The following is a 114821-nucleotide window of genomic DNA, read 5'->3' as shown; positions in this document are numbered from 1 at the left end:
CCCTGCTGTCCGACTTCTGGCCCCACGGCGCGGTCGCCCAAACCTACGGCGTCTTCAACGACAAATCCGGCTTCGCCAACCGCGGCACCTTCGTCGTAGACCGCGACGGAATCATCCGCTTCGCCGAAATGAACGGCCCCGGAGAGCCCCGTGACCAGGCGGCTTGGGAGAAAGCGCTCGCCGCGCTAGATTCATAGACCGTCACCGCCGCCCAAACGGCGCGGTGTCCGGGCGTATAGCTCAGCGGTAGAGCTCTGGTCTTACACACCAGCGGTCGGGGGTTCGAAACCCTCTGCGCCCACCCGTTCCACTCGTTGGTGCGCCTTGTTCGCGGAAAGCGCTCACCTTTCTCGTTCCACTCGAATTTGCGGGGGCGAAGCCCTGGGTGCAACCCCCACGCCCCACCCGGCGGGCTGCGCCCCCAGACCCCCACACCTGTGCGCCTCCCCAAAGCCGCTACACCCCCGGACACCCACGGGAGCTCCCGAGGCCACTTCGCCCCAGGGTCCCACACTGGCCTCTGCCGCGCCTGAGGCGCGACTCGACACTCGATCTCCGACTAGCTCACCACCCCGAAGCTATTCCACCCTCGGCCCCCACCACCGCCCGCCTTCCTGCAACCACTTCGTCCACGGACCCCACACCGGCCCGCGACCCCAGGGCCACTCCATCCCGGACTCCATACCCGCGTGCCTTCCCAAAGCCCTTGCACAGCACGCTGGTTCCGATAGCGAATTCTTCGGATGTGCCAGCCGACCCGCGTCCAGCCGGGCACTCCGACTCTTGACCTCGATCAGCTTCATCCGGACCTTCGCCTTCGGCATCGAGCCGTCGGCCAGCAGATCGACGAGCCGACTCTCCTTCTGGTTCAACTCCTTCGACCGCCGGTTGAGATTCGCGTGCATCTCTTTCGTGGCCAACCTCTCTTCGGCGAGCAGTTCTCGCGCCTCCGCTACGAAATCCTCCGCCAGACAGAGAGTGTGGTAACGCTCGACGACCACCTCTTCCACCGCTTCCATCGGCAGCGCCAGGAGATCACACAGGCCCTCCTGGCGGCGACACTGAGGACAGAACCCCCTTCAGATAGCGATCGTGAATCCGGTCCCGATTACCGTTCGCGCTCCGCGCTCGAAGTACGTCCTGGACGCGCTCGAACACTGCGGCTCGATCAACGGCTCGTGGCGACCCGCGTGGATCTCCCCCTTCCAGACCACGTAGCCGATGTAGTACGAGTCGCGCAGCATCCTGTGCAAGGTGTTGGCCGACACCGGGCGTCCCACGGGCCATCGGCCGCAGGCGATGCGGCCCCCGAAGACATCAAGCCGAACTCTTCAGGTCCCAACTCGGGAACCTTCGTGTTGCACGCCTCTCTGGCCGAGTGTGGTCACCAGACATCCAACTGCCACCTTCCCCCCAAGCATTGACGAGCACTCCGACCCAACGTCCATCCTCATCAATCAGGCAGTGCTCCTCCGCGTCACCGCGACAAATCGCCTCGACAAGCCTCAACGCGGGCACCAGTTGACTGGTGTCCTCGGCGATGTAGTCGGTGACAATGTCGAAACACCATCCGGTCTCTATTCGGGCGGCCTCGTCATCGAATCGGCTGACCGCGATCCTGCCCGACTTGTCGCCGGGCGGAATCGAACGAGCCGTGAGCAGCACCAAGGACTCATGAAGGAAGGTGTCGGCGTCGTACTCCACCGCCAGATCGCACAATGCCACAACGAATTCATCCCAGCCACCCTGTTCGCTCATGTTCGGTCGCTCCTTGTCAGCCGCAGGGGTTGGTGACGATGCCCGAGTACTGCCAGGCCATTGATCCGGACGGGCGTCCGCCGTACACGCCGCTACCGCTCGCAGCCGTTCGGTACTCGCCTGTGCCGCACCCAAAATTGGACTGGCCAGTATATTTCTGGTTCGCCTTGGGTGAAGCATATGAAGTCTTATCGGGACCGGAAACAACCACCCAGTTGCCGCCCTGCTTCCGCTCGATTTGCACGATGATCTCAAGCGAGTCGATATCGGCCGTGCACGAGATTCGCCCCTTGCCCACGATCCATCCAGGCGACCCTTTCGAATGGTGTGGGTTGTCGGCCGTGATATGGCATGCCGCGTTCCCGTCCCCGGATGCGGCTTCTGCATTGGCCGGCGCCAGAACTGGTGCCACCAACCCCAGGACAGCGATGGCGGCTTGGACAACGGTCTTGCTCGCGTTCATAGAACCCCCTCCAAATCGTTTGCATAGAACAGTCTTTCGAATCCCCTCAACTACTTAGATGGGTCGAGGCCACATCCGGTTCCGGGTGACCCTCCCCAGATTTGCATGATGTGAGTCACTTTCGATGCGATGGTGGTTTCTAGTCAATCCCGCGCCGTCCAACTCGTCCCGGGTCTCGACGTACTCGCAGATTCACCCACCGACCCGTCACACGGGTCATGCTCGGTCCACGTAGTGGACCGCCCCGGCTTTGGATGAGACCGAACTACCGATTCCACTGCCTCATACTGCCGTCGGCTGCTGACCGCGACCTTCCCAGAAGACCCGCTCGAACTCCGCCGATGGACGATAACCACATCACGAATGCGACCGCTGATTGTTGTACCACGAAACCCATTCCGCTGTCTCCCGATTCACCTCGCTCACATCCGACCACACGTACTTGTCGATCAATTCCTTCTTGAACAGCGAATTCACCGATTCAGGGAGAGAGTTGCCATACGAATCGCCGGTACTGCCAACCGATTGCGCGATACCCGCCTCAGCCAGACGCTCGCCGTATCGCAACGCCGTATATTGAACGCCACGATCTCCATGATGAATCAGCGCCGCACTCAACCGATCCCGCCGATTCCACAACACCATCTCCAACGCATCCAGCGCCAATTCCGTTTCAACGAATCCGACACCCGCCGGCCCACGATCGAGCGGGAGAACACATCGGTCACGAACGCCACGTAACAGAACCCGCGCCCGGCCAGCTCCACATACGTGATATCCGCCACCCACAACCGGTTTGGCACCGGAGCACGAAAGTCCCTGTCCACCAAGTCCTTCGGCCTTCGATCCGCCCGAACCAACTCTTCGACCGCAACCGATCCGAGCCGGCGCTCCAAGCGCTGCATAGCCCACCGCTTCGACTTCGCCCGCGACACCCGCTTCCGCCGCGGCGAGACCGTTGATGCGCCCGCCGCTTTCATCTTGACGCACACTGCTTCGAGTTCCCGCAGGTCAACCCGGTTCGAATACCGTCCCGCCAGGTCCACAGATTCCCATCAGATCCCTGAAGTATCTGCATAGGATGCTCACCCGCGATGTGGCTGGTACAACAGACGCACGACTCGATTGCCGCGCACCATCGCGATCGACGACAGCAGCGTGGTCTTGGCTTCCCGCAGGCTCCATGTAGGCACCTCGCCGCCCAGCATCCAGTCCGCGAGGATGGTCGGGAGCGTGAAGCTGAGCCGGAAGCCGGCTTCACCATCGACGGGCTCGATCTCCCAATCCCGGCTTAGCGGCCGGTTATCACGGCGGTCACGGGGATAGTTGAGATTCACCCGGATGTCGGTATTGCGTGAGTTGTCGACGTACTCCGTGAACGCTGCAGGGTTGTCGACCAGCAGTACGAGAACGAATGGCGCCGGCGGGAATCCGAGGACGAAGTCATCCAACGCGACTTCACCCAGTCCAGTCACGATTGCTGTCAGCTGGCCGGTCGGCAGTTTGCGCGGCGGCGACACGTCCTCTTCGTACACGTAGTACTCGTCGCCTGGTTCGTCGCGCAGTTGTGCCACGTTCAGCCCAGCTTGTTCCCTGTCGTAGGCGACGGCCAGGCCGAAGGCGGGCGCTGGGAAGGCCGATTCTCCGGCGTGCCCGCGCATCTGGCGGACGTGGGCGGCAAGGTCGGGGAAATCCTCGTCGTCGACATTGGCCGGCCAAGTGCCCAGGGCATGGCGGAGTGCGTGCCGAACCTGATTCAACGGGAGCGAAGCGAGGCCAACCTGCGCGGCGAGGTCGACGATCCGAGTGGCGATATCATCCGCAGCGGCCAAGAGCGCATCGAAACCCGGATTAGACAGGTCGATCAACGAGATCTGTTGCGCCAAAGCATATTCCTGCGCTGGCTTGGTAAAGCCGCTGGCAGAGAACAGGGCGTACTGATACTGATAGCGCTTCATTGGGATGTGATACGCCCCTGGAGTCTGCGTGCCGTAGTACTCGTTGACATCACGGATGGTTCCATAGGCATTCCGCGCAAACTCGATGCCCGTTCGGTCACTGCGATGCTTCGCTTCGACAAATAGGCGCAGTGGCAGCGAGAACGGTAGAGGCCGATCCAATTCGCCGAGCACGTCGACTTGGTGGTCCGTGCCGCGCCCGCGGACCAGCAGGCCCCTTCCGCTATCTTTCAGCGCTTCCCGGTCCTGGTCTGCCGCGACAAGCAGCCGATAACCGTTGTCCTGCAAGAGCCTCGCAAGGAGTTCCTCGAGCACGTACCCCCGCACCGTCTCTACCTTGATCGCCAAATTGTCCCCTCGATCAGAATTCCGGCTGTCCTGCATGTGTCACTGCTTCAGTCACTGTACTGAGTACGCCAGAGTATTGCCGACGGAAGTTGCTCTGCAACAGTCTATTCAAGGTTGTATTGACTCAAGGCTGCCGAGTCCCTGACCGACGCGACAAGCGGAATTTTTCAAGCCATATGAGACCAGTCGGTGTTTATGCGGCTGTGGGTGCGGTCTCCTCGCTGGTGGCGGGTGCCTGGGCCGGTCGGTTGATCCAGACGGTGTCGGGTAGGTCGAGGATCTTCGGTGCTGCGGTGGTGGTGAATCGCTGTGGGTGGCGTTCGCGGGCCGCAGCCGGCGCGTCGCGACGGTCGGCGGCTTTGGCTGCGGCCAAACTGAAGTGAACGTCGCGTGGACTTCCCCCGATCGCGTTGTTGACCGGCCCGGAATACCTGACCGCGCACGCCCGTTGGCTCGGCGACCACCCGGTGACCGGTTCCGCGGGCGCGGTCCTGACCATGCCGTCCAAGGAATCGATGTACGTGTACCCGATCGACGGAGCCGAAGTGGTACGGGCGCTCACCGTGCTCGCCCACATCGCGGCCGCGCACCTCGACGACCCCTGGGCCATCAACCCCCACATCTACTGGTGGCGCGCCGGCCGACTCGACTTGGCCGCCACCACCCACCGCGAGGGCCACACCCTCGTCAGCCAACTCACCCCCGCCTTCCACCACAACACCACCACCTTCGACGACACCGGCCCCGCGACCGAATAGAACACCCGGAACCCGCACCGGCCGTGCAGAATCCGACCACCAGGACACCAGCGACCCCCGTTTCGCGGGCCTTATCGGCGGGCTGATCCCTGCACACGGGAAACGGACACTTGCTGACCTGCACGATCATCGACGCACCGGGCAAATTTCAGTCAGTTTCAATCAGCAAGCTGCCACACGAACATACCGGGCCGAACAGACTCGAATACCGAGCAGTCCCAATCATCGAGGACCGTGAATTGCCGAAAGATTGCCCATGATTGAAATAGTCGTAGGTTCGGCGTGTCGCCCCGCCGAACCCATCCACGGTTCCTACAAGCTCCTGCGCCGTCGCCGCGCTGGCCGCATCGGCGTACCCCTCTTGTTCAGAGCACGATTGATACTGCTCGCAGCGAAACCGGTCAACCTGCTACACGCAGTCAGCGAATAACCCGCGAGATGGAGCCGCTCAGCACGAACGACGTCGGCCTCGGCGAGGGACTGATACCGGCGCGGAACACCCCGCACTCCAGAACAGCGCTCTTGGCCACACCGTGCCGTTTGGCAAGCTCTCCAGTCGACGCTCCGTCCCGATGTGCCTGAACCAACCCCCGGATGCCACACTTCACCCCTTGGACCCCGCAGCAGTCACTGATTCCGACTGCGAGTTCTTCGGAGGTGGTGACCAGCCTGGCAGGTTGGCTCTTGACTCCGAGCAGCTTAATCCGCACCTTCGCCTTCCGCATCGAACCGTCGGCTGCCAGATCGACGAGCCGCCCTTCGTTCTGGTCCAACTGTTCAAGCTGTCGGTTGAGTTCGCATACAATGCGTTGGTCACAATCTTCTCATCAGCCACCGCCTCGCTGGGTGCACCTCAGTTTCAACTAGGGAATCGTTTGGTGGACAAAGTGTGCGCTCGGTGCCGATGTTCGCTCAGTTCGTCCGCAGTGCGGAGCCAATGCAGAATTTCACATTGCCGAGGAGGTGTAGACATGACGACTGCGACTCGCGTCGAGTTGCGAACAGCGGGCCACCTATCCCTTGCGCGCGCAATCTCGAGCTTTCAAAATCTGATCGTTTTCGACAATGCATGGACGGGCATCACGACGACGATCGAACAAGTAGCGGCCGCCGACGAGACGGCGCTCACTGCCATTGTCGGGTCGATATTGAGCGACCTCGAGGAGGCTCTGCTGGGTGCGGCTTGGTTGCAAGACTATGTTGTCGACGTGGAGATACAGAACATACGTGAGGCAGCACTTGCTGCGGCATCTCGCCTGCCTGACAGCCTCGGCTCCGTCGTTCAAGACGTCGACCAGGTGTTCGGCAACGAATTTGGGGCATTCGCTGAAGTATGTTATACAAGCCTCCGCGATGGTCTCCGCGAGCAGCGCAGCACACTTGTAGGAGAGCTCGCTCGCCTCCTTGCCGCAGAACAAAGCGAAGGCGATCTCTTCAAGAACATACTGTGCGGAATTGCGAGCGGTATGACGGTTGGCGGCCTGGTTGCCACCGCCGTCCCACCGCACGTCACCGGACCGATTATTGTGGGGGCAGGCGCGACGGCGCTAAAGGCATTCAAGTGTGACCTCAACGATCTGGCGCAAAAAAAGAACTGGCGATTCACCTGACCTCGGATCGGCTCAATCCTGGCCCACACTGTCGGCCCTGCTTCGACCGTTCGTTCGCACAGCGTCAGCACCACCGAATCTCGGTGGTGGACACGGCAATAGCTGATCAGAAGAAATGCGCCACCATTTCGGAGGAGCGTTGACGCTCGACCAGCGCAGCCCGGCGCGCTTATCTCTGCGCGCAGGGAACGGACCATAGCGCAGTGCGGTAGTAGCGGACGTTTCTTCCCAATTGGCGCGGTGTGAACTTGGATCGACTTCTGAGCAGCAGCTCCATAACCAGGATCAGCGGGTGATGATGTAGCCGTCCTGTGGACGGTGGTCGCGGGAGCGGCGCAGGTCGGTGACGGCGAAGGTGCGTTGCAGCCAGCGGTCCGCACCGTCGTAGCGGGGGTGGAAGGCGGTGCGGCCGTGGACGGTTACTCGATTGTCGACGATCGCCAGATCGCCGGGCGCGAGTCTGGTGGTGTGGGCGACGGCGTTGCAGGCTGCTCCGAATTCGGCGAGCGAGGTTGCGGCTCGAGGGGTGAGCGGGGTTGTCGCGATCGTCGCCATCCGAATATCCGGGTCCTCGGGTGCACCGGACAGCACCGGGCTCGGGGCACCCGTTGTGTCGCCGGAGCCGAACGACGGCGGGGGCGCGGTACGGAATTCCGGCGCGAACAGCGCCTCTCGCGTTGCCTGCGCCAGTATCGGCAGCAGCTCGCGCAGGCATGCCGTGCGCAGTCCAGCGGTCCGGTCGTGATCGGCGCGCAGGCACAGCAGCAGGACGTAGTCGGGTTCGTGTTCGTGGAAAGCGTTCTCGTTGTGGAAGGTCAACAGGACCGATCCGGCGTTGCCGGAGAAGGCTTCCCTGCCCGGCACCGGCACGACGTCCTGCACCAATGCCCCGGATTTCTCGGCCAGATACGCGAGGGGATCGCCGAGCGCGCACGCGGCCATGACGAGCACCGCCGCGGCGACGGTGGCCGCGCGCTGCACCGAATCCGGCGCCGAGGGGGTCGCGGGCAACGCTGCCTCATCGACCGGAAGTCCGCGAACCACGAGCAGACCACGGGATCCGGAGTGTCGCCGGAAGTTTCGCAGTCCCCGGCGCAGTGGCAGGGGCAGTTCGTCACCCGCGTGGCGGGCACGCGCCACCCATTGCGGGTCGTCCACCTGTCCGCCGCACAGGGCACGGGCAAGGCGGTCCACCGCGCCGCTGTCGGAGGGGTTCAGCTCCAGGGCGCCGATATCGACGGCGGGCGCGGTGGTTTCGGGCGTCAACCTCGGCTCCTCATCCTGCTCACCGATGCCGCATCGCGGCCAGCGATTCGGCGATGTAATGGTCGCCGAAGCGGATCAGCGGCGCGTACTGAGCCGCCCGGCGATGACGCATCAACCGCAGCTCACCCACGGCATTGTCGGGTCCGATCGGCGCCTGCGCGATCGAATGCCGCAGCCGCACCATCGAATAGGCGAGCGTGACATGGCGTTCGGCGTCGATGAGATCGGCCTCGAGCAGCGCGTCCCGTGCGTCGGCGAGGTCACGATCCTTGGCGGCCAACTCTTCGTAGGGCTCGGGCAGCACGCCGAGCAGACCCTTCATCGCGCCACGAAATATCTTGTACCCGCGATGCTGCCGCCCGCTCAATGGGGTGGCGACCTGCGGGGGCTGCATGGTCGGGCGCACGGCGGCCAAGTAGTACTCCACCGGGACCGTGCCTGCGTGGATCATCGCCGCGGGAAAGCCACGCACATAGGTGGTCGCGTCGTCGAGCCGCACCAATGCCTGCCCGAGCTCGCCGTGCCGGAGATGAACCGCGGCATCGGTCACGGCGACCGCGGCACAGATATTGAACAGCACGTGAACCTGATGCCCCACAATCCATCTGGCTGTCCACTCACTGTCCAAGGAACCGCGAGGATCCACGCCGAACTCTTCGCCCACAGGCTCCTGAGCACGTACCTCATCCGACCCGGCCGGGTCGGGCACGGTCGTGCCGGTGAGTTCGAGCACCGCCTGTCGCATCCCGGCCAACTCGACCACCAGATCCGCCCCCGACAATGGCGCCCGGCACAGATCCCGCACGCCACGATGAACGACCAGGACACCGTGCAGAGCCGTCTGCTGATCGGACAACTCGACCTCCCGAACCCGGAAGAACGACTGGCTGACCGACTCTGCCGGAATCGCCTCACCGGCGACAGGCCCGCCCTCGGTCTCGAACGCACTGATCAACCGACCGGCCGCCAGTGTGGCCGCTCGCAACGCCGCAGTGCGCTCGACCGGCCCGGCATGGGTCGGCACCCGAGCCAATGCCGCCGCGGTTCGCCCCGCCTCGAGCCGGACACCGACGGATAGGTCGGGGGTCACCGGCCGATCCCCCGGCTCCCGAAAAACAGCCACTGGCGGGTATGAGACATCCACCGAAGTACCCATCAACACCCCACTTGACTGAAACGAGTTGAGGTGCAACCCATCTCACGGTCGCGATGTACCCATTGTCACATGACCGCGGCCCGGTTCGTGGATCGAACAAGCGAACCCGTTCCTGATCGTCGGCCGGTCGCGCGGCGGTCGGCGTGCGGTGAAGTGGTTGCGAAAACGTACGGGCGCAGGTGATTTGCGATAGGCGGCGAGATGACGAAGCGGTCTCACCGGGTTCGGACCGGATGCGGCCGCCGGGCCGGCAAGTACCTGTCAGGCACGCGCTGGTCGAGCGTGGCGTGCCCCGAGGAGCATCAAGAGGGTGGCCAGCAGTCCGGCAGCGGCAGCCAGCGCTGCGGCTGTGTCGAATCCCAGGGTCGCGGACAGGGCGCCGTAGGTGAATGGCCCGGCGGCGAACCCGCTGAAAAGCCCCATCTGTACGACGGCACCGGCCTGTTCGGCACGGCCAGGGACCAGGGCCAGGGTTGTGACCACCAGCAGAGCAGTCCAGCCGGAACCGATGGAGAAGGCGAGCACCGCCCCCACGATGAATCCGATCGTTCCACCGGTGGCGATGAGAACAAGGCCGCAGGCTCCGGCGCCCATGAGGCAGGCGACCACGATGGCATTGCGGTGCGGCGCCCGGTCGGTGACCACGCCGAGGAGAATGCGTGTCGCGATGGCGGCGACCGCGCAGGCCGACAACAACTTTCCGGCGAGCCCGGTGGAAAGACCTGTGTGGTGGCCGATCTGGATGAAATACGCGGCGATGGCATTGCTGCCGATGGCCGAGAGCGCGGCGGCCGCGGCCCACAGCGCCAGCACCCGCCGAACGGCCGTTTCGGGTACAGCCCGCGGCGGAGCGGCAATGGGAGTCGGGAAGTTGTTGCCGTGCAGTACATTCGTGCCTGCCAGCGGGGCGAGGCAGGCCGCTGTGAGCGCGAGTAGCGACAGCGCGGCCATCGCCGGTCGCCAACCGTAGGGGTCGACGACGTAGGTGACCAGCACGCCGGGGATGAAAGCGGCTGCGCCGAGCGCGGATCCGACGATCCCGGCCACAAGCGAGTGCCGGCGGACGGGCACGCGGGCGATGAGGACTCGTCCAGCAACCGGCTGGATCAGGCCATTGGTGAATCCGGCGATGACGAGCGCGGCGAGCAGGGTCGCGAAGGTGTGGGCCGTGGCGATCACCGCTGCCGCCGCAGCGGCGCTGATCGCGGACACCGCCAGCACGGCAGGCGGCGGTAAGCGGGCCGCGATGCGTTTGGCGAGCGGGGAACCCAGCGCGGCGGTGGCGTAGAAGGCACTGATGGCCAGCCCGATATCGGTGCGGGTGAGTCCGAGATCGGGTTGGATGCGGGTGGCCATGGCGCCGAGTGCGAAGATCGGGACAATGGCGACCGTGGATGTCAGCGCCAGTGCGGTCGTCGCGGACCAGTGCGACCGCGGTCTTGCTGGTTCGGGGGTGTTTCGTCGCGATGTACTCGCGCGGGGATAGGTGGTAGTCATCGGGATGAACTCCAGAAGGTTCGGGCGAGGTGATCGGTCGACCGAATAGGATCGAAAGTGTTTCGCGGGCACCACAATTCGATATCCGACAGGACGCGACGGCGGGATGGACAGCACGTCGGCGATGAATGATCGGGCGCGGCGAGGTCGACCGGCGTGCCCGTGACATGAGCGGCGTGGCCGCCTCTTGTCACGGGCAGCAGGGAGGTTCAGTCGTGCGCGGCCAGGCGCTGGAATTCCCACGGGTCGTGGGCGGAGAAGACCTCGATCTCGTCGCCGTGCAGGCGAATCAACTCGCGCAGGCGGGCCTGGTTGCCGAGGCGGTGATCGCGGTCGACCTCGGCGCCGAGTTGGATGACATCCATCAGCGGATGCGACCTCGGCGCCGGAGCGTGGACCTCGTCGTGATGGAAGTACGAGTCTCCGGCGTGCAGCAGCCAGCCCGCGCCGGTATCGACCGCGACGCCGACGTGACCGGGTGAGTGACCGGCGAGTGGGATGAGCAGGAATTCGGCAGGCAGCCCGCGCAATTCGCGTACCGCGTCGAAGCCGAACCAGGATTCCCCGCCCCTGTCCGGGGTGTAGGTGGCCCAGCGCGGGGCGTGGGCGAACTGCGGAGCCCGGTAGCGGTCGAGTTTTCCGGCCACGGCGTGCTCGTGCTCGGCGGCATGGACGTGCACCGTGGCATCGGGGAAATCGGATAACCCACCGGCGTGATCGCGGTCCAGGTGGGTGAGCACGATATGGCGAACGTCCTCGGGCGCGAATCCCATCCGCGTGATCTGCCTGCGCGCAGTCTCTTCCGGCCGCAGCGCCGGTTGGGCGAAAGCGGACCATTCCGCGCCGAGCACAGTGTCGGGATCGGCGATATCCCCGCTGCCGATACCGGTCTCGACCAGCACCAGCCCGTGGTCGTCGGTCTCGACCAGCAGGCAGTGGCACACGACCGCCGCACCGACATCGGCGCTGCCGGGCAGCGGGTCGATGCCCCGCAGCGAGCCGCAATTGAGGTGATGGACCTTCATCATCGGGTTCTTTCCTTTATCGGTTGCGGTATCAGTCGACAGCGGGACGGGCAAGCACGCCGACCTGCCGGGCAGCCGAACGCACCAGGGATGCGTCGCGGTGGGTACGGGCCAACACGAGCGCTCCCTGTATCGCCGACAGCACCAGGCTCGCCAGTGCGGCGGCTCGCTCGGGATCGATATCCCACCGGCACAGCGCCTCGGCGATCATCTCCTGCCAGGATCGGTACGCGCTCGCGCACGCCGCGCGAATATCGTCGTCGTCGGCGGCTTCCAACGCGACGGTCGCCACCGGGCAGCCCTTGCGATACTCCGATTCCTCCAGACCGGCAGCGAAGAACTCCCCCAGCGCGACCACCGCCTCCTCGGCACCGGCCGCAGTGGCGAGGACCGCGGAAATCCGTTCCTCCACACCGTGACTCGACCGCGCGATCGCCTCCACGGCCAACTGCGTCTTGCCCTCGGGGAAATGGAAATACAGCGACCCCTTCGGTGCGCCGCTGCGTGCGAGCACAGTATTCAGGCCGGTACCGCTGTAGCCCTGCGTCTGAAACAACTCGGCCGCGGTATCGAGCACCCGTTCACGCGTATCTGTTTTCCGTCCCATATCCGAATACTATACAGACCGGTCTAGAAAATACTAGACAGACCGGTCTAGAAATTTTCGCCGGCGGGTCACAGCCGATCGGTGCCGAGAAGCGTTCAGTTCGATACCGACGCCGGATCGGCGACACTCTGTCGTCCGTTCGACCGACAGCGGAATTCAATCGCACGGACGTCGTGGCCGACGCCTTGGAGCCACGAATATTGATGCATGACAACGATTTTGAAGCACATTCGCACAATCGTCGTCGGGGTCAACGGGTCTGCCGCGTCGAATCTGGCGGTCGATGCCGCCGCCTTGATCGCGGCCGAGAACGATGCGCGACTGGTGCTCGTCACCGGTTACCTCGCCGGCAGGCAGCCGGCCGCGCTGGACGACATTCTCAAGCGGGATGCCTACCTCATTCACGGGGGCGCACCGGCGGAGGAACTCGTGCGTCAGGCGAGTGAGCGGGAGGCCGTGCGCGCGGTGCGGAATGTGACGCGCTGTGCGATCGCCACTTCCCCGGACAAGGCACTGCTGGCGGCGGCCTGCGAGGCCGAGGCGGACCTGATCGTATTGGGCGACAGCGGAATCCGTCGACACCGGTGCTGGGGGCTGCCCACTCTGCTGGACGCGGTTGCTCGCAAGAGCACGATCGACCTGCTCGTCGTCTCGCAGCTATCGGGCGGTCGCCGCGTGATCCGCTGGGGCGCATCCACTCTCAGGCGCCCGTTGACCGGGGTGTGGGATGGATTCCGGTCAGCAGCCCCCGTGCGATCGCGGTTGTGACGGCTGCGGTGCGGTCGGAGACGTCCAGCTTGGCGAAGGCACGCGACAGATGGGTTTTCACGGTCGCCTCGCTGATTCGCAGTGCGCTACCGATCTCCTGATTCGTCATGCCGCGGGCGACGCACGCGAGCACCTCCAGCTCACGGGCGGACAGCACCGTCTGAATGGGTTTGCGCGCGTGCTGGAACAGGCGGCCCGCGACCGACGGAGCCAACACCGTCTCGCCGCGAGCCGCCGACCGCACCGCCCTGGTCAACTCGGCACGCGTCGCGCCCTTCAACAGGTAGCCCACCGCGCCCGATTCCACCGCTCGCAGGATGTCGGAATCGGTCTCGTAGGTGGTCACAACGACGATCTTGACACCGGGAAACAGTCCCAGGATCCGCTCGGTGGTAGTAGCACCGTCGAGACCGGGCATGCGCAGGTCCATCAGCACCACGTCGGGTCGCACGGCAGCGATCGACGCCAGTGCCTCCTCACCCGAACCTGCCTCCGCCACAACGGATATGTCGGCATCGGTGTCGAGCATGCTGCGTAGGCCCTCGCGGACCATCGGATGATCGTCCACCAACATCACGGTGATCACACCGGCACCTCCAGACAAACCGAACAGCCCGCACCGGGTCGGCTCGCCACCACTACGGACCCGCCGATCTGGGCCACCCGCTCGCGCATACCCGACAGACCGTATCCCCGGTGCCGCTGCTCCGGGGCGAATCCGATTCCGTTGTCCGTCACCGTAAGTCGAATGACATCGGCGACACAGGACAATTCGACTCGGACATCGGTGGCGTTGGAGTGCTTGCGGATATTCGCCAACGCCTCCTGGGTAGCCCGCAGCAGCACCACCTCGACCGCCATCGGCAACTCCGGCAATTCCGGTGCGGCCGTGACGGTTACCGCGATCGAGGTTTCGTCGGTGACACGCCCGCAGTGGCGCCGAATGGATTCCACCAGCGAACCGCGGACCAACGCGGTTGGCGTGAGTTCGGTGACCATGGCCCTGGCCTCCCGCAGATTCTCCTGCGCGGTGCGGCGGATCATCGTGGCCTGCCGACCGGCGGTCACGAGTCTCGGCTCCGGTGACTGCCCGGAGGTTTCGGGTTCCAGGGCGAACTCGATCGTCTGCGCCAATGCCACGATGCCTGCCAGTCCCTGCGCCAACGTATCGTGAATCTCTCGCGCCAGCCGGGCACGTTCAGCCGCCGTACCCGCGGCACGGGACAATCTGGCCACCTCCTCCCGGCTCGCCGCCAACTCGTCGAGTAGCGCTGCCTGCTCCCCGCTCTGGGTGCCGATCCACACCATGGACACACCGATGATCGGACTCATGACCAACGCCACCAAGGAGATGGCGATGGCGATCGGCAGCAGCGGCGAATGCGGACCGTGCTCGATCAGTCCGAGGATGATCGGTAGCACGTTCACCAGCAGTGCGGCGACTACCGCACCGGTCAGTGGCAGTGTCATGAACAGCAGCGGATAGACCATGGGCTGCACCGCGACCGCTCCCGGCGCGAAATAGAGCCCCAGGACATACAGCCCGATGAGTCCGCCGGAGAACAGCCAGGCGCGCGGACCAAACGCGCGGGCCTCCAGAAAGGCATGCCCGAACACCAAATACCAGATGGCTATGCCCGCCATGGCGGCAGCCGCGCCGACGCGGTTGCCCGGACTGTAGCGATCGAGCAGCATCACCACGAGCGCGGCATTCGCGCACCCCCCGATGAGGTACACATCCCACAATCGCCGCCACCTCGAGGAATTCCAGTACAGCGGCATCCGCCGGGAACCAGCGGCTTCCCTCCCGTCCACTCGACGAAACTAGCACGGAGGCTTGATGGGATGTCGCCTATCCGGACCGGTGTCGTTGAGCCACAGTGCAATTCGATGCCCGAATGGCACCGGGCATACCGGCGCGGTCACGGCCCCGACCGCACCCCGCCGGCGATTTCGGTGTGGCCGAACAGGTTTCCGGCACCATCGCCTCGAACAGGAATGCGCTCGGACCGTGTGCCCCGAGCCGCGACGCAGGTCAGGTCCTCTGCGGCATGGTCACGACGTTCTGTCGTAGAGCGTCCGCAAATGAAGCAGCGTTTGGTGGTCGGAGTCGGATTCGGTAAGTGTGTAGCTGTCTTCGAGGACACCGTTCTCATCCCACTGCTTCTCCCACAGCGCGATGCCGTACTCGTACTCGCCGTCCTCCGCGAGTTGCCCGCTCGCGTGCCACTCCCGAGCCCGACCGTGCAGCACCCCGCGCGCGAAAGTCGAGTCCACCATGGGCTGCCCCGACGGGTACCACTCCTTTGTCGGCCCCGACCGCAACCCCTCCCGGTAGGTCACCTCGGACCTGATGATCCCGTCCTTCTCGGTGCACGCGACCCCGGTGAACGGCACACCATCCAGGCAATGAAAACCGTTGTCGCCGTAGTCGATTCGGGACGCCGGGACTCGATCCATTGAAATCTCCTAGCTGTCGGCGCACCGGGTTCGTCGCGCCCATCCTGCCGGCGCTTGTCCGCCTCGCTGCCGCCGATCCTTGCGGAGGCGAGCCACGCGAACCGGGCTCGACCCGAGACGAGCAGGTGATGTCGTCCAGCGGATCGGAGTCGCGCGGATCAGCCGTGTCGGGCGGCGCGGCGCCAAACGGTCGCGCGCAGCAGACGCAGCCCGTTGAGTCCGACGATGACGGTGGAGCCTTCGTGCCCGGCCACGCCGAGTGGTAGCGGCAGCGTGCCGATCAGGTCCCAGATAACGAGGATGCCGATGAAGGTGGCGGCGATGCTCAGGTTGGCGACCACCACGCGGCGTGCCTGCCGGGACAGCGCGATCACGGTGGGGATGGTGGTGAGGTCGTCGCGGACGACGACCGCGTCAGCGGTCTGCAGCGTCAGATCGGATCCGGCGCCGCCCATCGCGATACCGGTGTGGGCGGCGGCGAGTGCGGGGGCGTCATTGATGCCGTCGCCGACCATCGCGACCTTGGCGCCGTCGGCTTGCAAGGCTCGCACGGCGGTGACCTTGTCATCGGGCAGCAGCTCCGCCCGCACGTCGGCGATGCCGACCTGTTCGGCGAGCCGCAGCGCGGTGGCCTGGTTGTCTCCGGTCAGCAGCACCGGGACCCGGCCGGTCACACGGTGAGCGGCGGCTACGGCGGCCGGGGCTTCCCGGCGGATTTGGTCACTGATTCCCAGAACGCCGACCGGCGCGTTCTCACAGGTGATCACGACGGCGGTGTAGCCATGCCCCTGCAATCGATCGATCACCGCGGAGGTGGTGCGCTCGGTCAGTAGCGTGGCCGGGGAGCCGACACCGATGAACCGGTCGCCGACTCGTGCGGAGACTCCGCGCCCCGGATGGGCGGTGAATTCGTCGACGACCGGCAGAGCCAAGCTGCGGGCACCTGCGGCCCGCACGATCGCCGCGGCGAGTGGATGCTCGCTGGGATGTTCGGCGGCCGCGGCAAGCCGCAGCAGTTCGTCCTCGCCGAAACGCGGGTCCAGGCTGTGGATTTCGGCGAGTTCGGGGGTGCCGCGAGTCAGCGTGCCGGTCTTGTCGAAGGCGATGCGGGTGAGGGCGCCCAGTTGTTCCATCACGACAGCGGATTTGACGAGCACGCCGTGGCGGCCCGCATTGGCGATCGCCGCCAGCAGCGGCGGCATGGTCGCCAGCACCACCGCGCATGGGGAGGCGACGATCATGAACGTCATCGCCCGCAACAGCGCCCGTCGCAGCGGATCACCCAGCAGCAGCGGCACAATGAACACCGCGAGCGTGCACGCGACCATACCCAGCGAATAGCGCTGTTCGACCTTCTCGATGAACAACTGGGTGCGGGCCTTGCTCCGGCTCGCCTCTTCGACCAGGTTCGCGATTCGCGCCACCACCGAGTCCTCGGCGCGGCGATCCACGCGCAGCCGCAGCGCGCCGGTCCCGTTGAGCGTCCCGGCGAACACTTCGTCACCGGCGTTCTTGTCCACCGGCAGCGGTTCGCCGGTGATGGTGGCCTGATCGACCTCGCTCGCGCCGCCGATCACCGTGGCGTCGGCCGGAATTCGCGCACCGGGGCGCACCACCAGTTCGTCGCCGACCTCGACGTCGGCGGCTTTGATCGTCTGCTCGCGCCCGTCGGCATCGATGCGAGTCGCGGTCTCCGGGGCCAGGTCCAGCAGTCCGCGCACCGAGTCCTCGGTGCGCGCGGTCGCGAGCGCCTCCAGCGCGCCGGAGGTGGCGAAGATGACGATCAGCAACGCACCATCGGTGAGCTGCCCGATCGCGGCCGCGCCGATCGCGGCCACCACCATCAGCAGATCCACATCCAGGGTTTTCTCGCGCAGCGCTCGCAGGCCCGCCAATCCGGGCTCCCAGCCGCCCGCCGCGTAGCAGGCCAGATACAAGACCCACCGGATCCAGTGCGGCCCCTCCGCGAGCTGCACTGCCAGGCCCAGTAGGAATAGACCCAAAGCCAAAGCTGCCCAATGCATTTCAGGCAGGGCGAAGAGCTTCGTGCGACGGGCAGGCACCCCGGCGGTAGCCGGGACGGGGCGGGTTGATGCGGCGGTCGGCGCGACCACAGGTCACCTCCATTCGAGGCCACCATATCAGAAAATATGAACACGTCTTCATGCATACGAATTGCGGTAGGCTGTGCCGGTATGGGACACGGAATCGAGGGCCGCGATCGCCCCGCCGCGCGGCTGGACGCCGAATCCGCCGCCCACGTCGCCACCACCCTGCAGGCATTGGCGACCCCGAGCCGGCTGCTGATCCTCACCGAATTACGCCACGGACCACGCCCGGTCACCGATCTGGCCGACGCCGTCGGCATGGAACAATCCGCCGTCTCCCACCAACTGCGCCTGCTGCGCAACCTCGGCCTGGTCGTCGGCACCCGCACCGGCCGATCCATCATCTACAGCCTCTACGACAACCACGTCGCCCAACTCCTCGACGAGGCCGTCTACCACAGCGAACATCTGCGCCTCGGACTATCCGACCTACCCGAAACCGCCGGATAACCTTCCGGTCAGTCGGCCGATCGCCTATCGATCTCTGATCAGGCGAGAGATCGGCCTGTTGCTCGAAGGTCTTCGAGCGCTGCCAGGGTGTATGGGGCCAGCAGGGTGTCGGGCTGGGCTTGTAGCCATTGGGCGTAGCCCTGTTTGAAGGCGAGGACGCCCAGTTCGCTCGCGAGCAGTGCGGGGGCGTCCGGCACGCCGCGGGCACGCAGCGCCTCGGTCATGGCCGCCGCGAGGCCCACCCGTTTGAGGGCATCGCGCTCTTGGAGTTCGGTATTGGCATCGATCGCGGCCTTCAGGCGGGGGGCCAGTTCGCGGTTCATCGGACCCATGGCGCTCGCGGCGCGTTCGAGACCCGCGGCGACGGCTTCGAGGGGGGTGGCGTTCTCGGGCGCCTCGGCGATGCCTTCGGTCAGCAACTGGCTCAATGCCTGCTGTCCGGCGCACAGGATTTCGCGTTTATCGGAGAAGTACCGAAAGAAGGTGCTTTTCGTGACACCCGCGCGTTCGGCGATCTGCGCGACCGTTGTCGTGTCGTATCCCTGCTCCGCGAACAGGTCTACCGCGGCCAGGACGAGCCGTTCCCGTGCGCCGGGTCTCCATCGAGCCATGGGGTCATCCTAGGTGATGGGACAAGAGTGCCGTCACGATGCTACGGTGACGGGATAAGAGTCCCATCACTAGTGAAGGGTGATGCCATGCACGTCTTCCTCACCGGCGGTAGCGGTTTGATCGGTTCGGCGGTCGTTGCCGAACTGCTCGACAACGGTCACACCGTCCTTGCGCTCGCCCGCTCCGATGCGTCCGCATCGTCCCTCGCCGCAGCGGGCGCCGAGCCTATTCGCGGCACCCTTGCCGACCTGTCGGTCCTCCGCGCGGGTGCCGCGCGGGCCGAGGGTGTGATCAACCTGGCCTTCGGCCACGACTTCGACAACCCCGACGCGCTCGCGGCCGCCATCACCGAGGAGGGTGCCGTGCTGGCAGCGCTGGGCGCGGAACTCGTCGACAGCGACCGCCCGCTCATCGTGGTCGCGGGCACTCCCCCGGTGCCCGGTCGGGTGTCCACCGAGGCCGATCCGGCCCCGACCGAAGGACTGTTCGGCGGTCGCGCCCGCTCGGTGACATCGGTGCTGGAGTTGGCGTCACGCGGTGTGCGGAGCGCGGTGGTGCGCATGCCGCGCACCGTGCACAACCAGGGCAAGGGCGGATTCGCCGGTCTGCTGACCGAGATCGCCCGCCGCACCGGGGTATCGGGCTATCCGGGCGACGGCGCCCAACGCTGGCCCGCCGTACATGCGCTCGACGCAGCGGCGCTCTTCCGGTTGGCGCTGGAGAAGGCGCCTGCCGGGACCGTGTGGCACGCCGTGGACGAGGAGGGCGTCGCCGTGGTCGATATGGCGGAGGTCATCGGTCGCAGGCTCGACCTTCCCGTGAAATCGGTGCCGCAGGAGGGTTTCGGTCCACTCGGCGCCATCTTCGCCACCGACCAACCCTCGTCGAGTGCCTACACGCAGCGGACGCTCGGTTGGCGGCCCGAGCACCCACGCTTGCTCGAAGACCTGGAGAATATCCAGCCCTGAGCGCGTTTGCCCCGGGGATCCAGTCGCGCTCAAACGTTGGGCCGGCGAGTGGCGCGTACATACCGAGGCCGTCGATTTCGCCCCGCAGCGCGTCGATACCCGCACCGCCGACAGGCGCGCGTCGACGAATTGCTGCACCGCATCGCGGACGCCCTGCCAGTCGGTCCCCGAGTGCATGCCGCACCCGAAGGGCAAGTTCGCGATTCATCGCCGGTGAGGATGATGTCGTCGGCGACGACATCGAGGTTCCCTGGCGCCGGCACGTGGCCTGACCCGAGATCCCTTCCCGGATCAGGCTTTTCACGTACTCGTGCCGAGTTCCGATGCGACTGCACGCTCTCCCGTCCGGCTATCGACGGGAATCGCGTCCGGCACTTCGCGTCGCAGAGATGTGCGTCAGGGAACCTGCACTGTCACCGTTTCACTCATCGGTATTCCGCCGGTGGCGGTGTTGTCCGAGCAACCGCCCCTGGCGGTGATGGTGGAGCCCGATTCAAGCCCCTCCAGTTTGGTGGTCACGGTCTGACCGGGGTCCGCCAACGAGCCGGGGGCACCGTCGGCGAAGAACCGGTGGTTCCGCTCCGGGCCGATTCCGGCTTCCGCCCAGCATTGGCCGGTGCTGTTGGGGTTGTGCAGGGTGGCGGTCACGGTTCCGGGCGCGGTGCCCGTGAAGGTCACCTGCGGAGCTTGCAGTGAACCTTGCGCGTTGGCTGAGCCAACGACGGGGCCGAACACGAGAGCAGCGGATGCGGCAAGCAGAACAGGTCCATTGAGTCGAATACGTGTCATGAAGCGGACTCTAGTCGGTAGCAGCAGCCTATCGTCAAAGCTGGGGACACTAGAAGTGGCCGAAATGCCCTTGGTACGAGTATTTTTCGAGGACGGCTTCGGTCAAGCCACGAAAACCTATGGTACGCAGCGGATGATTCGTGCACCAGCGCAGGCGGTCCGTCCCGCAAGGACGGTCAGGCGGACTGGGCGCGGCGCAAAACATTCAGGATCGCATCGACGTCGGCGCTGTTGTTGAAATAGTGGAAGCCCACGCGCAGACCGCCATCGTTCGTGGTGGCCTTGATTCGATGCTCGGCGAGTAGTTCGGGCGTGATCGTCACGCCCGGTGGCGGGTCCACGGTGACGATGTGGGATCCGGTGCCGCGCGGTGCGAAACCGAGTTGGGTGGCGTGGGTGCAGAACTGTTGGGCGAGATCGAGGCAGTGGATTTCGACGGTGGGTGGGAGTTGGGCAAGCAGGTTCAGGGCGGCGCGGGCGCCGATCCAGGAGAACCAGGCCGGTGAGGTGTTCCAGCGGGTGGCGTTTGACGCTTCCCGGTAGGCGCCGCCGAAGAATTGTTCGGGTGGGCCGCTGGTTTTCCAGCTGGGTGCCAGTGGGGGCGCGGCGAGGGTGGCGGGGTCGGCGACGAGCCAGGCCGCGCCGCGCGGGCACAGCATCCATTTGTATCCGTGCGCGGCCTTGTAGTCGGCGGTGAGCGTGGACAGGTCCCGGTGGAGTACGCCCATGGTCTGGGTGAGGTTGGCAAACATCCGCGCCCCCACTGAATGGGCTGCGGCAGTTAGTGTTTCGAGATCCACGCGCTCGCCGTCCCGCGTGATGACCTCGCTTGCCGCGACGAGGACGGTCGACTCATCGATGGCTCGCAGCAGATCTTCGGTCCGGGTCGCTCCGGGTGTCCGTTCGACAACCCGCACGGTGATGCCGGAGGTCCGACCACGACCCAATACCGGAAACAAGACGCTGCGGAACTCATCGGCCGCCACCACGACGGTGCCGCCGTCGAAGGCCGACAGCACCGTCGACAGCGCCTCGGACAGCGACCCCAGACTACTGACGTGATCTGCGGGAACGCCTGCGTAGGCGGCGAATTCGAGGCGGGCCAGATCCGCCGCCTGGTCCCACTCCGCCCAGGCGAAATCCCCTGCGGCCCACTCGTCGACGGTGGTGCGAAGGGCCTCCAGCACCGGTTGGGCGCCGGGCGGAGCTCCGGGGGTGTCGAGCCACACCCGGCGCTCCAGCGCGGGAAACAGTGCACGGAATTCCGCAGGCGTCATCGCGGCACCGCGACAACGGCTTCGATCTCGACCAGCAGGCCCGGCGACGCCAAGGCGGCGACAGTCGCCGCGGAATGCGCGGGGTAGCGGCTGTCGGGAAACCAACGGGCGAAGACGATGTCGCGGGCACGGGCGAATTCGACGAACCCCTCGGCGCCGACGACCAGGGTCAGCATCTTGGCGATATCGCCCGGCACGCAGCCGAGCTCGTGAATGATCTTCTCCAAGTTGGCGAATGTCGCGATGGTCTGGTCGAAGGTATTGTCACCAACCAGTTTCCCCGACGCGTCCGCACCGATCTGCCCGGAGATGAAGGCGAGGTCACGACCCGCGGGCACAACCGTCACATGGCTGAACTTGCCGATGGGTGCGGCCACACCCGCAGGATTGAACGATCTCACAGCGAACTCCTTCGATCTCGACGAATCAGGCAGGCACGACAGCGGGTTCGCGGCGCCCGGTGCGCAGGCTGACGCCGAGCGTTTCCGGGGTGACCAGGGCGGCGGCGAAGCTGATGACCGCGCCGAAACTCAGATACCAGGCGGGCGCGTAGGTCGATCCGGTGTAGGCGATGAGGGCGGTCGCGGCCAGCGGTCCGAGTCCGCCGAAAAGGACGACGCCGAGGTTGTATCCGACGGCGAGTCCGCTGTAGCGGCGCGCGGTCGGGAACAGCTCGCAGAACAGCGCGGGTTGCGGGGCGAGCATCATGGCCTGGCCGATGAGCACCAGGGTGGTGCCGATGACGACCATCGGGTAGTTGCGCTGGTGGATCAGCACGAATCCGATCGGCGCCGCGATGACGACCCAGGCCGCGCCCCACATCACGAACGGTCGCCTGCCCACCCGATCGCAGACGCGGGCGAAGATCACCACCAGGACAACCAGGATCAGCATCGCGGTCAAACCGGCGGCTCGCGCCGAACCAGCGGGCATCCCAAGGTTTTTGGCGAAGAAGGTGGGGCCGAAGACCAGCAGGACGTAGGTGCACATGGTCGGCGAGCAGACCAGCCCGCACACCAGCAGGATCGAGCGCCAGTCCGCGCGCAGGGTGCGGGTCAGCGGCGAGGACTCCCTGGGGCCGGATTCGGTCATCGCGGTGAATTCCGCCGACTCCTCGAGCTTGAGCCGCATGTATAAACCGATGAGTCCCAAGGGGAATGCGAGCAGGAACGGGATCCGCCAACCCCACGATTGCAGTGCGTCCGCGCTGAGCACCTCGGTCAGGACGAGCGAGGCCGCGCCTGCGGCGAACATGCCGAGGCAGATGGTGATGGTCTGCCAACTGCCGTAGAAGGCGCGGCGGTGCGCGGGTGCGGATTCGACGACGTAGGCGGCGGCCCCCATCCACTCGCCGCCTGCCGAAAGACCTTGCAGGCAGCGCAGGAGCAGGATGAGCATTGGCGCGGCGACGCCGATGCTCGCGTAGGCCGGGATCACGGCCATCAGCGCGGTGGCGCAGGAGATGGTGAGGATGATCGCGGACAGCGTCACCTTGCGTCCGTAGCGGTCACCGATGTAGCCGAACAGGACACCACCGAGCGGGCGCACGATGAAGCTGATGCCGAAGACGAGGAAGGTGACCATGAGCGCCACCGCCGGGTCGCGGTCGTCGAAGTAGAGGGTGGCGAAGATGGCGGCGAAGTAGCCGTAGAGGACGAACTCGTACCACTCCAGGAAGTTGCCGATGCAGGCGGCGATGACGGCTTTGCGTCGCTCGGCGGTCAGCGTCTCGGTGGTGGATAAAGTATTGATGGACATGGTGCTTCCCAGGGGTGTTGCAGAGCGGCTCACCAGGACGGTGTGCCGAAGGTGGGGAGATCGGCTTGGTCGAGCTGATCGAGGTAGGTTCCGAAATCGATGTCGAGACGGGCGTTTCCGTACGCGGCGCGCGCCGGTCCGTTCACGGTGAGCAGATGCAGTGGATCGCTGCGGGATTCGGCGAATTCGAAAGTCGCCTCCCCATGGCGTGGCGGGGTGATCCCGTTGAATGCGAAGGGGATTCGGACCAGTCGGCTGATGTCGAAGCCGTGCCCTTCCGCGCTGGGGATGATCTTCGCGGTGAACTGGGTGGCGAACCAGTCCGGGATGATCGCCTGATCGGCGGTCGAGGAGAGGTCGGCGGAGCCGGTGACGAGCGCGGTACCCGCAGCGTCATGGATAGCGAAGTCGACTCGGCCGGGGGAGGTTTCGTGCAGCCGAACCGCACGTGATTGCTTCTTGGGGAGTCCGAACAGTTCGCGACCGAGGATGCCGTGGTTGAGGCCCTCGACATACGTTCCGATGGCGTAGGCGCCGTCCTGTTGGTCGCGTCGGCATCGGAGGTTGATCCCGGCCTGCATATACGCGGGCCGGGTTTCGACGCTGCCGGATGCGGAGGTGAATTCGGCACCGATGAATTCGGCGACCCAGATCAGCACCTCCGGCTCGGACACCGTCAACGGTCGCGGGAGCACCGCGGCGGCGATCGCCTCGGTGGTGGGATAGACGACACTGAGCCAACGCACCGAAACCGATTCGGTGCCGGGTGAATACAGCGGCGCGAACACCGGCATGCTCACGACCCCACCTCCACCAGCGCGAATACGCGCTCGATCGCCGCGACGATCCGCGCGGCATCGGGTATGAGCGCGGCCGCGAGACTCGGCGCCGCCGGAATGCGCGCATCGGGCGTGCCGATCCGAATCGGCGGCTGGTCCAACATGATTCCGGCGGACACCACGCTCGCGATGATCTCGGCGCCGAGCCCGCCGGTGGTATGCGCCTCGTGCACGACAGCGAGCCGCCGCGTCTTGGCGACCGAGGCCAGGATCGCGGACATGTCGAGCGGTCGCAGCCAGCGCGCATCGATGACCTCGATATCGATGCCGCGTGCCGCTAGGGTCTCGGCTGCCGCCAAGACCTGGAATTGCATGGCACCCCAGGTGATTACCGTGAGCGCACTACCCGCCCGTCGCACTGCGGCCTGCCCGAGCGGTTGGACGGGACGACCGAGCTCGACCGGCTGCCTGTCGCGGTGATAGAGCGTGCGATTCTCGATGACAATGGTCGGATCCGCTGTCGCGGCGGCGGTCAGCAGCAGATCGTAGGCGTCCTGATGCGTGGCGGGCATGCAGACCCGCAGGCCGGGAATGTGCGCGAACAGCGCCTCCAGGCTCTGCGAATGCTGTGCGCAGGCGCCGGGGGCGCTGCCCTGCTGCATCCGCACGGTGATGGGCGCGGTCAGTTCGCCGCGCGAGACGTAGCGAATATTGGCCGCCTGGTTCACCAGTTGATCGAAGGCGACCAAAGTGAAGTCGGCCCACATGATCTCGACAACCGGGCGCATACCGAACAGCGCGGCCCCGATCGCGCCGCCGAGGATCGCCGATTCGGAGATCGGCGTGTCGAACACCCTGGCCCCGAACGAACGTTGCAGACCTTTGGTGACGCCGAATACGCCGCCGGGAGCCGCGACATCCTCACCGAAGACCAGCGCCTTCGGATCCTCGGTGAGAATGCGCCGCAGCGCTTCGTTGACGGCGCCCGCGTAGGTGAGCTCAGGCATAGAGATGCTCCAATACGGTGTTCGGATCGGCGAGCGGGTCGGCGAGCGCGGTCTGCGACGCGGCAACCAGTTCGGCATCGACGGCGGCGAGGATCGCGTCGAGTTCTTGTGATGCGACACCCTTTTCGGTGAGCGCACGGACGGCCCTGACCAGAGGTTCGTCAACGCTGACGGCGTCGACCTCCCCGGCGGGCCGGTACTGCTGGGCATCGCCGATGTAGTGGCCGACGAGGCGCTGGGTCATGGCCTCGAGCAGGACCGGTCCCTTTCCCGCACGGGCGTGTTCGGCGGCGCGGGCCACGGCATCGGCGACCGCGATCGGGTCGTTGCCGTCGATGCGCGCACCGGTGATGCCGTAGGCGGCGGCCCGCTTGAACAGCAGCGGATTCTTGACCATCTCGGCGATCGGCGTCATCTCCGAGTAGTGGTTGTTCTCGACCAGGAAGATCACCGGAAGTTGGCGTATCGCGGCGAAATTCATGGCCTCGTGCACCGCGCCCTGATTGAGCGCGCCATCGCCGAACGCGGCCACCGCGACCCGGCCGGAGCCGTCGAAACTCGCGGCCAATGCCGCGCCCGCCGCGATCGGCGCACCCGCACCGACGATCGAATTCTCTCCGTACATGGCGGTTTTCGGGGTGGAGAAGTAGGCGGAACCGCCGCGACCGCCATTGGCTCCGGTGGTGCGTCCCAGCAGTTCGGCCAGGATCGAGTGCATCGAGGCGCCCAGCGCCAGCGCCCAACCGTGACCCCGATAGGTCGGAAAGACCGCGTCACGCGACAGGTCCAGACCGGCCGCAGCGCCGACATAGATCGCCTCCTGACCGTTGCACAGATGCACGGAGCCGACGACCTCCTCGATCTTGCGCAGGCGCAGGATCTCGTTCTCCAACACGCGGATGCGATACATCTCGCGATAGTGCGCGAGCAGTGGCATGGGTTCTCCCTGGATTTCAGTACGAACAGATCAGGCGGGACGGTGGCCGTCGAGCGGGATGACCGCGGCCCCAAAGGATTCGGCGCGCAGATACGCCGTGGCGCGATCGGCCGCGTCGCGGACGTGGATCGCGAGGGAATGCTGCTGTTTGGCGAAGCGGGTCGTCGGCGCGGAGACCGCGAACGCACCGACGGGATTGCGTTCGGCATCGAAGAACGGTGCGGCGATGCAGGAGACGCCGAGCTCGAATTCCTCATTGTCGAGGGCGAATCCGTTCTTCTTCACCATCGTCAACTCCCCGGCGAAGGCATCGAAGTCGGTGATGCTGTTGGGTGTTGTCGCCGTGAAGGACTCCGGTGGCAGCATCGCCTCGACCCGTTCGATGGGCAGATGAGCGAAGATGGCCTTGCACGAGGCCCTGGTATGGAAATTGCCGGAGTATCCGACATCCAGATTGCCGACGCTGAGCAGGTGGCTGCCCGCGATCCATTCCTGAAGGGTGACCGCGCCGTGATACCAGCCGCAGATATACGCGGTTTCCCGCGTCTTCTGATTCAGGCCGACCAGCAGCGCCGACAGTGCGGGCGACGGCCGGGTATGCAGGTTGACGGTCTTGCTCAGTCGGGCCGCGCGCGCCGATCACATAGGTGCCATCGCGCAACCGGATCACGAATTCGTCCTGCTGCAAGGTTCGCAGGATGTGATAGCAGGTGCCCTGGCTCAGGCCGAGCGCGCGGGCGATGGCCTTCGCCGTCATCGTGCCGTCGGCGGCGGCGATCGTCTCCAGCACCTCCAAGCCGCGGGTCAGGGTCAGTAGTGTTGTGCTGCTGCGTGATTCGGTCATCGGGACCTCTCGGCGTATTCCAGTAGCAGTTCGGCGATGACCTGTGCTCCGATCTCGACGGCGTCCTCCTCGATGAACTCGTCCGCGCCGTGGGCCAAGGCGGTGTCACCGGGGCCGTAGATGAGGGTGGGGATGCCCTTGGGGCCGTACTGCGCCGCATCGGTTCCGGCGGTCAGGCCGGTGAGTCGATCCGATCCGGTGACCGAGGTCGTCGCGGCTTGCGCCGCGGCGACCAACGGGTTGTCGAGCGGGGTCTGCCAGCCCGGCAACTCGTGTTGCCATTCGATACGGGTGGGGCGTTCGCTCCATCCGGCCTCGGCGTCGACTCGAGCGAGCACCGCCTCCAGCTCGCGCCGCAACTCATCCAGATCCTCGCCCGGTGCGGTCCCCCACCGGCCTGCCATTCGGGCCGCTGCGGGAACCGCCGCCCGCCAAGTCCCGGCCGAGACGGTTCCCACCGCGAACGGGACCGGTGTCGGGATATCGCCGAAATACCTGCGATAGCGCTCACCGAAACGGGCGCCGCGTTCGTCCGCGATCACGGTGAGCGCCTGATGAATTCGCAGGAGATGCTGGAAGGCATCGGCGCCGCGCCACGGCGCCGAGGTGTGCGCCGCGATCCCCGTCACCTGAATCTCGAAGAACAGCAATCCGGTTCCGATCGGCGCGGGCACCCCATTCGTCGGCTCCAGCACGATCGCGGCGGACGGATCGGGGAGGCGCGAGAAGGTCGCACGCGTTCCGATCCCCGTGGTCTCCTCCGCGCACACCAGCTGCACAGCGATATCGAACGGCAGCGAATCCAGCAGCGGGGCAAGGGCATTCACCGCGTAGAGGCCGGCGGCGATCGGACCCTTCGTATCCACCGCTCCCCTGCCGTAAAGGCGACCGTCCACCCGTCGCCCCGAGAACGGAGTATGCGTCCACAGAGCCGAATCACCCGGCGGCACCACATCGATATGCCCGTTGACGACCAGTGTCGGCCTGCCCGGACGCGGCGGACGCGGCCGCGCGATGATATTGGCTCGACGTTCGATATCCGGCTCACCCGCACGCTGCGCGGCGGCGAGTTCGGTCAACGGTTGACGCTCGTAGCTCCAGCCGTGCTCGGCGAGCCACGACTCCAGCAGATCCGTCACCAGGAACTCCGCGCCGCTGACGGATTCGCACCGCACCAATGCCGACAGGAACTCCAGCATCTCCTCGCGCCTGCGACCGATCTCGGCGCGCACCTCGTCGCGGCGCGGTGCGGTGGACGTCGTCATCGGCATCTCCTAGCTGGTGTGACAGTGGACACACGATGGACGGAGATTGCTGAGTAGGCAAGATCCGGTCCATCGGCGTTCGATTATCTGAAATTCCAGCCACGAATGACAGCCCTACATCACCGAGTTCTCGAGACTTTTCGCAGTTCACAAGGTCATCTGAAGATTTCGGCGCCACCCGATCGGGAAATGCTGCCCGCAGGTTGCTCAGGTTCGAGTTTCAAATAGTCCAACGCGTCGGGCGGACAGCCTCGGCGGCGCCCGCCCGCGCGGTACCGTCCGATCCACTCGATGGAAGGACACGAACGTGCGCGACTCCCTGCACGACCGGCACCGGGCCGTCATGCCGGACTGGCTGACCACCTACTACGACGAGCCACTGGAATTGGTCTCAGGCAGCGGACGACACGTCACCGGCGGCGACGGCCGCACCTACCTCGACTTCTTCGGCGGGCTGCTCGCGACCATGATCGGCCACGACATTCCCGAGATCACCGAGGCGCTGCGGCGACAGGCGGGTCGACTACTGCATTCGAGCACCCTGTACCTCATCCGATCCCAGGTCGAACTGGCCGAGAAGATCGCCGCACGCGCCCCCGTCGACGATCCGCGCGTCTTCTTTGTCAACTCCGGCTCCGAAGCGGTCGAGACCGCATTCCTGCTCACCACCGCGGCCCAGCGATCCAACCAGGTCATCGCGCTGCGCGGCAGCTATCACGGTCGATCCTTCGGCACAGTCGCCGCCACCGGGATCCGAGGTTGGTCGGCCACCTCGCTCAGCCCGCTGCAAATCACCTACGCGCACAACGGATACCGCTACCGCAGCCCCTTCGGCCACCTCCCCGACGCCGAATTCATCGCCGCCTGCCGCGACGAGTTGCGCACCATGATCGAAACCGCCACCTCCGGATCCATAGCCTGCTACATAGCCGAACCCATCCAGGGCGCGGGCGGATTCGCCACTCCCCCAGACGGATTCTTTCTGGCGATGAAAGAAGTCCTCGACGACTACGACGTACCTTTCGTCTCCGACGAGGTCCAATCCGGTTGGGGTCGCACCGGCCGCTCCTATTTCGGCATCGAGCACTACGGGATCCGGCCCCAAGCAATCACTTTCGCCAAAGGATTGGCGAACGGGCTCAGCATCGGTGGCGTAGTGGCCGAGAGCGGACTGATGAACAGCCTGTCCGCCAACTCCATTTCCACGGCGGGCGGCAACCCGATGGCGATGGTCGCGGGGACCGCGGTCCTCGATTTCATCGACTCACACGATTTGCAGACGAATGCGGCGGAGGTAGGGCGGATCCTCCTCACGGGACTACGCGAGATCGCCGAGCGGTGTCCCCTGATCGGCGAGGTGCGGGGAGCGGGACTGATGCTCGGGGTGGAATTGGTCGAGCCCGGCAAGATCCCGGCGGTATCCCGCACGAATGCTGTTCTCGCGGAATGCCGTTCACGTGGGCTCTTGGTCGGCAAAGGTGGGTTGCATGGGAATGTGCTGCGGGTGACTCCGCCGATGACCGTTACCGCCGAGGAAGCTCGGCGGGCACTGGCCATCCTCGACGACGCCCTTACGATTGTCGCAACCGCCTGAATTCGCAACGCCTTTCAAGCGTCCGCTGCGCGAATCCGTCCCGCGCAGTCGATGAGTTCATCCTGCATTCGCGCAAAGAATGATTTCTTCCGGAGTGGGCATGCCAGGCGGGAAGCCCATCCTCATACGGGCAGGGAGCATCGCGGAGATATCTCCGCAGCCGCCACCAGAGCGGGCTCATCCCTGCCCGCGCGGGGCGTGGACCAGTGCCCTTCACCATCTCCGACACCAGGCTCATCCCCGCGTGCGCGGGGAGCATACGGTCGTCATCGGAAACATTCGCGACGGTCTGGGCTCATCCCCGCGTGCGCGGGGAGCCTTTGCGGATGTTGTCCTTGAGAGTGTCCTGGGTGGGCTCATCCCCGCGTGCGCGGGGAGCCTACTTCCTGACCAGCGCGTATTCATCAACTAAGGCAATTTTTCATTCACTTTCACCCACAACTGTTGACCACCAGCGGAACCCAACTCTATCCATATCCAAGTTCGCACACCGCCCACGCGGCAGTTGCAACGCTCGCTCCCGACTGCTCGGGATTCAGACCATACGAGCGAGGAATAGGCCGTCATGGTGTAGCCATCCGGGTCGCACCGATGGAAGCGGCTACCACGCAAGCGATTCCGGCCCACTGCGAGATATTCATCGGCTGGCTGAGCAGGACCACCCCGGCCAGGGCGGCTGCGCCGGGTTCCAGGCTCATGAGTACGCCGAATACTCGAGGGGAGATGCGGCGCAGGGCCTCTAGTTCCAGTGAGTACGGCAGGACCGAGGACAGTAGGGCTACGCCGAGACCTGCGGCGAGGATTGCGGGTTGTAGGAGGGCGGTGCCGGCTTCGGCTATGCCGATCGGGGCAATGAGTAGGCCGCCGAAGGCCAGGGCCAGTGCTAATCCCCCACCGCCGCTGGTTGATTCGCCCAGCTTGGCGCTCAGCAGGATATAGCCTGCCCAGAAGACGCCTGCCAGGATTGCCAGGGCGACGCCGGTCCAGGCGACCGGGCCGTCGGCCTGGGTGAGCAGCAGTACGCCGCCGCCTGCGAGGACCGCCCAGACCGGATCGATCCAGCGGCGCGACCCGACGAGTGCTACGGCCAGTGGTCCGAGGAATTCGATGGTGACCGCCATTCCCAACGGAATGCGATCGAGCGCCTCATAGAAGGAGACATTCATGAGCGCGAGCACCGCTCCGTAGGCGAGCACCACCGGCAGTGCGCGGCGTTCGATCCGCAATGCCGAGCGCCAAAACACCAGCAGCACAATCCCTGCGAACCCCAACCGTACGCTCACCGCACCCACCGGCCCGGTGACCGCGAACAACCGCTTTGCCAGCGCTGCCCCGATCTGAAGGCTGACGATTCCCGCCAGCACCAGCGCTGTCGGTGGCACCCTGCCCACCCCCGCCTTACCAAGCCGCGAAAGCCCTGGCGGTAGCCCAAATTTCCCTCTCCCACCGAGATTGATCGCGACCACCGATATCCCTTCTGTCCGGTCGAGCTTCCCGGGTAGATCTCTGTCATCGACAGATTCCAGCCGGTTGCCCACAGCCAGAACTACCGCCGAACCGGCGGCGAGCGCAACACCGTAGAACGCGGGCTGGCAGAGCCGAATGGCTACTACGCCCGGCGTTCGGAAGCGCCGCGCCGTGTTGAGCGCAGAGAGCACCTACGACGATCGTTGGCGGTGATGTGACGCGCCGACGGCGGAAACGGGCGTGCAGGGCCGCAGAGGCCGGGGGTGATTACTCGAAGCGAGCCAACAGGATCCGAGCGACGGCTTCCCACTGCGGCAGGGCGCAATCGGGTTCGACAAAGAGGCCGGATGGGGTATACCTGCGGGGCATGGATAGTCGAATCTCACTTGGGAGGAGTCCCGTGTCCGGTCCGATCGACCTACGCACCGATATTCCACATTCGGCGCGGATGTATGACTACTTCCTCGGCGGGAAGGACAACTACAACGCCGATCGTGCCGCCGCGGAGCAGGCGTTGGCGCAGTTTCCGGCCGTGCGGGTGACGGCGCGCACCAATCGCGACTACATGTTGCAGGTCACGCGGTTTCTGGCGGAGCAGGGGGTTCGGCAGTTCCTCGATATCGGCACCGGGATTCCGACGGAGCCGAATCTGCATCAGGTGGCGCAGGAGGTGGCGCCGGAGTCCAGGGTGGTCTATGTCGACAACGATCCGATCGTGCTCACCTATGCCAGGGCGCTGCTGGTGAGTTCGCCGCAGGGGCGCACCGCGTATGTCGAGGCCGATGCCTCGAATCCGGCGGATATCCTGGCCGCGCCGGAACTACTGGCGACACTTGACCTTTCGCAGCCGGTCGCGGTGTCGCTGATGGCGCTGCTGCATTTCGTGCCCGGTGATGTGTACGAGGTGGTGCGGACACTGATGGAGCCGCTGGTGCCCGGGTCCTATCTGGCGATGTCGCATGTGACAACGGATTTCGACGACGGCCCGGACGATCCGGACGGTATGGCGCGACTGCTTCAGGTCTACATGGATCGCGGAATCCCCGTTACACCGCGAACCAAGGCCGAGGTCGGTCGATTCTTCGACGGGCTGGAGCTGGTGGATCCGGGTGTCGAGGTGATCCATCGGTGGCGCGATGCCGGGATCGGTCACCCTCCCGGCCACGACAAACGCGTTTCACTGTATGGCGCGGTGGGCCGGAAGGTTTGAAGCTGCTAGGTCCTGCTCCACTCCAGCCATTCCTCGTAGATTGTGGTCCACTTGCCTCGGGGATGCTCGGCGGGTGTCAGGTCGAGTCGCGGCTGTCGTTCCTCGAACTCGGGTGCGGCTTCGGGATCGCCCGGAAAACGCTGTGCACGATCCGGCCAGACGCAATGCAGGACGGGCCACTCGGGGGTGTCGCGGTAGAAGCGGAATCCGGTGCCGAACAACGGCCAACGCCATGTTTCGTCGATCGGCCGCAATACGACCTGGTGGCCGTCGTTGATCACACTGTCGAGCCGCTGACCGAGTTCGAGGCCATTACCCGCCGCGACCTGACGACCGACAATATTGAGCATGGCGATCATCGTCTGCGGGTTCATTCCGAACATGGCGACCTCCGGCATGCGATAGGTGTGCCACAGACCCACCGTGTATGCCCAGCTACCCGTCGTATCTTCTTCCGGAATTCCGAGCACGCCCCAGCCGTGCTCGCCGACATTATCGATCAGGCGCTGATCCGCCGGATGCCGTTCGGCGCGATCTCCGTAGTCGTGACAGATGACGCACCGACAATCCGAGTTGTTCACGCCGCGAGTCTATAGATCGGGTCCGACAATCGGATCGGCGCAGGACAGTCACGATCGTCACCCGGTTGGGCGCGGTCGATCACCGCGCCCATCGGCATCGTTCAGGCCTGATACTGAATCGGATCCCCGAAGGTCCCATCGCCATTGCCGTAGCGCAGCGTGATATTTCCGGTCCCGGTATTGCCGATGACCATATCGAGCTTCCCGTCCTGATTGAAATCGGCGAGGATCGGCGTCGATAGTGGGAACAGCCCGCCCGAGGGGAAGGTGTGCGGCGGCCCGAAGACTCCCGGCGCGGTCCCCAGCAGCACCGAGATCGAGGAGTCGCCCGCATTGGCGACGACCAGGTCGGGTAGTCCGTCACCGTTGATGTCCGCGACATCGAAGCATTGCGGCAGCAATCCGCCGGTCGGGTAGGCGCGCGCGGGCGCGAAAGTGCCGTCGCCGTTGTTGATCAGTGTCGTCACAGTACCGGCGGCCAGGTTGGAGAACAGGATATCCGGCTTACCGTCACCGTTGATATCGCGGGCCATGCCGTACCAGGCCATTCCCGCGCCGTCGCGCATGGTGGTCGGTGGTTCGAAGGTGCCATCGCCGCGGCCGCGGTAGATCTGGATGGTGCTGTTGATGTAGTTGCCGCGCAGCAGGTCGAGGTTGCCGTCCCCGTCGAAGTCGGCCAGATCCGCTGAGCCGGAACCGATTCCGAGTTGGGTGGAGATATTGGTGGCGGGTCGGAAGGTGCCGTCGCCATTGCCGAGCAGCACCGACCACGAAGGCGCCTGGTTGGAGGTCGCGATATCGAGGTTGCCGTCCTTGTCGAAGTCGCCGACGACCACCGCGCCGGGCGCGAGGTCGGTCCGGTAGTCGACGGCGGGTGCGAAGGTGCCGTCACCATTGCCGAGCAGGATGGAGACGGTGTTCGACGAGAAGTTGGTCACGACCAGATCGAGCACGTTGTCGTGGTTGAGGTCGGCGATGGCGACATAGTCCGCCTGCGCGCCGGTCGGGTAGTGCACGGCGGGTTTGAACCCGCCCGCCGGATCGGTGAGGAATACCGAAATACCGCCGCCCAGCAGGAAATCGCTGAACACGACATCGGGATATCCGTCACCATCGAGGTCGGCGACCGCGGGCACGGCCGGTCCGACCAGTTGCGGCAGCGGGTCCGCCGAGGCGGTGCTCCCCGCGCCGAGCGCGACAATCGTGTTTCCAGCCAAGACCAGCGCCCCCAGTGCGCCGATCACCCGCAAGGTCCGAGACATGCGTTCCTCCATCGAGTAGGCGATCTTCGCACCGAAGGGTAGGGGCTTCCCACTGTGGGGGATATGGACTGGACATCAATTCGTTATGTACCCAACAACATTGAGCCTCGAGGGATCGGGATCAGCCCCGGATGGGTCATGTCGGGTGCGAGATCATCGAAGCAGGCAGGCGCTGCACGGCTCGACCGAACGTATCGCCGACGAGAGAGACGAATCGCATACTCTTCACCTGCGGGAACAGACTATTACCGGCAGATCACTTCACTATCTCGCTTTTCGTTCCGAACCATCCGGGGCGGCCGATCATTTCGATACCGGCCGCGAGCGTTCGACATCGGCAGTTGCGGCTATCACGCACCGACGCCGAGGAATTCGAATACGGCGGTGCGGAATTCGGGGCCTGCCATGGCGGTGAAGTGATCTCCTGGAACCCGCAGCACGCGCGCGTCGGGGAGCCTGCCTGCGAGATCGTCCGCGGCCGCCACCGGATCCTCCTGTCCCGCAACGAAAAGCGTCGGAACACGAGGTCGACCGATGGCCGGGTCGAAAGGTTCGGCGGCCAACCCCTCGATGAGTAGCAGCAGGGATTCGGCATCGCTGGCGGAGATCATGGTGGCGATGGCGGCGGTGAGCGGGTCGATCGGCGGCGGGCCGCCGCGGGTGGTGGGCAGTGCGCCGATCATGCTCCGAGGGTAGCCAACGATCAGGCCGCGATCCTGCGCATCAAATCGTCGACATAGGCGCGGTAGCGGTCGATCAACTCACCCACCGGATGCATCAGACTGGCCACATTCGCGCCGATCGCCACCGAGATGATCTCGTCGGCGAGCACCCCGAGCCGCGGATCGTGCGCCGATTCGCCGCGCTCGCGCGCGAGCGCGATGCGGTCGACGAGTTCGGCGCGCCAACTCACCAATAGTTCGCGATACTGGCGCGCCAGTTCCGGATTGGCGACCGAATGCTCCCACAGCACCAGCAGCACCCGCGCGGAGGTGATGCGTTGCGGATCCAGCGGCATGGTCGCCTCGAGGAAACCGCGCAGCGCCTCCGTCGCGTCGAGGTCCGGATCGGCGGCGATGATATGCCGTCTCGTCTCCTCCATGACGCTGTCGTAGGTTGCCGAGATAATGCTGTCTTTATTGACGAAGTAGCGCTTGAGGGCGCCATTGGCGAATCCGGCCGGCGGAAACGATGCTGCGCATTGTGGCCGCTTCGAAGCCGCCCTCGATGATCAACCGCTTGGCGACCTCGACAATATCCCTGCGCCGCTGATCGTGATCGATGATCTTTGGCATAGCCGACGACTCTACAGGCGGGTCAACGCGAGTCGCGCGGACCGAGTCGAGCGGCACGGCGTTCGGCCTGCCGGACCGGATCGGCGACGGGCGCGGCCTGCAGCAACCGGCGAGTATACGGATGGGTGGGTTCGTGGGTGAGCGGCCCGACCGGGCCGGATTCGACGATCTCCCCCTGATACAGCACCGCCGCCCGATGGCAGACCCGCCGCACCACGCCGAGGTCATGGGATATGAACAAATAGGACACGCCGGTCCCCCGTTGCACGTCGATGAAGAGGTCCAGGATCGCCGCCGCCCTGGTGAGGCACTCCGCTGGCCGATCTGGTCGATGACCTCGCCGAACCGACCCGCGCGGGCCTGATCCGGGCCAGGGGCATGAACAACTGGTCGGCCACGAATATCCGTGCCCTGCACCATATCGCCGCGACGCGCAAGGTAGCGGGACCGCGGTTGGCACAGTTGAAATACAGTGTCGCCCGCCTCGCCATCGCCTTCACCCTGACCCACCCGGCGAATATCACCACGCTGTTCGGCGCGACCCCGACTGTCGCAGGTGCGGGACAATCTCGCCGCCGTGGCTCTGGTCGAACAGGTCGGGGCGGCGCAATTGCGCGCACTGGTCGCGCCGTTCTGGGCCGACCGCGATGTGGTGGATCCCGAAGGCGCGTAATGTCTTATCCGCCAGTTCCTTTCGATTCGGAGACCCTGCCTGCACTCGCGGAGGTGACTGACGTGGCGTCTTTCGCTCCGGACACGATTCTCGCGCGCCGCGCGGCATTGACCTTCCCCGCCGCGGCCGAAGTGGGGGGCGACGCTCCGGTGCACGTGGTGGAGCGCCCGATTCGGGGTCCCGACGGGCCGCGCCGAATCCTGCAATAGGCCCAATCCTGTGGAGCGACAATGAGTGCTGAGTATCCGCCTGTCCCCTACGATCCGGAGCTGCTGCCGGGCCTCGCCGAATTCCTCGCGCTGGTGCAGCGAATCCCGTTGCGGGCCGACACGATTCCGGAGAATCGCGCACATTTCGCCACCATCATCCCCACGCTGGACGAAGTGGTCGGCGACCGACCGGTCACGGTGCAGGACCGTGTCGTCCCCGGCCCGCCCGGCGCGCCGGATATCGAACTGACCATCATTCGCCCCAGCGCCGAGATCACCGGCGCACCCGCTCTGTACAACATCCACGGCGGCGGCATGATCCTGGGCAACCGCTTCCTCGGCGCCGAGGAGCTGGTCGCGAATGTGCTGCGCTTCGGCGCCGTCGGCGTGACCGTCGAATATCGGTTGGCCCCGGAGCATCCCGCGCCCGCGGGCGTGGAGGACTGCTACGCGGGTCTGGTGTGGTTGGCCACGCACGCCGAGGAATTGGGCATCGACCCGGACCGGATCGTGGTGACCGGCGAAAGCGCCGGTGGCGGACTGGCCGCGGGCACCGCGCTGCTGGCCCGCGACCGCGGCGGCCCGGCCCTCGCCGGGCAACTGCTGCTGTGCCCCATGCTCGATGATCGACCGCCGACCTCGAATACCGGTCCGCGCGTGCCCAATATCTCGGGCCTGCAATACGACGGCCTCGGTGCGTGGGACCGCCACAACAACCACGTCGGCTGGACCGCACTACTCGGCCTGCGATACGGCACCGACGCGGTCTCTCCCTACGCCGCACCATCCCGAATGACCGACCTGTCCCGCCTGCCACCCGCCTTCCTGGAGGTCGGTTCGGCGGAGCTGTTCCGCGACGAGACAACCGATTACGCGCTGCGCATCTGGGCTACCGGCGGCCGAGCCGAACTGCACGTCTGGTCCGGCGGATATCACGGGTTCCCGATCTCCTCCCCCGATGCGGAGGTTTCCCGCGCGGCCAACGCGGCCCGACTGTCGTGGCTGCGCCGCGTCCTGCGGTGAGGTCACCTCATACATTTGTCGAACCGAGTCGGTGATTTCCTCGACATTTGTCGGTGTTTCATTGATCGCTCAGTATGGGTTCGTGATGGGCGAGGTGTGGTGGTAGGCGGTCCGCCGGGAACGCCGACGGACCGCCTACCACCGGGGCAGAGGTGACCCGGGGTGGTCACCACGCGCGGATGAGCCGACTAGAACTCGTCCGCCTGCACGCCTTTCTTGAAGGCATCGACCTCACCGGGGGTGAACTCGAGCACCGGACCGTCCGGATGCTTGGAGTGCCGCAGCTTCCAGCCGCCATCGGTCTGGACGCTCACCTGCGCACAGTTGCCGCCGGTCGGACCGCTGAACGACGATGTGCGCCACTCTTCTTCGCGGGCGACGGTTTCGGACATGGCGATTCTCCTAAACTGGGGTTTATGAACTGATGTCGGTTCGTCAGGTCGGGGGTGGCGGAGGCAGCCTGCCTGCTGGTTCCTCTGCCGTCTCGGACCGGGGGCGCGCGCTGTCGGGGGCGAATGTTCACGGCGTGGACCTCGGAAGCCGGCGCTCGGGTGGGAGTCCGGCGTAGGCCCAGGTGGTACTCGGGCTGCGCGGGATGACCACCCCTTCGCCGGGCACAACGACATCGACGACCCTGGCCACGAAGACGCCCTCGTCGGGCAAATGGGCGAGGCTGGGCACGACGATCCCGTGCGCACCACTGTCGTCGCCGGTTCGTATGCCGCAGCGATCGAGTTTGGTCAACGCCAACCGTCCGTCGCCGACGGGCGATACCAGGCCGCCTGCCCGCGCGAACGCGCACTGCTGAAAGTAGTTCATGCCAAGGCATTGAGCGCCGCCGGTCAGCGGCGCGAATCAGCGCGGGCACTACTCATTGCCGAGGAAGACCTTGCCGCAGCGACCAACGCCGATGACGAGCCGTCGCGCGTGTTCTTCTTCGCCGAAGCCAGCCTGGCACACGAAACCGCCTGTGCGCTGCGCGATTCGGGTGATCTGACCGGAGCCGCCGAACAGTTCCGGCTCAGCGCGGCCAAACGCACGGTCAAAGCATTCAAACGAACACACGCGGTTACCCTCGGCTACTTGGGTACGGTGCAGGCCCGTCGAGGCGAACTCGAACAAGCTTGCGCCACATGGACGGTCGCACTGGGCGCGATGGAAGGCGTCCGGTCCGGTCGGACACGAGACATCACCCGCGATATCCGTGGCATTGTGGCACCCTACGTTGGACAACAGATCGCAGGCGTGCGCGAGATCGATGAGCGAGCGGCCGATTACCTGGCCGCGGACGGGAAATAGGAACCGATGTCGGATGAGACTTTCGAGGTAGTGCCGATCGCGCACGTCGTCGGCGGCAGACGCGAACCCACGGACGATCACTGGGCAGGCACCGAAGCCATCATTCGGATCGATGATCCTCGGTTCACGGAGGAATCCGTGCAAGGCTTGGACTCCTTCAGCCACCTCGAAGTCGTGTTCCGCTTCCACCTGACAGACCAGACCGATCTGCACTTCGGTGCTCGAAGCGCGCGGGACAACCCTGAGTGGCCCAAGGTCGGCATCTTCGGACACCGAAACATGCGCCGCGTCAACTGGCTCGGCGTGTCCCGCACTCGACTCCTGCGGGTCGACGGCCTGGATCTGCACGTCGCCGAGCTGGACGCGGTAGACGGAACCCCGGTACTGGACATCAAGCCATGGTTCGCCGAGTTCGGCCCGCGAGGACCGGTCCAGCAAGCTGCTTGGTCGACCGAAATGCTCAAGGAATACTTCTAGTAGCCGACAGTCGACACGGTCACGGTTGGCTATGGCCCACTTTCGCACTCGACAACTCCGCAGCAGCGGGAACCTGTGGAGTCCAGGCCAAGGCCATCGGGTTCAGCGCGCGGACCGCAGGGTGAGCATTCACGCAACCTACCGATCGAACTGCCAGTCCTCCAGCCGGGTGTGGACCGGAATCATATTGATGACCAGGTCGGTACAACCCTCGACCTCGAGCCGCGCCACGCAAGCCTCAGCCATCTCCCTCGAGACGAACGCGCCAAGTTGGCCCACACTTCTGTCGTCCTCGTCGAGCAGTTCGACGGCGTAGACCAGTTTCGGTTCGCGGTACCCCTTGGGTAGCTCCATCCCCCAGGTGCGCCAAGTGCGGAAATGCCATCGCCCAATCCGAAGGCGGACGTGGCGAAGATCTTCAATCGCGAACTCCAACACCGTGAGAGCTTACGTTCGCACATCGGCATTGTGCGTTTTCTCGCACCTTCCGACTCCGATCCCCGCAGCCAAGGAAGCAGCCTGGACGCCACCGATCTCCCCGCCCAAGCCCTCGCCTACCGTCGCCGCTATCTCACCTTCCAGCAGGCTCGACAATCCGCCCCCGGCTTGGATATTCGGGATATCCATCGCACCATGCTCGAAAAGGGCACCGTCCCGCTGCCCCGCATGCGAGAACGGGTGGCCGACGGCACCCGCTGAATTCACGCGAGCCCAGCGGGGGGGCATACCGGCGAAGGATGAGGAAGTGCTTCGGGGTCTCACCTGCGCGAGACCCCGACGCACTCAGGGCATTACGACACGAAAATGGTGTCGGCCCAGCCGGAGTAGTCCTGCCAGGCACGGACGTAGTTGTCCGAGAAAATAGGACCGGGCAGTTCGGGCAGGTCGAAAGCGGCTACCAACGTGGGTAGGTGGGTGGACAGGAAGGTGTAGTGCTCGCGCAGCTCCGAGGCCACGGCGGCGGCCCGATCGGCGGCGAGATGCCCGTGCGCGGCGTACCAGGTGCCGTTGGCGTGAATACGGTCGAGCGCGTAGGCGGCGGCCGCCGCCTCGACGAGTTCCCGCGCGTCGATATCGTCTACTGTCCGCGCGGCCGCGAAAACAGCGGTGGCGGATAATCGTTCGGCGGTGGCGGTGGCCAATTCGATGGCCGCCGAATCGGGGCCGAAGGCAATACCGGCCGCCGCGTGATCACCGGTGCGGATCCCGTCCGCGATGGCGCGTTCCCGCACCCCGAGAAGGTCGATGTACCAGGGCATTTCGGCAGGGGTGCCGGGGAGCCGCAGCGCCGTCAGATCCTCCACCGCCTTCCCTGCGGTGACCTGCATGATCTGATTCTCGCCCTCGGCGGTGATGATGGCGTCGAGGTTGCCGATCCAGTCGACCAGATGATTGGTGCGCAGCGCGCCCTGCCATCCGGCGCGTTCGCGGCAGGTGATGAGCACCTGGCGGGCGGTATTGGACAGCAGCGGTTTCGCCAGCATCGACCACAGCGCCTGCTGCCGGTCGGTGCCGGAGGAGTCGGCGCGCAGATCCCGAATCCGCCGTCCCAGCACACTCGTCGCGTACACCGCGGCCACCCCGGAGACCAGGTCGCGGCTGACGGCGTCGCGCTCGGCCATCGATATCCCGGAGCCCGGCCTGCGCTGACCGGTGTAGTTCACCAGGCCACCGAGGGCGGCGCGGGCGCTGGCGATGGCGGCATTGGCCAGATCCAGGCGGCCGTTGCCGAGCACGCTGATGGCGGCGTGGAAGCGGCGACGCGGCGGCAGGTCGCACTCCAGGCGGCCGTCGGGGGTCATCCGCGCCCAGTCGCCGCCGAGCAGCGCCTCGCGCGGCAGCAGGACCTGATCGAAGCGAATCAGGGCATGATCCATCGGCGCGGAACCCTTGTCCGGCAGGCGAACCACATGCACGCCCTCGGCCAAACCCGTTGCGGTGCGCAGTCGCAGCAGGAACGGCAGCACACCCTCATCGCGTCCGTCGACGATCAGGCGGGCCGTCACCACAACGGTTTTCGGGACGCCGGGATCGGCGACATTCGGCATGGACTTGATGGCCGTCGCGGTCGGCGTGGTCAACCGGAACCCCTCCGCCTGCGGATCCCACGTCGCGGTGGTCTGATGATCGGCGCCATTCGTGCCGCCGAGTTCGGTCAGCATCAGCACGCCGATCGCCGCGCCGGTATCGAGTTCGGACAGACAGTCCTGCTGGTAGGCCGACCCGTCACCCAAACCGAGGATGGCGCCGATGGCGAGATCGAAATGCCCGGTCAACACCAGCAGTAAGCGCGGCGCGGCGACCTGCGCCCACTCGCACAGCGCGCCGCGCAGCTGCGCGTCGGCGGCGATCTCGCGGGCGGGCCTGCCCAGACCGGCGATCACACCGCGCAGCAGGTGCGGCGCGCGCTCGGTCTCGGCGGCGAAGGTGAGTCCCGACGGGGGCGAGTCGGACAGTCCGGCCACAACGTCGCGGACTCTGGCGTGCAATGCCATGTGAGCACCGAAGATCACCTCCCGCAATGCTTCGACGGTTTCCGATTCCCGCTGGGCCGAAGTCGCGGCGGCGAAATCTGTAGTTGTCATCGACACTCACCTGAATCTGTCAACACCGCGCGCGGCGACGCGCGGAGTGGTCCACCCCGGGCGCGCCACCCGGGTTCTTGCTCGGAAACCCTGCGGTGTTCAACTCATAAGCGCTGGTCCTTACCTGCCATCCGGATGGGGGGCGACGGCGGGAACACCACCGGCAGAGCCGACAGCGCCCGATGGAACGGACCGGGACGCCACACCAGATCCCGCGCGGGCACGGCCAAGCGCAGTTCGGGCAGCGTGTCCAAGAGTTGATCGATACCCTCGTGGGCGATCACGTACGCGGCCGAGCGGGCGCCGGCGGGGCAGGCATGCGGGCCTGCGCCCCACGCGAGATTCCAGCCATTGTTTTGATAGTCACCGGTATTGAGCTCCGGACTGTTGTTGCAGGCGGCGATGCTGGTGATCACCGGTTGATGCGCGGGCAGCCACACATTGTCGATCAGGATCGGCTGCTGCGGGTAGGTGACGCAGTAGTTGGCCAGCGGCGGGTCGGTGGCCAGGATCTCGTCGAGCGCGGTGGTGGTCGGCGGGGCGAAACCGACGTTCTCCCCGACGAATCGGGGGTCGGTGAGCATCAGCAGCAGGGTGTTGGCGATCAGATTCTGCGGGATCTCGATACCCGCCGAATAGCAGGTGACCAACTGGTGCACCATCTCGGTATCGGACAGATCCGCCGAGTGCCGCAGCATCCGGGTGGTCATATCGTCGCCCGGTTCGGCGCGGCGCAGCCTGGTCAGCTGCAGCAGGGCCGCGTCCAACATCGCGTTGACCGTGGCGTTCTCGGCGCCCTCGAACAGTGCGGCACTGGCCTGCGCGACCTGCTGACCGATCTCCGGCGGGCAGCCGATCATCTCGTTGAGCACCGAGAACACCAGCGGCAGAATGTATTGGCCGAGCAGGTCGGCCGAGCCGTCGGCGCAGAACGAGTTGATCAGCGGACCCGCGAGTTTGGCCACCATCGGACGCAGCGCGTGCTGGTCCACCCCGGCCAGCGCGTCATTGGTGGCGGTGCGGTAGCGCCGGTGCTCGGCGGTGTTGCCGTTGGTGCGCAGCGCGTTCGGCCGCCATTCGATCATGGGCATGATCGGCAGGTCGGCGGGCACGCTCTCCTGCCAGATCCTCGGATCGTAGGAGAAGTGCTGCGGATCGTTGAGGATGCGGACCGCGGTGTGATAGCCGATGACCAGGGTGGCCGGGACGCCGGGCCAGATCTCCACCGGAACCAGCGAACCGTATCGGTCACGCATCCAGCGGTAGGTGCCGTGCGGGTCGGCCGCGAATTCCTCGGTGTAGATCGCAACCCTCGGCCCGACCTCCTCGATGGGCATGGGCGGATGCTCGATTCGGGCGGGTTGCGTCTCTTGCTGCACTGCCGTTATCTCCTTGTCGGGCGGACGCGGTGCGGATGGAGTCACTCGGCCGTCGCCGCAACCGCTCGGCGGGCGGACGACTCGAAATCCTATGTCGCGTCGGGCGATTGCCCCAGCGAATGGCCCGAGCCGCACTCACGATGTCGAATGAGCTCGGCGCTGACTGTCACTGTGCGATGTTAGCCCCAGAGTCACTGGTGGGGGAAGCGGGCTTCCACTCCATGGAAAGCCATGGAGCACAACGCAATCCCCCAAATCTCCCGTTTCCTGCCTGGTCACCGAGCGTTTGCCCAGCCCGGATCATCCACAGAGGATCCCACTCCTCGAGACGCCGAATCGACAAGGGGCACCGACGAATTACTTCGACGCCCACCCAATCCCAGCCAACCAGAACATGTTCCACTCCGCCCCTGCGAACCTCCCAGCGAGTCTCGCAAACTGGACACTCGCTCGAGCACCGGCGACACCTCAGCGATCCACTCGACCTCTTCGAGATTCCGCCGGCTCTCGAGTTTGTTTGGTTACCCGTCAACCCCGGCAGGCAATCGACATGGTCGAGCGGAGAAGGTGGTGTGTGGCAACGGGATTGCGGGTGTCCAGCGAAACACCCCGCCCCGGACGAGCACCGGGGCGGGGTGTGGACGGGTCGGGTCAGGCGGTGGTGGTGATATGCCAGTTCCTGGCGTGTTCGTACTGGGTGTAGAGGCGGGCGAAAATGCCGCCTGCGGCACGGAGTTGGGCGGGGGTATCGATCTCGGAGACCGCGCCGGAGTCCAGGGTGACGACGTGGTCGGCGGTGGCGAGGGTGGCCGGGCGGTGGGCGATCACGATGAGGGTGCGTTCGGGATCGCGACCGAGGTTGGCGATGGCCGCGCCGATGGCGTTCTCGTTCTCCGGATCCAGGGCCGAACCGGCCTCGTCGAGCAGGACGATGCGGGCGTGCTTGAGGAAAGCCCGTGCGATGGAGACGCGTTGGCGTTCACCACCGGACAGTTGCGCGCCGCCCTCGCCGACCCTGGTGGCCCACCCTTCGGGCAATCGGGCGACGACCTCGTCGAGGCGGGCGGCGCGCGCGGCCTCCCGCAGTTCCGCTGCGGTGGCCTCGGGGCGGGCGATGCGCAGGTTCTCCTCGATGGTGGTGTCGAACAGGTAGACGTCCTGGAAGACGATGGCGATCTCGCCGAGCAGCGCGGCTTGGTCCAGATCGCGCACGTCGACGCCACCGACGCGCACACTGCCGGAGTCCACGTCGAAGAAGCGGGCGACCAACCGGGTGACGGTGGTCTTCCCGGAGCCGGAGGGACCGATGAGCGCGGTGGTGGTGCCCGGACGGCAGGTGAAACTCACCCGCGAGAGGGCGGCCGTATCGCCGTAGGAGTAGGTGACATCCTCGAATTCGATGGTGGCGTCCCGAATTTCGCGCACCGGATGCGCACTGCGCGGCAGCGCGGGCGTATTGAGCACGGCCTCGACTCGGGCCACGGCATTGTCCATGGCGTGCAGGGTGCCGAGCAGTTCGGTGAGGGTGCCGAGCGGTTCGAGGAAGCGCACGGCCAGCACGAGCAGCGCGACGATATCCGCGACGGCCAATTCACCACCGAGCAGGAACGTGGCGCCCAGGACGAGGGCGGCCGCGAAACCGAGCATGACCACACCGGTGTAGGTGAGGTCCGGGAACAAGGACCGGCGCAGCCCGCGCCGGTAGCTCAGGCGGTGTTCGTCCAGGGCGGCGCGCATGCGCGCCCCGCCGGTGACGCCGTGCCCCGCCGCCCGCAGCACCGGTTGCGCCTGCCCGAATTCGATGGCGCGGCTGGCGATTTCGACCGCGTTCTGTTCGAGTTCGTGATCGGCCTCCTTCTGGATGCGGCCCGCGCGGCGCAGGGCCAGGAAGGCGAAGGGCAGGATGACGAGCAACAGCAGCGCCGCGCGCCAGTCGACGACGAAGGTGACGCATACGACGGTGAGCGGGGTGAGCACACCCGAGATGGCGGGCGGCCCGAAGGTCGCGGCCAGGTGCGCGACATTGCCCGCCGAGGTGGTGACGGTGCGCGCGAGCCGCGCCTTGCTCTCCCCGGTGAACCAGCCGAGCGGCAGCGTGGTGACATGCCCCATGAGGTGGTGGCGCATCTGTTCGGCCATTTTCATGCTGGCGGCGAAGCCGACCGGGCTGGCGATCACCTTCAGCACCGCGTAGATCAGTGCGCCGAGCGCGCCGAGGATGAGCCACGGGCGGGCGGCGGCCAGATCCGGTTCGGGGCGCAGCAGGGCGCGCAGGATCGGGATGAGCAGCCCGAGCAGCAGTCCCTGGAGAATGGCCAGGCAGGCGTGCAGGGCGATGAGCTGCACCAGTGGCCGCGGGTTGGGCCAGAGCCGGTACAGGTGGCGGATCATGCTTGGTCCCCGTTCTGCTGGGCGCGCCACATGCGGGCGTAGAGTCCGCCCGCGGCGCGCAGGGAGGTGTGGGTGCCGGATTCGACGAGCCTGCCGCGATCCATGACCAGGATCTGGTCCGCGCCCGCGATGGTGTGCAGGCGGTGCGCGATCACGATGACCGTCTTGCCGACGACCAGTTCGGACAGCGCGTCCTGGACGGCGGCCTCGCCGTCGGGGTCCAGGGCGGCGGTGGCCTCGTCGAGGATGACGATGGGTGCGGCGGCGAGGATGGCCCTGGCGATGGTGAGTCGCTGGCGTTCACCGCCGGACAGGCCGCCGGTGCCGCCGTCGAGCACGGTGTCGTAGCCGTTGGGGAGCGCCTCGACGACGTCGTGGATTTGGGCGGCCTTTGCGGCGCGGCGCACCTCGTCGTCGGTGGCGGTGGGGCGGCCGATGCGGATGTTCTCGGTGACGGTGTCGCGCAGCAGCACCACCTCCTGGAAGACCAGCGTCATGCTGGAAAGCAGTGTGGTGGTGGGTATTTCGCGGATATCGACGCCGCCGACGCGGATCGTGCCCGAGGTGGTGTCGTAGAAGCGGGGCAGCAGGCAGGCCAGGGTGGACTTGCCCGCGCCGGAGGGGCCGACCACGGCGGTGACGGTGCCGGGTGCGCAGACGGCGCTGATGTCGTGCACGGCCTGGCCGACGCCGTCGTAGGAGAAGGACACGTGGTCGAGTTCGATGCGGTTCCCCTGCGGCTGCCGCGGCCGAACCGGTTCGGGCAGCGGCTCCTTGTGCAGCAGGGTCTCGATGCGGTCGGCCGCCATGCGGGCTTTGCGCAGCCCCTGGATGCCATTGATGATCGGGGTGAACGAGGTGGGCAGGCCGATGCCGACGACGAGGAAGGGCAGCAGGTCGGGGACCGCGAGGGAGCCCGAGCCGACAAAGACGACACCGGCGGCGAGCACCACGGTGAGCACCGTCATCTCCGAGCTGAGCAACTGGCTCAGGGCCGAGCTGTAGCGGGTTTCGTCGACCCAGACCTTCATGGCGGCGGTCTGTTCGCGCACGGCCGCGCCGAAGCGGTCCAGGATGCGGCCGCCGCTGCCGAAGGTCTTGACCACGGCGATGCCGTCGGCGTATTCGACGCTCGCGGCGCTGATGCGGCCCTCGGCCTCGATCAGGCGGGTCATGTGGCTGGTCATGGAGCGCATGGCGACGCGGAAGCTGATCATCATGAGCAGCGGGACCGCGACGGTCACCAGCGCCATGCGCCAGTCGACGAAGATCAGGTAGCCGAAGCCGACGAGCATCGCGGTGACGCCCGCGATGATCTCGCCGAGGGCGTGGGCGATGAGGTGGTGCATCTCCTCCAGGTCGTCGGTCATGACCTTCTTGATCTGACCGGAGCCCACCGAACGGAACCAGCCGAGCGGCACGACGCCCAGTCGCGCGACGATTCGGGTGCGGATATCCCACAGGATCTCCGCGTCCGCGTAGTGGCCGATATGCGAGGAGAACCCGAGTAGCAGCAGGCGGGCGAGCGCACCGGCCGCACCGATGCCGACCCAGGTCCACACCAGGCCCGCTTGGGCGGCCACATTCGGATTCGCGATGACCGCGCGGGCGATCTCGGCGATGGCCACGTAGGGGGCGAATCCGGCGGCCGCCCCTAGAGCCGAGAGCACGGCGCAGGTGATCAGATGCAGCCGGACCGGGCGCAGCAGACGCGCCGCGGCGGCGGTGCTGATCAGCTGGGGGCCGGGTTCTTCAGGGGGCGGGGCCGCCGCCGGGGCGGGGCTCTGGTGGATCACTTCCGTTGTCGTCATATGCCTTCCCTTGGGGTATTGGCAGTGCGGTTCGCATCCACTGACCGACAGTCAGTCACTCACTGAGGATAGGGTATCCTAATGGTCAAGGACAGATCCGGATCGATCCGGGATCGCGCCGCACCCGTTTCGACTAAAGACGCGGCGCCGCAATCACTTCACGGGAATGGGCAGCAGCGCGCGACAGGTTCTGGCGGCCTCTTCCAACATGCGCGACCTGTCCTCGGGATGGTGCACGATGTGGTCGGCGATGCCGTGCATGGTGTGGTAGAGCACCACCGCCGTCGCCTCCGGGTGGGGCACCTCGGCCCCGATCTCCCCGATCAACTCGCGCAGCGCCTCGACGGCACGATCGGGCGTGGGTTCCTCGGGGCGGGACGAGTAGTGAAACAGCAGATCGTGCAGGCGGATATCGGCGAGATATTCGGTGATGCCGACCAGCATCCACTGCTCGACACGGGCGATTCCGTCGACGGAGCGCGCCGCCGCGTCCTGCAAATCGACAAAGCGCCGCACGTAGCGGTCGCGCAGCGCATCGATGAGGACGTTCTTATTGGCGAAATGCAGATAGAAGGTGCCCTTGGCGACCCCTGCCCCGCTGGTCACATCATCGACGGTCAGCGCGTCCACTCCCCCGCGGAGCACGAGCGACTGTGCTGCGTCGAGCAATTCGCTGCGGCGCTGTGCGCTCGGCTTGGTCCGCACCACCTGTTCCTCCAGATTCCTCGCACCCGGTGACGGGTCGATTATTCACCCGCCGACTGACTGGCGGTCAGTCGACCCTCGGTAAGGAGGCGATGTGAACGGGTCCTACCCGTATCGCTTGGCGGTCATCAGTTCGCTGTATCTGGTCTCGGATATCGGCTATTCATTCTTCTTCGGTGCGCTGGGCACCATCCTGCTCGGTCGCGGCGTCTCCCTGGGCACGGTGGGGATGATCAACCTGCTGGGCATCGTCTATTTCAGTCGCTTTCTGATCGCGCCGATCGTCGACCGCTACGGTTCGGCCTCCTATGGGCACTATCGCGGCTGGCTCATGTGCACTCAGGTCGCGCTGATCCTCACACTGCTGGCATTGACCACCGTCGATCCGGTCGCGGATCTGGGTGCGACGCTGATGATCATGACGGTCGTGCTGGTGCTGTCGGCCTTCCACGACACCGCGATCAGCGGGCTGTCCATCCGCATCCTCGCCCCCGCCGAACACGGTGTCGCCAATGGCTTGCAGACCGCGGCGGCCAGCCTGTCGATGATCATCGGGACCGGCGGTGCGGTGCTGCTCTACGCGAGCGTCGGCTGGGTGCCGATGCTGTGCTGTCTCGCAGCGGTTTTCGTGATTCCGCTGGCGGTGCTGGCCCGATTCGACGAGCCGACCGCGCAGATCGCCGCGAGCAGTCGGGTGGCGTGGCGGGCGCTGGTCACCTATCTGCGGCGGCCGAAGACGGCACTGTGGTCGCTGGTCGTGCTGCCGCTGTATCTGCTCGGCGACTGGGTGGCGAGCGCGCCACAGACCGCGATGCTGATGGGGGTCGGCTGGACCACCGAGCGCGTCGGATTCATCCAGTACACCGTGGCCATCGTGTGGCAGATCCTCGCCGCACTGGCCGCCGGGGCGATCATCGCCCGCTATGGTCGCCGCGGCCCGGCGGTGGCGATGGGAGTGCTCAGCACCCTCGCGGTGGCGGCCACAATCCCCCTCGCGGCGGGCCAGGACCACGGTTGGCTCACGACACCCGCGCTGATCGCGATGGCCGTGATCTATGGCGCGAAGCTGACCTGGACCTCGACGGTATCGATGGATCTGGTCCGGAACTCCTCGGCAGCAACCGATTTCACCGTGCCCATGTCGATGACCGGTATGGGTCGGGCGATCGTGGTGCCGATCGGGATGTGGGCGGCGGAGTGTTTCGGCTTCGTCGCCGTCACGGTCGCCTCGGTGGTCTTCGCGGCATTGGGGACCGTGGTCGCGGCGGTCGCCGCACGGGGCTATCCGAACCACGCTCCGGTCAGGCAGGACGAATCGAAAGGGCGTGCCGGAACACATTCCGGGGGTCCCATAGCGCCTTGATCTGTTGCAGGCGTGGGTAATTCGCGCCGTAGTACAGGGTCGACCACGGGACGCCGGAGGTGTTCCATTCCGGATCGGCGAGATCGATATCCGGATAGTTGATGTACGCACCGGTATTGACCTCGTTGGGGACCGGGACGCCGCCGGTCTCGGCATAGATGTCGCGGTAGATCTCGCGCAGCCAGGTCAGGTGCGCATCGTCCTCGGCGGGATCGTTCCAGGACGTCATGAAGAAGGTCTTGAGGATGGCTCCGCGCGGGATGGCGGTCTGCGACGGCCCGACCGTATTGACCCGACCGCCGTAGCCGATGTACTCCATCGACGAATTCGGGCCGGTGTAAGCCGGATTCGACAGATGCCGGTAGGCCGCGCGCAATTGCTCCGGAGTGTGCGCGGCGCGCAGGTCGGCGGATTTCACCTTGCGTCGCACCGCGATCGCCCACGGGCCGGTATCGGGCACCGCGAGATAGCGGGCGGCGGCGAGCCAGGGCAGAGTCTGGCGTCGCACCGAAGGTGGCACCCCGCAGGCGAGTTCGGCGAGGAACTCGTCCATGCGGCGGCCCGCGTCCGGTCCGTCCGGGATCTGCGCGTGCATGGCCAGATGTCCGGCCGACCGGTGCATGCAGCGCAGCAGGGCGTAGAGGCCGATATTCGGCGAGTCCGGGGCGCTGTTCGCCAACTGCCAGCGCTGGAAGGCGGTGCCCAGGCGGACGAAGGCGGATTCGGACAGGTTCTCCCACGGCCACTGCACCTCGACGATCCGCACGGTGCTCGGCGGGCGCGGCAGCAGCAGCGCCGGATCGGTGGCCTCGGCGCCGGGCGCCCGCAGCCAATAGCGGGTCACGACACCGAAATTCCCGCCGCCGCCGCCGGTGTGCGCCCACCACAGGTCGCGATTGGGATCGTCTTCGGCGCGGGTGGCGGTAACCGTCGCGGTCGCGCCGTGCTCGTCGACCACGACCACCTCGACCGCCTCCAGATAGTCCACGGTCAGGCCGAACAGGCGCGAGAGCGGTCCGTAGCCGCCGCCGCAGATATGGCCGCCCGCACCGACACCCATGCAGAATCCGGCGGGCAGGGTGACGCCCCAATTCCGGAACAGCGTGCGCAGCGCGGGACCGATGGACGCCCCCGGTTCGATGAAGAACGAATTCCGGCGCGGATCGAATCCGACGCGCGACATCGGCGACAGATCGATGATCACCTCGACATCGGGGGCGGCCACGAAATCCTCGCCGCAGTGTCCACCCGAGCGAACCGTGACGCGCTTGCCCGCGGCGACGGCCGCGCCGAGCGCCCGCTCCACCTGATCGGCGGAGTGCACGAGGTGGAAATAGTCCGGCCTGGCCACGAATCGATAATTGTCGGCCCGAGCCAGCAGGTCGTATCGGGCATCACCGGGGGTGACGACAATGGAGTCGGCGAGTGCGTCGGCCGCATAGTCCTCGGTCAGATAGTCCGTCATGGCATTCTCCCTATCCAACGGTGCGGTGCGCAGGCTCGACTCGGTGATCCGGCACCGGATCCCACAGGGCAGCAGGCGTTTCCGCCCAGCGCGGAGCTGTCCCGGACCGTTCGAACCACCACCACACCCTCGCAGGCAGGCGGGCCGCCGAACAATATGCCATTGGTTGGAATACCGGTTTATATCCAGCGATTTAAGCCCGTTGAACGCCGGGCGACCAACGACTGTAATGGTGTCCGATACCGATCATAGAAAGGGGTGGCAAATGAGCCCTTCGGCAGGCGATCCCGAGTACGCGGATGCCTATCTCAACGAATGGCTGACCGCCATGGGTCTCGGGGTCGAATATGTGCGCGCGGCGGGCGATACCGTGTTCTACCTCGACGAGAACGGTCGGGAGGTGCCGGTCCTCGATCTCGCCTGCGGCTTCGGTTCCCTGATCTTCGGACACAACAATCCGGAAATAGTGGCCGCCGCGAAACAGATTCTGGACGCGCAGATTCCGGTGCACGCCCAACTGTCGCACCAGCCGCACGCCAATCGTGTTGCCGCCGCGCTCAATACGGCCATCAGGCGCGAGCTGCGCACCGACGACTCGTATATCGCGATATTCGGCAACAGCGGGGCCGAGGCGATCGAGATCTGCATGAAGCACGCCGAACTCGAGCGCCGCGCGCGCATCGCCGTGCTGAGCGCGGAGATCGGCGAGAATATCGCCCAGGCCCGAGCGGCGCTCCGCGCGGGCAGCGCGAAAATCGCGCCGGGACCGCATATCTCGGCCGAACTCCCCGTCGCGGCGGCCCTCGCGGCGGTCCAGAAGTGGAATGCCGAGCGGCTGGCGAAGCGACCGATCTACCTGACGCTGGAGCACGCCTTCCACGGCAAGCTGATCGGCAGTATTCAGCTGACCCAGAACGAACAGTGGCGCACGCCGTTCGTCGGGCTGGCCTCGGCGGCGCGCTTCGTCCCGGTCGACCGCCCCGACGCGCTCGCGCAGATCGTCGCCGACGAGCGGGAATTCCTGCTCGACCTGGTGCTCGACGGCGCCACCGTGCAGGTGGTGGAGCGGGACTTCCCGATTGTCGCGGCCTTCTTCGTCGAACCGATTCGCGGTGGCGCCGGCCTGATCCCGGTCGCGCCGGAACTGGCTCGCGAGATCGAGAAGACCTGCGTGGCACTGGGTTGCCCACTGGTGACCGACGAGGTGCAGAGCGGGCTGGGTCGCGCGGGCGCGCTGCTGGCCAGTTCGCGCCTCGGCCTGACCGGCGACTACATCACGCTGGCCAAGAGCATCGGCGGCGGGATCGCCAAGAATTCGGTGGCGCTCATCCGCCGGGACCGGTTCCGACCGGAATTCGAGGTCATCCACAGCTCGACCTTCGCCAAAGACGGGTTCTCCGGGCATATCGCGCTGAAGGTGCTCGACATGCTCGAGGCCGATGGCGGCGCCGCCTACCGCAAGGCCGACGAGCTCGGCGCCAGGCTGATCGCCGAACTCGAGGCCGTGCGCGCCGAATTCCCGGAGCTGATCACTCAGGTGTGCGGGCTCGGACTCATGCTGGCCATCGAGATCGCGGACCTGAGCGCCTCGCGCAACGAGCGCATTCGCGAACAGGCCGCCTCGGGCAGCTTCGGCTTCGTACTCGCGGGCTATCTGTTGCGCGAGCATCGGATTCGGGTGCTGCCCGCCGGACCCGGTTGGCGCTTCATTCGTTTCGAGCCGTCCATCCATCTCGCCGACGCCGAGGTCGGGCGGATCGGCGCGGCCCTGCGCGATCTGGGTGCCGTCCTGCGCGACCAGGACGATCGTCGACTGCTCCCGCAGTGAATCCACCTACCCCACCAGCGATTAGGCAGATGATGACGAATTCGATCGACAACAGTGCCAGGCGCACGATCATGCGAGCCCTGTTCAGCACCATCGTGACCCAGGTGGTCGGGGTGGCGGCGCGACTGCGGCTCGCCGACGCCATCGGCGATGGCGAGTGGGATGTGGCGGATCTGGCCAAGATCTACGAGATTCCCGCCGAGCGGCTGAATCGACTCCTGCGGGCCATGGCCACCTTGGACCTGTGCCGGGAGACCACACCGGGACGGTTCGTGCTCGCACCCGCCGGATCCCTGCTGCGCAGCGATGATTCGAGTTCACTGCTCGATCTCGCGCTGCTGCTCACCGACAAGTCCATGCAGGACGCGTGGCTGAATCTGGAGACGAGCCTGCGCACCGGCCGGGTCGCCTTCCACGAGGTGCACGGGCGGCCCGCCTTCGACTACATCGCGGAGCGAGGGCAACTCTCGGAGATCTTCAACTCGGCCATGAGCCAGCGCACCAGAGCCGACGGTGTCACCGCGGCCCTGCCCGATCACTACGATTTCGGGCGCTTCGGCGCGATCACCGATGTGGGCGGCGGTGACGGGACACTGATGGCGGCCATTCTCAAGCGCCATCCGGGGCCGAGCGGCGTCGTCTTCGACACCGCGGAGGGCCTCGCGCAGGCGACCCGAATCCTCGATATCGCAGGTGTTTCCGGCCGCTGCAAGGTCGCCGCGGGCGACTTCCGCCAGTCCGTGCCCGCAGGCTCGGATCTGTACGTGATCAAGAGCGTCATGCACAACTGGGACGACGAACACGCCGTCGCCATCCTGCGCAACTGTCGCGCGGCGGTGGCCGAGGGCGGGCGCCTGCTGATCGTCGAACCGGTGCTGCCCGATACGGTGCCCACCGAGCACACCATGACCGAGGACCCCTACCTGAGCGACCTCAGCATGATGCTGCTGCTCGGCGGCCGGGAGCGCACCCGCGGCGACTACGAGAGACTCTGCGCGCGGGCCGGATTCGCCCTCACCCGGATGATCGCCCTGCCCCGGCATATCGATTTCGCGATGATCGAGGCCGAACCGATCTGAAGTCCGAAAAAGGGTGGGGCGCGACGCGTCCCACCCTTTCTGCTCGAAACCTACTGGCCGACCGGCACTTCGCTGAGATCGAAATTCCACGGCAGTCCCAGCGCCCAGCGGCCCAGCAACTGCCGGGTCACGAAATTGGTCGGCGGATGGAAACGCGCGGCGTGCACATCCCGAATCAACCGCGTCACCGGGCCGTTCGCGGAATACGAGGCGACGCCCACCAATTCGGCCGTCATCTCCACGGCGTGGATCGCCTTCTCCGCCGCCTGATACTTCAGCGCGAGCATCGCGGGCAGCAGGCTGCGCGCATCGGTCTTGCCCTCGTCGAGCAGCCGGGCCAGCTGGGCACAGGCCGCCTCCATCGTCATCACCGAGGTGAGGATCTCGCCGAGCGCGTTCTGGAACGAGGGCAACTCGGCGCGCGAGGCGTTCAAATGCGTGATGCGCGAACGGGTCAGCGCCGACCGCGCGTGATCGATGGCCGCCGACGCCACGCCCAGGTAGGCGGCGGTGGAGGTGACGCAGAACCAGCCGGTCCCCGCAGCGAAGACCTCGTCGCCGAGCGAACCGGGTGAGCTGCGGTGCACGATCATGTCATCGGGGACCGGACAGTCCGTGAGCTTGATGGTGTCCGACTCCGAGGCACGCATGCCGAGGGTGTTCCAAGTGCGCTCCACCTTGATTCCCGGCGCGCCGGTGGGCACCAACCCGACCAGCAGACTCTCCGGACCGCCCGCCTCGTCGATCATCTGTAGACACAGCAGGTCGCTGCGCTCGGCCAGTGAGCACGGGACCTTCAGACCGCTGGTGAGCCAGTCGTCGCCGACGCGCCGCGCCGTGCAGTTGGAGCGGGTGAGGCTGCCGCCCAAGCCCGGTTCCGCGAAGGCCGACACCACGATCTGCCCCTGTCGGGCGATCTGCTCGAGCAGTTGCCCGGACTCGTCGTGGTGGCGCTTCCAGTGCTCGACCATGAACCCCATGGAGAATATGTGCATATTCACACCGATGGACAGTCCGGGATCGGCCGCGCCGAGGCGGCGCTGAATCGCGCAGCACTCCACCAGCGAGGCATTGCCGCCGGACAGGTCGCTCGGGACCGGGAGGCCGAAGTAGCCTGCCTCCCGGAGTATTTCGATACTGCGGTCGGACAGCCGACCGCGCCGGTCGTTTTCCTCGGTCAGGGATGCCAGCTCCGCGACGGCCGATTCCGGCAGCAAATGCTCGGTGCCCGGCCATATCGCATTGATGCCGCTGCGGTATTCATACGCTTCTTCCACATTTCATTATCCGCCGATGACCGGGTGTAATTGTCAATACCTGGTGGATTGAATTAGGTTGGCTCCCCGGTTGTAGAACCCCCGGCTCGACCCCCTATCGGAAAATCTCCGACACCGGCGTGCGCGGACCGGATCGATGCGGGCCGCTACCGGGTTGCGACACAAAACGTTTGCCATCCGATCGCGGCCGAAGTAGGGGGTCGCGAGCAGGAGTGCACGGTGGCTGGCCCAAAACATTTCCAGTAGGCTGTAACTCGATGAGCGCTACCGAGTACACCCATCCCGAACAAAGCCGACACCGGGAGAATGAGCGGGAGCCGAGCAGGGATATACGATTCGATATCGGTGAACTGGCCGAGCTCACCAAGATCCAACCCTCGGCGCTGCGGTTCTACGAACGCCACGGAATTCTGCGCTCCGCGGGTCGACTCGGTGGTCGCCGCATATTCGACATGACCGGCGTGCACCAACTCGCCGCCATAGACTACTGGCGCGAGGCCGGATTCACCGTCGAGGAGATCGCCGGACTCGTCTCCGATGCCAACACCAAGGACGAGACGCAAAAGGCCGCCGCCACCCGGCTCGCCGAACTCGACCGGTTCATCGAGCAGGCCGAACGGGCCAAACAATTCCTGCGCCACGTCATCGAATGCGCGCACCCGACCCTCACCGAGTGTCCCTACTACCTGGCCCACCTGCAGGACCGGGTCGAGGAGATCGTCAGCGGGACCTACCAGCGCGGCCAGCACCTGCGTCTACAACCCATGACGGGTGCCCCGCGCTCGAAGCGCTCCGCGGCTGGTTAGCCTGGCGCCTGCCGTCGCGCCCCAGCACCTCCCGCAGATCGCCGCGCCCGCCGATACCCAGCTTCCGATACGCCTGGGTCAGATGCATTTCCACCGCGCGCCGCGTCACGAACAGCTCATCGGCGATCTGCCGATTCGTCCGCCCCGTCGCCGCCAAACGCGCGACCCGCCGTTCGCTTGCCGTCAACGACTCCGGCCCCTGAATTCGCCCCGGCACCCGCCCGCCGGCATCGCGCAGCCGCTGTGCCAGGATCCGCCCCAATCGCACGGCCCCCGCGCCCTCCGCCAGCACCAGTGCCCGCCGCAGCCGCTGGCGTGCCTGTCCCACCCGACCCACCCGCGCCAGCCCGATGCCCAACTCCCCCAGCGCCCGTGCCGTCTCCATGCCGGTCGACAGCGCGACGGATTCGGTCAGCATCCCCAGTCCCGACGGTCCCGCCGCCTGCCCTGCCAGCCGCAACGCGATCCCGAGCGCCTGTTCCGCGGTTTCGCGTGCCGCAGTGAATTCGCCTGTGGTGCGGGCGAGTTCCGCCTCGGCGAGCGCCAGATCGGCGACCTCGTCCGCCGGGAGATCGGGTGCGTCGCGAAGTTCGCCCGGCGGATGCTCCCGCACCGCGACAGGCGGCGCCGAGTCGGCATAGACCACCGGGTCGCCCCGGCCCGTCCCTGCGGCTTCACCGGTGGTGAGAACAGCGGGACGTTCGCCCGAATCGACGGCGACGGCGTCGACTTCGGCAATTGCCTGGTCGCTTGCCACGTCCACCCCGGCGAGGGCGCGCGCGGCGGCCAATTCGGTGCAGGCGAGGGCGCGAGCGGTGTCGTGACGGCCCAATTCCAGCAGGACGGGTATCGCATTGGCGCGCCACGGGATCGGCGGGCCGCATCGGGCGGCGGCGAGGATATCGGCGAGCGCACCGCCGGGATCGCCACAGGCGTGGCGAAGTCGACCTCGGGCCAGCAGGAGCGCGGCATTGGTGGGGCGGGTGGGCAGCGGACCGTTCAGGTCGGCCTCGGCGAGCAGCCGGTTGGCCGCAGGCAGGTCGTCGCGTTCGAGCAGGGTTTCGATCAGGGGTCCGAAGGCGGCGACGGCAATGGCGGGCGGCACGGTGACCTGGGCCAATTGTGCTATGGCGCGGTCTGTTTCGATTGCTGCCCGAGAAATCCGGCCCAGGGCGAGCAGCACATTGGCGTGGGCCGCGTGGGCGAGCACCTTGCGGAGGGGACCCTGGTCAGGAGCGGTCACCCAGGCTGTGGTGTAAGGGAGTTGACGGTGCGGGGGTGCTTCCGAGAGCGTGGACAAGGTCGACCAGGTCAAAGGCAGGCCCAGTCGACCGGCCGGGGACAGCAGTTGCCAGGTCTGGTGCCAAGATAGGTCGCCTCCGCCCGAACTCCCCGAATCAGCGAGGAGATTCGCTATTCGCTTCGCCGATCCCCCTGTTCCGGTGGGAGGTTCGCCCGCAGGCAGGTCCGGGTGACGGATCGCCAGTTCGGCGAGGAGAACCGCGATCCGGTCCAGGAGCCCGGACTGCGCCACCTCGGAATCCAGCGCGAGACAGCGGAGCAGCCCGGCGGCTTCGATACCCCGGTCGAGCAGCAGCAGCGCCGAAGCGCGCTGGAAGACGAGCTGTGCCCGCAGCCACGGATCGGTGGCGAGCCGGGCGGCCTCGGCCAGATGGGTTTGCGCCGCCGCCGGATCGGTATCCGTTTCTGCCGTACCGAGCAGCGCGAGCAGGTGCGCGCGCAGCGATCGCGCCGTAGGCCGAGCCAGCACCCGTCGAAGCAGCTCCACGCGCGCGAGGACCGAGGCCGCCGCCGCCACCATCCGATCGAGCAGCGCTGAAACCAGCCGCGCCGCATCGTCGTACTCGGTGACCTCGCCGTCGAGCAGCAGTTCGAGCACCCGCTCGTCCGCCGCACCGATCTCGACAAGTCGCGCACCGGCGGCCACCAGCACCCGCGCCCGCTGCTCGGGCGAGATCGCCGCGAGCACCGCCGCCCGCACCATGGGCTGCGCGAACTCGACAATCGCACCGCCGGTGAGGAATCCGATCTCACTGAGCGCCTGCACCGCCTCCTCGGCCGCGCGCACCGTGATCCCGACCGCTGCGGCAATGAGCGTCGGCTCCGCGTTCGACCCGAGAATCGCCGCCGCCCCGACACATTCGAGACATCCGGCGACAGGTGGCAGTCGACTGCGCAACCAGTTGTAGACCGTGCGTGCGGCATACCCGCTCTGCTCCCGCGTCTTCGCCGGGCAATCGCACCAATCCGGCTGGGAAAGCGCGACATTCAGCAGGTACGGATTGCCGCCCGTCCACTCGGCAAGGCAGGCGGACAAGTTCGATGCGCCGCCGCGGACTCCCACCGGACTGACACGGATACCGCGACCTTCGATGCCGAACAGACCACCACTGCCGCAGCGGCCCGCACCGTTGTCGCACAGGCGATCCGCGTGCGAACCACCGTGGCGGCCCGGATCGATCAGCGCACCGACCATTCGTGCGCTGAAGGGGCGCAGGACGATTCGGGAACTGCTCCGCCGCAGTTCGGTGAGCAGCACCGGATCGGGGCTGGGGTGCGCAGGCAGATGCGAGGCGAGAACTCCCACGGGGTGGCCGGGCAATCGACGGACCAGGTAGGCCAGACAGTGCAGCGATTCGCGGTCGGACCAATGCAGGTCGTCGATCACGAGCAGCAGTGGCGTGCGGCGCGCCTGCTCGGTGATCCAGCGGAACAGGCTGTGCGGGGCGGTGATCGCCGCCGACGGGTCGGCATGGGTCCTCAGCCGATGGATCAACTGCGCGGGCAGCTCCGATTCGTACCGGCTCGCGGTGACCGTCAACACCTGGTGGCCGAGGCCGCGGGCGGCGTCCGCCCCGGCGGCGAGCAGGGCGGTGCGGCCCGTACCCGCGCCGCCTTCGACGAGGATCAGCGGCCCTGTGGCGATATTCGTCAGGTGGTGCGCGAGCACCCCTAGTTCCGCTGCTCGATCGACGAGCGAATTCGCGAATGCCGGACCTGTGGCGTGCGTGTACTCGAGGTGCACGCGACGACCGTAGCAATCCGATTACGTGCGACGACAGTGGTATTGAACCAAGGTCTCGGGCAGATGAATCGGCGGATGTAGAACCGGTCCCGCATTGTTTCGGCGAATTCCGGATGCTTCGGTCAATACTTCGGTGCCACCGCAGGGTTTTTCAGAGGCGCGGGCGCGATGCTGAAATCGGGCCGCCCGCACCGCGGCGCGTGCCGTCCCCGAATGTCGAGGAGTGAGTCGATGAGCGAACGTCGCGTATCCGCATTGGATTCTGCGTGGGATACTCCGCCCGATGCCGACGATTTTGTGCGCGAAGCCGTTGCGTGGCATTTCGATCCGGCGACGGGTTCGCGGTACTGGGTGGAGCGGGCCAAAAAGCTGGATTTCGATCCGCGCCGGGATGTGCGGACGGTGGCCGACCTGACGAAGTTCCCGAATATCGTCGACGAGTTGCGCGATGTGCCGCTCGAGGACCTGGTCCCCGTAGGGTACAAGAAGCTCGGAACCATCACCGAGCCGCCGGTGGTCGGTGAGAGCGGCGGCACCACGGGCGCGCCGAAGCGGGTCTTCGCCTATCCGGATGTCTTCGAGCAGTCGTGGTCCTGGTATCACGGTCGGCTGCGCGAGCACGGCGTGGCGGACGGGGCCAACTGGCTCGGGGTGGTGCCCGCCGGACCGCATATGGTCGGCAAGTTGACCCGCGACACGGCGGCCTACTTCGGTGGCATCTTCTTCACCATCGATCTGGATCCGCGCTGGGCCAAGCGCTGTGTCGCCCGCGGGAACGTGGAGGCGCTCAAAGACTATGTGGACCACCTGATCTCGCAGATCGAGTTCATTCTGCGCAGCCAGCACATCGGCACGCTGGCCATCACTCCCCCGCTGCTGGAGGCGCTCTCGCGCCGCGACGACCTGGTCGAGCTGATCAATCAGAAGGTCGGCACCATCACCTGGAGCGGCGCGTCGATGGATTCCGATACCCGCCAGGTCCTGCGCACCGAGATCTTCCCCAAGGCGAATCTGGTGGGGATCTTCGGCTCCACCATGATCTTCTGCGGTATTCCGGAGCGCGCGGGTCTGCCCGTCGGAGAGCCCGCCGTCTTCGATCCGCCCGCACCGTTCTCCCTCTTCTCGGTGGTCGATCCGGAAACTCTCGAGCCGGTGCCCTATGGCGAGCGCGGCCAGACAATCTCGCATCACATCACCCGAAATCTGTTCCTGCCCAACAATCTCGAGCGCGATACCGCGATCCGGCATCCGCACGGGCTCGGCCATCAGGGCGATTCGATCTCGGAGGTGCGCCCGGTGCAGAACTTCGGCGACGTCAAGGTGATCGAGGGGGTTTACTGACATGCCCGCCGTGTCCGCGCCGCCGCGCAGGCTCGACGCGCTCGGCGCGGGCGGCGCGTTCCGCAGCCGCCGGGTCGAGGAGATCACCGACGTCACCGGTCGGATCATCGCCGAACTCAGCCTCGTACCTTGGGTTTACGCCCAGCGCGCCATCAAGGCGCTGCGGCTGAGCGAGGCGCCGACGCCGCAGCGCCGCAGGGAACTGCTGGCCGAGGCGGGCAGGCTGTTCACCGACGGCACCGTGGACGGCATGTCCGCGCATGTCTTCCATCGGACCGTGGCGGCGGTCTCCGGGATGCCGATCACGGCGGTGCGGGCCGCGACCCGCTCGGTCGGCGAGTTCGCGGCACTCGCCATGGAAAGCGCCGACAAGGCCCGACCGGTCGGCGCGGTAGCGGATTGGCGCGATCCGCGCACCGCCGACGGGTGCGCGGTGTGGACCAGGCGCGGTGAGGTGCTGGTCGTGCAGGCTCCGGCCAATACGCCCGCCGTGCACGCGGCCTGGTTGGAGGCGCTGGCCCTCGGCTACCGGGTGGCGGTGCGCCCGTCGCGGCGCGAACCGTTCACCCCGCACCGGCTGGTGGCCGCGCTGCGCCAGGCGGGTTTCGCCAACGACCAGGTGATGCTGCTGCCCACCGATCATCCGACGGCCGACCAGTTGATCGCCGAGGCCGATGTGGCCATCGCCTTCGGCGGGGATCAGGTGGTGCGCAAGTACGGTTCGGACACACTGGTGCTACCGCAGGGACCGGGCCGCTCGAAGATCCTGCTCACCGCGGGCGTTCGACCGAATCTCGACACCATCGCGGAATCGGTTGCGGGCCAGGCGGGTACTGGATGCATCAATGCCACGGCCGTCTTCGTCGACGGCGATCCGGAGTCGGTGGCGCGGGAATTGGCGCGGCGGTTCGCCGCACTGCCCTCGCTCCCGCCGGGCGACGAACGCGCCTGCCTGCCGGTCACCGATCTCGCGGCGGCCAAGCGGATCGATGAGTATCTGCGCGCGAAAGCCGGTGCCGCGCGGGCACTGCACGGCGACACCATCGTGCACGACCTGGGCGACGGCTCTGCGGTCCTGCGGCCCGCCGTCTTCCTGCTCGATCGGGCCGACGCGCCGCAGACCCGCATCGAACTGGGCTTCCCGTGTGTCTGGGTGGCGCCGTGGTCACCCGCCGACGGCGTCGCGCCGCTGCGGGATACGTTATCGCTCAATGCCGTCACCGAGGATCGCGACCTGATCGCGACGCTGATCGCCGACCCGACGATCAGCAAGGTCTTCGTCGGCGACCACCCGACAACCTGGAACCGCCCCGATCTGCCGCACGAGGGCTACCTGGGCGAATTCCTCATGCACAGCAAGGCGGTCATTGTCGGCTGAGCACGGGGCAGGCGCGACGGGCGGGCCGGGCGATATCCGCCCGGCCCGCCCGCGTTTGTCCGCGCGGTGGTCAATCGCGAGGCGACACTTCGGCCTTCGAGCTCGCCCGCAGCGCCTTCTTGTCCACCTTGCCGATCCCCGAATACGGCAGCGTTTCCACGACCGCCAACTGCTCGGGCAGCTTGAACCTGGCCAGCCCCCGGTCCTGCAGGAACCGCCGGATCTCCGGCAGTTCCGGTGTGACCGCACCGTTTCGGCAGACCAGGTACAGGCGCACCACCTCGCCGAACCGGTCGTCGGGCACACCGATGACCGCCGCCGCGGCCACCGAAGGATGTTCCGCGGCAAGCAGTTCCAATTCGGTGGCCGGGATCTTCTCCCCGCCGCGGTTGATCACGTCGCGGGAGCGGCCCTCGACGATCAGCGATCCCGAGGGATGCAGCCGGGCCAGGTCGCCGGTGCGGTAGAAGCCGTCCGGGGTGAAGGCGCGGGCGGTGGCTTCCGGATCCGCGTAGTAGCCCGCGACGGTGTAGGGGCCTCGGGTCAGCAGTTCCCCGACCGCGCCGGGCGCGACCGGGGCGCCGTCGTCGTCGACGATCAGGATCTCGTCGGCGGGAGACGCGGGCCTGCCCTGGGTCTCGTAAACGATATCGTCGGGATCGTCGAGTCCGGTGTAGTTGAGCAGTCCTTCGCTCATGCCGTAGCACTGCTGGATGACACAGCCCAATGCCTCGGGCACCCGCTCGATCTGGCCGCGCCGCGGCCGCGCCCCGCCGACCTGGAGGACCCGCAGACTCGACAGGTCGCGCTCGGTGTCCAGGCCCGCCTCGGCCCACCGCTCGGCGAGCGCGGGCACGAGTGTGCAGTGGGTGACCCGCTCCCGCTCGATCAACTCGAAGACGACCTCCGGTTCGGTCGAAACTCCGAGCACCACCCGCCCGCCCGCGCCGAGGGTGCCGAGGATGCCCGGACAGCCCAGAACGAAGCCGTGGGTGGCGGGCATGACCGCCAAGTACACCGAATCCTGGTCTACTCCGGCAACTTTCGGCGTAGCGCGCAACTGGTAGCCGTACGCCTCCTGCAAGCGGGGAATCACCTTCGGCGTGCCGGTGGTGCCATTGGACAGCAGGCACAGCGCGGGATCGCTCAACCGCGCCTGCTCCGGATCCGGCAGGGTGTCCTCGGCCGAGCACAGGGTCCGCAGATCGATCGCGTCGTCGGAATCGAACGACAGCAGCGTCCGCACGCAGGGATGCGCGGTGCGCAACCGACGGGCCAGGGCCAAGTGGTCGAAGCGATTCCACCGCCCCGGCACCGCGATGGCCACCGGCTGGGTAACCCGCACGATGTGGTCGAGTTCGCGTTCGCGCAGCATGATCGGGGTGAGTATCGGCGGTGCGCCGATACTCGACAGCGCCAGCGTCAACACCACCAGTTCCAGATCGTTGGGCAACTGCACGACGACCATATCCCCGCGCCGAATCCCCGACGCGGACAACCGCTTCGCCGCACCATGCACGGCGGCGGCCAGTTCACCCCTGGTCAGCCGCCGCCCTCCCGCCGTGATCGCGAGCGCGTCCTCCCGACCGGATCCGAGCACGATTTGATCGACCCGCTCGCTGCCCCACAGACCTTCGGCACGATAGCGACGGGCGCGGGCCTCGTCGATCCTGTTGACCGGCATGGCATTTCCTCCCAATTGTTGCTGTCGGCGAAGCCGTCCGTAGACCTGCGCATGGCCGGAGCGAAGGCGGAGGCACGCCTCAGGCCCGCGCCCGCGCGGCGTCGATGCGCGCGGCGAGTTCACCGATGGTGTAGTCGTGTTTGTCCCAGAGGTCGACCTCGACCCCGAATCGACGGCGCAGCTCCCCTTCCAGCTCGACCGTTTCGGTGGAGTCGAGCGCCAGATCCGACCGCAGCCTGCGCTCCGCGGCGAGCTCGCTTTTCTCGACACCTATTTTCAACAGAATTTCGCACAGTTCGCCCATGAAATGACGGTAGCCCGGTATTCGGTGCCGATTCACTACACCGCTGGTGCTAAACCCCCCTGCGGTTCTCCAGTCCTACAACCGCCAACATCCTTTGGTCAATATCTCGCCCGACCGCCGACAAGCACCATTGATAGAGCGATCGGTTCGGCCGAGGCGAAGCATCTGGAGGAACTACAGAGAGTTTGCGGCCCGATGTCACAAAGAAACTATCTGGTCCCCTATCCCCAGCGCGGCAGCATTTTCGGCGCGGCGGAACTGGACGCACTCAGCGAAGTACTCAACTCGAACCTCACCCTGTCCGGTGGCGCGTATCGCGAGTCCTTCGAAAAGCAGTTCCGCGAGATGGTCGGCAGCAGGCACGCGCTGTCTGTCACCAGTGGCACCGTGGCGCTGGCACTGGCGATCAACCTGCTCGGACTGCAACCCGGCGACGAGGTGATCGCCACCCCGCAGACTTTCAAGGCGACGGTGCAGCCGCTGCTGGATCTGCGGGTCTCGGTGCGTTTCTGCGATATCGACCCGAATACGCTCAACGCGGATCCGGCGAGTATCGAGGCACTGATCACCGCGCGCACCAAGGCGATCATCATCGTGCACTACGGCGGTCTGCCCGCCGAGATGGACCGGATCATGCGGCTGGCGCGGGCCAGGGGCATTCTGGTGCTGGAGGATTGCGCGCACGCCCTCGGCAGCGACTATTTCGACCGGCGTCCCGGTTCGCTCGCCGATATCGGCTGCTTCAGCTTCCATTCCAGCAAGAACATCACCACCCTCGGCGAGGGCGGCATGGTGACCTTCGACGAGGACACCTGGCTGGAGCGGCTGGATCGTATGCGGTCCAATGATTCCGACGCCGACTTCGCCCGCGCCGCGCACCGCATCGGCGAATTGGACGGCGCACCGTCCTGGATGGTGTACGTCGGCAATTCCTATACGCACAACTGCGTGACGCTGCGGCACGCGGGCACCAATGCGACCCTCGCCGAACCGAATGCCGCATTCGGCATCGCGCAACTGAGTCGGCTCGATCGGCTGGTCAAGCGGCGGCGCGAGAATGCGGCGCGCATCGATGCGGTGCTGGATCAGTTCCCGTTCGTGCGACGCGTGGTCGAACCGGAGGGCGTGGCGAACGCCTATCACCTGTACACGTTCTTCGTCGATCCGGAATCGGGCGCGAATCGCAATTGGATCGTCGAGCGGCTGGCCCAGCACGGCGTCCAATTGCAGCTGCGTTATTTCCCGCTGCATCTGCTGCCGGAGTGGCGGGCGCGCGGACATCGGGTCGGCGAATGTCCGACGGCCGAACGCATGTGGTTCGACCAGCAGATCAATGTCCCTTGTCAGCCGAGCCTTTCCGAGGAACAGTTCGGCCGCATACTCGACGCGCTCCACGATGTGCTCACCGAGGCCGCGTCGCGCAATTCGACGGTATGAAATACGACTTCGACGGAATGAAATACGACACAGAACGGCGCAGCATGTCAGATACCACTTCATTCGACCTCATTGTCGTCGGTGGCGGACCGGTCGGGCTGTCCTGTGGCTGGCAGGCCGCCGCCCGAGGACAGCGCACCCTGGTCATGGACCGGTACGGGTTCTTCAATGAGCGCTGCGGCACCAGCGGCGCGGAGCGGCACTGGCGGGTCCAGTACACCCAGGAGGACCTGTCCCGGTTGACGCTGGAGGCGGTGCCGCTGTGGCGGTCGCTGGAGAGCCGGGTCGAGCGCACCCTCATCCACCACATCGGCAGCCTCTGGTTCGGCGATACCGAGGTCCAGACCAATGAGGGGCAGATCTGCGAGACCATGCGGGTGATGGACCGGCTCGATCTGCCCTACGAGGCGATGACGGCCAAAGAGATCGAGCGGCGCTACGGATTCGCCGATCTCCCTTCGCATTACGCGGGATTCCTGCAACCCGACGGCGGTGTGATCGATGTGCGCGGCACCCTCGCCGCGCTGTATGGGTTGGCCCAGCAGCACGGGTGCGCGCTGCACGCGGGCGAACGCGCGCTCGGCATATTCCCCGACGCCGACGGGGTGACGATCCACACCGACCGCACCACCTACCGCGCCGCGAAAGTGGTGCTGGCCAACGGCGCCGGGGTCAACGACCTGCTCGGTCCGCTCGGCGCGAGCCTCGATATCCGGCTCTACGAGATGGCCCTGGTCTCGCTGCGCCGACAGCAGGCCGATATCGACTTCCCGTTCTGGTTCGTCTTCCAGCAGCCGACCGAGGAGGACACCAACCTCTTCTACGGATTCGGCCGCAACCCTTGGTCGCCGAGCGATCTGGTCCGCTTGGGTCCGGTCTTCGAGGTGAATCCGCTGCCCGATGCCGAATCCGCCACGGGCACACCGGATCCGCGCCATGTCGAGCGGCTCTCCTCCTGGGTCGGCAACCATATGCCCGGCCTGGATCCCGCACCGGTGCAAACCTCCACCTGTCTCGCGGCACTGCCCGCGGATCCCGAGCGTCAGTTCTATCTGGGACTGATGCGCGATCTGGTGCCGCACGGTGAGCACCTGGTCGTCTACAGCTCCGGATGGGGCTTCAAATTCGTGCCGCTGCTCGGCGAGATCTGCGTGGACCTCGCGCTGCAGGGCCGCACCGCACATGACATCAGCCGGCTCGGACCGGCCATCAGTATGGAGGTAGAACAGTGACTCGCTTGAACGACACCTCCGCCGCCGCCATTGCCGTGGTCGGGATGGCCGGGCGGTTTCCCGGCGCACCGGACCTCGCGACCTATTGGCGCAATCTGCGCGACGGCGTCGAGTCGATCACCGCGCTCTCCGATCAGGAGATCATGGCCGAAGGGGTGGCGAGCGAGATCATCGGCCGCCCCAATTATGTAAGGGCCGCACCGCTTCTCGACGATATCGACCAGTTCGACGCACCCTTCTTCAAGATCAGCGCGCGCGAGGCGGCCCTGCTCGATCCGCAGCAGCGGCTGTTCCTGGAGACGGCGTGGCACGCGCTGGAGGACGCCGGTCGCGGACCCGGCACCGATACCGATGTCGGCGTGTTCGCCGGTGCGAACATGCCCGCCTACCTGATGTCGAACCTGTTGGGCGGCAGTCGGATCGTCATGAGTCCTGCGGTGTTCGAACTCCAGATCCACAATGACAAGGACTATTTGGCCAGCCGCACCGCCTTCCTGCTCGGTCTGCGCGGACCGGCGGTCTCGGTGCAGACGGCGTGTTCGAGTTCGCTCGTCGCGGTGCATCAGGCCAGTCGCGCGCTGCTGGCGGGCGAATGCGGGACCGCCATCGCGGGCGGTGTCTGCGTGCGGGTTCCGCACCGGGTCGGCTACCTCTACGAAGAGGGGCTGATCTACTCGCCCGACGGGCACTGCAGGCCCTTCGACGCCGACGCCAAAGGCACCGTCTTCGGCAACGGCGTCGGTGTGGTGGTGCTGCGCCGACTCGCCGACGCCCTTGCCGACGGCGACAATGTGCTGGCCGTGCTGCGCGCCACCGCGGTCAACAATGACGGCTCCGACAAGGTCGGCTACACCGCGCCCAGCGTCGCCGGACAGGAACGGCTGATCTCGAACGCGTTGCGCGCCAGCGGAATAGATGCCTCGACCATCACCGCGCTCGAAGCGCACGGCACCGCGACACCGGTGGGCGATCCGATCGAGATCACCGCGCTGACCCGCGCCTTCGGCGAGTACACCGACAAGTTGGGGTTCTGCGCGGTCAGCTCGGTGAAGGGCAATATCGGACATCTGGAATCGGCGGCGGGTGTGGCGAGCCTGATCAAGGCCGTCCTGCAATTGCGGCACCGGCAGTTGGCGCCGAACCTGCATTTCCGCAGCCCGAATCCGCGCATCGACTTCGACTCCACCCCATTCTTCGTCAATACCGAGCTCTCCGATTGGCGCAACGGCACCCATCCGCGCCGAATCGGTGTGAGCTCCTTCGGAATTGGCGGGACCAATGCGCATGTCATCCTCGAGGAGGCCCCGGCGGCCCGCCGCGCCGCCGCACCCGAGCGCGCACCGCAGGTCGTGGTGCTCTCCGCGAAATCGCCGCGGGCCCTCGATCAGGCGACGCAGGATCTGGCGCGGCACCTGGCCGAGGCCGACGCGGGCACCGAGCTCGCCGATATCGCCTCGACGACCCAGCTCGGTCGGGGTGCGCTGCCCTTCCGGCGGGCGCTGGTGGCCGAGGGTCTCGACGAGGCCGCCGCGCTGCTCGGCGGGTCGGATCCGGCGCGGGTAGCCAGTGCCGCCGCGCCCGCGAGCCCGCCGAAGGTGGTATTCCTGTTTCCCGGGCAGGGCACGCAGTATCCCGGCATGGGTCGCGGCCTGTATGAGACCGAACCGGTCTACCGCGCCGCCGTGGACACCTGCGCGAGGATACTCGAGCCGCTGCTCGGCGCGGATCTGCGCGAGGTCGTCTACGCCGACGGGGATGCGGCGGAACTGGCCGCGCGGCTGGAGAATACGGCCTTCGCGCAGCCCGCGCTGTTCGTCACCGAATACGCGCTGGCCCGGCAACTCGAAAGCTGGGGGATCATCCCCGACGCGATGGTCGGGCACAGTCTCGGCGAATTCGTCGCCGCCTGCCTGGCCGGGGTCATCGAACTCGAGGACGTACTGCGCCTGGTCGCCACGCGCGGCCGGATGATGCGCGATCTGCCCTCTGGATCCATGCTGTCGGTAGGCGCGCCGCAGGAGCGAATCGAGCCGCTGCTGTCGGCCGAATTGTCGATCGCCGCGATCAATTCGCCGTCGCTGTGCGTGGTTTCCGGTCCGCACGAGGATATCGCCGCGCTGGCCGAACGGCTGGCGGCGGCCGACATCGCGACCCACCGCCTGCACACCTCGCACGCCTTCCACTCCGGCATGATCGATCCGATCGTCGACCCCTTCACCGACGAGGTGCGCGGCACGGCACTGCGCGCCGCTATCGCGCCCATCGCCTCGACAGTCACCGGCGCCTGGATCACACCGGAGCAGGCCGCGGACCCCACCTACTGGGGCACCCACATGCGCAAACCGGTCCGGTTCGGCGCGGCGGTCGAACTCGCGGCCCAACTCGGTCGCTGCGTACTGATCGAAGTCGGTCCGGGCAACACCCTCGGCACACTGGCCCGCCAGTCGGTGCCGCCGTCGGCCGGAGCCACGATTCTCGGGACCATGCGCCGCCCCGACGGCGCGCGCCCGGATCAGGAGACGCTGGTGGCCGCGCTCGCCGGGCTGTGGCTGGCCGGGGTCGAGGTGGATTGGCAACGGCTGCAACCGAAACGGGGACCGATCCCGCTGCCCGCCTACCCGTTCCAGCACCGGCGCTACTGGGTGGAGCCGCGCGGCGTGACCGGCGCCGAACTGGTCATCGACACCCCGGCCCCGCCGGAATCCGAGGATACCGACACCTCCCGGCCCGAACAGTTGCTCACCACCTACACCGCGCCGCGCACCGAACTGGAGCGCAGTATCGCCGCACTGTGGGAGAAGTTCTTCGGCTTCCAGCCGATCGGCGTGTACGACAACTTCTTCGAACTCGGCGGCCATTCGCTGCTGGCCACCCAGGTGCTCAATCAGTTGCGAGTGGAACTGGGGCGCACCGCGAGTCCGGCCGAACTGCTGGCGGGACCGACCATCGCGGCCCTGGCCGAACTGATCGACGCGCAGGAACCCGGCGGCGAGGTCGAGGTCCTGCCCGCGATCGTGCCCGATCCCGCGCGGCGGCACGAGCCGTTCGGTCTCACCGAGATGCAGCAGGCGCAGTGGATCGGTCGGCTCGACAGCTTCGACATGGGTGGCGTCGCCCCGCACCTCTACCTCGAATTCGACAGCGACACACTGGATCTGGACCAACTCGAAAGTGCATGGCGGCGCACCGTGCAGCGACACGAGATGCTGCGCATCGTGGTGCTGCCCGACGGCCGCCAACGCATCCTCGGCTCGGTGCCGCCGTATCGCATCAAGGTGCACGACCTGCGCGACCTCACCGCCGACGCGGAGGCGGCGCTGCTGCACGCGGCCGCCGAGCGGATGGCCGTCGAGGTGCGTCCCGCCGACACCTGGCCGCTGTGGGAGATCCGGGCCAGCAAATTGCGCAGCGGCGCGCTGCGCGTGCACATCAGCTTCGACCTGCTGTGCGCTGATGTCGCGAGCTTCTTCTACCAGGTGCTGCCCAGTTGGCGCGACTTCTACAATGACCCAGCGCTTTCGGCGACCCCACCCGATCTCTCCTTCCGCGACTATGTGCTCGCCGAGGAAGGGCTGCGCGAGACCTCGCTCTACCAACGGTCTTTGGTGTACTGGCAGGATCGCGTTCGCAACCTGCCGCCCGCGCCCGAACTGCCCACGGCCCTCACGCCGGGGGAACGTCCCGAATTCGTTCGACGCCACGCGAATCTGGCGCCCGAGGTGTGGGCCAAGATCAAGGAACGCGCCGGCGAGCACCGGGTGACGCCCTCGAGCGTGTTGGTCGCCGCCTACGCGGCGGCGGTCGGACGGTGGAGCAAGAATCAGCACTTCACGCTGAACTTCACCGCCGTCAACCGGCTGCCCTTCCACGAGGACGTCGACGGGACCGTCGGCGAATTCGCCTCCTTCGAACTGCTCGAGGTGGATCTGCGTTCGGTCGAGACCTTCGCCGATCTGGTCGTGCAGGTACAGCGGCGCAGCTGGGAGGATTTCGAACACCGGTATGTCAGCGGCGTGCGAATCCTACGCGAGCTCAACCGGGTTCGCGGCGACACCACCGGCGGCGTGATGCCGGTCGTATTCACCAGCGCCCTGTCCACCGAGGCCGATCCGGCCAAGGTGGAATCACCGGTCGCCTGGCTCGGCGAGCAGGCCCGATTCATCTCGCAGACCCCGCAGGTCACCATCGACCACTTCGTCCTGGAATTCGGCGGCGTGCTCGAATTGGCCTGGCACGCGGTGGACGACCTGTTCCCGGATCGGCTCATGGCCGAGATGTTCGAGGTCTACCAGGATCTGCTGAACGGGCTCGCCGAACCCGACGGCTGGCAGCGGCCGCCCGCCCCCGAACTGCCTGCGGCACAGCGGGATATCCGCGAGCGGATCAACGACACCGCGGGTCCGGTGCCCACCGATCTGCTGGCCGATCCGGTCCTCGCCGTCGGCGCGCATCCGGAACTGAGCGGGCGGGCGGCGGTCATCACCGCCGAGCGCACGCTCACCCACGCCGAATTGTCCGGGCGCGCGGTCGAACTGGCGCGCACCCTCGCCGCGCGCGGATTGGGTGCCGGGACACTGGTCGGCATCGGTATCGCCAAGGGTTGGCGGCAGATCGTCGCCGCCGTCGGCGTCTCCGCGGCGGGCTGCACCTACGTGCCCATCGACCCGGACCTGCCGCAGAGCAGACGCGCCTGGCTCATCGAACACGCCGGTGTCGACTGCGTCCTCACCGATGCGGCGGCCGACCAGGATTGGCCCGCAGGCGTGACCACCATCGATATCGCCGAGGACGCCGACTGGGGCGCCGCCGATATCGCGGGCTGGCGCTCCCCCGCCACCCCCGACAATCTCGCCTACATCATCTACACCTCCGGCTCCACCGGAACACCGAAAGGTGTGGCGCTCACCCACACCGCCGCCCGCAACACCCTCGCCGATATCGAGCAGCGCTTCGGCATCAATGCCGAGGACCGGGTGCTCGGACTGTCCTCGCTGAGCTTCGACCTGTCCGTCTTCGATATCTTCGGCGTTCTCGCCGCGGGCGCAGCGCTGGTGCTGCCCGAGACGCAGGCCCGCCGCGACCCGGCGCGCTGGCTCGAACTCATCGCCGAACATCGAGTGAACGTGTGGAATTCGGTGCCCGCGCTGCTGGATATGTTGGTGACGCACCTGGAGGGCGTGGCAGCGGAACTGCCGCTGCGGTTGGCGCTGCTCAGCGGCGACTGGATCCCGGTCCGGCTGCCCGATCGGGCGCGCGCACTGGCCGAGGATCTCGCGGTGATCAGCCTCGGCGGCGCGACCGAGGCCGCCATCTGGTCGATCCACTACCCCATCGGCGAGGTGCCCGCGGACTGGACCTCCATCCCCTACGGACGTCCGCTGCGCAACCAGAGCTTCCACGTCCTCAACGACCGCATGGAACCCTGCCCGGTGTGGACTGCGGGACAGCTCTACATCGGCGGTGTCGGCCTGGCCGCCTGCTACTGGAATGACGAGCAGCGCACCGCCGAATCCTTCCGCACCCATCCGCGCACCGGCGAAAGGCTCTACCGGACCGGCGATCTCGGACGCTACCTGCCCGACGGATCCATCGAATTCCTCGGCCGCGAGGACTTCCAGGTCAAGATCGGCGGGTTCCGCATCGAACTCGGCGAGGTGGAACACGGGCTGCTCGCGCACCCGTCGGTGAGCGCGGCCGTCGCCGCCGCACTCGGGCCGCGCACCCAGCAGCGACTGGTCGCCTACGTGGTGCCCGGCGCGCCGACCGAGACCGAAGCGCTGGTGGCCGCGCTGCGCGAACACCTCGCCGAAACCCTGCCCGGCTATCTCATGCCCGCCGATATCGTGGTGCTGGAAGAACTTCCGCTCAGCGCCAACGGCAAGGTGGATCGGGCCGCACTACCCGCACCCGAACACGCGGGCCGCGCAGGCGCCGAGGCCGTCGACGAGCGTTCCCGCGAAAACCTCGACAAGCTCATCACATTGGCTCGATCGGTCCTCAAGGTGGCGGAGATCGGCCCGGCCGACAACTTCTTCCAACTCGGCGGCGACTCCATCATGGGCATCCAGTTCGTCAGCCAGGCCAACACGCAGGGATTGCCGCTCGGACCGCAGGATCTGTTCGAGAGCAACACCTTCCTCGACCTGGCCCGCGGCCTCGGCAGCGGCGCGCAGACCGTGGCCGACGCCGTCCCGCTCACGACCCACCAGGCCCGACTGCTCGCCGAGAACGCGGTGGGGCGGATCGACGTCGCGGTGCGCGACGGATTCGATCCGGCGCTGGCCGAGCGGGCGCTCGCCGAGGTCACCGCGCGCCATACCGCGCTACGACTGCGGATCGGCGCACTCGATGACGGCACACCGGGACTGCTCGACGCGCCCGCCGAGAATCCGCTCACCGAAATAGATTTGAGCGGCATACCCGCCGAGGGTCAGCGGGCGGCGGCCGATGCGCTGATCGCCGAGATCGCCGCGGAGATCGACCTCGGTGCGGGTGCCGGCGCCAAACTCGCCTACCTGACCGGGACGGCGCAGGCCCGACTCGTCTGGCTCGGCTCGGCCGCCGCCATCGACGACACCTCGTGGCGGGTGCTGCTGTTCGATTTCGCGCACGCCTATCGCGAACTGGCCGACCACGATTCGGTCGACTGGACCGACCGGCCGACCTGCTTCCTGGATTGGTCACGGGCCAGACCCGATACGGGGCCGGACCCGGTCGAGCCGGGCTCCGAGACGGTCGATCCGACGCGAATCGTGACCACCTCGCTATCCGCCGCGACCGTCGCCGACCTGACCGAATCCGCGTTCTCCGCATACCATCTCGACCTCGCGGAGGCCGTGGCGGCGGCACTGGTGCTGGCCCTGCGCGAATCCGGCACGACACTGCCGATCGCCACACTGCGCACCCTGCGCGAGGCCGCCGTGGAGAACTCGGCGGGCCAGTTCACCGAACCGGTGCTGCTCGACCCGACCGGCCCCGCCGATCCGGCCGAGGTGCTGACCTCCGTCAAAACCGACTACCGCCGCACCGCCGCACCCGAACCCGGCACGCGGCGACTGGTCCTGCGCGAAATCGTCAACGACGACTGGGAATCCGCCGCAGGTCCGCTCACCATGGCCGAATTCCACGGCCCGGCAAGCACATCGGTCCCGGCGGGCACCGTCGCCGAACTCGGGACCGCGCTGGTCGCGGGCGAACTGCGCCTGCGCTGGCGCCACGACGACACCTTCGACACCGCCGTCATCACCGCCTTCGACACTGCCGTCGCCACACTCACCGAGCACTGCCGCCGCACCGCCGCAGGCAGTTACGACCCCTCGGACTTCCCCCTGGCCGGGCTGGATTCGGCACAGCTGGCCGCATTCCTCGACACGCTCGACACCGAAGAAAGGTAAGGCCGTGCGATCCAACGTCAGCAAGGGCATCGAAGACGTCTACGAGCTCACGCCCATCCAGCAGGGTTTGCTGTTCGAACAGCTCAAGCGTCCCGAGGCCGGTGTCTACTACGAGCAGCTCGTACTCACCTTCGACGGTGCCATGAACACCGACGCCTTCCAGCGCGCCTGGCAACTGGTGGTGGACCGGCATCCCATCCTGCGCACCTCCTTCCACTGGCGCGCCGAGGAACTGCCGCTGCAGGTGGTGCACGAACGGGCCGAACTGCCACTGGAAGTGCTCGACTGGCAGGACCTCTCCGAGACCGAACAGCAGGACAGGCTGCAGAAATGGCTCGACCGCGAGCGCATCGAGGGTTTCGAACTGACCAAGGCGCCGCTCATGCGCATCAGCGTCATCCAAACCGCGCCGCGCACTTGGCAATTCGTGTGGCGGCTGTCGCATCTGCTGATGGACGGCTGGTCCTTCGGTCTGGCCGTCACCGATTTCGTCGGCGCCTACCGCGCCACCTGCCTCGGCCACGAGCCCAAGTGGAATCCCATGCGCCCCTACCGGGATTACGCCGCCTGGTGGCACAAGCAGGATGGAGTGCGCGGACGCGATTTCTGGGAGCGGGAGCTCTCGGACTTCCAGCCGCCCGCACCGCTGTTCCTCGGCGGCAGCAAAGCGCCGGAGGGCGAACCCAGCCACGGCTTCGTCGAATTGCAGCTCGACGAGATCGAACCGGGACTGCGCGAACTCGCCCGCACCAACCAGCTCACCCTGAACACCCTCGTCCAGGGCGCGTGGCTGCTGGTCCTCGCGCACTACTACGGCACCAACGATGTGGCCTGCGGATTCACCATGGCGCACCGGCCCGCCGAATTGCGCGGCAGCGAAACCATTCTCGGCCCGCTCATCGCCACCATGCCGGTGCGGGAGAAATTGGAGATGACCAGGGCCGCGCTGTCGTGGCTCGGCGATCTGCAGGTGCACATCGCCGCCGTGCGGGAGAACACCACACTGCCGCTGTTCGATGTGCAGCGGGTGCTCGGACGGCCGCTGACCGTGCCGCTGCTCGAGAGCAGCGTCTCCTACGAGAACATGCCGATGCCGGACTTCGCGCTCGCCGAAACCGGGATGACGCTGCGATCGATGCGCTACGACGGGCGGCCGCACTACCCGATCACCATGGTGATCATGCCGGGCGACGGGATGCCGCTGCGAGTCATCTACGACCGGGGCCGCTTCTCCGCCGAGGCCGCGCAGCGCTTCTGTGATCAATTGCGCGAGGTGCTGACCCAACTCGTCGAACATCCCGAGTTGACCCTCGGCGAACTGTCCCCCGGCGGCGCGACGGCCGCGCCGGTCAGTGGCAGTGTCGGACTGGAGGTCGAGAACCGTTCGCTGCCCGCCATATTCATCGAGCACGCGCACCGGACCCCGGACGCGGTCGCCCTGGTCGACGGTGACAAGCGCACCAGCTACCGCGAACTCGACGCGCAGAGCGACGCCATCGCGGCCCAATTGATCGAGGCCGGTATCCGCCCCGGCGGGCGGGTCGGCCTGCACCTGGACCGGTCCACGCGCCTGATCGCCGCGTTGCTCGGCACGCTCAAGGCGGGCGCGGCCTATGTGCCGCTCGAACCCGAACAGCCCACCGAACGGCTGGCGGATATCCTGGCCGACGCCGCGCCCGGTGCGGTCATCACCTCCCCGGAACTCGCCGCCCACCTGCCCGCCTTCGACGGCGTGATCCTGGCCGAGGACCCCGCGGACGAGCCCGCCTATCCCGCGCTGCCCGCCATCGGACCCGAGGATCCGGCGTACGTCCTCTACACCTCCGGTTCCACCGGGCGACCCAAAGGTGTTGTGGTGACCCACCGCAACGTGGTCAGCCTGTTGGCCGCGGGTCGCGCGGAGTTCGGCAGCACCGCCTCGGACGTGTGGACCTTCAGCCACTCTTTCGCCTTCGACTACTCGGTGTGGGAGATGTGGGGCGCGCTGGGCAATGGCGGGCGGCTCGTGATCGTCCCGAGGTGGACGGTGCGCTCCCCCGAGGACTTCCATCGGCTGGTCCGGACCGAGAAGGTCACCGTGTGCAGCCAAACGCCCACGCTGTTCGAACATTTCGCCGCCGCCGACGCGGCAGGCGCCGGGACGAAGCCGAAGTCGAAGTCGAAGAATGGTGCGGCACAGGCGCTTCGGCTGATCTTCATCGGCGGCGACCGCCTCTACACCCCCGTCCTGCGCGACTGGATCACCCGCCACGGCGATGAATACCCGCGCGTGTACAACCTTTACGGCGTTACCGAGGCCGCGGTGGTCTCCACCTTCCACCGGGTCACCGCCGATCTGGTCCGTCAGGAGATCCCGGTCCCGATCGGAACCGCCCTGCCCAACCAGCGCGCCTACGTCCTCGACGACCAGGGCCGCGCCGTCCCGCCCGGAGCCCCCGGCGAACTGTGCGTCGCCGGAGCGGCGGTGGCGCACGGCTACCACCAACGCCCCGAACTGGCCGCGAGATTCGGCGCCGAACCCGCCGAACCGCACGAAAGGATGTACCACACCGGCGATCTCGTCCGCCTGATGCCCGACGGCGCACTGCACTACGTCGGCCGCGCCGACACCCAGGTCAAGATCCGCGGCTACCGGGTCGAACTCGGCGAGATCGAATCCGTGCTGCGCACCCATCCCGCCGTCCGCTCGGCGGTGGCCATCACCCGTCAGCAAGGCGCAGGCGCACGGCTGCTGGCCTACGTCGTCCCCAAACACGACACGCTCGACCTGGACGACCTGCGCGCCTTCGCCGCCCGGCGACTGCCCGACCACATGGTGCCCACCGCACTCGGACGCATCGCGGAGATCCCCACCACCGTCGGCGGCAAGATCGACGCGCGGGCGCTACCCGACCTCACCGCCACCGATCGGTCCGAGATCGTCGAGCCGAGCACCGATCTGGAACGCGCGCTCGCGGGCGTGGTGGCCGAACTCGTCGGCACGGACCGCATCGGCATGGCCGACGATTTCGCCGAGATCGGCCTGCACTCCGCCCATCTCATGCGGCTGATGGTGGTCATCCGGTCGCGCTGGGAGGTCTCGCTGCCGCTGCGCGAACTCTTCGCCGCACCCACCCTGCGCACCCTGTCCGAACTCGTCTCGCGGGAGCTCGCATGAATCAGACCGCCACCGAACGCGTCACGGCCGCGGCTGCCGACGACGACCGCTGGCGCGCCCACGTCCGCGACTTCGCCCGCACCCGGATCGCGCACCTGTCCGACACCATGGATCGCACCGCCACCCTCGATCCCGCACTGCGCGAAGAACTCTTCGCCGCCGGGCTGATGGCCATCGAGGCCCCCGCGCACTACGGCGGGGGCGGCGGCTCGCTGATGCGGGTCGTCGTGGCCATCGAGGAGGTGGCCAGGATTGATCCCGGCGTGGCAGTCGGGGTCGACGTCCAGAACGCGCTGATCGTCGCCACCCTGCTGCGGATGGGCACCGGCGACCAGAAGCGAAAGTACCTGCCGCTGTTGGCCAATCGGTGGGTCGGCGCGTTCGCCCTGTCCGAGGAACACGCGGGCAGCGACGCGTTCGCGGGCGCCACCACCGCCACCGCGAAGGGCGACGGCTACGTCCTCAACGGACGCAAACGCTGGACCAGCAATGCCGCCAACGCCGATGTGTACCTGGTGTTCGCCCGGGCGGACGAGCACGGGCCATCGGCCTTCCTCGTCGAACGCACCACACCTGGACTCGCGATCGAACCACGCACCGAACAGCTCGGGGTGCGCGCCGCGTCCACAGCCGACCTGATCCTCGACAATGTCGAGGTGCGGGCACGGCACTGCCTCGGCGGACTCGGCCACGGCGAAACCGTAGCCGTCGCGGCCCTCGACATCGGCCGGGTCGGCATCGCCGCGCAACAGGTCGGATTGGCCCGGGGCGCATTGGATTGCGCGCTCGCCTACAGCCGGACCCGCAAACAGTTCGGCAAATCCATCGGCGAATTCCAGGGCGTGCAGTTCACCCTCGCCGATATCGCCACCGAAGTCGAGGCGGCAAGGGCGCTGCTCTACGACGTCACCCGGATCGTCGCCGAAGGCACCTCACTGGCCGAGCGGCTGCGGCTGTCCGCGATGGCCAAATACTTCGCCTCGCAGGTCGCCGAACGGGCCGCCTCGCGCGCGGTGGAAGTGTTGGGCGGCAATGGTTTCACCCGCGAATACCCGGCCGAGCGGCTGTTCCGGGACGCCAAGGCGGGCAAGATCTACGAAGGCACCTCGAATATCCTGCTGCGCAGCATCGCCCGCGCGCTGCCGGAGGAGCCGAGATGACCGGGCGGGTGCGGCGGCCGATCAGCAGACCGGGGCGCGCCACCGTGCGGCTGTACTGTCTGGCGCACGCGGGCGGCGACGCAAGGGCGTTCGCGCCGTGGTCGGTACTGCTACCCGACCATATCGAGGTGTGCCCGATCCAGCTGCCCGGCCGCGGTGAACGGCTGCCGCACCCGCCGGTCGACACCCTCGAAGCGGCCCTGGACCAGATCCACGCGGCCATCTCCACCACCCTCCCGTTCGCCCTGTTCGGTCACAGTCTCGGCGCGGTCCTCGCCTACGAGGCCGCACATCGACGCACCCCCGCGCACCTGTTCATCTCCGGGCACCGCGCCCCACACCTGCCCCTGCGCGAACAATCCATCCATCACCTACCCGACCGCGAATTCATCGCCAGGCTCGCCGAACTCAACGGCACCCCGCAGGTTCTGCTCGAGAACCCGAACTTCCTGCGCATGCTGCTCCCCACCATGCGCGCCGACTTCAAGATCTCCGAAACCTACCGCCACCGCCCGCGCCCACCCCTCCCCTGCCCCCTCACCGTCCTCGGCGCCACCGAGGACCCCGACGTCCACCGCAGCGAACTCGAAGCCTGGACCCAACACACCTCAGCAAATTGCCGAATCACCGAATTCCCCGGCGACCACTTCTACCTCTTCGACCACCCCGAACCCCCACTCACCCTCATCTCCGAAGCACTCGCAGCCTTCGCCCCGGCGCATACACCTTGAGAGTCGAATGAGCCGCCCCGTGTGGCAGATTCCGAGGAATATCGCAACTCCGCTCGCCGCGAGGACGGCGACAGGGCTGACGTTGTCGACTCGCCGCCGGTGCGTATGAGATAGGAATTGATTGATTGATTGCTCGCGCATTGCGGCATCGACCGACTCACATATTCTCTCGGCCGGGAATACCGCTCGGGACAGCGGATATGATCGGCGCGGATACGGGTAGCGCGAGATCGGTTCGGCTGACCTGGTTTACATACCGCGAGGAGTCAACCGATGATGCCCGAGTTCCATCGGACTCGTATCGGCACCTTGCGAACCCGCCGCGGTCGGTCGTCTCGATCCTCGACTCCGACCGAGTTGGAGTCGACGTGAGCAAGCCACTGGTCGCCATTGCCACATCCGGCATGAAGCAGCTGCGACAAAGCATTCATAAAATGGCCGATGCGATTGCGAACGATGTGTTGCGGGGCGGCAGTGCCTACATTTCCGGTGCAACAAAACTGATGGTCGATGCCGATCGGAACTCGATAGGCCGGATCGTCAGCGAATTGCCGAAAGGCCGTCACATACCGGTTCCATCCACGCGCGTTATGGCACCGCCGATGTTCTCGAAGCTCATGTTCGATGAATATGGCATGCCGGAAACCAAGCGACGCTATCCGATGAAAACATACATCAGGATGTGGGAACGTCAACGTGGCCGCAAGATGAGACCTGTGGAGCGTGAGATTCTGAAACAGGGATGTATCGGGATGACCAAAATCGAGTTGGGTATCCTGAGCAAGATCCATGTACCCGCCCCGACACTGGCTTTCTCCGATCCGACCTCCCATGAAATAATTCAACGAGCTCAAAAACTCCTGGCCGAGGGAGAGGCGGCCAACGGAGCAGTCAGAGCAGCGAAATATCATTTCAACCGCGTCAAGAAGCGAGTGGAAACAGAAGGGTGGAACTGGACCGAAAAGAACAAGCAGGGCGTCGAAATGACCGCCGCTGATTCAGTCAAATACCGTGAAGACGCCCTTCGGGATGCGCGAGACAAGGCACGAGAGATCTGGTCCAGAGCATCAAAAGAAGAACTCAAGGAGATGTTGGACTCGCGACATTCCGCCAGGATTGCCGGCGATATTCGTACATTCGATCGCGTCCAGGATCTGGCGAGCCGATTTCGTGCGATCATCGATACCAAGCCCGCCACCGCTGGCGAGTTTCTGCGATTGGCAAATTTGGATCCAGAACTATCGAAATTGAAGGGAATTGCGCAACAGCTCCCGGAAGGAAACCCGGCGGACTGGAAGGTGAAGATATTTTCCAAGCATTTCTGGTCGGGTCAACGAACTTCATTGGGACCGGATGGCATGCCGATGTTCGAGGACGGATTCCCAGTCGCCGAAGCAACATCGACCTCGAATCAATGGAGATTCGCCCCTGACCCTCATACCGGCCAGGTTGATATGACGGGGGATTTATTCAGAGGAAGACTTGGATACTTGAACTACGACTACGGATATTACGATGAACACACAAGGTCGTGGTGGAGCGCCAATCACGGTGATTTTCCAGGTGATCCAATGATAGTATTCCAGAGCACACCGGAGGAATTTTTCAGCAGCTTTCCATTCTTCGATAGCTCACCAATCTGCCTGACCTTTAGGAACGAGCCGGCTGTCGCGGCAGAAGGCTATATCCTGGATGTTATCTAATGGAGAATGGATGGATCTGTCGGAATATGTAGACAAAGAATCGATAATCTTCGGCGTCGCGGAGAACACTGTTTTCGGAGCGATATTGCGTTGCGGTATGGCAACGCGCATTCATGTCGCGGGCATTTCCGAATGGAACGACGAGGATGTAGGTGCGGCATTCGAGGTCACCGGAATCGTCGTCGAGGTGCAGTGCGATACAGCTCCGAATACCGACAACGACAGCTCGATGCCCGGCCCTGGCAAGCGCTATGTCATAGAGAATCCTGTCCTGCAGCGGATCTAGTCCGCCGGTGGTCACCGCCTCGGCGGAGCGGCTCGGGCCGGTTCGGAGGAATCCGCAGGAACGGCGGCAGGTCGAAGCAGGAGCGCAACACGGCGCCATCGACGTATTTCGTGGCCAGGTCGACGCGGTGCGCCGGATCCCGATGCTTCTTCGAACCGAGAGTGAAGCTCCAGAACGCACCAGGGTAGGTGGGAATGGTGGCACCGTAAACCCTGGTGATGGGGAATATTTGTTCGAAGTGCCGCACGATTCGACACATATCCTCGCGATGAAAAAGTGGGGATTGACTCTGGCGGACGACCAGGCCGTCCACCCGCAGTGCGTCGTAGATATCGCGGTAGAAGGCGTGTTCGAACAGCCGAGCGGACGGGCCAGCCGGGTCGGAGGAGTCCACCATGACAACGTCGTATCGGTTCTTCTTCGATTTCACGAACTCGACCCCGTCGGCATGGATGAAATTCACCCTGGTATCGGACAGGTTGCCCGATACCGCCGACAGGTGCTCCCGGCACGCCGAGACGACCAGCTCATCTATCTCGATCACGTCGATCTCTCGGACCTCGTCGTACTTCGCGACCTCGCGGGCGGCCCCACAGTTCCCGCCGCCCACGACAAGCACACGTTCGGGGGCAGGATGGATCGCCAGCGGGACGTGGGCAAGCATCTCGTTGTAGATGTGGCCGTCCATCGAGGTGGTTTGCACGACACCGTCCAAAACCAGCATTCGGCCGAAATCATACGAATCCAGGATCATGACGTGCTGGAAGTCGGAGGATTCGGCGAAGAGCACCTCCTTGATCCGATAGCTGACCTTCATATTGTCGCGCTCGTCCTCGACGAGCCAGAGATCATCATCAATCGACTGCAACGACTGCGGGCGTTCGTTCACGATGAGTTCCACACTCCTTCGATGATTCGCCACGGATCGAACGTATCGCGCCTACGAGAGCACGCCACCTCGGATCGACTACTCGCCCCGGTCCGAGGAGGTCCGCAGGAACGGCGGCAGGTCGAAGCAGGAGCGCAGCATGGCGGCATCGACATACTTCGCGCTCCGATCGACTTCGCGCACCGGATCCCGGTATTTCTTCGAACCGAGAGTGAAACTCCAGAATCCACCGGGAAAGGTAGGAATCGTAGCGCCGAACAACCGCGTCACCGGAAATAGAGTCTCGAAATGCCGCACGGTTCGACACATCACGTCGCGATTGAACAGTGGAGACAAACTGTGCCGAACAACCAGGCCGTCGTCCCGCAATGCGTCGCGGACATCGCGATAGAAATCGTATTCGAACAGCCGAATGGATGGCCCTTCCGGATCGGATGAGTCGACGACGATCACGTCGTACCAGTTCTTCTTCGACTTCACGAATTCGACACCATCGGCAAAGACGAATTCGACCCTGGGATCGGACAGATTGCCCGACACCTCGGGCAGATGCTCCCGACACACCTTGACAACCATCTCATCGATCTCGACCATGTCTATCGCTTTGACCTGGTCATACTTCACCATCTCACGGGCGACACCGCAGTCTCCGCCGCCCACGATGAGGATGCGCTCCGGATTCGGATGGATCGACAGGGGGACATGAGCAGACATCTCACTGTATATGTGCCCGTCCACGGAAGTAATTTGCACGACACCGTCCAGCACCAGCATTCGGCCGAAATCATAGGAATCCAGGATCATGATGTGCTGAAAATCGGAGGATTCGGCGAAGATTACTTCCTTTATTCGATAGCTGATCTTCATATTATCCCGGTCGTCTTCGACGAGCCAGAGATCATCATTTATCCGTTGCAGCGAATTCGGACGTTCGTTCACGATGAGTTCCACACTCCTTCGGTGACTTGCCACGAATAGATGGGAATACCGAAGGATCATTCCACACGGGATACCGGATCGGCCGTGCCCGGTCGGCGTGTTCGCCAGATTCTGGCGAGTGGTCCTCACAAGGATCAGGCGATCGGGCGCGAATCGCGGCGGGAGGCGTGCCTGCTCGTCCCGCCGCGGTCCGCGATATCAACTCATGAGGAGCGCTACGGGTGGCGACATCGCCACGGGCGCACCGGGATTCAGTGCGGTGGTGGAACTCCGGCACGGGACCCGACTTCGGCGAGGACAATCCGAGCTCGCCGCAGAGATCGCGAGGTCTCGCGCCCCGACATCTGGTCCGGCGCTGCCGGATTCGGCGCGATACGGCTCACGAGGCCGCCCCGGTGAAGGTGCGGCCGTCGGGTAGTCGGCCGGGTACGAGGGCCGATCGCAGGGCGATCACCACGGCCTCGGTGCGGTCGTTGGCATTGAGCTGCCGGTAGATCATGTGCAGGTGCGCCTTGACCGTCTGTTCGGTGATGTGCAGGGTGCGGCCGATCCTGCGATTGGTCATGCCCTGGACCAGGAGTTCGAGCACCTGCTGTTGGCGGCGGGTCAACCGGATGGTGCGCTGGGTGACCTCGCCGGGTGCGCTCGGCGGCTCGGGCCGGGGGATGCGAGGCGGGGCCTCCACCGGTTGTCGCTCGTAGGCCGCCAACTTGCTGCGCGCCTCCCTGGCCAGGTCGCCGACCACCTGGAAATGTGCGAGCACATCATCGATCGAACGCAGGACGGAGGCCAGTTCCCCCGATTTGTGCGGCGTCAGCGACATGGTCATCCCTTTGCTAGTTCCGGTAAGTCTTGTGCGGCAGGGGTTTTCACCAGAGCGCCGCCTTTCCACACATGGGTGATCGCCTCGGGCCTGGCGAGCACGCCGATATCGTCGAGCGGGTTGGCCGACAGCGCGAGCACATCGGCGTCGTATCCGGCGGCCAACCGTCCGGACCGAGGCGCCTGCGGGCCGAGGGTGAGCGGCGCGGTGGCGGTGCCCGCCTCGATCGCCGCCAGCGGATCCAGTCCCGCGGCGACCAGGTGGGCGAACTCCGCGCCGTGGCGGCCCCAGGCGAGCGGTGAATCCGACGCGCAGACACCGAGATCCGTGCCCGCGGCGATGCGCACCCCGGCCTCGTGCGCGGTGACCAGCGCGGCGCGATGCCGGTCGGCCACCTCCTCCAGTTTGCGCACCGCGGCGGGCGGCAACATATCCTTGCGCGCCAGGAAGCCTTCGTACACGGTGCGTGTCGGCACCAGGATCGCCCCGCTCTCGCGCATGGCGGCGGCGATGTCGGCATCGATCTCGGTGCCGTGCTCGATGGTTCGGCAGCCCGCTTCCAGCGCCGCCAGAATCCCGGCGCGCCCGTGGCAGTGCGCCGCGACAACGCGTTCGGCGCGCGCCGCCTCCTCGACGATCGCCCGCAACTCATCGGTGCTGAACTGCTGATGCCCGGGATGATCGACCTCGCTGATGACACCGCCGGAGGTGCACACCTTGATCACCCGCGCCCCGAGCCGCAATTGCAGCCGCACCGCCCGCAGGCATTCGTCCACGCCGTCGGCGATCTGCAACATGCCCTGGGTGCGGCGCGGATCGGCCACCCAGGCGTACGGCAGCGAATGCGCGTCGGAGTGTCCGCCCGTCGGTCCGATGAGTCGGCCCGCCGCGTAGATCGACGGTCCCGGCAGTGTGCCCTCATCGATGGCGCGCGCCAAATAGATGCCGTAGCCGCCCAATTCGCGCACGCTGGTGAATCCGGCCCGCAACGCCACCTCCGCGTCGCGCACCGATCGCGCGATGGCCACCTCCGCGCCGGTGAGCACCAGACGCTCGGTGCTCACCCCGTCGCGCAGGCCCGCGAAATGCGTGTGGCAGTCCCACATTCCGGGCATGACGACGGGCACCCGCACGGATTCCTCGGCCTCGTCGGCGACCGGCGCCGCCGCCTGCGCACCGGCGTAGTGGATGCGGTCCCCGTCGAGTACCACCACACCGTCGGGGACCGGTTGCCCGTGTCCCGGTATCAGCAACTTCGCATGGATTCGAAACATGTCTGGCCTTGTCTGTCGAAGGTCCGATCCCGCACTCGCGGGAATCGGACCGGTTTCCCACCGACCGACCGGACCGTTTCGATCCGGCCGCGACACGACGGCAAATACTCGCAGCGGCCGCCGCGCCCGGCTCGCACGGACTGCCGGCGGAATTCCGGCGATCATATCGATGCGGACCACGAGGCGATGGGAAAATGGATGGCGGATGACAATCACGGGAATTATGAGCGCATGAATTTCCCAGAGTCCCGAGTACCTCCGATCATCCGTTCCGAAGGGCCGCTGCGGCGCATCGCGCCGGATCCGATGCGACTCGCCTGAAGTAGGCTGGCACTTGAACTCAAGTTCAAGTCAACTGCGCGTTCCGGTCTACCACAATTTTTTCCCTGCGGCCCGTAAACAATTCACCTTCCCCAAAGCACAACAAATCGGCGCACCACGAATCCGTTACGCGGGCGCACGCGATGACGCGCACCGAAACGCAGGTCGACCGGTGCTGATGCGATACGTTGGGCCGGTGCGCGTCGAATGCCGACAATGCGATCATTCGACGTGCCACGCACCGCAGGACACCGGGAACCGAAGGCCGGAAACCCTACTTCGCTAAACCCCCATTTACCATTTCGACAATCCTTCCGGCAACTCGCTGCGAATCGGTGCCGCGCTTGCGACGAGTACGGGAAGTCGCCACACAAAACGACCGGAAGGTCAGAATTCGTGTGGAATTGCGCTCATCATCGAGCAAACATCGGCCTGCGACTCGACACAGCGCGAACCATCATGATTCATTATTAATTCCGAATGAAAATTATCATACCAGCACCCCACTCGGTGCACAGCCGATCCACAAACCCAAGAGTTAGCCAACATTTCGCCACACTCACCCATCCCCCGCCCCACAGCCCGCTATGTGGTTTGCCTAGCCTAACTGTGATCCAGGTAACTTTCTCGACACCCGTAGTGGCGCATTGGAGACACGCGATCGATCGCGAGGTGGGTCTAAATCGCCCGCGCGTAGTGGATGGCGGCGCGGACTTCGGCAAGGTCGACCGGGATGGGGAGTTCCTGGAACTCGAGCAGCAGGTCTTCGACGGTCGGGGTGCGGGCCACCGTGAGCAGTTCGTGGCGCAGGTACGCGGTGATGGGTTGGGCGGCGGCGGTGGCACGCAGGTATAGGCGAGTGAGGGCCTCGGTGGGAAGGCGGTAGACGCGGGCCAATACCGTTGCGTCGCTGTCGGGTTCGGGATCAGGGAAGGCGGGGCGATGCGCGAGCAGAAACTCCACCACGGAATCGATGGGCGCTCGGCGACTCGCCGCGCCGAGGAGTTCGCGACGGAGCTGTTCGGTGACGGAGACTCCGGCGGCACGGGCGCGGCGGCGGAAGAAGGCCGCGGCGGAGGGCGGGAAACTGTCCACGTCGAGGAGCGCCATGCCGACCACAGTAGGCAAGGCCGCACGCACGCGGCAAGGATCAGAAGAGGAGGGTGGTCTCGCCCGCGCGGACGCCACCGAAGAAGCGGCGGCCGATATCGGTGCCGTCGCGGTTGTATTCGTCGAGGATGTCGGACAATTCGGCGGCGAGCGCGGACAGGGCGGGACTCGGACCCGAAGCGGTCCAACCCCATTCGGGTGGGATGCCGTCGATGGTGATGTCGATGCGGCCCTCGTAGGGCGTGTCGACGGAGTAGACGAGGGATGCGGGCGCGGCGCGCAGCGGGCTGTAGGGCGCGAGTTCGGTCGGGGCGGCGGCCGGTGAAAAGCGTTGGGCGAAAGCGATATCCTCGCGAATCAGCTCGGCTATGCGGGCCAAACCGGCATGCCGTCCGCCGCGTCCGTGCCGCCCACCGTAGCTGCGGTCCCCCACCGGCCCATCGACCTTCAGCCGAGCGAGCATTCGCTGAGCCGTATCTCGCTCCGCCGCACCGGTATTCGGATGATCGATCAACGCACGCAGATGGGCGACCCGCGAACCTGTCCTCACGGCCGAACCTCCTGCGTCTGCGGAAACCTCCGATGCAGCCGCTCAATATACCGATCCACCGTACGCAAATCGACAGTCAACGCGTGCACCTCCGCCGCCCGCCCATTGCGCTGCGCCACATCCAACGCCCGGTTGAGCGAAACGAGTTGCGCCGCCAGCGCGTCGAGCAACACGCGAGCCTGCGCGAGATCCGGATCCTCCGACATCGCCCGTTCATACCACGGCCGGATCACATTCACCTACGGAATCCGATGGCGCCCGCCGCGGTCACGCCCCGCTACCTCCTCCGGGCACGTCGTTCACAGCCGGAATTCAATGGCGCTGCTCACGGCGCCCTCCGTGGTCACGCTCCGCTACCTCCTCCGGGCACGTCGTTCACAGCGCGATTCGATGGCGCCGCTCACGGCGCGTGTTCGGACCGCGCTGTTTTCGGGCGGATCCGGAGCAGTCGGTAGGCTCGCAGCGTGCGTTCTCTGGAAATGATTCGCCAATGGCCCGTACGGCATGCGGTGGCCGCGGTCGTCACCTCCGATGGGGCGGTGGCGGCGGAGGGCGATCTCGATCGGGTGTTCCCGCTCGCCTCGGTGACCAAGCCGCTGGTGGCCTATGCAGCGCTGGTGGCGTTGGAGGAGGGGGCGATCGAATTGGATGAGCCCGCCGGTCCGCCGGGGGCGACGGTGCGGCATCTGTTGGCGCATACCTCCGGCCTGGCTTTCGCAGGCGCCGAGGTATTGGCGGCCCCCGGCGCCAAGCGCATCTATTCCAGTAGTGGATTCGAGGTGCTGGCGGCGCATCTGACGGAGCGGACCGGGATCGCGTTCGAGGAGTATCTGCGCGAGGCGGTATTCGCCCCGCTGGGGATGACGGCGTCGGTGCTGGCGGGTTCGGCCGGGCACGGCGGGCGTTCGACCGCGCGCGATCTGCTGGCCTTCGCCGCCGAATTACTCGAACCGCGGGTGATTTCCGCGGCGACGCACGCCGAGGCGATCACGGTGCAATTCCCGGACCGCTACGGTGTGCTGCCCGGCTACGGAGTGCAGCGCCCGAACGACTGGGGTTTGGGCTTCGAGATTCGCGACGGCAAGTCCCCGCACTGGACGGGCGCGACGAATTCGCCACGCACGTATGGGCATTTCGGCCAGTCGGGCACTTTTCTGTGGGTGGATCCCGAGTCGGCGCTGGCGTGTCTCGCGCTCACCGACGAGAATTTCGGCGATTGGTCACGGGCGGCGTGGCCCCCTTTCAGCGATGCGGTCATCGCCGAAATGTCACGCGCAGGCAACACGGCCGCGAAGTAACATGTGTAACTTGGTGCACTCCAGTACACTCGGGCACCAGCCAGCCAGAGTAGACGGGTCGTTGGGGAAGACGGTCCACGTCGAAGCTGGAGGTGTTGGTGGTGCGCGCATCGAGTCAGTTCGCGGACGCGTCGGCGGGTGTGGTCTACATCCACTCGTCGCCCGCCGCGCTGTGCCCGCACGTCGAATGGGCGCTCGCCTCCGCCCTCGGCGCTCCCGCCAAAATGCGCTGGACGGCCCAACCCGCCGATGGACATCTGCGCGCCACCAGTGACTGGATCGGCCCGGTCGGTACGGCTTCACGTATCGCCCAGGCGCTGCGGTCCTGGCCCGTGCTGCGCTTCGAGGTGACGGAGGATCCCACCGACGGCGTGGATGGCGAACGCTACAGTTTCGTGCCGGGTCTGGGCCTGTGGCACGGAACCACCAGCGCCAATGGCGATGTGATGCTGGGCGAGTTGCGTCTGCGCGCCATGGTGCAGGCCGCGCGCGAACTGGGCCGCTACAGCGCCTACGATCTGGCCGCCGAGATAGATCGCGCCCTGGGCGCCCCATGGGACGAGGATCTCGAGATCTACCGCTACGGCATCGATTCCGGCGCCGAGGTGACCTGGCTGCGTCGCGACGTCGGCTGATCCCGCCCCGCTCGGGAAGTCCCACCGCAATCGGGATGGGTACGATACCGTTTCATGCGGATGGGCGAGGGTGTCGAGTGGGGCATCCACTGCTGTATGACCATCGGCCAGTTGGAGCGCATCGGTGAATCCCCCGTGTCGACAGCGCGACTGGCCGAGCGATTCGGCCTGCCGCAGCAATATCTGAAGAAGCGTTTGCAGGCCCTGGTCCGGGCTGGCATTCTCGCCTCGGTTCCGGGTGCGGCGGGCGGATTCGACCTGGCCCGCCGTCCGGAGCAGATCACCCTGATGGATGTGGTCGCCGCCGTCGAGGGGGTCGAGTACGCCTTCCGCTGCGCCGAGATTCGTCAGCACGGAGTCGACGCGACCAAGGGCCGCTTCGCCCGGCCGTGCGGTGTCTCGGTCGCCATGCGCCGCGCCGAACTCGCCTGGCGGCGCGAGCTGGCGCGACAGACCATCGCCGATCTGATGGCCGCCGCGCCGCCCGAGCCGAAGCGGAGCTGAGCTACCGATCAGCGTCGGTGTACTTGATGATGCCGCGAATATTCTTGCCATCCAGCATGTCCCGGTACCCCTGGTTGACTTCTTCCAGGCTGTAGGACCGGGTGACCATATCGTCGAGGTTGAGCTGTCCGGCCTGGTACATGCGCAGCAGGCGCGGAATGTCGTGGCGCGCGTTGCCGCCGCCGAAAATACAGCCCTTCACCGTCTTCTGGAGCATGGACAGCAGGAAGTTGTTCATGCGGACCTCGAAGGCGTCCATCCGACCCATGGAGGTGATGACGAGGGTGCCCGCCTTGGCGGTGAGCAGCAGTCCTTCCTCCACGTAGTCGCCGTGCATCTCGCCCATGGTCAGGATGACCTTCTCGGCCATCCGCCCCTCGGTGGCCTCCATGAGCGGCATGAGCGCCTCGCCCATACTCGGGTAGGTGTGGGTGGCCCCGAACTTCTCGGCCTGCTCGCGTTTCCACGGATTCGGATCGATCGCGACCACTTTGGACGCGCCGGAGAGCACCGCGCCCTGCAGCGCGCTCAAGCCGACACCGCCGATGCCGACGACGACGGCGGTCTCACCGGGGCCGATCTGCGCCATGTGGGTCGCGGATCCGAAACCCGTTGGCACGCCGCAGCCGACGAGGCAGGCCACTTCGAACGGGATGGTCGGGTCGATCTTGACCACCGAGGTGTGGTGCACGGTCATATACGGCGAGAAGGTGCCGAGCAGACACATCGGGATGACGTTCTGTCCGCGCGCCTGGATCCGGTAGGTGCCGTCGCTGACGGCCTGTCCCGACAGCAATCCCATGCCGAGGTCGCACAGCGCCATATGTCCGGCGACGCAGGCCGGGCAGCGACCGCAGGCGGGGATGAACGAGAGCACCACGTGGTCGCCGACCTGGAGATCGGCGGGGACGTTGGGACCGAGTTTGGTGATGACTCCGGCCCCTTCGTGCCCGCCCATCACCGGGAACGACGGCATCGGGGTCGCGCCGGTGACGATGTGGTGGTCGGAGTGGCACATCCCCGCGGTCTCCAGTTGGATCTGTACCTCACCGGCGACCGGATCGCCGATCTCGATCTCCTCGATCGACCATTCCTGGTCGATGCCCCACAGGATGGCGCCCTTCGTTCTCATTCCCGTCGCCCTCTCGCATGCGCGTGCTTCAATGTGACTGCACCCACAGTACGAGAAAAGTGAAACGCGTTCTAGTCCTGTCCAGAAAATCCCCTGCCACTCCCGAGAACGACTAGCGAACGCGTTCTAGATCGTAGGCAGGGTGCACCAGGTCGTGAGGAGATCCCGTCACGCCATCAAGCGGTGCGCCTTCTCGAAGAGTTCGAGGGTGATCGCGTGCAGGAAATCGCCGGTCTCCTTGGGCGCTTTGCCCGCGAACGCGCGCGCGTGCGTCCCCTCCAGCACGATCCCGAGTTTGAAGCAGGCCAGCACCGTGTACCACGGGACGGCGCTCAGATCGCGATCGGAGAATCGGCCGTAGTGCTCGGTCATCGCCGCGGGCGTCGGCAGACCGCCCACCGCGCCGAGCTTTCCGAGCAGGGCCGCGAGCGTGGTGCCGGGATCCGGGCGGGTGGCGATCTGCCAGCCGAGGTCCAGCAGCGGATCGCCGATCGTGGACATCTCCCAGTCGACCAGCGCGGCCACCCTCGGCTCGTCGTAGGCGAAGAGAATATTGGCCAGGTGGCAGTCGCCGTGCAGGATGCCGGGGGTCCACCGTGCGGGACGGTTGCGATCCAACCACTCCCCGACCTGTTCGAGGCCGGGAATCTCCGGTCCGGGATATCCCGCGTTGGCGGAATAGGATTCGAGTTCGCCGAACCAGCGCGACACCTGACGCTCGAGGAAGCCCTCGGGTTTGCCGAAATCGACGAGACCGACGGCGGTGTAGTCGACGGCGCCGAGTCGGGCGATGGCCTCCACCGCCGACAGGCCCATCAGCCTGCGCGCCTCAGGATCCTCGGCGTAGCGCGGGGGCAGTTCGTTCTGCGGGTTGAAGCCCTCGATCGGCTCCATCAGGTAGAAGACGGCGCCGATCACCGATTCGTCCTGGCAGGCAGCGATGACACGCGGGGCGCGCACATCGGTGCCATCCAGCGCGGTGAGCAGCCTGGCCTCGCGCCGGATGACGTCATTGCTCTTGGCGCGCAGATGTTTCGGTCCGCGCCGCAGCACGAAGTCGCGCCCGCCGCGCTGGAAGCGCAGCATGATGTTCTGGGTGCCACCGCCCAGCGCCTGCACCCTGGTGAACGCACCGGCGGGCAGGCCCCGATCCTCCATCCACCCGCCGACGGCGGCGAAATCGACGACGTCCTGATCCACCTCGACGGGTTGCGCTACAGACATGTCCCACATTGTGCACCATCCGCGCCGAGCAACTGAGGTCAGGCGACCACAGTTCTCCGAATCGGCGGGGCGTAGGCTGAGGCCGCCATGCGCACGCTGCTCATCGATAACTACGACTCGTTCACCTACAACCTGTATCAACTGATCAGCGAGGTGAACGGCGTGGAGCCGACCGTGGTGCGCAATGACGTCGCACCGGATTCGGTGCGACTCACCGACTTCGACAGTGTGGTCATCTCCCCCGGCCCCGGCAGACCGGATGTGCCACGCGATTTCGGCATCTCGGCCGCGGTGATCCGCGAGTGCGAACTACCGCTGCTCGGGGTCTGCCTCGGCCATCAGGGGATCGTGCTCGCCGAAGGCGGGCTCGTCGGTCCCGCGCCCGCACCGCGCCACGGTCATCCGGAGCCGATCGAACACGACGGCAGCGAGTTGTTCCACGGTCTGCCGCAGGGTTTCACCGCCGTCCGCTATCACTCGCTGTGCGCGCTGCGGCCACTGCCGGACACCCTCGAGGTCACCGCGCTCGCGCCCGACGGGGTCGTCATGGGTGTACGGCATCGGGAGCGGCCGCAGTGGGGTGTGCAATTCCATCCGGAGTCCATCGCAGGCGAATACGGTGCCGCGCTGCTGCGCAACTTCGCGAAACTCAGTGCGGTGCGGCCTGTTTCGCACGGCTTCCCGACGGTCCCCGTGCTCGGAACGCGCGTTGGAACCCCCGAGCCGCCGTGGCTGGTTCACCACGAGGTCATCGAGCGACCGATCGATACCGAGGCCGCCTTCCTGCGGCTCTACGGCGATTCGGAAACCGCCTTCTGGCTCGATAGCGAATACGTCGAACCGGGACTGGACCGCTTCTCCTTCCTCGGCGACGCGGGCGGTCCCGGTGCGGAGGTGGTGCGCTACCGGGTCGGCGCGGGCGTGGTGGTGGAATCCGCCGACGGCCGGCGCCGCACCGTCGACGGCGACATCTTCGACTACCTCGGCACCCAACTGCGGCGGCGCCGAGCCGAAATACCGGAGCTGCCCTTCGATTTCGCGGGCGGCTACGTCGGCTATCTCGGCTACGAGGTGAAGGCGGACTGCGGCGGGCGGGCCGCGCATCGGGCCGAGACACCCGACGCGCAATGGATTTTCGCCGACCGACTGGTGGTGGTGGATCATGTCGCGGGCCGCACCCATCTGCTCGCGCTCACCGCGCCCGAACCGGATGCCGTTCGGGCGGGCGCGGATTGGCTGCGCGACACCCGCGAAATCCTCGCCGCCCTGCCCACCTGGTCCAATCCGGCCGAACTCGCGGTGCGCGCCGACCTGGACGCGGTGGCCGCCCGGCTCACCAGGGGCCGCGCGCAGTACCTCGCCGATATCGCCACCTGTCAGCAGCGCCTGCGGGCGGGCGAATCCTACGAGATCACCCTCACCGACGGCCTCGTCACCGACGCCGCGATCGGCGGCCTGGATCTCTATCGCACACTGCGGCGCTGCAATCCCGCACCGTATGCCGCCTACCTGCGCTTCGCCGATCTGGAGATCGCCTGCTCCTCCCCCGAGCGTTTCCTCAAGATCGATCGGGCCGGAGTCGTCGAGAGCAAACCCATCAAAGGCACCGCCCCGCGCGGCGCCACCCCCGAACAGGACGAGCGGCTGCGCCGCGAACTGGCCGACAGTCCCAAGACCAGGGCCGAGAACCTGATGATCGTCGACCTGCTGCGCAATGATCTCGGCCGCGTCTGCCGCATCGGCTCGGTGCACGTACCCGAACTCATGGCCACCGAGACCTACACCACGCTGCACCAACTGGTTTCGACGGTGCGCGGTCGGCTGCGGCCGGAACTCGATGCCGTCGACTGCCTGCGGGCCTGTTTTCCCGGCGGATCCATGACCGGCGCCCCCAAGCTGCGCACCATGGAGATCATCGACGAGTTGGAAACCGAGGCGCGCGGAGTCTATTCGGGCACCATCGGCTTCCTCGGGCTCGGGGGCACCGCCGATCTGAATATCGTCATCCGCACGGCGGTGCGGCAGGCGGGACGGTGGCGGATCGGCGCGGGCGGGGCGATCGTCCTCGAATCGGATGCCGAGGACGAATTCCGGGAGACGGTGCTCAAAGCCGCGGCGGTCTACCGCGCGGTCGACCACCACACGCCGTAGGCCGGGCAGGTCCCGCTCGGCGTGTCGGAGGGGCGTGGCATAGTTCGAGCACGATGAGACTCAGCAGGGGTGCCAACGCACCGATTCCGACATCGCTTCTGGCCGTGGTCGTTTCATGGCATTCCGCGCACGCCGTCGACGCGCACGCGCTGCTGCTCGACAGCACCGACGCGGTGCGCACGGATCGGGATCTGGTGTTCTACAACGCCCCGCGCCACATCTCCCAGGCCGTCACCCTGGACCAGGAACCCGCCCCGCGCACGGCCCGGCTCAGTGTCTCCCTGCCGCGCACCGAGGCGGCTATCCACCGCATCGTGCTGGCCGGATCCGTGGACGAGGGCACCTTCGCCGATCTCACCGGCCTCACCCTCACCGTGCACGACGCCGACGGACCGGCACTGGTTTTCGAGATGCCCGCACCGGATCCGGTGGCGGCCATGATGTTCGGCGAGTTCTACCGCCGCGACGAGGGCTGGCGCTTCCGCGCGGTCGCCCAGGGGTGGGATACCGGGCTCTGCGGCCTGATCGCCGAATTCGGCGTCGACACAGTCGATTCCCGTGGACGAGCCCCGGTCGATGCTACGACGAACCGCCCAGCACGCCCGGTGGATCTGAGCCGACGAGTGATCGATGCTCCCCCACCACCGCCACCGAATCCGGAACGCGCCGACTGGCATCCGGATCCGGAGGGCTCTGCGCGCCTGCGATGGTGGGACGGCGAGCAGTGGACCGGCGATACCCACACCCCGCCCCCACTCGATCCCCAGCGATGTGCGCGCTGCGGGGTCCCTTTGCGCCGCAAACTGTTCGGTGGCACCGCGCCTTGCGGTCGCTGCGCCGAACAGACCGAGGAATTCCTGACCCACTGGCAGACCAGGGCACGCCGGGTGCTGGCCGGTCCCGGCGTCGGCGGTCCGGAATGGGCCGACCTGTGGGCGGCGCTGCGCTATCAGCGGATAACCGAGGGCCACGGCCGCGCGGCGCTGCGCGATCTCGGACTCGATCACGCGGAACGATTGGTGGCCTTCGCCTTCGCCGACGGCCAGGTCGAACAGCACGAACTCGACGCCTTCGAACTCGCGGCCGCGGAGTTCGACCTGCGCGGCCCGCTGGTGGAGGATCTGCGCCGACGCATGCAACGCGGGCACACCCTCTCGCGGCTGCGCTCCGGCGATCTGCCGACGGTCCGCACCCCCGGCCTGCATCTGGATTCGGAGGAGCGGGTGCATCTCGACATCCCGGCCGTCCACGTCCGGCAATTGGCGCGCGGCCCGAAGACCACGGCGGGCCGCCTGCTGGCCAGCAATAAGAAGCTGCGCTTCGTCGGCACCGGTGCCGGAACCGAAATGCCCTGGTCCCGAGTAGTTTCCGTACATGTCGCCAACGACGCCGTCGTCCTGGACGCGACCTCGGCGCGCGGCGGCGCCACCTTCGAGGTGGACGATCCCGACTATGTGGCCGCCGCGCTGGAAGGCGCGCTGCGGGTGGCCAAGCGCCTGGTCCTCGCACCGGGCCGCCTCGACACCCGCTCCATCCCGCAGGAAGTCAAAGCCGAGGTCTGGCAGCGCGACGGCGGCCGATGCGTGGAGTGCGGCAACGGCCACTACCTCGAATTCGACCACATCATCCCGCTCAGCCGCGGCGGCGCCACCAGCGCGAGCAACCTCCAGATCCTTTGTCGCTCGTGCAATCGATCGAAGGGGGTTCGGATCTAAAACCCCAGATTCCGTCCCAGGTCGGCCAGCATCGCCTCGAACAGGATCTCCGGATTCGCCAGTGGGATCGGGTAATTCCCGAACACCTCGAGGGTGACGTGACCGTAGAGCCTGGCCCAGGTCTGGATCATCAGGTAGGTCACCCCGAGGTCGAGCTTCTCGGCCGGGAACTTCTGACCGGATTCCGCGACGGCCGCCAGCAGTTCGGTCTGGAAGTGGGCCAGATCCGCGCGCAGTTCCGGCGGAATGACCTCGGTCGGCGGGGTGCGAATGTCGTAGGCCGTCAGCAGTCGGCCCGCGGCCGCGAGGAAGATCCGTCCGAAGGGTTCGTCGAAACTGCCCGACCGATCCGCGCCCGGCGAGGCGAAGACGAGGGTGAACTCACCGGTGTGCTCGAGCGCCCAACGCCGGAAACCCTTGCAGATGGCGAAGAACTGGAGCGCCGGGTCCTCGGGGAGCGTTGCGATCTCGGCGGCCAACTCCGCGGCCAGATCCGCGCAGAATTCGCGGCGCAGACCGTTGAGCAGGTCCTCGAGGGAATGGTAGTGCCGGTACAGCGCGGGCGCGGTGACGCCGAGTTCGCGGGCGATGGCCCGCAGTGTCACCGCGCCCGTGCCTTGGCCTACCAGCAGCTCGCGGGCGACGCGGCGGATATCGACCGCGCTGACCAGGGGCGATCGACCGCGCGTTCTGGACTCAGTCACCCCATGATTCAAGCGTATTCGACATCCCAGCGTTTAATTCCGTTCAACCAGCCCGACCGCAGCCGCACCGGTTCGGCGAGCTGACGCAGGTTGGGCATGGCCTCGGCCAGGGCGTTGAACATCAGGTCGATCTGGAGCCGGGCCAGGTTCGCGCCCACGCAGTAGTGGGTTCCGGTGCCGCCGAAGCCGACATGCGGGTTCGGATCGCGCAGCACGTCGAAGGCGAACGGGTCGGCGAAGGCCTCCTCGTCGAAATTGGCCGAACTGTAGAACAATCCGACCCGCTGACCCGCCTTGATCTCCTGACCGCCGATGACGGTGTCGGTGGTCGCGGTGCGCTGGAAGGCCGTGACGGGAGTGGCCCAGCGGACGATCTCGTCGGGCGCGGTGCGCGGGCGCTGCGCCTTGTACAGCTCCCACTGCTCGGGATGGTCGACGAAGGCCTTCATACCGTGGGTGATCGAATTGCGGGTGGTCTCATTGCCCGCGACCGCGAGCAGGATGACGAAGAAGGCGAATTCGTCGGAGCCGAGGTGCTCGCCGTCGACGTCGGCGTTCACCAACTGGGTGACGATATCCTCGGCCGGACACTTGCGCCGCTGCTCGGCCATATTCCAGGCGTACCCCATGACCTCGGCGGTGGCGGCGTAGTGGTCGCCCTTGAACTCCGGATCATCGTAGGAAATCATCTGATTGGACCAGTCGAAGATCTTCTTGCGATCCGCCTGCGGCACCCCGATGAGTTCGGCGATGGCCTGCAGCGGCAGTTCGCACGCCACCTGTTCGACGAAGTCGCCGTGCCCGGAGCGCTTGGCCTCGTGCACGATTCGCGCGGCGCGCTCGGTGAGGGCGGCGCGCAGGCTCTCCACCGCGCGCGGGGTGAAACCCTTGGAGATGATGCGGCGGATCTTGGTGTGCTTGGGCGGGTCGAGATTCAGCAGCAGCATCGAGCCGAGCATGTCGATCTGCTCGCGCGTCATATCCTCGTTGAACCGGATGATGGCGGTATTGCGCTGTGCGGAGAAGATCTCGGGTTTCTTCGAGATCTCCTTGATGTGCTCGAGTTTGGAGACCACCCAGTATCCGCCGTCGTCGAATCCGCCGGCGCGGCCGGATTGGGCGCACCACCAGACGGGCGCGGTCCGGCGCAGCTCGGCGAACTCGGCGATCGGTAGCCGGGCGGCGAGCAGGTCCGGGTCGGTGAAGTCGAATCCCGAGGGAATCGCGGGCGAGGTGACGGTCACGGCATACTCCTCCGGTCTGGCACTGGGCGCAGACCTCACGACACTGTGTGGAACATGTTCCAATCGATATCGAAGCACAGATCGACGGCGCGTGAACACCGTTTAGTAAAACCCGTTTATTTTTGAGGCCGCCACCTCGCTCGCGGCGCTAAGTGCCGATTATGGCGTTCATGATGGTGCCCGCGCTGGTGGCGACGACACCGCCCGCCATCGCGCCCGCGACCATCTTCGGCGACTGCAAACCGCCACCGCTCCACTTCTCCCAGGCGAAACGCCCGCCGGCGTAGACAATGCTGACACTGCCCGACAGGATGGCGAACCAAGTCAGGTAGCGCACCAATTGCGTGATCTTGTCCGCCAGCGGCGGCGCCTGCGGAGTGGGGTTACCGATCTGCGCCAGCGTCGTGAAAGTCTCCCCCAACGACGTCAAGATGATGCTCACCGTCTGCTCCCTATTCCTGTCCGGCCAGTGGATCGAACCGCAGGGTACCCAAACATGTTCGGCTGCCGCTGAATTCGATCGTTGTCGAGGATACGGGCAAGGGTACGTCGCCACCCCCTCCACCCGTGCGAATGTGCCGGAATCCGTTGCGCCAACCCATCGCTCGGACCGCGTCGTCCGTCGAGCGAATCCATCATCCAGCAAACACGGCAACTCGGGCAAGGGCCGGTAGGCTCTGGTGTTGCGTACCAAGGCGTCTGCACCACTGCCCGCGGGCCGATACCATTCGGTCAGCGAACCCGTCCCTGTCCCGAATCCGGAATGAGCAGCTCACGATGATCCTCGCCGCCGCATACGACACCCTGCTGGCGCAGATCGGTAACCCGACTCCGCAGGCGCCCCCGGTGTCCGACAAGATCCTCCAACTGGTCCGCTACCTCACCTGGTTCGTTTTGCTGTCCGGTATCTGCGGCATCGTCTACGCGGGCGGCCGCTTCGCATGGGAGAAGTGGTCCGGCGGCGGTCTGGAATCCCCGAAGATGGTGGCGGGCGCCATGATCGGCGGCGTGGTCGCCACCAGCGCGGGCACCATCATGAGCGCCGTCATCGGCACCTAGGGCCGGTGTCGAACCCTAGGAGCCGCAGTCCTTTCTTGCCGCATAGTCGAATTCGATCCGTTCGCGCAGATTCCGTTCGGTGTGTCGGACGGCCGGGCCGATGAAGGCCCGCAGTACGCGATCGAGCGCGAGTCCGGCCAGGCCGCCGGGCACCTTGTAGTCGACCACGGCGTCGATCCTGGTGGCTTCGGCGTCCAGCGGCTGGAAGGTGAAGCGCAGCGTGCCCTCAATACCCTTGCGCACCCGCAGTGTCACCACCGCGTCGCGCGCCCACTCCACCACCTCGCCCTGCAGGTGCAGGGTGGTCGGCCCCAGATTCAACGCGGTATCGAATCTCGCGCCCACCCCGCTGGTCTGCGCGCCCAGCGGAGTGAAGTGTTTGACGCCGAACATCCAGTCCGGCACGTGGCGATAGTCGTCCACGTATTCGAACGCGGCCTCGATCGCCGCCCGCGCCGTAGCGCCGACCTCCACATGCCCCATCCGACAACCCTTCCAGACAAACTGGCTAGAGCCTATTGCTCTATTGCCCGGCCCGCTCGACGAATTGGGAATCGTCGATCTCAGCTCCCTCCTATATCCCGCTCCTACCCTGGCATTCATGCAGACACCAGGGTGGAACGAGGACCCGGAGCTCGAACGGCCCCACATCTCCCCCGAGGATCCCGCAGGCTCGGACGCGTGGCGACTACCCGGCGCCCGCCAGGGCGAGCGCCGCGGACATTTCACACCTCGCGATCCCTATCGGGGGCGGCTGCGGTGTCGTGAGTCGCGGTAGATCAGGCATCGGGCAACCAGCTCCCGTGGAAGCCGAAGGGGACGCGGCGGGGTAGGTGGATGGTGGCCACGGCGGGCACGGTGAGGTCGTCCGCATCGACGATGACCAGATCGCTGCGGTCGGTGGCGGCGTCGTACACGTAGGTCATCAGATAGCCCGCGCCGCCGGGCCGCGCGTCGGCGGCGGCGAATGCGGCCTCGCCAGGAGTGCGTCCCGGTCCGAATTCGTGGGCGACGGTGGCCCCGGCGCTCAGGTCGTAGCGCACGAGCGCGCCGCCGGTCGTGCGTCCGATCGGATTGCCGACATCGGTGGCGTGGCCGAAGCGGGCGGCAACGCCGACGAGGCGGTCGTCCAGGCGCGGGAATTCCGTTGCGCGGTCATCCAATTGTGTCTCGGTGACCGTGCCCGATACGAGATCGATGGTCCACCGCCACAGGGTGGCCGCATCCACATCGTGCGAACTCGACGCCCAAAGCCGGTCGTAGCGCGAGACATACAGGACGATGCGTCCCGGTTCGTCGTGTCCGTTGAGGACGTGGAAGACGTAGCACGGGTCGATATCGAACCAGCGCACCGCACCTTGAGGATCCTCGCGCCGCAGCACGCCCAAACGCGCCGGATAGGTTTCGCTCCAGTGGAAGGGCATACCCTCGGTCTGCCTGTCGAAGACCACCGGGAGATCCATGAAGACAACATGTTCGGCGGTGAGGTTGAAGTCGTGGTGCATGGTCGGCCCCGGCACCTCGATTTCCCGGCTCAACACCAGGTTTCCGGCAGCATCCGCCCGGTGGTACACCAAATAGGGCTCGCGCGCGTCCATTCCGAAGAAGTGCAGTTCACCGGTGACCGGGCAGGTCTTGGGATGCGCGGTCATGGCGGTGCGCAGTTCGCCGTCGAAGTCGTAGGGGCCGACAGTGTCGAGCTCGCGGGTCAATTCGTAGGGATAGGACGATTCGACCAGGGCGAGGGTGCGGCCCGCGTGCCGGATGACGTGGGTGTTGGCCAGACCGGCGGTGAGGTCGCGGGTGCCGTCGGAGCGGCGATTGCGGATGCCGTCGGTGAAGGTGCTGGTGCGGACCCACCGGTTGCGATAGGAGGTGGCCCGGCCGCCTTCCACGCGCACGCCGTGCACCATGCCGTCGCCGAGGAACCAGTGGGCGGAGGCGGCGGCCGCCGGGTTCGGGCCGTTGCGCAGGTACCAGCCGGACAGCTCCGGCGGGATCGCGCCCGTCACGGGGAGATCCATTTCCGTCAACTCATCGGGCACCGGCGCGAAATTGCCTGCGAGATGGGGCGCGGTCATGAGTGGGAACCTCTTTCTACAAGGCGTGGCCCGCAGCGCGGCCTTTTGCCTGCATGTGGGCGACATAGCGGATGGTGAAGATCATGGGAATCGCGAAGGCGGCGACCTGGGTCGGAATCCGCAGCGCCGCACCGGAATGCGCGAGTAGGACCAGGGCGAGCGCACCGAGCGCGAAGCTCGCCGTCCACACCGCGGTGATCAGGTAGTTCATCCGAAGGAAGATCGGATGGTCCCAAATCTCGCGCGGGGTCGTCTGTTTGGCGATGCCGAGGGTGAACGGCACACGCACGGCTATCGAGACGCCCGCGATCAGCGCCAACACGCCGTTCGACGCAGCGGCGCCGTAGGCGTGCAGCGGGCTGTTGGGGACAGCGAAGGCAAGGACGGTGAGCGCTACGAAGAACAGGGCGGTGCCCGCGTCGAGGATCAGCGCGTCGAGCCGATGACCCGCTCTGGTCCGCCGCGCGATCTCCACCAGGGACAGCACCAGCGCGGCCAACGCGCCCCACTGCCAAAACCGGTCGGGGACAAGAGCGTAGACGACCCAGGGGGCAAACGTGCGCAGGTATGACATGACGAAATCCCTCGATATTCCTGTTTTGACATGTCGAAGATAGAACCTCCTGTCTCGACATGTCAATACTGGAATGTAAGATGATCGGCATGAGTCTCCGGTACGCCGTCCTCGGCCTGCTCGCCGATGGGCCGGGCAGCGGCTACGACCTGCTGAACAAGTTCAAAATCTCCCTCGGCAACGTCTGGCCCGCCACGCAGAGTCAGCTGTATGGCGAACTCGCCAAACTCGCCGAGGCCGAGCTGATCGCGGTCACCGACGAGGGTCCGCGCGGACGCAAGGAGTACTCGCTCACCGAGGCGGGTCGCACCCAACTGCGCGAATGGCTCACCACCACGAAATTCAAGACCCCCACCCGCAATGAGATGCTGCTGCGGGTGTTCTTCCTCGGCGTGGTCGACCCCGAGCAGGCTCGGGACTACCTCAGTGGAATCGAACAGGCAGCCGCGAGAGGACGACGCGAACTGGACGAGATCGATGCCCGGATCGACTGGGACGAAGATGATTTCTCCACCTTCGGCCGCATTGCCATGGATTGGGGTAAGCGGTTCTGGGCAATGAACGAGGAGTGGGCGCGCTGGGCGCAGGCCGAACTTGATGGCCGCTGACGTCTATTGCGTACGTAGCCCACCGAGATACAAAGCCAGGAAGCGTTGCCACGCTCCCGGCTCATCCCCGCTCGAATCGCGGATGATCTGGGAGATGGCCGAGGTCAGTGCGGCCAGATCCGCCAGTCCGTAGTCCGCACGCAACCGGCCCGATCGCTTCGCCCGCTCCATGATGCGCTCGGCGTTGACAATGCCGCGTCCACACGCCTCGGCCACCCCCTTGGCCTCCGGATAGCGCTGGGCCAGTGCGTCATTGAGGCCGCGATCCTGCGCCTGCAGGGCGTACAGGCCCTCCAGGAAGTGGACGAAGCCCGACCAGGCGTCCGGCTCGGCCAGCGCCGCTTCGGCGATACGGTCCAGCGCCGCAAGGCGTTGCGGGAAGATCGCGTCGAAAAACGCCTCCCGCGTGGGGAAGTGAGCGTAGAGCGTGCCGATGCTGACCTCCGCGCGGCGAGCGATGTGCTCCAGCGGCGCGTCGAGCCCCCGCTCGCCGAAGACGGCGGTGGCGGCCGTCAGCAGCTTGTCGCGATTGCGGGCCGCGTCCGCGCGCAGGGGTTTGGTCATGCGGCCCATTCTACAAAGTCGAGGCATCCCTCGAGATCAATGCTAATGTCGATTAAGTCGAGGTTTGCCTCGACTTAATCCTCCGAAAGGGTCATGCCATGCCTACCGCCGTTGTCATCGGGGTCGGTCCCGGACTCGGGATGTCGATCGCGCACCGATTCGGGCGCGAAGGGTTCGCGGTCGCACTCATCTCGCGCACCGCCGACCGTCACCCCGGCTATCTGTCCACCCTCGCCTCCGCTGGAATCGAGGCACGCGCCCTGACCGCGGACGTGCGCGATACCGAAGCGCTCCGCGCGGCGCTGACCGATATCGGCCCGGCGGATGTCGTCTACTACGGACCCGCCAATATGGGGCAGAACGCGCATCTGGGGCCGATTGCCGAAACCGGCGCCGAATCCGTTCGGGGCGCGATGAGTTGGATGTACCCCGCCGTGGAGACCGCACAGGCGGTGCTGCCCTCGATGCTCGAAAAGGGCAGCGGAGCACTATTTTTCGCCGGCGGGTTGAGTTCCGTGCTGCCCATGCCGCAACTGGGCGCGCTCGCCGTCTCCTCCGCCGCGCTGCGCAACTATGCGCTGACCCTGCATGCGGGAGTCGCCGAAAACGGCATCTACATAGGCACTCTCACCATTGGCGGTCTGATCGAGCGGGGCGATATCCACCAGCACGTCACCGCGCATCCCGAAACCTACGGCGACACAACCGGACATACGCTCGACCCGGATGCCGTCGCCGAGATCGCATGGCGGCTCTACCGCGAACGCGACCGCGCGGAGGAAGTGTTCAACGTCTTCTCCTGAGCGTCCACGCTTGGGCGATGTCGGCGAGGTCCCACCATGAGACATGGTGGGAGTCTCGGGAAGTCAGCGTCCAGTTGTGCTCGAGGGCGGTGACGAACGGTGCGTCGCCGGTCTTTCCGCCGCTGGGCTCACCACCAACTCCGCGCGCCGCCGCGCCGTCAAGTCGAGCACCGCCGCCTCCCGTCGACATCGCCCTCCGTATCGCCCCGGTCAGCGTTAGGGTGCGTGCGTGATTACCGTGATCGTGGTCATCGTCATTCTCGTCATCGTCGCGGTCATAGTCCATTTGGCGAGCCGCCCACCCCGCGACGACGACCGTTGACCCTCACACAGACCGCAGCACCACCACCGCGATCGGCCGCTTCGTCATCTTCTGATACGCGGTGTACCGCCCTTGATTCACCTTGTCCACGAGGGCGAATCGCCGCGCATAGTCCGGATCCGACGGATACGTCGCCGTAGCCACCACCGGAATCCGTTGCCGCCCAACCTGAATCTCACACTCCGGCCGCGCCTTCACATTCGCCAACCACCCCGGCGGCCGCGGCGACCCCCCATTCGAGGCCGTCACCAAATACGCATCCCCATCCCGCCCATAGGTGAGCGCATTGGTCCGCGTCTGCCCCGTCTTGCGCCCCACCGTCCGCAACAGCAGCGTCGGATTCCCGAACAGCAGCCGATGCCCGAGCACCCCATCGGTGTGCTCATACACCCACTGGTGCCCCTTCAACACATTCCCCAACAAGCCGGCCATACACCAACCTCCCAGTACGTCCTGACCGCCCAACCCTAATCCCTCCCCACCCGCAACTGGCACCAACCACCCCCTACCCGGTACCATCCACGCAAGCTGCGTCCCCGCAGCACGGGGCGGTAGCTCAGTCGGTTAGAGCCGTGGACTCATAATCCATTGGTCGCGGGTTCGAGCCCCGCCCGCCCCACCAAACGGGTCATTGCACGAACCGACCCTGATGGGGCCGATGTCGCATCTGCGGTATCGGCCCCATTGTCGTTTTCGGGTTGCGGTATGCGGAATGTCGGGACGAGTCGATCGGGGCCGAGGATCTTGACCTGGGCGACCAAGGTCTCGATCAATGCTTTCGTCTGTGTGTGGTCGCCGCCGATGATGATGTCGCCGATGTAGTCGGCGACTTCGTCCAGAACGCGCGGTTCGGGGACGGAAGGCACGTTCGTCAGATCGGCGGCGAGTTGATCGCGTCGGGTGACGAGTTGTGTTGTCTTGGCCCGTAGTTCGACCAATCGGTTGGCGAGCAGTTCCGGGTCGAGGGCACCAGTTTCGAAGGCCGTTAGGTAGCGGTCGGTCGCTTGCTGGACTTTGGTCAGTTCGGCGGTGACCGCGGCCAGTTCGGTGCGTGTGTCGTTGCCGGCGGCGCGGTGTCGGTGTCGTGCGGCGGTGACCGCTTCGCCGATCAAGTCGTGACGGGTGCGGTAGAAATCGGCGAGCGCCTCGAGGACGGCCTTGTCGACCGCGTCGGCGTCCAGCCGGGTGAAGTCGCACTTGTGCTTGTCGTAGCGATTGCGGGCGAAGCAGGTGTAGTAGCGGTACGAGCGATTGCGGCCGGTGGCACGGGTACCGACCATCGCGTGGCCACAGCTGGTTCAGCGCAGGCGGCCGGTGAGCAGATAGTCCGACGGCCTGGGAAGCTGGGGGAAGCTGTCCGGGTGAGCCAGATACAACGCGTCGGCCACCATCGTCTTGCCCGCGTTGTTCATGCCGACCAGAACGGAAATCCGTCCAGGCAGTTCGCAGGTGAGATCATCCTCGGCACCCGCTCGAAAACCGTGCACGACAACACGATTCAAGTACACGCAGTCTCCCCGCTTGCTTTGTTCCCACGCCTCAATGGTCCGGCCGAACGGAATCTACCTGGATTCGCTCATCTGGTCGATGATCTTCAGCGTCTCCGAGCTGACGGTGGTGATTCGCTTGATGAGCTCGACGATGTAGGTGGGGCCGGAGTGCTCGTCGCTCCAGTCGTTGGGATCGTTGACGATTCCCGATGCCTTGTCGTCCTTCACCTGATAGCGGTCGATAATCCAATCGAGCGCGCTGCGGGAGCCGAGCATGTAACCCTGGGCATTCTCGGGGATGCCGGCGATCGTAACCTTTGGGTTGTAGACGATTGTGGTGCGGTCAGTCTTCGACTTCCACTTCAGCTTCTGGACCCGCCAGGTCTCGCGGTCGTTCGTATCAGTCCCCGCCTTGAATTGGACGTCAAGGGGATACGGTTCGATGGTCTCGTAGTTCACATGCAGATCTGCTAGTCCCCGGCCAGCCGCAACGAGTGTCTCGAAACGTTCCAGCGATGTCGGGGTGGGGATACGCGGAAGCATCTTCTTAAGGTCCGCCGCGTAGGTTTTGCGGTAGACGGGGTCGTGCAGGAGGCCGTATACGTAGTAGAAGATATCGTCCTTGCTGACCCGATCTCCGACTGCCGCGCGGTAGAGAAAGAGGATTTCATCCGTGATGTTGTCGATCTTGTAGTAGCCATATTCATCGATGTCGCCGGCATCGATGGAATCGAAATTCAGTTCACCCTCAGCGGATTCGGCCTTACGGTAGGTCCAGCGAGGGAAGAACTGGACAGTATATGTAAAGAACGACAGGTCAGGTATGAGGTCGGTCGCGAGAGCCGCGAATTCAGTTCCTTCGCGAGGTGCCATCACCATGAAGCCGATGTTCTTGTGGTGCGGGGTCGGGAACATTAATGGGAGCTGTGATCGCTCGTGGTTTAGGTGCCGGTCAAAATATGCGTGCTGGGCGTTGAATGGCCGGTAATGGCCTGCGATGAGACCCTCGGGATGAAATGCGATTCTAGTTCCACGAGCCAAGTGGGTTCGGAGACTCCGTGACCATTTGATGTAGTCGGCTTGTGCTACGTCGGGATTCGCGGCGAGAAAATCGGCAACGGTCGCTTCGTTCGGCTTGGTGATGCCAGCGGCGCGGCAGAAGTCAGCGAATGAGGCGCGCTGGGCGTTGTAGTTTTCGATCATCCGGTGCGTATTCGCCGAGAGATTGGCACTGGAGTAATTGTAAACCCACGCGTCACGGTTCGTCTGCAAGCCTGCCGAGAACGTGGAGAACACAGTGGCCTGCCCCTGTCTTGAGGGCTTCTCACCTATTGCGGGCCAGCTCAGGTACTCCTCGTCACGCTGGTTGGTCCAGTCGTTGTGTTGGTTGGGAGTGATTGTCTGCCAGTCGATCTCATTGAGAGGTGTGTCCGCGAGGATCTGAAGCTTGTCGTCGCGGGTCAGGTAGTCGCCGATGTCGCGGTATCGGATGTCGCAAGGGCCGCTGTGCGCTGGGTCCTTGATGCCGATGAAGATGGCGACGGTGTTGCGGCTGCCTGAGCCGAAGATTTTGCCGCCCTCCTTACGGGAGAGTTCTCCTGCGGTTCGTTGGTTCCCGCGCAGGTTGTAGACGTAGATGCGGGAGTATTCGGCGGCGAGGGAGTGGCGGATACCATCGGCGGTGTTGCCGTCGATCCAGCCACCATTGGAGACGAATGCCACGATACCGGTGTCGCCGATACGGTCGCTGGCCCATCGGAAGGCGCGCAGGTAGGAGTCGTAGAGGCTGTTCTTGTTGGTGGCCGTCGAGTATTTGGCGTAGGTGTTTTCGATGCGACTGTCGAGGGTGGGGTATTTGATGTTGGCGTTGAGGTCGTTGGCGCTGGTCTGGCCGACCGAGTATGGAGGGTTGCAGAGGATGACGTTGATGTGTGTCTCAAGCTGACGGGTGATGCGCGCGTTGTTCTGCGGGAACATGAGTGCATCGAGGCTGTCGCCGTGTTCGCTGATTTGGAAGGTGTCGGCCAGGACGATGCCGGGGAACGGCTCGTAGGCGTCGGTATCCTCGGTCTTCCCCGTGAGGGCGTGGTAGGTGGTTTCGATATTGACGGCCGCGATGTAGTAGGCGAGCAGCATGAGTTCGTTGGCGTGCAGTTCGCTCGCGTACTTGCGGGCCAGGTCGCTCGGGAGGATGAGCCCGGATTGCAGTAGGCGGGTGATAAAGGTTCCGGTGCCGGTGAACGGGTCCAGGATGTGGACGTTGTCGTGGGTGAGGCCGCGGCCAAAGGCGTCCCTCAGGGCGATATCGGCGGCGGTGAGGATGAAGTCGATGACTTGCCACGGGGTGTAGACGATGCCGAGGGCATCGGCTTGTTTCTTGAAGCCGATGCGGAAGAACTTTTCGTAGAGCTCTGCGATGATCTGCTGTTTGCCCTCGGCCGTGGTGATTTCGGCGGCACGCATCCGCACCGAGTCGTAGAAGCCTTGCAGTTGGGCGGTCTCGGCTTCCAAGCCTGCGCCGCCGAGGGTGTCGACCATGGACTGCATGACGCGGGAAACCGGGTTGTGGGAGGCGAAATCGTGGTCGGCGAACAGGGCGTCGAAGACGGGCTTGGTGATCAGGTGCTGCGCGAGCATGCTGATTGCGTCGTCGCGCGTTATGGAGTCATTGAGGTTGTCACGCAGGCCCTGTAGAAATGCGTCGAAGGCATCAGTGACTGCCGGTTCCGCGTCTTTGAGAACGCTGTTGATCCGGATGATCAGAGTGGCCGCGATATCGGCGACATCGGCGGCCCACTCCTCCCAGTAGACGCGGGTGCCGACCTTGTCGACGATGCGTGCGAAAATGGCTTCTTGCCAGTCGGAAAGGGAGAACAGCGCCATCTGCTGAGCGATCGCGGTGCCGGTCTGGGCATCGGCAGCAGGGGTGTTGGTGGTGTCGGTGGCGGGGTTACCGGTATCGATGCGTTCGTCGGTATCGGTGGTGGGGCCGATGTGGGCACCGAGAAGCCGGTCGGTGCCCCTGCCGGTGCCGGGGTCGCCGGTATTGAGATTGATGGAGTTGACCATCGCGTTGAAGCGGTCGTCATGGGCGCGCAGGGCATTGAGGACCTGCCAGACGACCCGGAAGCGGCGGTTGTCAGAAAGTGCTTGTGCAGGGCTGATTCCCGAGGGAACAGCCACGGGAAGGATAATGTAACCGTAATCCTTACCCTCCGAGCGACGCATGACGCGGCCTACGGACTGCACGACGTCGACCACGCTGTTGCGGGGATGAAGGAACATCACCGCGTCTAGTGCCGGGACGTCCACGCCTTCGGACAGGCAGCGGGCATTGGTGAGGATGCGGCATTCGCCTTCGGGGATAGGCGCCTTCAGCCAGGACAGTTTCCGGTTGCGTTCCAGGGCATTGAAGGTCCCGTCGACGTGTTCTACCTCGCAGTGTAGGTCGATATTGGTGCGGTCTGCGGCATCGTTGTTCTCAAGCAGATCTCGGTAGGCGTCGACCACTGCCGGAAAGACCCTGGCGACTCCCTTGGAGTCGGCGATATCGGCGGCGAAGGCGACCGCCCGCCGCATAGGAGGTTCCCCGACCGCGAAACCGAGACCGCCGTCCGGAGTTTGACCGGCACGTTTGGCAAGCCCGTTCCAACAACCGACGATCTTGGACGCGTCGTCGAGTTGCAGTTCGCTGTGCTCGCCAGCCAGCTGCTGCTGCATCGGGGAGGCGATGAGTTCCTCGTCGACGGTCAAGACCAGCACCTTGTAGTCGGTGAGCAGGTTCCGGTCGACGGCCTCGCCGAAGGACAGGCGATGGAACTCCGGACCGAAAACGGACTCGTCGTCCATCGAGGCGAGCTCCGCGCCGTGCTCGTCAGCCTGATCCTTCGCGCGTTCGTCGTAGATGCGCGGTGTGGCGGTCATGTACAGGCGGCGCGTGGACTTCAGATAGTCGGCGTCGTGTACCCGGACAAAGTTCGATTCATCCGCGCCCGCCGCCGTGACGCCAGTGGTGCGGTGCGCTTCATCGCAGATCACCAGATCAAAGGCATCCACACCGTGACCATGTTGCGCCTCGGCCACCACCGGCAGCGACTGGTACGTGGTGAACACGACAGTCAGCCCTTTGGCGCGTCTGCGGTGCGCCATCTCCTGAGCGAGTTTCGTCGCGTCGGTAGTGACGGGGATCGCGACATCGTGGACCCGGAAATCCTCGGCAGCTCGGGAAACCTTCGTATCCGAGCAGACGGCGAATGCCCGTAGGTCCAGTCGCGTTTGCGCAGTCCACTCGCGAAGAGTCTGTGAAAGCAACGAAATCGACGGGACACAGAACAAAACCCTTGCTGCACCGCCGTTTTCGTGCACCGTGCGTTCCGCGATCTGCAGCGCGGTGAAGGTCTTGCCAGTACCGCAGGCCATGATCAGCTTGCCGCGGTCATGACCGGTGCCGAACCCCTCGAACACCTTCTCGATCGCAGTGATTTGATGCGGGCGTGGCTCGTTGCGAGTGGCCGGGGCGAGGGAGAACAGCACCTCGCCCCCAGGCCACGCAATGTCCCAGTCGATCGGTGAATCGGCGATATCGGCCAGGCTGAGCCGTTCCACCGGGATCAGCTGACCGTCGAGCGCATCCTCGGCGTGCTTGCTCCAACGATCTGTCGTGGAAATGATCAGCCGGTTGGTGAAGGGCTTCTTGCCCGAGGCAGTGAAGAACGAGTCGATATCTTCCTTGGCCAACTGGTGGGCCGGGTCATAGAACTTGCACTGGATCGCGGTGCACTCATCGGAGTCTCGCTCCCTGGCCACCAGATCGATACCGGTGTCGGGCTTGCCGTCGCGTCCCGGCCAGTCTTTCCATCGCCATACCTGGTCGTACTGCTGGGTGAGCAGAGGATCATGCTGGAAGTACCGGACCATCAGCTCTTCGAACTTGATTCCGCGTTCCGCGTTGTTCGGAATCTGCCGAAGCACCTCGATGACCTCATGCACCGATGCCATGCCCGACTACCTCTCACCCAGTCCGGCGCTCGTAGCGCCCAAGTCCAATGCTGTGACCCACGACAGTACCGGTCACGACCTCCGGGCGACATCGCGACTCACAGCAGACCGCTCCATCCGGATCCTCGTATCCGATCGAGATGTGATCCGTGAACGGCCTTGAGCCAGTTAATATTCCGCGATTCCCCGCAGCGCTTCCGCTCGACGTGGGCCGATCGGCTATCCGTTCTCGCCCCCGAAGTTGATAAGCGTGCTGGGTAGGGACGTCGGTCACGATTGCGTGCCAGCCCAGAGTGGCGGCGATCTGCCGCTACTCGTCCATTGATGGGCGGCCCCAAACCCGTGACGGTTCACACTCACTGCGGCGAGTGGCCGGGACCGGGCCGGGCCCGCTCGAAGCCACAGCGAGTGAGACGCCTTAACCGAAAGCTTGGTTGACGGAGAATGGAGCCCGTCCTGCCTGATCCGGCCCAGGTTTCACGAGTTCGACGGTCCGATCCACTCGGGAAACTGTTGTGCTACAGGCTGATGCGGCACTGTCATGTTCTGTGGAGCGTTGAGCCTGTTGAACTCGGGGTCCTTGATGTAGGTGGGGAACTGCTGGTGGTACCGGGGCACGCATTCGGCGGGAACTCGCTAGCTCCTGAGGCAGACCGGATGTTGGTGATCTTCCACTTGCCGAACGCATCCCAGCGGGGTGGTAGTTGGACGTGGGGATCGTGGTAGTTCGGGTCCCGGTTTGCGATGCCGGTCACACCGGCAATTGCCATGATTGGCCGAGGTTAGTCCGGGCCGTCGGCGATCTTGACGATGGTCTCCAGCGGAGGCTGCGCTGCCCACGTTCTACCTCGCCGAGCTCAGCCCAGTGAATGCCGCAGCGGACAGCAACGGACTCCCGCCTCAGTCGGATCTCGTTGCGACGGTCCCGCACGCGGGCGCCGAACTCCTGCGGGTCGCGTTGATCGGAGGGTTTGGTTCGGCGGATAGGGGTTCCAAGCCCATACGGCCCAAACCAGACCGGCCAGAGCGCTACTGCCCATGCGTATAGACCCGAATCGGAACACAGTAGGTGACCGGTGGCCCGCCAAGATCGCAAGCCGTCAGCATCCTGTCCTTGGTGAATTGGCAAGGCCCGCAATGGTGTTGTGCGTGATGTCGTCCAGCCTGGCGGCTGCCTCCGGTAATGACATAACCTCCTGTTCGATTCTCCGAAACGGCGCGGCTCCTGCTGTAGCCACGAAGTCGTACGCAGATGCTTCGGATCGTGTCAGGTGAGCGAATTTCGTTGCGCACGGCTTGATCGATCTGCCGGACTTGTCGTAGTTCACGCCGTGTTGGGCGTAGCGCTGAAGGTCGGTGATATCCATCAGGATGGAGGGGACGATCTTGGCAGGACCGCCGTGGGCGGTGGGTGTGGCCATTGCAGCGCGGAGCCGATCGAGGATGCCGTAGCCGTCGGCGTCGATGTCGCCCCAGTAGACGACGTGCTCGGCATCGCGTATCCAGGGGATTTCCGATAGCAGGCCGGCGGCCGCTTTCCCATTGCCTTCGACAACGATGGTGCCCGGCACCGGCGGGAACCACAGTCGGGAATCGCGATTCTCGACGATGAGAACAATTCGGGGCGTGTACGCGAGAACGTCGCCATCGCCGGTGGTCCACGCGTCGTGTCGACGCCGGTCTGTGGCGAGGTACTCAGGGTCCACGTAGGTCAGGTGAACGACAGCGAGTCGAGGTCGGACCTCGGCCCGCACGTCACGCCCCGACACCATCTGCAGCACCGAGCTGTGGGTTTCGAGCCACTTCGAATGTATTCCCGGGATCGGGAGCTGCCGCGCGGTCCAGCCGCTGAGGTCGGGGTGCCCGGCCAGCCAGGACACCGCCGCGACCAGCGCTGCGGCATCGGAGTCACCAAGACGACACGCTGCCTTCAACGTGGCTGCTGTGAGGATTCCCCCGGCGTCGTGGAGCGATGCCGAGAGCGAATGGGCGCGCACGGCGTCGACTGTCGAGGTCGGACCCTCCGCGCGGCTCACAAGCTCTACGGCGGCGCCCAGAGTCTCGGCGACCAGGGTTGCGGGGACCTCATCGGTCAAGCCGCGGACCGGCATCGGTTTGCCGATGATGCTGGCGCCGGGTACGCCAGCGACGATCTGTTGGTCGAATGTTCGCCACGCCGTGCGCCATTCGTGCCACCGACCGAATCCCAGCTGTTCGACCGCCTTACCCGTGTATATGCCCGGGCGCAGCTGAACTTGGAAGCTGACGTGTGCGCCGATGCCGCGCTCTGCGCACACCGCCTCGGCCCACCTCTGTTCGATCCTTCGCTGGATGACTACAACGGCCTCGTTCGGCATGAGAAGTCGGCTGGTCACTGGCCTTCTCCCTCGGGCACGCCGACGATGGGTTTGGCCCAAGATCTGCTCTGTGCGGTCTTGAGGATCAGGTATTGGGCGTCGACGTGCGGTTCGATAGCGCTGTTCTTGTCGTTGGGGGCGCCGACGATCAGCTGGAACCCGAGGCCCCGCCAGGCTTGGATCGCGCGGCCGGTGTAGCGGGCGTCGGCCTTGATGAGTGCTTCGTCGAGGAACACCGGTGCGTACCTTGGCCGTTCCGCGTTGCCGTCGCCCAGCTGGTATCGCAGGGCAGACCCCACTATGAACGCGACGAGTTCCTGAGACTCGCCACCCGATTTCTCCCCGATGTGGTCGTAGAGGGCGACATGCTCGTCGGCCGCGTTGAGCTTCTCCGCACTGATGCGAATGTGGTTGCGGACGTCGACCAGGTCGCCGAAGTCGGGTGCATTACGCCTAATCCGGTTGATCACCTTGCTCATCCGCAAGTAGGCCTGCTCGCGTTCAGTGTCGCCGGCTGCCTGATCGATCGTCTGGCGAACCGCGCGCAGCTCATTGCGGAATCCCGCGCGCACAGCTGTGTGGCTGTCTCGAACGTCGATGCGGAGTCGGTGGTCGTCGTCGGAGAACGCGAGGCCGGCGAGGATCTGGTTGATCGGCTCGATCCGATCTTTGATCTCGCGGATCGCCGCGTTGAGCTCACTGTCGAGGCTGGTGAGGTCATTGCCGGACAGTTTGAGCAGGCTGTCGCGCCACTGTTCTTGCAGCTCGTGCAGCTGGCTGGCTTCCAGCTCGTCGAGTACGCGCTCGAAGTCGCCGTAGGATGCGTCCGGGTCGGTGCCGAGGTTCGGGTTCGGCCAGCGCTCGACGAAGCTGGAGAACGCGATGGCCAACGAGCGCCGAGCACCGGAGATCGCGGCTTCGGCGGTCTGCCGTTGCGCGGTGATCAGCTTCGCTACCTGGCTGATGGCCATATCGAACCAGTCGAGGGCCTTTTCCGGCGGCGCGTCACCTCCGTCATTCGTGGAGAACAACTCGGTCAAGTAGTCACGGTGCTGCTCGGATACGTCCTGCCCGGATTCGACGGCGTCGTTGAGGGCTTGCAGGGTGTCCTCGGTCTCGGTATCACGAAGGGAAAAAGCGTTTTGCGTGTCTTGTGCCTTCACCTCGGCCCGCGCCCTGGCACCACCGAGGTCTTTCACCTTCGCGTCGAGTTTTTTCGCTAGGTCCTGGAGTCGGCTGATCTCGGGATTTCCGGACTGGACGTCGTCGATGATCCCCGCCCACCGGTCTCGTTCCGCGATGACGGAGTCGACATCGACTTGCCCCCAAGCCAGTTCGGCGACCACGGAGTAGGCCAAGCGGTGGTTTTCGAAGGACTTCAGGGCGGCGTCGGCATGTTCGAGCCGCTTTGCGGCCCCGGCAGTTTCTTCCTCGAGGGCATTAATCTGTTCGTCGAGCAGCTTGAGCAGTCGATTATTGGTGAAGCCGAGAACGTTGCGTCGACCTTGCCCGCCATGTGCGCCTCGACGGCCGTCCGAGGTTTGGCCGGAGATCGTCAGTGCCATCGAATGATGCCCCAGCGCGCGGGGCGACTCGACGCACACGTAGCGGAACCGTTGGGCGAGTTCATTTTTCAGCCATGCGGTGAAGGGCGAGTTCCGGTACTCCAGCCGTCCAGGGAGCTCGCGGTCGTTCAGGCTGATCTGATCGCGCAGTCCGGTGGGCACGCCTTCGAATTGGATGCGGCGCGCGGTGCGCACCGAGTTGATCTTCGCTCGGAAGTTGTCCAGGTGGGCGGTGTCGATCAGAATCCTGGTCGCGAAGCCGCCTAGCGCCAGGTTGAACGCTTCGCGCCATGGCTCGAATTCGGTACGTACCTCGATCAACTCGGCGACGAACGGCATCTGTTCCAGCGTGAGGCCAGCGGCCTCCGCAAGCTCCGCCCGTGCTTGCTGTAGATCGTTGGGAATGTTGTTCCGGTGAGCCAGCGCCGTTTTACGTTCCGCGCCCATGGCTGTCAGCCGCTTCTCGAGGTCCTTTACGTGCGACCTGGCATCCGCGAACTCGTCGCGGGCAGACTCACGCGCCTTCTCATCCGCGAGCATGCTGCGGGCCTGCTCGACCAAAGCGGCGAACTCGTCCTTGTCTGCTGCCGTTCTGCCGAGGACCTTGAGATGGTTGTCGAGTCGCGAGCGCGCCTGCCGTATTGGGCCGAGCCGCCGTTCGGCGGCTTCGTGCTCTCGGAGTGCATTGGCCAACCTGTCGCCGCCGGACACCCGCAGAGTTTCCTTGACGGCGTCTCGCTCGGCCACAGCCGCCTCGGCCACGACCGATGCCGATTCGAATTCGGAC

The 114821-nt window shown here is 65.9% G+C and carries 104 protein-coding genes and 2 tRNA genes (2 of these 106 cut by a window edge); 37 read left to right on the top strand and 69 right to left on the bottom strand.

Annotated features, from left to right (window positions below; translation table 11 throughout):
- Together D5S18_RS30205 and D5S18_RS30200 are read left to right on the top strand one after the other, a co-directional pair.
- Positions 1 to 197, top strand: the final stretch of a protein-coding gene (locus tag D5S18_RS30205) for a peroxiredoxin (protein ID WP_120044548.1). Its footprint begins 268 nt before the window's first position; 197 of the gene's 465 nt are visible here — the last part of the coding sequence; the start codon falls outside the window, past its left edge; it ends in the stop codon at positions 195 to 197.
- A gap of 32 nt (positions 198 to 229) precedes the next feature.
- Positions 230 to 301: transfer RNA gene (locus D5S18_RS30200), tRNA-Val, on the top strand.
- A gap of 277 nt (positions 302 to 578) precedes the next feature.
- On the opposite strand, the gene D5S18_RS30195 is transcribed toward D5S18_RS30200, so the two are convergent.
- From D5S18_RS30195 to D5S18_RS34635, 7 genes are all read right to left on the bottom strand, one after another.
- Positions 579 to 1019 (bottom strand): hypothetical protein, encoded by a 441-nt coding sequence (locus tag D5S18_RS30195; protein ID WP_120044485.1) that lies wholly within the window; start codon positions 1017 to 1019, stop codon positions 579 to 581.
- A 298-nt stretch (positions 1020 to 1317) separates the two neighbouring features.
- A complete protein-coding gene (locus D5S18_RS30185) occupies positions 1318 to 1758 on the bottom strand; it encodes a hypothetical protein (RefSeq protein WP_120044483.1) in 441 nt (146 codons plus the stop codon).
- A gap of 16 nt (positions 1759 to 1774) precedes the next feature.
- Entirely contained in the window at positions 1775 to 2221 is a 447-nt protein-coding gene (locus D5S18_RS34640) for a hypothetical protein (protein WP_147404306.1), read from the bottom strand.
- Positions 2222 to 2578: 357 nt separating this feature from the next.
- On the bottom strand, positions 2579 to 2866 hold the full coding sequence (locus D5S18_RS36490) for an integrase core domain-containing protein (RefSeq protein WP_120044482.1): 288 nt from the start codon (positions 2864 to 2866) through the stop codon (positions 2579 to 2581).
- Complete coding sequence (locus D5S18_RS36485) at positions 2836 to 3126, bottom strand: DDE-type integrase/transposase/recombinase (protein ID WP_369410438.1); 291 nt, start codon at positions 3124 to 3126, stop codon at positions 2836 to 2838. Before D5S18_RS36485 ends, D5S18_RS36490 begins: the two co-directional genes overlap by 31 nt.
- A gap of 180 nt (positions 3127 to 3306) precedes the next feature.
- Positions 3307 to 4527, bottom strand: coding sequence for a PDDEXK family nuclease (locus tag D5S18_RS30170; protein WP_158608031.1), 1221 nt, complete (start codon positions 4525 to 4527; stop codon positions 3307 to 3309).
- A 193-nt stretch (positions 4528 to 4720) separates the two neighbouring features.
- Entirely contained in the window at positions 4721 to 4900 is a 180-nt protein-coding gene (locus tag D5S18_RS34635; protein WP_147404302.1) for a hypothetical protein, read from the bottom strand.
- Positions 4901 to 4940: 40 nt separating this feature from the next.
- Here D5S18_RS34635 and D5S18_RS30160 point away from each other — a divergent pair, with 40 nt between their 5' ends.
- Positions 4941 to 5285, top strand: coding sequence for a hypothetical protein (locus D5S18_RS30160; RefSeq protein ID WP_147404300.1), 345 nt, complete (start codon positions 4941 to 4943; stop codon positions 5283 to 5285).
- Between the two features lie 419 nt (positions 5286 to 5704).
- Here D5S18_RS30160 and D5S18_RS30155 read toward each other — a convergent pair whose 3' ends face one another.
- Positions 5705 to 6058: a hypothetical protein gene (locus D5S18_RS30155; RefSeq protein WP_120044477.1), complete on the bottom strand. Its 354-nt coding sequence runs from the start codon at positions 6056 to 6058 to the stop codon at positions 5705 to 5707.
- Between the two features lie 198 nt (positions 6059 to 6256).
- Between D5S18_RS30155 and D5S18_RS30150 the strand changes: the two genes are divergently transcribed.
- Entirely contained in the window at positions 6257 to 6895 is a 639-nt protein-coding gene (locus D5S18_RS30150) for a hypothetical protein (protein WP_120044476.1), read from the top strand.
- Between the two features lie 285 nt (positions 6896 to 7180).
- Here the strand turns inward: D5S18_RS30150 and D5S18_RS30145 are convergent, their stop codons facing one another.
- The 5 genes from D5S18_RS30145 to D5S18_RS30125 all read right to left on the bottom strand — a co-directional run bounded on the left by D5S18_RS30145 (position 7181) and on the right by D5S18_RS30125 (position 12446).
- Complete coding sequence (locus D5S18_RS30145) at positions 7181 to 8161, bottom strand: TauD/TfdA family dioxygenase (protein ID WP_120044475.1); 981 nt, start codon at positions 8159 to 8161, stop codon at positions 7181 to 7183.
- Positions 8162 to 8180: 19 nt separating this feature from the next.
- Positions 8181 to 9251, bottom strand: coding sequence for a 3-methyl-L-tyrosine peroxygenase-related protein (locus D5S18_RS30140; protein WP_203236980.1), 1071 nt, complete (start codon positions 9249 to 9251; stop codon positions 8181 to 8183).
- Positions 9252 to 9578: 327 nt separating this feature from the next.
- Positions 9579 to 10814, bottom strand: a complete 1236-nt coding sequence (locus tag D5S18_RS30135) for an MFS transporter (protein ID WP_147404298.1) — start codon at positions 10812 to 10814, stop codon at positions 9579 to 9581.
- A 209-nt stretch (positions 10815 to 11023) separates the two neighbouring features.
- Positions 11024 to 11842, bottom strand: a complete 819-nt coding sequence (locus D5S18_RS30130) for an MBL fold metallo-hydrolase (protein WP_345789821.1) — start codon at positions 11840 to 11842, stop codon at positions 11024 to 11026.
- Between the two features lie 28 nt (positions 11843 to 11870).
- Positions 11871 to 12446 carry a TetR/AcrR family transcriptional regulator gene (locus tag D5S18_RS30125; RefSeq protein WP_120044473.1) on the bottom strand — a complete coding sequence of 192 codons (576 nt, stop codon included), beginning with the start codon at positions 12444 to 12446 and terminating at the stop codon, positions 11871 to 11873.
- A gap of 207 nt (positions 12447 to 12653) precedes the next feature.
- Between D5S18_RS30125 and D5S18_RS30120 the strand changes: the two genes are divergently transcribed.
- A complete protein-coding gene (locus D5S18_RS30120; protein ID WP_120044472.1) occupies positions 12654 to 13214 on the top strand; it encodes a universal stress protein in 561 nt (186 codons plus the stop codon).
- Here D5S18_RS30120 and D5S18_RS30115 read toward each other — a convergent pair.
- The 4 genes from D5S18_RS30115 to D5S18_RS30100 form a co-directional block, all read right to left on the bottom strand.
- Complete coding sequence (locus D5S18_RS30115; protein WP_120044471.1) at positions 13147 to 13800, bottom strand: response regulator transcription factor; 654 nt, start codon at positions 13798 to 13800, stop codon at positions 13147 to 13149. The genes D5S18_RS30120 and D5S18_RS30115 overlap by 68 nt on opposite strands.
- On the bottom strand, positions 13797 to 14951 hold the full coding sequence (locus D5S18_RS30110; RefSeq protein WP_239004093.1) for a sensor histidine kinase: 1155 nt from the start codon (positions 14949 to 14951) through the stop codon (positions 13797 to 13799). The genes D5S18_RS30115 and D5S18_RS30110 overlap by 4 nt, the downstream gene beginning before the upstream one ends.
- A gap of 318 nt (positions 14952 to 15269) precedes the next feature.
- On the bottom strand, positions 15270 to 15674 hold the full coding sequence (locus tag D5S18_RS30105) for a toxin-antitoxin system YwqK family antitoxin (RefSeq protein WP_120044469.1): 405 nt from the start codon (positions 15672 to 15674) through the stop codon (positions 15270 to 15272).
- A gap of 158 nt (positions 15675 to 15832) precedes the next feature.
- On the bottom strand, positions 15833 to 17788 hold the full coding sequence (locus D5S18_RS30100) for a heavy metal translocating P-type ATPase (RefSeq protein ID WP_282434909.1): 1956 nt from the start codon (positions 17786 to 17788) through the stop codon (positions 15833 to 15835).
- An 81-nt stretch (positions 17789 to 17869) separates the two neighbouring features.
- On the opposite strand from D5S18_RS30100, the gene D5S18_RS30095 reads away from it, so the two are divergent.
- Positions 17870 to 18232, top strand: coding sequence for an ArsR/SmtB family transcription factor (locus D5S18_RS30095; protein WP_120044467.1), 363 nt, complete (start codon positions 17870 to 17872; stop codon positions 18230 to 18232).
- A 38-nt stretch (positions 18233 to 18270) separates the two neighbouring features.
- On the opposite strand, the gene D5S18_RS30090 is transcribed toward D5S18_RS30095, so the two are convergent.
- Positions 18271 to 18843, bottom strand: a complete 573-nt coding sequence (locus D5S18_RS30090) for a TetR/AcrR family transcriptional regulator (RefSeq protein ID WP_120044466.1) — start codon at positions 18841 to 18843, stop codon at positions 18271 to 18273.
- Between the two features lie 87 nt (positions 18844 to 18930).
- Here D5S18_RS30090 and D5S18_RS30085 point away from each other — a divergent pair, with 87 nt between their 5' ends.
- Positions 18931 to 19812: an SDR family oxidoreductase gene (locus D5S18_RS30085; RefSeq protein WP_120044545.1), complete on the top strand. Its 882-nt coding sequence runs from the start codon at positions 18931 to 18933 to the stop codon at positions 19810 to 19812.
- A gap of 396 nt (positions 19813 to 20208) precedes the next feature.
- On the opposite strand, the gene D5S18_RS30080 is transcribed toward D5S18_RS30085, so the two are convergent.
- The 9 genes from D5S18_RS30080 to D5S18_RS30040 all read right to left on the bottom strand — a co-directional run bounded on the left by D5S18_RS30080 (position 20209) and on the right by D5S18_RS30040 (position 28468).
- Complete coding sequence (locus D5S18_RS30080; protein ID WP_147404294.1) at positions 20209 to 20601, bottom strand: hypothetical protein; 393 nt, start codon at positions 20599 to 20601, stop codon at positions 20209 to 20211.
- Between the two features lie 176 nt (positions 20602 to 20777).
- Positions 20778 to 21878 (bottom strand): aminotransferase class V-fold PLP-dependent enzyme, encoded by a 1101-nt coding sequence (locus D5S18_RS30075; protein WP_120044464.1) that lies wholly within the window; start codon positions 21876 to 21878, stop codon positions 20778 to 20780.
- On the bottom strand, positions 21875 to 22279 hold the full coding sequence (locus D5S18_RS30070; RefSeq protein ID WP_120044463.1) for a RidA family protein: 405 nt from the start codon (positions 22277 to 22279) through the stop codon (positions 21875 to 21877). The genes D5S18_RS30075 and D5S18_RS30070 overlap by 4 nt, the downstream gene beginning before the upstream one ends.
- A gap of 25 nt (positions 22280 to 22304) precedes the next feature.
- Positions 22305 to 23636 (bottom strand): MFS transporter, encoded by a 1332-nt coding sequence (locus D5S18_RS30065; protein ID WP_120044462.1) that lies wholly within the window; start codon positions 23634 to 23636, stop codon positions 22305 to 22307.
- A gap of 29 nt (positions 23637 to 23665) precedes the next feature.
- Positions 23666 to 24430: an acetoacetate decarboxylase family protein gene (locus tag D5S18_RS30060; RefSeq protein WP_239004091.1), complete on the bottom strand. Its 765-nt coding sequence runs from the start codon at positions 24428 to 24430 to the stop codon at positions 23666 to 23668.
- A gap of 2 nt (positions 24431 to 24432) precedes the next feature.
- Positions 24433 to 25422, bottom strand: a complete 990-nt coding sequence (locus D5S18_RS30055) for an alpha-ketoacid dehydrogenase subunit beta (protein ID WP_120044460.1) — start codon at positions 25420 to 25422, stop codon at positions 24433 to 24435.
- The gene (locus tag D5S18_RS30050) at positions 25415 to 26359 is read right to left on the bottom strand and encodes a thiamine pyrophosphate-dependent dehydrogenase E1 component subunit alpha (RefSeq protein ID WP_120044459.1); all 945 of its coding nucleotides are present in this window, start codon (positions 26357 to 26359) and stop codon (positions 25415 to 25417) included. Before D5S18_RS30050 ends, D5S18_RS30055 begins: the two co-directional genes overlap by 8 nt.
- Positions 26360 to 26389: 30 nt before the next feature.
- Positions 26390 to 26887 (bottom strand): IclR family transcriptional regulator, encoded by a 498-nt coding sequence (locus D5S18_RS35975; protein ID WP_439651189.1) that lies wholly within the window; start codon positions 26885 to 26887, stop codon positions 26390 to 26392.
- Between the two features lie 312 nt (positions 26888 to 27199).
- On the bottom strand, positions 27200 to 28468 hold the full coding sequence (locus D5S18_RS30040; RefSeq protein WP_239004081.1) for a M20 family metallopeptidase: 1269 nt from the start codon (positions 28466 to 28468) through the stop codon (positions 27200 to 27202).
- A gap of 307 nt (positions 28469 to 28775) precedes the next feature.
- Between D5S18_RS30040 and D5S18_RS30035 the strand changes: the two genes are divergently transcribed.
- Positions 28776 to 30062 (top strand): aspartate aminotransferase family protein, encoded by a 1287-nt coding sequence (locus D5S18_RS30035; protein ID WP_120044457.1) that lies wholly within the window; start codon positions 28776 to 28778, stop codon positions 30060 to 30062.
- A 563-nt stretch (positions 30063 to 30625) separates the two neighbouring features.
- On the opposite strand, the gene D5S18_RS30030 is transcribed toward D5S18_RS30035, so the two are convergent.
- The gene (locus D5S18_RS30030) at positions 30626 to 31444 is read right to left on the bottom strand and encodes an EamA family transporter (RefSeq protein ID WP_239004080.1); all 819 of its coding nucleotides are present in this window, start codon (positions 31442 to 31444) and stop codon (positions 30626 to 30628) included.
- A 485-nt stretch (positions 31445 to 31929) separates the two neighbouring features.
- Between D5S18_RS30030 and D5S18_RS30025 the strand changes: the two genes are divergently transcribed.
- On the top strand, positions 31930 to 32739 hold the full coding sequence (locus D5S18_RS30025) for an SAM-dependent methyltransferase (RefSeq protein WP_239004079.1): 810 nt from the start codon (positions 31930 to 31932) through the stop codon (positions 32737 to 32739).
- A gap of 5 nt (positions 32740 to 32744) precedes the next feature.
- On the opposite strand, the gene D5S18_RS30020 is transcribed toward D5S18_RS30025, so the two are convergent.
- The 6 genes from D5S18_RS30020 to D5S18_RS35965 form a co-directional block, all read right to left on the bottom strand.
- Positions 32745 to 33320 (bottom strand): DUF4262 domain-containing protein, encoded by a 576-nt coding sequence (locus D5S18_RS30020; RefSeq protein WP_120044454.1) that lies wholly within the window; start codon positions 33318 to 33320, stop codon positions 32745 to 32747.
- 101 nt (positions 33321 to 33421) lie between these two features.
- Positions 33422 to 34582 carry an FG-GAP repeat domain-containing protein gene (locus D5S18_RS30015; RefSeq protein WP_158608029.1) on the bottom strand — a complete coding sequence of 387 codons (1161 nt, stop codon included), beginning with the start codon at positions 34580 to 34582 and terminating at the stop codon, positions 33422 to 33424.
- A gap of 350 nt (positions 34583 to 34932) precedes the next feature.
- Positions 34933 to 35265, bottom strand: a complete 333-nt coding sequence (locus D5S18_RS30010) for an alpha/beta fold hydrolase (RefSeq protein ID WP_120044452.1) — start codon at positions 35263 to 35265, stop codon at positions 34933 to 34935.
- A gap of 20 nt (positions 35266 to 35285) precedes the next feature.
- Positions 35286 to 35684: a TetR family transcriptional regulator C-terminal domain-containing protein gene (locus D5S18_RS30005; protein ID WP_203236979.1), complete on the bottom strand. Its 399-nt coding sequence runs from the start codon at positions 35682 to 35684 to the stop codon at positions 35286 to 35288.
- A gap of 34 nt (positions 35685 to 35718) precedes the next feature.
- Positions 35719 to 35877: a TetR family transcriptional regulator gene (locus D5S18_RS35490; protein WP_203236978.1), complete on the bottom strand. Its 159-nt coding sequence runs from the start codon at positions 35875 to 35877 to the stop codon at positions 35719 to 35721.
- A gap of 22 nt (positions 35878 to 35899) precedes the next feature.
- The gene (locus D5S18_RS35965; protein WP_239004078.1) at positions 35900 to 36127 is read right to left on the bottom strand and encodes an ABC transporter ATP-binding protein; all 228 of its coding nucleotides are present in this window, start codon (positions 36125 to 36127) and stop codon (positions 35900 to 35902) included.
- A 485-nt stretch (positions 36128 to 36612) separates the two neighbouring features.
- Here D5S18_RS35965 and D5S18_RS35110 point away from each other — a divergent pair, with 485 nt between their 5' ends.
- Together D5S18_RS35110 and D5S18_RS29990 are read left to right on the top strand one after the other, a co-directional pair.
- On the top strand, positions 36613 to 36759 hold the full coding sequence (locus D5S18_RS35110) for a hypothetical protein (protein WP_158608028.1): 147 nt from the start codon (positions 36613 to 36615) through the stop codon (positions 36757 to 36759).
- Between the two features lie 21 nt (positions 36760 to 36780).
- Positions 36781 to 37782: an alpha/beta hydrolase gene (locus D5S18_RS29990; protein WP_120044451.1), complete on the top strand. Its 1002-nt coding sequence runs from the start codon at positions 36781 to 36783 to the stop codon at positions 37780 to 37782.
- 188 nt (positions 37783 to 37970) lie between these two features.
- Here D5S18_RS29990 and D5S18_RS29985 read toward each other — a convergent pair whose 3' ends face one another.
- Both D5S18_RS29985 and D5S18_RS34630 read right to left on the bottom strand, forming a co-directional pair.
- Positions 37971 to 38174 (bottom strand): DUF397 domain-containing protein, encoded by a 204-nt coding sequence (locus D5S18_RS29985; RefSeq protein WP_120044450.1) that lies wholly within the window; start codon positions 38172 to 38174, stop codon positions 37971 to 37973.
- Between the two features lie 127 nt (positions 38175 to 38301).
- Entirely contained in the window at positions 38302 to 38601 is a 300-nt protein-coding gene (locus D5S18_RS34630) for a hypothetical protein (protein WP_147404292.1), read from the bottom strand.
- Between the two features lie 9 nt (positions 38602 to 38610).
- Between D5S18_RS34630 and D5S18_RS29980 the strand changes: the two genes are divergently transcribed.
- Both D5S18_RS29980 and D5S18_RS29975 read left to right on the top strand, forming a co-directional pair.
- Positions 38611 to 39081 carry an NsdA family TPR-like regulatory protein gene (locus D5S18_RS29980; RefSeq protein ID WP_147404291.1) on the top strand — a complete coding sequence of 157 codons (471 nt, stop codon included), beginning with the start codon at positions 38611 to 38613 and terminating at the stop codon, positions 39079 to 39081.
- A gap of 6 nt (positions 39082 to 39087) precedes the next feature.
- Positions 39088 to 39558: an SAM-dependent methyltransferase gene (locus tag D5S18_RS29975; RefSeq protein WP_120044448.1), complete on the top strand. Its 471-nt coding sequence runs from the start codon at positions 39088 to 39090 to the stop codon at positions 39556 to 39558.
- Between the two features lie 138 nt (positions 39559 to 39696).
- Here the strand turns inward: D5S18_RS29975 and D5S18_RS29970 are convergent, their stop codons facing one another.
- The gene (locus tag D5S18_RS29970; RefSeq protein ID WP_120044447.1) at positions 39697 to 39912 is read right to left on the bottom strand and encodes a hypothetical protein; all 216 of its coding nucleotides are present in this window, start codon (positions 39910 to 39912) and stop codon (positions 39697 to 39699) included.
- A gap of 24 nt (positions 39913 to 39936) precedes the next feature.
- Between D5S18_RS29970 and D5S18_RS29965 the strand changes: the two genes are divergently transcribed.
- On the top strand, positions 39937 to 40257 hold the full coding sequence (locus tag D5S18_RS29965) for a hypothetical protein (RefSeq protein ID WP_120044446.1): 321 nt from the start codon (positions 39937 to 39939) through the stop codon (positions 40255 to 40257).
- 92 nt (positions 40258 to 40349) lie between these two features.
- Here the strand turns inward: D5S18_RS29965 and D5S18_RS29960 are convergent, their stop codons facing one another.
- The 5 genes from D5S18_RS29960 to D5S18_RS29940 form a co-directional block, all read right to left on the bottom strand.
- A complete protein-coding gene (locus D5S18_RS29960) occupies positions 40350 to 42143 on the bottom strand; it encodes an acyl-CoA dehydrogenase family protein (RefSeq protein WP_120044445.1) in 1794 nt (597 codons plus the stop codon).
- A 104-nt stretch (positions 42144 to 42247) separates the two neighbouring features.
- Positions 42248 to 43480 carry a cytochrome P450 family protein gene (locus tag D5S18_RS29955; protein ID WP_203236991.1) on the bottom strand — a complete coding sequence of 411 codons (1233 nt, stop codon included), beginning with the start codon at positions 43478 to 43480 and terminating at the stop codon, positions 42248 to 42250.
- A 693-nt stretch (positions 43481 to 44173) separates the two neighbouring features.
- Positions 44174 to 45913 carry an ABC transporter ATP-binding protein gene (locus D5S18_RS29950; protein ID WP_120044444.1) on the bottom strand — a complete coding sequence of 580 codons (1740 nt, stop codon included), beginning with the start codon at positions 45911 to 45913 and terminating at the stop codon, positions 44174 to 44176.
- A complete protein-coding gene (locus D5S18_RS29945) occupies positions 45910 to 47724 on the bottom strand; it encodes an ABC transporter ATP-binding protein (protein ID WP_120044443.1) in 1815 nt (604 codons plus the stop codon). Before D5S18_RS29945 ends, D5S18_RS29950 begins: the two co-directional genes overlap by 4 nt.
- A 153-nt stretch (positions 47725 to 47877) precedes the next feature.
- Positions 47878 to 48429, bottom strand: coding sequence for a TetR/AcrR family transcriptional regulator (locus D5S18_RS29940; RefSeq protein WP_158608027.1), 552 nt, complete (start codon positions 48427 to 48429; stop codon positions 47878 to 47880).
- A 94-nt stretch (positions 48430 to 48523) separates the two neighbouring features.
- Here D5S18_RS29940 and D5S18_RS29935 point away from each other — a divergent pair, with 94 nt between their 5' ends.
- Complete coding sequence (locus D5S18_RS29935; RefSeq protein ID WP_120044441.1) at positions 48524 to 49792, top strand: MFS transporter; 1269 nt, start codon at positions 48524 to 48526, stop codon at positions 49790 to 49792.
- Here the strand turns inward: D5S18_RS29935 and D5S18_RS29930 are convergent.
- A complete protein-coding gene (locus D5S18_RS29930; RefSeq protein ID WP_120044440.1) occupies positions 49731 to 51257 on the bottom strand; it encodes an FAD-binding oxidoreductase in 1527 nt (508 codons plus the stop codon). The genes D5S18_RS29935 and D5S18_RS29930 overlap by 62 nt on opposite strands.
- A 265-nt stretch (positions 51258 to 51522) precedes the next feature.
- Here D5S18_RS29930 and D5S18_RS29925 point away from each other — a divergent pair, with 265 nt between their 5' ends.
- Together D5S18_RS29925 and D5S18_RS29920 are read left to right on the top strand one after the other, a co-directional pair.
- Positions 51523 to 53085 carry an aminotransferase class III-fold pyridoxal phosphate-dependent enzyme gene (locus D5S18_RS29925; protein ID WP_120044439.1) on the top strand — a complete coding sequence of 521 codons (1563 nt, stop codon included), beginning with the start codon at positions 51523 to 51525 and terminating at the stop codon, positions 53083 to 53085.
- 32 nt (positions 53086 to 53117) lie between these two features.
- Positions 53118 to 54164, top strand: a complete 1047-nt coding sequence (locus D5S18_RS29920; protein ID WP_203236977.1) for a methyltransferase — start codon at positions 53118 to 53120, stop codon at positions 54162 to 54164.
- Between the two features lie 50 nt (positions 54165 to 54214).
- On the opposite strand, the gene D5S18_RS29915 is transcribed toward D5S18_RS29920, so the two are convergent.
- Positions 54215 to 55441 carry an acyl-CoA dehydrogenase family protein gene (locus tag D5S18_RS29915; RefSeq protein WP_203236976.1) on the bottom strand — a complete coding sequence of 409 codons (1227 nt, stop codon included), beginning with the start codon at positions 55439 to 55441 and terminating at the stop codon, positions 54215 to 54217.
- A 257-nt stretch (positions 55442 to 55698) separates the two neighbouring features.
- On the opposite strand from D5S18_RS29915, the gene D5S18_RS29910 reads away from it, so the two are divergent.
- A complete protein-coding gene (locus D5S18_RS29910) occupies positions 55699 to 56247 on the top strand; it encodes a MerR family transcriptional regulator (RefSeq protein WP_120044437.1) in 549 nt (182 codons plus the stop codon).
- On the opposite strand, the gene D5S18_RS29905 is transcribed toward D5S18_RS29910, so the two are convergent.
- The gene (locus D5S18_RS29905) at positions 56162 to 59293 is read right to left on the bottom strand and encodes a LuxR family transcriptional regulator (protein ID WP_120044436.1); all 3132 of its coding nucleotides are present in this window, start codon (positions 59291 to 59293) and stop codon (positions 56162 to 56164) included. The two genes, D5S18_RS29910 and D5S18_RS29905, sit on opposite strands and share 86 nt — an antisense overlap.
- Before the next feature lie 231 nt (positions 59294 to 59524).
- Here D5S18_RS29905 and D5S18_RS29900 point away from each other — a divergent pair, with 231 nt between their 5' ends.
- Together D5S18_RS29900 and D5S18_RS29895 are read left to right on the top strand one after the other, a co-directional pair.
- Positions 59525 to 60634: a phenylacetate--CoA ligase family protein gene (locus D5S18_RS29900; RefSeq protein WP_120044435.1), complete on the top strand. Its 1110-nt coding sequence runs from the start codon at positions 59525 to 59527 to the stop codon at positions 60632 to 60634.
- A 1-nt stretch (position 60635) separates the two neighbouring features.
- A complete protein-coding gene (locus D5S18_RS29895; protein WP_120044434.1) occupies positions 60636 to 62012 on the top strand; it encodes an aldehyde dehydrogenase family protein in 1377 nt (458 codons plus the stop codon).
- A gap of 70 nt (positions 62013 to 62082) precedes the next feature.
- Here D5S18_RS29895 and D5S18_RS29890 read toward each other — a convergent pair whose 3' ends face one another.
- A complete protein-coding gene (locus D5S18_RS29890; protein ID WP_120044433.1) occupies positions 62083 to 63696 on the bottom strand; it encodes a (2,3-dihydroxybenzoyl)adenylate synthase in 1614 nt (537 codons plus the stop codon).
- Positions 63697 to 63775: 79 nt separating this feature from the next.
- Entirely contained in the window at positions 63776 to 64000 is a 225-nt protein-coding gene (locus D5S18_RS29885; protein ID WP_120044432.1) for a phosphopantetheine-binding protein, read from the bottom strand.
- 195 nt (positions 64001 to 64195) lie between these two features.
- On the opposite strand from D5S18_RS29885, the gene D5S18_RS29880 reads away from it, so the two are divergent.
- The 8 genes from D5S18_RS29880 to D5S18_RS29845 all read left to right on the top strand — a co-directional run bounded on the left by D5S18_RS29880 (position 64196) and on the right by D5S18_RS29845 (position 81100).
- Positions 64196 to 65437, top strand: coding sequence for a DegT/DnrJ/EryC1/StrS family aminotransferase (locus D5S18_RS29880; protein WP_120044431.1), 1242 nt, complete (start codon positions 64196 to 64198; stop codon positions 65435 to 65437).
- A 44-nt stretch (positions 65438 to 65481) separates the two neighbouring features.
- Positions 65482 to 66669: an FAD-dependent oxidoreductase gene (locus D5S18_RS29875; RefSeq protein WP_120044541.1), complete on the top strand. Its 1188-nt coding sequence runs from the start codon at positions 65482 to 65484 to the stop codon at positions 66667 to 66669.
- On the top strand, positions 66666 to 74063 hold the full coding sequence (locus D5S18_RS29870; RefSeq protein WP_120044430.1) for a non-ribosomal peptide synthetase/type I polyketide synthase: 7398 nt from the start codon (positions 66666 to 66668) through the stop codon (positions 74061 to 74063). Before D5S18_RS29875 ends, D5S18_RS29870 begins: the two co-directional genes overlap by 4 nt.
- Positions 74064 to 74067: 4 nt before the next feature.
- Positions 74068 to 77220, top strand: a complete 3153-nt coding sequence (locus D5S18_RS29865; protein WP_120044429.1) for a non-ribosomal peptide synthetase — start codon at positions 74068 to 74070, stop codon at positions 77218 to 77220.
- A complete protein-coding gene (locus D5S18_RS29860; RefSeq protein ID WP_120044428.1) occupies positions 77217 to 78380 on the top strand; it encodes an acyl-CoA dehydrogenase family protein in 1164 nt (387 codons plus the stop codon). Before D5S18_RS29865 ends, D5S18_RS29860 begins: the two co-directional genes overlap by 4 nt.
- A complete protein-coding gene (locus D5S18_RS29855; protein WP_120044427.1) occupies positions 78377 to 79111 on the top strand; it encodes a thioesterase II family protein in 735 nt (244 codons plus the stop codon). The genes D5S18_RS29860 and D5S18_RS29855 overlap by 4 nt, the downstream gene beginning before the upstream one ends.
- Positions 79112 to 79479: 368 nt before the next feature.
- On the top strand, positions 79480 to 80814 hold the full coding sequence (locus D5S18_RS34625) for a hypothetical protein (RefSeq protein WP_147404289.1): 1335 nt from the start codon (positions 79480 to 79482) through the stop codon (positions 80812 to 80814).
- Between the two features lie 10 nt (positions 80815 to 80824).
- Positions 80825 to 81100 carry a hypothetical protein gene (locus tag D5S18_RS29845; protein WP_147404287.1) on the top strand — a complete coding sequence of 92 codons (276 nt, stop codon included), beginning with the start codon at positions 80825 to 80827 and terminating at the stop codon, positions 81098 to 81100.
- Here the strand turns inward: D5S18_RS29845 and speE (D5S18_RS29840) are convergent.
- The 7 genes from speE (D5S18_RS29840) to D5S18_RS29810 all read right to left on the bottom strand — a co-directional run bounded on the left by speE (D5S18_RS29840) (position 81069) and on the right by D5S18_RS29810 (position 87212).
- Positions 81069 to 81989, bottom strand: a complete 921-nt coding sequence (gene speE / locus D5S18_RS29840; protein ID WP_203236975.1) for a polyamine aminopropyltransferase — start codon at positions 81987 to 81989, stop codon at positions 81069 to 81071. The genes D5S18_RS29845 and speE (D5S18_RS29840) overlap by 32 nt on opposite strands.
- 78 nt (positions 81990 to 82067) lie before the next feature.
- Positions 82068 to 82940 carry a polyamine aminopropyltransferase gene (gene speE, locus D5S18_RS29835; protein ID WP_203236974.1) on the bottom strand — a complete coding sequence of 291 codons (873 nt, stop codon included), beginning with the start codon at positions 82938 to 82940 and terminating at the stop codon, positions 82068 to 82070.
- 367 nt (positions 82941 to 83307) lie between these two features.
- Positions 83308 to 83751 carry a LuxR C-terminal-related transcriptional regulator gene (locus D5S18_RS29830; protein ID WP_203236973.1) on the bottom strand — a complete coding sequence of 148 codons (444 nt, stop codon included), beginning with the start codon at positions 83749 to 83751 and terminating at the stop codon, positions 83308 to 83310.
- Positions 83752 to 83753: 2 nt separating this feature from the next.
- On the bottom strand, positions 83754 to 85025 hold the full coding sequence (locus tag D5S18_RS29825; protein ID WP_120044422.1) for a metal-dependent hydrolase family protein: 1272 nt from the start codon (positions 85023 to 85025) through the stop codon (positions 83754 to 83756).
- Between the two features lie 999 nt (positions 85026 to 86024).
- A complete protein-coding gene (locus tag D5S18_RS29820) occupies positions 86025 to 86456 on the bottom strand; it encodes a hypothetical protein (RefSeq protein WP_120044421.1) in 432 nt (143 codons plus the stop codon).
- A 40-nt stretch (positions 86457 to 86496) separates the two neighbouring features.
- The gene (locus D5S18_RS29815) at positions 86497 to 87006 is read right to left on the bottom strand and encodes a hypothetical protein (RefSeq protein WP_120044420.1); all 510 of its coding nucleotides are present in this window, start codon (positions 87004 to 87006) and stop codon (positions 86497 to 86499) included.
- On the bottom strand, positions 87003 to 87212 hold the full coding sequence (locus D5S18_RS29810) for a hypothetical protein (RefSeq protein WP_147404285.1): 210 nt from the start codon (positions 87210 to 87212) through the stop codon (positions 87003 to 87005). The genes D5S18_RS29815 and D5S18_RS29810 overlap by 4 nt, the downstream gene beginning before the upstream one ends.
- Positions 87213 to 87470: 258 nt before the next feature.
- Here D5S18_RS29810 and D5S18_RS29805 point away from each other — a divergent pair, with 258 nt between their 5' ends.
- From D5S18_RS29805 to D5S18_RS29795, 3 genes are all read left to right on the top strand, one after another.
- Positions 87471 to 88304 (top strand): serine hydrolase domain-containing protein, encoded by an 834-nt coding sequence (locus D5S18_RS29805; protein WP_120044418.1) that lies wholly within the window; start codon positions 87471 to 87473, stop codon positions 88302 to 88304.
- A gap of 101 nt (positions 88305 to 88405) precedes the next feature.
- A complete protein-coding gene (locus tag D5S18_RS29800; protein ID WP_120044539.1) occupies positions 88406 to 88939 on the top strand; it encodes a DUF3145 domain-containing protein in 534 nt (177 codons plus the stop codon).
- A gap of 54 nt (positions 88940 to 88993) precedes the next feature.
- On the top strand, positions 88994 to 89443 hold the full coding sequence (locus D5S18_RS29795) for an RrF2 family transcriptional regulator (protein ID WP_120044417.1): 450 nt from the start codon (positions 88994 to 88996) through the stop codon (positions 89441 to 89443).
- Between the two features lies 1 nt (position 89444).
- On the opposite strand, the gene D5S18_RS29790 is transcribed toward D5S18_RS29795, so the two are convergent.
- Both D5S18_RS29790 and D5S18_RS29785 read right to left on the bottom strand, forming a co-directional pair.
- Positions 89445 to 90575 (bottom strand): NDMA-dependent alcohol dehydrogenase, encoded by a 1131-nt coding sequence (locus tag D5S18_RS29790; RefSeq protein WP_120044416.1) that lies wholly within the window; start codon positions 90573 to 90575, stop codon positions 89445 to 89447.
- Between the two features lie 168 nt (positions 90576 to 90743).
- Positions 90744 to 91799 carry a phosphotransferase family protein gene (locus D5S18_RS29785; protein ID WP_439651186.1) on the bottom strand — a complete coding sequence of 352 codons (1056 nt, stop codon included), beginning with the start codon at positions 91797 to 91799 and terminating at the stop codon, positions 90744 to 90746.
- Between the two features lie 87 nt (positions 91800 to 91886).
- Here D5S18_RS29785 and pabB point away from each other — a divergent pair, with 87 nt between their 5' ends.
- Both pabB and D5S18_RS29775 read left to right on the top strand, forming a co-directional pair.
- Positions 91887 to 93950, top strand: a complete 2064-nt coding sequence (gene pabB / locus D5S18_RS29780) for an aminodeoxychorismate synthase component I (protein ID WP_120044414.1) — start codon at positions 91887 to 91889, stop codon at positions 93948 to 93950.
- 53 nt (positions 93951 to 94003) lie between these two features.
- Positions 94004 to 95665, top strand: a complete 1662-nt coding sequence (locus D5S18_RS29775) for a TerD family protein (protein ID WP_120044413.1) — start codon at positions 94004 to 94006, stop codon at positions 95663 to 95665.
- Here D5S18_RS29775 and D5S18_RS29770 read toward each other — a convergent pair.
- The 3 genes from D5S18_RS29770 to D5S18_RS29760 form a co-directional block, all read right to left on the bottom strand.
- Complete coding sequence (locus D5S18_RS29770; RefSeq protein ID WP_120044412.1) at positions 95662 to 96369, bottom strand: TetR/AcrR family transcriptional regulator; 708 nt, start codon at positions 96367 to 96369, stop codon at positions 95662 to 95664. The genes D5S18_RS29775 and D5S18_RS29770 overlap by 4 nt on opposite strands.
- A gap of 8 nt (positions 96370 to 96377) precedes the next feature.
- On the bottom strand, positions 96378 to 97613 hold the full coding sequence (locus D5S18_RS29765) for a cytochrome P450 (protein ID WP_120044411.1): 1236 nt from the start codon (positions 97611 to 97613) through the stop codon (positions 96378 to 96380).
- A 148-nt stretch (positions 97614 to 97761) separates the two neighbouring features.
- Entirely contained in the window at positions 97762 to 98055 is a 294-nt protein-coding gene (locus D5S18_RS29760) for a hypothetical protein (protein ID WP_120044410.1), read from the bottom strand.
- A gap of 335 nt (positions 98056 to 98390) precedes the next feature.
- Between D5S18_RS29760 and D5S18_RS29755 the strand changes: the two genes are divergently transcribed.
- Positions 98391 to 98672, top strand: a complete 282-nt coding sequence (locus tag D5S18_RS29755) for a hypothetical protein (protein ID WP_120044409.1) — start codon at positions 98391 to 98393, stop codon at positions 98670 to 98672.
- A gap of 15 nt (positions 98673 to 98687) precedes the next feature.
- Here D5S18_RS29755 and D5S18_RS29750 read toward each other — a convergent pair whose 3' ends face one another.
- The 3 genes from D5S18_RS29750 to D5S18_RS29740 all read right to left on the bottom strand — a co-directional run bounded on the left by D5S18_RS29750 (position 98688) and on the right by D5S18_RS29740 (position 101327).
- Positions 98688 to 99155, bottom strand: a complete 468-nt coding sequence (locus D5S18_RS29750) for an SRPBCC family protein (RefSeq protein WP_158608026.1) — start codon at positions 99153 to 99155, stop codon at positions 98688 to 98690.
- A 296-nt stretch (positions 99156 to 99451) separates the two neighbouring features.
- Positions 99452 to 100753, bottom strand: coding sequence for a carotenoid oxygenase family protein (locus D5S18_RS29745; RefSeq protein ID WP_120044407.1), 1302 nt, complete (start codon positions 100751 to 100753; stop codon positions 99452 to 99454).
- A 16-nt stretch (positions 100754 to 100769) separates the two neighbouring features.
- A complete protein-coding gene (locus D5S18_RS29740; protein WP_120044406.1) occupies positions 100770 to 101327 on the bottom strand; it encodes a DUF3159 domain-containing protein in 558 nt (185 codons plus the stop codon).
- Between the two features lie 89 nt (positions 101328 to 101416).
- Between D5S18_RS29740 and D5S18_RS29735 the strand changes: the two genes are divergently transcribed.
- Positions 101417 to 101935, top strand: coding sequence for a PadR family transcriptional regulator (locus D5S18_RS29735; RefSeq protein ID WP_120044538.1), 519 nt, complete (start codon positions 101417 to 101419; stop codon positions 101933 to 101935).
- Between the two features lie 3 nt (positions 101936 to 101938).
- On the opposite strand, the gene D5S18_RS29730 is transcribed toward D5S18_RS29735, so the two are convergent.
- Positions 101939 to 102499, bottom strand: coding sequence for a TetR/AcrR family transcriptional regulator (locus tag D5S18_RS29730; RefSeq protein ID WP_203236972.1), 561 nt, complete (start codon positions 102497 to 102499; stop codon positions 101939 to 101941).
- Positions 102500 to 102597: 98 nt separating this feature from the next.
- Between D5S18_RS29730 and D5S18_RS29725 the strand changes: the two genes are divergently transcribed.
- The gene (locus tag D5S18_RS29725) at positions 102598 to 103302 is read left to right on the top strand and encodes an SDR family NAD(P)-dependent oxidoreductase (RefSeq protein ID WP_120044404.1); all 705 of its coding nucleotides are present in this window, start codon (positions 102598 to 102600) and stop codon (positions 103300 to 103302) included.
- Positions 103303 to 103627: 325 nt separating this feature from the next.
- Here the strand turns inward: D5S18_RS29725 and D5S18_RS29720 are convergent, their stop codons facing one another.
- On the bottom strand, positions 103628 to 104056 hold the full coding sequence (locus tag D5S18_RS29720; RefSeq protein ID WP_120044403.1) for a nitroreductase/quinone reductase family protein: 429 nt from the start codon (positions 104054 to 104056) through the stop codon (positions 103628 to 103630).
- A 113-nt stretch (positions 104057 to 104169) separates the two neighbouring features.
- Here D5S18_RS29720 and D5S18_RS29715 point away from each other — a divergent pair.
- Positions 104170 to 104246: transfer RNA gene (locus tag D5S18_RS29715), tRNA-Ile, on the top strand.
- Here D5S18_RS29715 and D5S18_RS36480 read toward each other — a convergent pair.
- From D5S18_RS36480 to D5S18_RS29690, 5 genes are all read right to left on the bottom strand, one after another.
- Positions 104203 to 104904 carry a recombinase zinc ribbon domain-containing protein gene (locus D5S18_RS36480; protein ID WP_203236990.1) on the bottom strand — a complete coding sequence of 234 codons (702 nt, stop codon included), beginning with the start codon at positions 104902 to 104904 and terminating at the stop codon, positions 104203 to 104205. The genes D5S18_RS29715 and D5S18_RS36480 overlap by 44 nt on opposite strands.
- Positions 104905 to 104922: 18 nt before the next feature.
- Positions 104923 to 105111, bottom strand: a complete 189-nt coding sequence (locus D5S18_RS35480) for a hypothetical protein (RefSeq protein WP_203236971.1) — start codon at positions 105109 to 105111, stop codon at positions 104923 to 104925.
- A 75-nt stretch (positions 105112 to 105186) separates the two neighbouring features.
- Positions 105187 to 110112 carry a DEAD/DEAH box helicase gene (locus D5S18_RS29705; protein ID WP_120044402.1) on the bottom strand — a complete coding sequence of 1642 codons (4926 nt, stop codon included), beginning with the start codon at positions 110110 to 110112 and terminating at the stop codon, positions 105187 to 105189.
- Positions 110113 to 111212: 1100 nt separating this feature from the next.
- Positions 111213 to 112487, bottom strand: coding sequence for a Wadjet anti-phage system protein JetD domain-containing protein (locus tag D5S18_RS29695; protein WP_203236970.1), 1275 nt, complete (start codon positions 112485 to 112487; stop codon positions 111213 to 111215).
- A protein-coding gene (locus D5S18_RS29690) for an ATP-binding protein (RefSeq protein ID WP_120044401.1) crosses the window boundary here: on the bottom strand, positions 112484 to 114821 show its 3' portion. It continues 1019 nt past the right edge of the window; 2338 of the gene's 3357 nt are visible here — the last part of the coding sequence; its start codon lies off the right edge, out of view; it ends in the stop codon at positions 112484 to 112486. Before D5S18_RS29690 ends, D5S18_RS29695 begins: the two co-directional genes overlap by 4 nt.

This window comes from Nocardia panacis (assembly GCF_003598715.1).
In the GTDB taxonomy this organism is placed as follows: Bacteria; Actinomycetota; Actinomycetes; order Mycobacteriales; family Mycobacteriaceae; genus Nocardia; species Nocardia panacis.
This window is presented reverse-complemented; position numbering and strand designations above follow the sequence as displayed.

What these genes read in the sequence shown, in the direction of transcription:
- D5S18_RS30195 (WP_120044485.1), bottom strand. Translation starts at nt 1,019, where the DNA reads ATGGAAGCGGTGGAAGAGGTGGTCGTCGAGCGTTACCACACTCTCTGT.
- D5S18_RS30185 (WP_120044483.1), bottom strand. Translation starts at nt 1,758, where the DNA reads ATGAGCGAACAGGGTGGCTGGGATGAATTCGTTGTGGCATTGTGCGAT.
- D5S18_RS34640 (WP_147404306.1), bottom strand. Translation starts at nt 2,221, where the DNA reads ATGAACGCGAGCAAGACCGTTGTCCAAGCCGCCATCGCTGTCCTGGGG.
- D5S18_RS36490 (WP_120044482.1), bottom strand. Translation starts at nt 2,866, where the DNA reads ATGGTGTTGTGGAATCGGCGGGATCGGTTGAGTGCGGCGCTGATTCAT.
- D5S18_RS36485 (WP_369410438.1), bottom strand. Translation starts at nt 3,126, where the DNA reads ATGCAGCGCTTGGAGCGCCGGCTCGGATCGGTTGCGGTCGAAGAGTTG.
- D5S18_RS30150 (WP_120044476.1), top strand. Translation starts at nt 6,257, where the DNA reads ATGACGACTGCGACTCGCGTCGAGTTGCGAACAGCGGGCCACCTATCC.
- D5S18_RS30135 (WP_147404298.1), bottom strand. Translation starts at nt 10,814, where the DNA reads ATGACTACCACCTATCCCCGCGCGAGTACATCGCGACGAAACACCCCC.
- D5S18_RS30130 (WP_345789821.1), bottom strand. Translation starts at nt 11,842, where the DNA reads ATGATGAAGGTCCATCACCTCAATTGCGGCTCGCTGCGGGGCATCGAC.
- D5S18_RS30125 (WP_120044473.1), bottom strand. Translation starts at nt 12,446, where the DNA reads ATGGGACGGAAAACAGATACGCGTGAACGGGTGCTCGATACCGCGGCC.
- D5S18_RS30120 (WP_120044472.1), top strand. Translation starts at nt 12,654, where the DNA reads ATGACAACGATTTTGAAGCACATTCGCACAATCGTCGTCGGGGTCAAC.
- D5S18_RS30105 (WP_120044469.1), bottom strand. Translation starts at nt 15,674, where the DNA reads ATGGATCGAGTCCCGGCGTCCCGAATCGACTACGGCGACAACGGTTTT.
- D5S18_RS30095 (WP_120044467.1), top strand. Translation starts at nt 17,870, where the DNA reads ATGGGACACGGAATCGAGGGCCGCGATCGCCCCGCCGCGCGGCTGGAC.
- D5S18_RS30090 (WP_120044466.1), bottom strand. Translation starts at nt 18,843, where the DNA reads ATGGCTCGATGGAGACCCGGCGCACGGGAACGGCTCGTCCTGGCCGCG.
- D5S18_RS30085 (WP_120044545.1), top strand. Translation starts at nt 18,931, where the DNA reads ATGCACGTCTTCCTCACCGGCGGTAGCGGTTTGATCGGTTCGGCGGTC.
- D5S18_RS30080 (WP_147404294.1), bottom strand. Translation starts at nt 20,601, where the DNA reads ATGACACGTATTCGACTCAATGGACCTGTTCTGCTTGCCGCATCCGCT.
- D5S18_RS30075 (WP_120044464.1), bottom strand. Translation starts at nt 21,878, where the DNA reads ATGACGCCTGCGGAATTCCGTGCACTGTTTCCCGCGCTGGAGCGCCGG.
- D5S18_RS30065 (WP_120044462.1), bottom strand. Translation starts at nt 23,636, where the DNA reads ATGTCCATCAATACTTTATCCACCACCGAGACGCTGACCGCCGAGCGA.
- D5S18_RS30060 (WP_239004091.1), bottom strand. Translation starts at nt 24,430, where the DNA reads ATGCCGGTGTTCGCGCCGCTGTATTCACCCGGCACCGAATCGGTTTCG.
- D5S18_RS30055 (WP_120044460.1), bottom strand. Translation starts at nt 25,422, where the DNA reads ATGCCTGAGCTCACCTACGCGGGCGCCGTCAACGAAGCGCTGCGGCGC.
- D5S18_RS30050 (WP_120044459.1), bottom strand. Translation starts at nt 26,359, where the DNA reads ATGCCACTGCTCGCGCACTATCGCGAGATGTATCGCATCCGCGTGTTG.
- D5S18_RS30040 (WP_239004081.1), bottom strand. Translation starts at nt 28,468, where the DNA reads ATGACGACGTCCACCGCACCGCGCCGCGACGAGGTGCGCGCCGAGATC.
- D5S18_RS30015 (WP_158608029.1), bottom strand. Translation starts at nt 34,582, where the DNA reads ATGTCTCGGACCTTGCGGGTGATCGGCGCACTGGGGGCGCTGGTCTTG.
- D5S18_RS30010 (WP_120044452.1), bottom strand. Translation starts at nt 35,265, where the DNA reads ATGATCGGCGCACTGCCCACCACCCGCGGCGGCCCGCCGCCGATCGAC.
- D5S18_RS30005 (WP_203236979.1), bottom strand. Translation starts at nt 35,684, where the DNA reads ATGGAGGAGACGAGACGGCATATCATCGCCGCCGATCCGGACCTCGAC.
- D5S18_RS35490 (WP_203236978.1), bottom strand. Translation starts at nt 35,877, where the DNA reads ATGCCAAAGATCATCGATCACGATCAGCGGCGCAGGGATATTGTCGAG.
- D5S18_RS29990 (WP_120044451.1), top strand. Translation starts at nt 36,781, where the DNA reads ATGAGTGCTGAGTATCCGCCTGTCCCCTACGATCCGGAGCTGCTGCCG.
- D5S18_RS29985 (WP_120044450.1), bottom strand. Translation starts at nt 38,174, where the DNA reads ATGTCCGAAACCGTCGCCCGCGAAGAAGAGTGGCGCACATCGTCGTTC.
- D5S18_RS34630 (WP_147404292.1), bottom strand. Translation starts at nt 38,601, where the DNA reads ATGAACTACTTTCAGCAGTGCGCGTTCGCGCGGGCAGGCGGCCTGGTA.
- D5S18_RS29975 (WP_120044448.1), top strand. Translation starts at nt 39,088, where the DNA reads ATGTCGGATGAGACTTTCGAGGTAGTGCCGATCGCGCACGTCGTCGGC.
- D5S18_RS29970 (WP_120044447.1), bottom strand. Translation starts at nt 39,912, where the DNA reads ATGGAGCTACCCAAGGGGTACCGCGAACCGAAACTGGTCTACGCCGTC.
- D5S18_RS29965 (WP_120044446.1), top strand. Translation starts at nt 39,937, where the DNA reads ATGCCATCGCCCAATCCGAAGGCGGACGTGGCGAAGATCTTCAATCGC.
- D5S18_RS29960 (WP_120044445.1), bottom strand. Translation starts at nt 42,143, where the DNA reads ATGACAACTACAGATTTCGCCGCCGCGACTTCGGCCCAGCGGGAATCG.
- D5S18_RS29955 (WP_203236991.1), bottom strand. Translation starts at nt 43,480, where the DNA reads ATGCCCATCGAGGAGGTCGGGCCGAGGGTTGCGATCTACACCGAGGAA.
- D5S18_RS29950 (WP_120044444.1), bottom strand. Translation starts at nt 45,913, where the DNA reads ATGATCCGCCACCTGTACCGGCTCTGGCCCAACCCGCGGCCACTGGTG.
- D5S18_RS29945 (WP_120044443.1), bottom strand. Translation starts at nt 47,724, where the DNA reads ATGACGACAACGGAAGTGATCCACCAGAGCCCCGCCCCGGCGGCGGCC.
- D5S18_RS29930 (WP_120044440.1), bottom strand. Translation starts at nt 51,257, where the DNA reads ATGACGGACTATCTGACCGAGGACTATGCGGCCGACGCACTCGCCGAC.
- D5S18_RS29925 (WP_120044439.1), top strand. Translation starts at nt 51,523, where the DNA reads ATGAGCCCTTCGGCAGGCGATCCCGAGTACGCGGATGCCTATCTCAAC.
- D5S18_RS29920 (WP_203236977.1), top strand. Translation starts at nt 53,118, where the DNA reads ATGACGAATTCGATCGACAACAGTGCCAGGCGCACGATCATGCGAGCC.
- D5S18_RS29910 (WP_120044437.1), top strand. Translation starts at nt 55,699, where the DNA reads ATGAGCGCTACCGAGTACACCCATCCCGAACAAAGCCGACACCGGGAG.
- D5S18_RS29900 (WP_120044435.1), top strand. Translation starts at nt 59,525, where the DNA reads ATGAGCGAACGTCGCGTATCCGCATTGGATTCTGCGTGGGATACTCCG.
- D5S18_RS29895 (WP_120044434.1), top strand. Translation starts at nt 60,636, where the DNA reads ATGCCCGCCGTGTCCGCGCCGCCGCGCAGGCTCGACGCGCTCGGCGCG.
- D5S18_RS29890 (WP_120044433.1), bottom strand. Translation starts at nt 63,696, where the DNA reads ATGCCGGTCAACAGGATCGACGAGGCCCGCGCCCGTCGCTATCGTGCC.
- D5S18_RS29885 (WP_120044432.1), bottom strand. Translation starts at nt 64,000, where the DNA reads ATGGGCGAACTGTGCGAAATTCTGTTGAAAATAGGTGTCGAGAAAAGC.
- D5S18_RS29880 (WP_120044431.1), top strand. Translation starts at nt 64,196, where the DNA reads ATGTCACAAAGAAACTATCTGGTCCCCTATCCCCAGCGCGGCAGCATT.
- D5S18_RS29875 (WP_120044541.1), top strand. Translation starts at nt 65,482, where the DNA reads ATGTCAGATACCACTTCATTCGACCTCATTGTCGTCGGTGGCGGACCG.
- D5S18_RS29860 (WP_120044428.1), top strand. Translation starts at nt 77,217, where the DNA reads ATGAATCAGACCGCCACCGAACGCGTCACGGCCGCGGCTGCCGACGAC.
- D5S18_RS29855 (WP_120044427.1), top strand. Translation starts at nt 78,377, where the DNA reads ATGACCGGGCGGGTGCGGCGGCCGATCAGCAGACCGGGGCGCGCCACC.
- D5S18_RS29845 (WP_147404287.1), top strand. Translation starts at nt 80,825, where the DNA reads ATGGATCTGTCGGAATATGTAGACAAAGAATCGATAATCTTCGGCGTC.
- D5S18_RS29830 (WP_203236973.1), bottom strand. Translation starts at nt 83,751, where the DNA reads ATGTCGCTGACGCCGCACAAATCGGGGGAACTGGCCTCCGTCCTGCGT.
- D5S18_RS29825 (WP_120044422.1), bottom strand. Translation starts at nt 85,025, where the DNA reads ATGTTTCGAATCCATGCGAAGTTGCTGATACCGGGACACGGGCAACCG.
- D5S18_RS29820 (WP_120044421.1), bottom strand. Translation starts at nt 86,456, where the DNA reads ATGGCGCTCCTCGACGTGGACAGTTTCCCGCCCTCCGCCGCGGCCTTC.
- D5S18_RS29810 (WP_147404285.1), bottom strand. Translation starts at nt 87,212, where the DNA reads ATGTCGGAGGATCCGGATCTCGCGCAGGCTCGCGTGTTGCTCGACGCG.
- D5S18_RS29795 (WP_120044417.1), top strand. Translation starts at nt 88,994, where the DNA reads ATGCGGATGGGCGAGGGTGTCGAGTGGGGCATCCACTGCTGTATGACC.
- D5S18_RS29790 (WP_120044416.1), bottom strand. Translation starts at nt 90,575, where the DNA reads ATGAGAACGAAGGGCGCCATCCTGTGGGGCATCGACCAGGAATGGTCG.
- D5S18_RS29785 (WP_439651186.1), bottom strand. Translation starts at nt 91,799, where the DNA reads ATGTCTGTAGCGCAACCCGTCGAGGTGGATCAGGACGTCGTCGATTTC.
- pabB (WP_120044414.1), top strand. Translation starts at nt 91,887, where the DNA reads ATGCGCACGCTGCTCATCGATAACTACGACTCGTTCACCTACAACCTG.
- D5S18_RS29775 (WP_120044413.1), top strand. Translation starts at nt 94,004, where the DNA reads ATGAGACTCAGCAGGGGTGCCAACGCACCGATTCCGACATCGCTTCTG.
- D5S18_RS29755 (WP_120044409.1), top strand. Translation starts at nt 98,391, where the DNA reads ATGATCCTCGCCGCCGCATACGACACCCTGCTGGCGCAGATCGGTAAC.
- D5S18_RS29750 (WP_158608026.1), bottom strand. Translation starts at nt 99,155, where the DNA reads ATGGGGCATGTGGAGGTCGGCGCTACGGCGCGGGCGGCGATCGAGGCC.
- D5S18_RS29745 (WP_120044407.1), bottom strand. Translation starts at nt 100,753, where the DNA reads ATGACCGCGCCCCATCTCGCAGGCAATTTCGCGCCGGTGCCCGATGAG.
- D5S18_RS29740 (WP_120044406.1), bottom strand. Translation starts at nt 101,327, where the DNA reads ATGTCATACCTGCGCACGTTTGCCCCCTGGGTCGTCTACGCTCTTGTC.
- D5S18_RS29735 (WP_120044538.1), top strand. Translation starts at nt 101,417, where the DNA reads ATGAGTCTCCGGTACGCCGTCCTCGGCCTGCTCGCCGATGGGCCGGGC.
- D5S18_RS29730 (WP_203236972.1), bottom strand. Translation starts at nt 102,499, where the DNA reads ATGACCAAACCCCTGCGCGCGGACGCGGCCCGCAATCGCGACAAGCTG.
- D5S18_RS29725 (WP_120044404.1), top strand. Translation starts at nt 102,598, where the DNA reads ATGCCTACCGCCGTTGTCATCGGGGTCGGTCCCGGACTCGGGATGTCG.
- D5S18_RS29720 (WP_120044403.1), bottom strand. Translation starts at nt 104,056, where the DNA reads ATGGCCGGCTTGTTGGGGAATGTGTTGAAGGGGCACCAGTGGGTGTAT.
- D5S18_RS36480 (WP_203236990.1), bottom strand. Translation starts at nt 104,904, where the DNA reads ATGGTCGGTACCCGTGCCACCGGCCGCAATCGCTCGTACCGCTACTAC.
- D5S18_RS29705 (WP_120044402.1), bottom strand. Translation starts at nt 110,112, where the DNA reads ATGGCATCGGTGCATGAGGTCATCGAGGTGCTTCGGCAGATTCCGAAC.